This window comes from Roseivivax sediminis (genome assembly GCF_900112685.1).
Taxonomy (GTDB): Bacteria; Pseudomonadota; Alphaproteobacteria; order Rhodobacterales; family Rhodobacteraceae; genus Roseivivax; species Roseivivax sediminis.
This window is the reverse complement of record NZ_FOMS01000010.1, coordinates 56,031-165,343: the sequence shown is the minus strand read 5'-3', so window position 1 is coordinate 165,343 and position 109,313 is coordinate 56,031. Positions and strand designations below refer to the sequence as shown.

The following is a 109,313-nucleotide window of genomic DNA, read 5'->3' as shown; positions in this document are numbered from 1 at the left end:
GGCAGGGCATCGGTGTGCTCCTCGGGCTGGATCACCATGGTTCGGGCGTCGATCTGGCCGAGCAGGCTGGACGTGCGGTCGCGTGCCACCACCGCGCCGTCGTCGATGATGGCGATCTCGCCGCACATCTCCTCGGCTTCCTCGAGGTAGTGGGTGGTCAGGATCACGGTCATGCCGCGCTCCTCGTTCAGGCGCCGCACGTTCTCCCAGAGCATCTGGCGAAGTTCGATGTCGACGCCCGCCGTCGGCTCGTCGAGGACCAGGACGTGCGGCGCGTGCACCAGTGCCTTGGCCAGCAGCAGCCGCCGCCGCATGCCGCCCGAGAGCGTGCGGGCATAGGCGTCCGCCTTGTCCTCGAGGCCGACCATCCGGAGGATCTCGTCCGAACGGCGCCGCGCCTTCGGCACACCGTAGAGCCCGGCCTGCACCTCCAGCGCGCCGCGCGGGGTGAAGAACGGATCGAGATTGAGCTCCTGCGGCATCACCCCGATCGAGGCGCGCGACTGGCGCGGGTTCACGTCCTGGTCCCAGCCCCAGATCCGCACGCTGCCAGAGGACTTCACCACCAGCCCTGCGAGAATGTTGATGAGCGTCGACTTGCCCGCACCGTTGGGACCCAGAAGCCCGAAGACCGACCCGCGCGGCACCGTCAGATCGACGCCGCGCAGCGCCTCCTTCGCGGGCTGGCCGCCGCGTCCGGCATAGGTCTTGGTCAGTCCCTCGATGCGGATCGCGTCCCCGGCCGTGCCGTTGTCGACGCTGTCGCCGCCGCCGTTCCCGTGCATGTCTTGCCCCTTGTCTGCCCGTCGGTCATAAGCGCAGCTAGTGCCCGGGACGCCAAAGGGGAAGTGTGATGGCCCAAGACGCGCCAGAAACCAAGATCGTCGACACATACCGCGTGGCCTGCGACGGCGGCGAGGGGGCGCTGGGCCACCCGCGGGTCTGGTTGCAGATCGCGGAGGATGTCGGCTGGGTCGAATGCGGCTATTGCGACGCCAAGTTCATTCATCGCGACTTCGAGGGCAAAGTGTGATCCGCCATACTTTGTCGCCGCGCGCTTAGCGGTTATCTTCGACGTATGGACGACACTGCCCGAGCCGAGCTGACCCGACCGACCGAAACGCGTGCCTACTCCCCGGCGGAGGAGGCGAGCGACATGGTCGTGCACGTCGCCGCCCTCGTGCTCGCGCTGGCGGCGGTGCCGGTGCTGATCACGCTCACCGCGGTGTGGCGCGGGGATGCGGCCGGGATCGCCGGCGTGTCGGTCTACGGCGTGACGCTGATTCTCATGCTTCTCTGCTCGCTGCTCTACAACCATGTCGGCCGGCCGCGCTGGACCGGGCTGTTCCGCCGGCTCGACCATTCGGCGATCCATTTCAAGATCGCCGGCACGTACACGCCCTTCGCGCTTCTGTCGGGGGCGGGCGGCACGCTTCTGACGGTGATCTGGACGGCCGCGGCCGGCGCGACGGCCTTGTCCTTCGTGCTGCGTGAACGCTCGGCGCTTGTCGGGATCGGCATTTGCCTCGGCATGGGCTGGGCGGTGGTGATCGGCGGGCGCGACCTGCTGGCGGTGCTGCCCCTTTCGGTGATCGTGCTGATGCTGGTGGGCGGGGTGCTCTATTCGGCGGGCACGCTGTTCCTGATGGCCCCGCGCCTGCCCTATCACAACACGATCTGGCACGGCTTCGTGGTCGCCGCCTCCATCGTCTTCTATGTGGCGATCTTTCTGTGCGCGGCGCTCGCGCCCGATGGTGTGGCCGAAGCGGTGATCGGCTGATCCGCGGGAGCGCGCCGGCGCCAAACGTTGGCCCGTTGCGGTCGGTGCAGCGCTGGCGGCTTGCGATGGATCGTGTCAGAACCCGGCACAGCGGCAACCGGGCAGGAGACGAGGAATGCCAGAGAGTTTCGGCAAGGGCAGCCACCTGCACCTGATCGACGGGTCGGCCTTCATCTTCCGCGCCTTCCACGCGCTGCCGCCGCTGACGCGCAAGTCGGACGGGATGCCCGTCGGCGCGGTACAGGGATTCTGCGACATGCTGCGCCGCTATGTCGGCCGCGACCACGGGGAGCATGCGCCCACCCATATCGCGGTGATCTTCGACAAGGGCTCGCACACGTTCCGCAACGATCTTTACGATCTCTACAAGGCCAACCGCGAGGAAATGCCGGAGGACCTGCGCCCGCAGATCCCGTTGACCCGCCGCGCGACCGAGGCGTTCAACATCGCCTGTAAGGAGGTCGAAGGCTTCGAGGCCGACGACATCATCGCCACGCTGGCGCGGCAGGCGCGCGAGGCCGGCGGATCGGTGACCATCGTGTCCTCGGACAAGGACCTCATGCAGCTTGTCCGCGACGGGGTCGTGGTCGAGCGTCCCGGCATCCAGGGCAAGCCCGACGAGCGCGTCGATTCGGACGGCGTGCGCGCCCGCTTCGGCGTCGGGCCTGAGCTGATGATCGACCTTCAGGCCATCGCCGGGGACACCATCGACAACGTACCGGGCGTGCGCGGCGTGGGCGTGCCGACCGCGTCGATGCTCTTGCAGGCGGTCGGCCCGGTGGAGGGGCTTTTCGACGAGGCTGAGCGCGAGCGCATTCTCGGGGACCTCGCGGCAGAAATCGACGAGTGGACAGCCGAGGTCGAGGGCAGGCTGGAGCGCAAGGTCAAGCTCGGCTCCAAGGCCGATGCGGGCGAGATCGTGCGCGTCCTTTCGGGCGAGGAGGTGGGCGAGTTGTCGCCCAAGGAGCTGGAGGCGCTGGCCGATAAGGGCAACGACGCCGCGGCGCAGCTGATGCGGATGCGCAACCTGCAGAAGGTGATCCGCAATGTCGCGCCGAAGGTCGCGGCGGCGGCCGAGGATGTGCGTCTGTCCAAGAAGCTGGTGACGCTGGACGAGCGCACGCCGCTCGACTTCGCGCTGGAGGATCTGGAGGTGCGTGCGCCGGATCCCGATGCGCTGCTCGGCTTCCTGTCGGAGATGGAGTTCCGGTCGCTGTCGCGCCGTATCGCCGAGACGCTGGGCACCGAGGCCCCCACCATCGCGGAGAAGGCGGCGGAGACGGCGGACACCGCACCGGCTGAGCAGCCGCCCTTCGAGGTGGGCTCTTATATCTGCATCCGCGACATGGAGACGCTCGGCACCTGGATCGGCAAGGCGCGTGAACGCGGCTGGGTCGCCATCGACACCGAGACCACCGGCCTCAACGAGATGACGGCGGAGCTTGTGGGCGTCTCGCTCTGCATCGAGGCGGGGGAGGCGGCATACGTGCCGCTCGCCCACCGGGCCGAAGGGGACGGCGATCTTTTCGGGCCGGGGGACATTCTGCCCGACCAGGTCGAGAAGGGCGCGGCGCTCGCCGTGCTGAAGGACCTGCTGGAAGATCCGGCGGTCATGAAGATCGGCCAGAACATGAAGTACGACGCCAAGATCCTCGCCCGGTGCGGGATCGAGATCGCGCCGATCGACGACACGATGCTGATGTCCTACGCGATGAACGGCGGCGCGCACGGGCACGGCATGGACGTTCTGTCCGAACGCTACCTGTCGCACCAGCCGATCCCGATCAAGGAGGTGATCGGCACCGGCAAGGCGCAGAAGACCTTCGATCTCGTGCCCATCGAAGACGCCACCCGCTATGCCGCCGAAGATGCCGACATCACCCTGCGACTCTGGCAGCTCTTCAAGCCGCAGCTTCACCGTGCCCGCGTCACCCGCGTCTACGAGACGATGGAGCGGCCGCTCGTCCCCGTCCTCGCGACGATGGAGATGCACGGCATCAAGGTCGACCGCGACACGCTGTCCCGCATGTCCGCCGCGTTCAGCCAGAAGATGGCGGGACTCGAGGCCGAGATCCACGAGCTTGCGGGCGAGACCTTCAATGTCGGCAGCCCCAAGCAGCTTGGCGAGATCCTGTTCGACAAGATGGGCCTCGAGGGCGGCAAGAAGGGCAAGACCGGTGCCTACGCCACCGGCGCCGACATCCTGGAGGATCTAGCGACGGAGCACGAATTGCCGCGCCGCATCCTCGACTGGCGGCAGCTGTCCAAGCTGAAATCGACCTACACCGATGCGCTGCAGGAGCATATCAACCCGGTCACGGGGCGGGTGCATACGTCGTACTCCATCGCCGGGGCCAATACCGGCCGGCTCGCCTCGACCGAGCCGAACCTGCAGAATATCCCCGTGCGCTCCGAAGAGGGGCGGCGCATCCGGGAGGCGTTCGTGCCCGAGGACGGCCGCGTGCTGGTCAGCCTCGACTATTCGCAGATCGAGCTGCGCATCCTCGCCCATGTCGCAGGGATCGAGGCGCTGAAGCAGGCGTTCCAGGAGGGTCAGGACATCCACGCCATGACCGCGTCCGAGATGTTCAACGTGCCGATGGAGGACATGACGCCCGAGATCCGCCGCCAGGCCAAGGCGATCAATTTCGGGGTAATCTACGGCATTTCGGGCTTCGGCCTCGCGCGCAACCTGCGGATCCCGCGCGGCGACGCGCAGGGCTTCATCGACCGCTATTTCGAGCGCTTCCCCGGCATCAAGGCCTACATGGACGACACCGTGGCCTTCGCGAAGAAGGAAGGCCGGGTGGAGACGCTGTTCGGCCGGGTGATCCATACGCCCGAGATCAACGCCAAGGGGCCGCGTGCCGGGTTCGCCCGCCGCGCCGCGATCAACGCGCCGATCCAGGGCACCGCCGCCGACATCATCCGCCGCGCCATGGTGCGGATGCCGGACGCCATCGCGCCCCTCGGCACGAAGGCGAAGATGCTGCTGCAGGTCCACGACGAACTTCTGTTCGAGGTCGAGGCAGACGCCGCAGAGAACCTCATCGCCCGTGCCAAGGAGGTGATGGAGGGGGCCGCCGATCCGGTGGTGCATCTCGACGTGCCGCTGGTCGTGGAGGCGGGGCAGGGGGGAAGCTGGGCCGCGGCGCACTGAGGTCGGTGCCCGTTGCGCGATTCCCACGCAACAGTGACGGTGGCGCGCTTGCTCTGGTCGGGATCGCAGGTCAGACTACCTGCGATCCCGACCAGAGGGCACGAAGGACAAACCTACATGACGTTCCGCATCGCCGCCGCCGCCGCGTGTCTCGCGCTTGGCGCAACTTCCGTCGCCGCACAGTCCACGGACGGCTCGGCGCCCGTGATCTCCACCCAGTCGGCCGATCCGGGTCTGGTCTTCACCCTGCGCGGCGGGGTCGGCACGGCGCCGGAATATTTCGGCTCGGACGAATACACGGCGGTGCCGGATCTCGGCTTTGCGCTGAACCACCTCTCGCTCGGCGGACGCAGCTTCGGCAACCCCGATCCCTGGGCCGAGGCGCGGGGCTTCGGCGTCGGCGGGTCGTTCCGGTATATCGGGGAGCGTGACTCGGGCGACTTCGACGATCTCGACGATCTCGACGGGCTGGACGACATCGACGCGGCCGTCGAGCTGGGGGTGCGGCTGCGCTACACCGGGCAGAACTACATGGTCTTCGGGGACATCCGCCGCGGCTTCGGCGGGCACGAGGGCATCGTGGGCGAGCTGGGCGCCGATGCGATCCTGCGTCCGACCGACCGGCTGCGCGTGACCTTCGGCCCGCGCGCCTTGTATGGCTCGGACGAATACGCCTCCACCTATTTCGGCATCGACAACGACGAGGCTGCAGGCTCGCGCTATGCTGCCTACGACGCCGACGGCGGCCTTCTGTCCACCGGGCTGGAGTTTGGCATGCGCTACCAGCTTTCCGACAATTGGGGCATCGAAGGCGCGGTGACCTACGACGTCTTCCGCAACGACGCCGAGGACAGCCCGATCGTGCGCCGCGGCTCGGACGACCAGTGGGGCGCGCGCATCGGCATCACGCGCACCTTCTCCATCGGCGGTTGACCGGGCGGCGGCGTCTCGGCGCGGGCTTGCGCGCCGGGTTCGCGCCGCGCTAATCCGATCAGCATGGATGACGACAACCGGATATGTGTGGGGGCCATCGGCGGCGCCTTCGGCGTGCACGGAGAGGTGCGGTTGAAGAGCTTCACCGCCGACCCCGAGGCCATCGCCGATTACGCGCCGCTGGCGTCCGAGGACGGCGCGCGCAGCTTCGAGGTGCAGATCGTCCGGGCGATCAACCAGGGCTTCGCGGCGCGGCTCTCCGGCGTGCGCTCCAAGGAGGATGCCGACGCGCTGAAGGGCGAGCGGCTCTATGTCCCGCGCGAGAGGCTGCCGCAATTGCCGGATGACGAGTTCTACCATGCCGACCTGATCGGGCTCGAGGTGGTGGATACCGGCGGCGCGCGGCTGGGCCGGGTGCGGGCGGTGCAGAACCACGGCGCCTCCGACCTTCTGGAGGTGCAGGCGCCCGGCACGTCGTCCACGGTCCTGCTGCCCTTCACGCGCGAGGCTGTGCCGACCGTCGACCTCGCCTCCGGCCGTATCGTCGCCGATCCGCCGCACGGGCTCTTCGACGACTGAGTCGCCGCTGCCCGAGACGGGTCACAATTCGACGTGCATCCGCCGGCACATTGACGCCGGCCATTGCAACAATCCGGTCATGTCCGCTGAACCGTTCCCGAAAACGCCACGACCGTGACGGGTTTTGTTCAGGCCCGTCGATGTTCTGCCGCATTCTCTGACTAGTTTCGCAGCGGGCACCGATCCCGGGAGATAATGCCTTGCGACTGAAGCGAAAACGCGCGCTCGCCTATCTCATTGGCGCGACGCCTGTGGTCGCCGCCGGCGCAGTGTTCGATTCTGTGCAAGCGGCAAGCGGCGCGTTCGCGACCCATCCTGTGATTGCAGGGGGCGCGCTCCTCGGCATGGCCGTTGCCGCCGCGCAAGGACCGGGCGGCGAAGCGGTGGTGCCGACGCTGATGGCGGCCGGCCTGCTGCATCCGCGCGCCCGTCGCAGGCTGCCCGACGACTTGCCCGAACCGGCCCCGCGCCGGGCCCAGTTGGCGGCGCGACTTGCGGACGCGGCGTATGATGTCGGGACGGACGGACCCGGCCTGACCGGCTTTGCGGCGCCGCCGCATCCGGATGCGGCAATCGCCACGATCCTCGCGCGGATCATGGGCAATTGGGGCGCCGCGGAGCCCGAGGCGCTGAGCGATGCGCAGGTGCTCGACCTGGTGCTGCTCGACCGTTTGCTGTCGGCGTCGGCCACTCAGGCGGGCAGCCTTTCGACGCTCTTCGGCAATCCCGAGAAGGTGCTCGAGCTTCACGCGAGGGTGGAAGAGATTGCCCGCAAGCGCGATCTCTTCGATCGCCAGAGCGAGGCGCTCGGCGCCGCGCAGCGCGTGTGGGCGCGTCAGCAGGCGGGCGACCGACCGACCGATCCCGTCGCGGCACTGGCGCGGGTCGACCGGCCCGATGCCGATCTCTACCACCACGTTGTGGCCGGTCACGATCCGGATGATCCCGCGCAGGCGGAGGCGGCGCAATGGTGCGCGCTGCACCCCGCCGCCGATCGCGCGACCGTGGCGCTGTACCTGGCGCGGACCGCGGAGGCCGGTCTGCCCGCGCGCGCCGCGCGCAGCGACGATCGCGACTGGCTCGACGGGTTCTCGAAGATCCTCGCGCAGTGGCGGGACGGCATCTATACGCGGGGGGAACTGGCGCTCGATCCGCCGGATGCCGTGCTTGCGGCGGGTCCGTGCCTCGCCGCAGAGATCGAGGCGGTCGCACAGACCCTCGGCACGTCGCGCCTGCCGCAGCCTTGCGGTCTCTTCGTCGAGTATCGCGGCCGGGTTCCCCGACCGCGCGCGAACTGGGATCTCGCCTCGGGCGCCATGACGGCGGTACCGGATCCGATCGATTATTATGATCGAAGCGTGCTGAGCATCGCCTGAACCTTTGCACCCGACGCCGGAGCGGGCTAGAGCAACGCGGCCCAGCCAACGGGGAAGCCCCATGTCGGACACGCCGCGCTCGCACGGTCGAAAGAGTATCACGCCCTCCCTTCGCCCACGCGAGCTGTCCGCGCCGGGCGAATTGCGCGGCGTCTGGAAGGCGCAGGTGATCACGCTTTTCCCCGAGGCGTTTCCCGGCACGCTGGGCCTGTCGCTGACCGGGCGGGCGCTGCGCGAGGGCCTCTGGCAGCTAGAAACGGTCGTCCTGCGCGATTTCGGCGAGGGTCGGCACCGCAACGTCGACGACACGCCGGCCGGCGGCGGCGCGGGCATGGTTTTGCGCCCCGACGTGATGGGCCGCGCGCTCGACGACGCCCGCGCCCGCATCGCGCCCGAGGCGCCGATCCTATACCTGTCGCCGCGCGGCCGGCCCTTCGAGCAGGCGCGCGCGCGGGCGCTCGCGTCCGGCCCGGGCATGACGCTGATCTGCGGCCGGTTCGAGGGTCTCGACGAGCGCGTGCTGGAGCATTACGGTGTCGAAGAGGTCTCCTTGGGGGACTTCGTGCTCACCGGCGGAGAGATCGCGGCCCAGGCCTTGATCGATGCGACCGTCCGCCTTATACCGCGCGTGCTCGGGAATCAGGAATCCGTGGAGGACGAGTCCTTTTCGCACGGTCTCTTGGAGCACCCGCAGTATACCAAACCGGCTGTCTGGAACGGTCGCGCGATCCCCGAAGTGCTTCTCTCGGGCCATCATGCGAAGATTACCGACTGGCAGCGGGCCCAGGCCGAAAGGCTGACACAGATAAGACGACCTGACCTCTGGCGGGCTTGGCGTGCGGCGCATGGCAGGGACCCGGAAGAAGACCAAGAGCTCTGAGGATCGCGAGACACCTTTGCGGGACCACCGCAAGCACATTCAGGAGATGGTCAGATGGACCTGATCGCGACACTCGAGGCGGAGCAGATCGCCTCGCTAGGGAAGGATATTCCCGATTTCAAGGCCGGTGACACCGTGCGCGTCGGCTACAAGGTGACCGAAGGCACGCGCACCCGTGTGCAGAACTTCGAAGGCGTCTGCATCAGCCGCAAGAACGGCCAAGGGATCGCCGGCACTTTCACCGTCCGCAAGATTTCCTTCGGCGAAGGCGTGGAGCGCGTGTTCCCGCTCTACTCGACCAACATCGAGGCGATCACCGTGATCCGCCGCGGCAAGGTCCGCCGCGCGAAGCTCTATTACCTGCGTTCGCGTCGCGGCAAGGCGGCCCGTATCGCCGAAGACGTCAATTACAAGGTGCTCAAGGGCGACGGCAAGAAGCCGGTGCAAGGATCGTCGACATGAAAAAGAACATTCATCCCGAATACCACACCGTCACCGTGAAGATGACGGACGGCACCTCGTTCGAGACCCGCTCGGTCTACGGAGCGGAGGGTGACACGATCACGCTCGACATCGACCCGACGGTGCACCCGGCCTGGACCGGAGGGTCCTCGCGCTTGATGGACACCGGCGGCCGCGTGTCGCGGTTCAAGAAGAAATACGAGGGCCTGGGCTTCTGAACGCCTCTGCCACCCTGGCACGACGCGACGCCGGCCCTTCGGGTCGGCGTCTTGCGTTTCGGGGTATCTGTCAGTGGATGGTTGCCGTTTCCAGCGCGGCCTCGGGGTCGATGCGGGCGACTTCCTCGAGGTCGGAGCCCGGATCGTCGCTCGGTCGCTGGACGTAGTTCAGACCCGGCGCGCCGAGTCGCGGTGTCGCGTCGGGCCGGTCGTTGAGCACCGTCACATCGTAGTGGCGGCGATCCTCCAGCATCCGCTCCAGCGCGGCGCCGACCATGTCGGCCGGACCCTCCATGACCTGGAAGAACCGATCCCCACGTTTGATCAGCACCGACGCCACCCCGTCACGGCGATTGTTGCGATCGCCGTCACGCAGGATGTCGAGGTTCTCGATCGCGCTGTCCTTCAGGTAGGTGTGGCTGGTCATTACCAGTCGCCGGCACCGATCCGTCATGCGCAGGTCCTTTCGAAGGTCTGCCGCACCTGTCGCCGAAGGCAGGAATACGGACAGCGGAGAACGTGATGAGTAATCATTACTCCACTCCATGCCTTATCGCGCATGGAATACGTCTTGTCCAGCCGTAGCGCGCTCCGTGCAACGTGCGGCGGCCCGGCAACGATTGCCGCGAGCCGCCGCGATGCGCGCTTTTCCGCCACCGGCATACAAGATATGGAGGCCGGAGAGGCGCGCAAGCGACATATCCGGCGTCAATCACGGGAAATTAGCCTTGGCTCACATTATCGTCGTCGGCAACGAAAAGGGCGGCGCCGGCAAGTCCACCGTGTCCATGCACGTGGCCACCGCGCTGGCGCGCATGGGGCACGCGACCGGGGTGATCGACCTCGATCTGCGCCAACGTACCACCGGGCGCTACATCGACAACCGCCTTGCCTACCTCTCCGCCGAAGGGCTGGATCTCGCCAGCCCCCGTGTTCTCGATCTGCCGGAGGTAGACGCTGCGAAACTGGCCGAAGGCGAGAACGAGCTCGATCACCGGCTGTGGGCGGCGATGGCGACGCTGGAGCCCGAGTGCAGCTTCATCCTGATCGACTGCCCCGGCTCTCACACCCGTCTGAGCCAGGCGGCACATTCGGTGGCCGACACGCTGATCACGCCCCTCAACGACAGTTTCGTCGATTTCGACCTCTTGGCCCGGATCGCTTCGGACGGTGAGAAGATCCTCGGACCCTCGGTCTATTCGGAGATGGTCTGGAGCGCGCGCCAGCTGCGCGCCCAGGAAGGGCTGCGCCCGATCGACTGGATCGTGCTGCGCAACCGGCTGGGCACGCAGAACATGGTCAACAAGAAGAAGATGCAGCAGGCGCTGGACCGGCTGGCCAGGCGCATCGGCTTTCGCGTCGGTCCCGGCTTTTCCGAACGGGTGGTGTTCCGCGAGCTTTTCCCCCGCGGGCTGACCCTTCTGGACCTGCGCGACGTGGGGGTGCGCCAGCTCAACATCTCCAACGTCGCCGCCCGGCAGGAGCTGCGCGACCTCATCAAGTCGCTCAAGCTGCCGGGCGTCGAGGTGTCGTTCTGAAGGCCGCAGGGCCTGTCACTGCCGCTTGCGCACCGCGAGTGCCAGCGCCACGGCCCCCGCGCCGGAGGACAGTAGCTCCACCCCCAGGAAGATGCCCAGAAGCCCGACGGCGCCCGCCGGCACAGCGAAGAGAACCAGAAGGCCGAGCAGCGCGCTGACCGCGCCGGCGCCGGCCATCCAGCCCCAGCCGGTTTCGGGCCGGATGCGGGCGGCCATCCACATGCGCAGAAGGCCCACGGCCAGGAAAAACGCCCCGATCAGGACGGTGAGCGAGAAGATCCCCGCGATCGGGTTGATCCACAGCGTCAGGCCGAACAGGGCCAGCACCGCGCCGAAGACCACGGCCAGCACCTTGCTGCCGGTGCCGTCGAGGCCGCGCAGGCCCATCACGGATTGCACGATGCCGCCGACTATGAAGAACCCGCCTGCGATTGCGGTCGCGGTGAGCGAGGCGACGAAGGGATTGAGGAAGGCGCAGAAGCCCCCGACGATCAACAGGATGCCGAGGGCGAAGGTCCATTTCCAGTCGGGGCCCGCTGCCGCCCGATCCGCAAGATCGCGGCCGGCGGCGTGGGCGTCGATATGCGGTGTTTCTGTCATCTCCGTCTCTGCCTCAGGTCATGTGATATCTGTCGAGGAAACGGGCCGCGGGGCCAGCGTGTTCCGGTCGCGGCCGGTTACGGCGTTGTAACCCGGGGCCAGACCCGGCATAGACGGGCGCGATGGCCAGGCAGCTCGACTATCACACGATCCGCGCGATCTTCGACCGCTTCCACGCGGCCGAACCCGAACCGCGCGGCGAGCTCGAGCATGTAAACGCCTTCACCCTCGTCGTCGCGGTCGCGCTGTCGGCCCAGGCGACGGATGCGGGCGTCAACAAGGCGACACGCGGCCTTTTCGCAATCGCCGACACGCCCCGGAAGATGCTCGATCTGGGCGAAGAGGGCGTGATCGCGCATATCAAGACCATCGGGCTTTATCGCAACAAGGCCAGGAACGTCATCAAGCTCAGCCGGATCCTCGAAGAAGAGTACGGCGGCGAGGTGCCCAATTCCCGCGCGGCTCTGCAGTCGCTTCCCGGGGTGGGGCGCAAGACGGCGAACGTGGTCCTGAACATGTGGTGGCGCTATCCGGCGCAGGCGGTCGACACCCATATCTTCCGCGTCAGCAATCGCACCGGCATCGCCCCGGGGCGGGATGTCGTCGCCGTGGAGCGCGCGATCGAGGATCACGTGCCCACGGACTACCTGCAGCACGCGCATCACTGGATGATCCTGCACGGGCGCTACACCTGCGTTGCCCGAAAACCGAAATGTGCCGCCTGCGTCATCAACGATCTGTGTCAATTCGAGGACAAGACCATATGAAACGCTATCAGGTTGTCGGTATCGGCAATGCCGTCGTCGATGTGATCACCCGGTCCGAGGACAGCTTCCTCGACCAGATGGGAATCGAGAAAGGCATCATGCAGCTGGTGGAGCGCGACCGCGCCGAGTCGCTCTACGACGCGATGCAGGAGCGCCTCCAGGCGCCCGGCGGATCGGTCGCCAACACGCTCGCCGGGCTCGGCAATCTCGGGCTGAAGACCGCCTTCATCGGGCGCGTGAAGGACGACGAGCTCGGCCGGTTCTATTCCGGCGCGATGGAGGAGTTCGGCACCAAGTTCATCAATGATCCGGTGGCGGAAGGCGAGCTTCCGACCTCGCGCTGCATGATCTTCGTCTCGCCCGACGGCGAGCGGTCGATGAACACCTATCTCGGCATCTCCTCCGAGCTCGGCCCCGACGACGTCGACGAAAGCGTCGCAGCGGAGTCCGAGGTGGTGTTCCTCGAGGGGTACCTCTTCGACAAGGACAAGGGCAAGGACGCCTTCATCCGCACCGCGCGGGCCTGCCGCGGCGCCGGCGGCAAGGCCGGGATCGCGATCTCGGACCCGTTCTGCGTCGAACGGCACCGGGACGACTTCCTCAAGCTGATCGAGAACGACCTCGACTACGTCATCGGCAACGAGGCGGAGATCCGCGCGCTCTACCAGAACGACGATCTCGACGCCGACCTCAAGGCGGTCGCAGAGATCTGCCCGCTGGTCGTGTGCACCCGCTCGGGCGACGGCGTGTCGATCATCCGGGACGGCGTGCGCACCGATATCGCGGTCGAGAAGTCGGTCCCGGTGGACGCCACCGGCGCGGGCGACCAGTTCGCGGCCGGGTTCCTCTACGGCCTTGCCACCGGCGCGGACATGGAGACCTGCGGGCGCATGGGCCATGCCGCGGCGGGCGAGGTGATCTCGCATATGGGGCCGCGGCCCGAGACGTCGCTTCCCGACCTGTTCAAGCAGAAGGGCCTGATCTGATCCCGCGGCGCGCGCGGGGCGCGCTCACTATTCTTGGGGGCCGAGCCCCCAAACCCCGCGTCCGGGGGCGCTGCCCCCGGACCCCCGGGATATTTCGGGGCAGATGAAAGCCCGGCGCGACAACGGTCCGGGTGCGCAAAGGCGCCAGATGCCAGTCTGGAACGAAACCGCCCCGCAGCCGGGCTGCGGGGCGGTTCCTTTTTCGGCGTGCGGGTGCGGCGCGCACCGTCGCGCCACAGGCACTGTCACTCGGCCGAGGTTTCCTCGGCGGCGGCCTTTGCGGCCTCTGCCTTCTCGGCGCGGGCGGCGGCGCGTTCCTGCGCGGCCTTGCCCGGCGTGCCCTTCTTGGGGTTGGAACGCTCTTTCTTCTCGACGATGCCGGCGTTCTCGAGGAAGCGCTGGATGCGGTCGGTGGGCTGGGCGCCCTCGCTCAGCCAGTACTGCACGCGCTCGGTGTTCATGATCACGCGGCGCTCGTCGCCCTTGGGCAGGAGCGGGTTGTAGGTGCCGAGCTTCTCGATGAAGCGGCCGTCGCGCGCCATGCGGCTGTCGGCTGCGACGATGGAATAGTGGGGGCGCTTCTTGGAGCCGCCGCGGGCGAGCCGGATCTTCATGGCCATGGTACAAGGTCTCCTGTCTTTTCGATGATCGGGGTGGGCGAACGGCCCACCCTAGGATTGGTGTCTGCGATGGTGCTGGATGACTTCCTGAATGATGAAATTCAGGAACTTGGCGGCGAAGTCGGGATCGAGATCCGCGCGCTCCGCCAGGTCCTTGAGCCGCGCGATCTGGTCGTCCTCTCGCGCGGGGTCGGATGCGGGCAGGTCGTGCTGCGCCTTGAGGACGCCCACGGCCTGGGTGTGCTTGAAGCGTTCGGCCAGCGTGAAGACGAGGATCGCGTCGAGCCGGTCGATCGAGGCGCGGTGCTCCCTTAACAGGGCCGCGGCGCGGGTAGTGGCGTCTTCAGTCAAGGGCCCGGCCTTTCGGTGTGAAGGGGAGCGAGGCGGCTGCCGAGTCCTGGGGGCCGGCGCAAACGATACGGTTCATGCCGGCACCTCGGTTACGGCATCGAGGCGGAACGCGCGTTCGTCCGCGTAACGCACCGGCAGCGCCGGATCAGGAACGGCGCCGAGCGCCTCGGCGACGCGGGCGCTGGCCGTGTTCTGCTTGTGCAAGATGGCGGTGAGCAGCGGCAGGCCGAGCGCGCCGAAAGCGTGGTCGCGCACCGCCCGGGCGGCCTCGCTGGCATAGCCCCTTCCCTCGAAGGCGCCGTCCCAGAGGGTCCAGGTGATCTCCGGCGCGCGGGCTTCGTCGGTCTGCAGGAGGCCGGCATGGCCGAACGCCTCTTCCGATCCTTTCAGGCAGATCGCCAGCCGGCCGAAACCGCGCATCTGCCAGTGTCCGATCATCGCGCAGAACTTGTTGAACGCGTCCGGGCGGGCATACGGCCCGCCGACGAACTGCGCCCGTTCGCTGCCGCAATAGGCGGCATAGGCGTCGAAATCCGTCGCGCGGAGCGGGCGCAGTGTCAGCCGCGCGGTCTGCAGGATCACGCGTTCGCTCATGCCGCGGCGCCCTCGGCCTCTGGATGGCGATAGACGTGTACCGGCTGGCCGCGCAATTCCGTCTCGCGCTCGAACACCGCGCCGAGCCGCTCGGCGAGCCGCAGGGAGCGGGCGTTGTCCGGGCGGATGAAGCTGATCGGGGCGGTGATGCCGAAATGCTCCGCCGCCGCGTGCCGCGCCGCGAAGGCCGCCTCGTAGGCATAGCCGCGGCCTTCCCAGGCCTCGAAGATGCCGTAGCCGAGCTCGGGCTCCGGCCAGTCGACATGATGGACGATTCCGGCATAGCCTACCGGCTCCCCGGTCGTGGCGCGCGCCGCAACCCAGAGCCCGTAGCCCTGCAACTGCCAGTGTCCGGCCATCTGCAACATGCGCTGCCAGGTCTGCACGCGGTCGAGGGGCCCGCCGACGAACTGCGTGCGGGGGTCGGCGTAGAAGGCGACGAAATCGCCCAGGTCGGTGATCCGCAGCTCGCGCAGGACCAGGCGCTCGGTTTCGATCCTCGGGACGGTCATCGCGTCGCCTCCGCCGGGCCGGGATGTCGCCAGAGCTCGTCCTCGCCCATCATGGGGTTGTCGTAGGTGCGTTCGTAGACCGCGCCGAGCCGCGTCGCGAGCGCCTTGGAGCGGACGTTGTCCGGCTTGATGTTCGAGGTCAGCGCGGGCAGGCCGAGCGCGTCGTAGGCCCAGCCGCGCGCGGCCAGCGCGGCCTCGTAGGCGATGCCGCGGCCCTCGTAGCGGTCATAGACCACCCAGCCGACCTCGGGTTCGGGCCAGCCTTCGGGGTTCCAGATGCCGCAGATGCCGGCGGGGGCGCCGGTTTGCCGGTCCTCGACGGTGAAGTAGCCGTAACCGTGGATGTGCCAGTGTCCGATATTGCAGGCCCACCAGCGCCACGCCTCCGCCCGCGTCATCACCGGCCCGAAGCCGAGGCAGCGGGGATCGGCGTGGAAGGTCGCGAGCGCGTCGAAATCGCGCAGCTCGGGGGAGCGCAGGCGCAGCCGCTCGGTCTCCAGGACCGGCGCCGGGGTGAGCGGCGCCCGGGTTTCGGCGATGAGCGTCATGCGCGCACCGTGGCCGGTTGCCGGCGAACATGCGGGACGGCGGCGCAACCGACCCCCTCCGGCGCGGGGATGCCCACGCGAATAGCGATGGCAGGTACGGCCACGGCCCTTGCGGACCCGTCTGCGCAGCGCCGCATGGTCACTTCTTCTTCCCGAAGCCGGACATGCCGGGGGGCAGGCCCTGGCCGCCGCCCATGCCGCCGCCGGGGCCGCCCATGCCGCCGGGCATCTTGCCGCCCATGGCCTTGGCCGCGGCTTCCAGCTGCTTGGGATCCATCTGGCTGGGATCCATCCCGCCGGGCATGCCCCCCTTGCCGAACATCCCGGACATGGCCTGCTTGAGCGCGCCGCCCTTGCCCATCTTCTTCATCATGTCGCCCATCTGGCGCTGCATCTTCAGAAGCTTGTTGAGCTCGGACACTTCGAGGCCGGACCCCTTGGCGATCCGCTTCTTGCGGGACGCCTGAAGGAGCTGCGGATTGGCACGCTCCTTCTTTGTCATGGAGTTGATGAGCGCGATCTGGCGGCGCAGCATGGAATCGTCGATGCCCGCGCCGTCCATCTGCTTGGCCATCTTTCCCATGCCGGGCATCATCGACATCATGCCCTCCATGCCGCCCATCTTCTGCATCTGCTCGAGCTGCATCTTCAGGTCGTTCATGTTGAACTGACCCTTCTGGAAGCGCTTCATCATGCGCTCGGCCTGTTCGGCCTCGAGCGTCTGTTGCGCCTTTTCGACCAGCGCGACGATGTCGCCCATGCCGAGGATGCGGCCGGCGACGCGGTCGGGCTCGAAGGTTTCGAGCGCGTCCATCTTTTCGCCGAGGCCGACGAACTTGATCGGCTTGCCGGTGATCGCGCGCATCGACAGCGCCGCGCCGCCGCGGCCGTCGCCGTCCATCCGGGTCAGCACGACACCCGAGATGCCGATGCGTTCGTCGAAATTCTCGGCCGTGTGCACCGCGTCCTGACCGGTCAGGCCGTCGACCACCAGCAGCGTCTCGCGCGGGTTGGCGACGTCGCGCACGGCGGCGACCTGGGCCATCAGCTCTTCGTCGATCGACAGGCGCCCGGCAGTGTCGAGCATGTAGACGTCGTAGCCGCCAAGCGATGCCTGCGTCTTGGCGCGCTTGGCGATGGCGACCGGGTCCTCGCCCTTGACGATGGGCAGGGTGTCGACGCCGATCTGCTTGCCGAGGACCTCCAGCTGTTCCATCGCGGCGGGGCGCTGGACGTCGAGAGAGGCCATCAGGACCTTCTTCTTGTCGCGCTCCGTCAGGCGCTTGGCCAGCTTGGCGGTGGTCGTGGTCTTGCCGCCGCCCTGCAGGCCGACCATCAGGATCGGGGCCGGGGCCTGATCGATGCGCAGCTCGCCCGGCTCGCCTTCGCCGGACAGGACTTCGATGAGCTCGTCGTGGACGATCTTCACGACCTGCTGGCCGGGGGTCACGGACTTGGTCACCGCGGCGCCGGTCGCCTTCTTCTCCACCGCCTTGATGAAATTGCGCGCCACCGGCAGCGACACGTCGGCCTCTAGGAGCGCGACGCGCACCTCGCGCAGCGCCGTGCGCACGTCATCCTCGGACAGCGCGCCCTGCTTGGTCAGCCGGTCGAAGACGCCGCCTAGGCGGTCTGAGAGATTTTCGAACATGGGCCGTCTGGCCTCCTTCTCGGATCGTCTCGGGTGCCCCGAATTTAGGGGCGCGGGCGCGGTCTCACAAACGGTGTTCGGGCCGAACGACAAGTGCCCCCGTGGGCGCAACGCGCTGACGGAGGGCGATCCCGGGCACGGCCTACGGGACCGGAAGCAGATTCACTTCCGGAGGTCGAGGGGCGGATACGCCGGGCACGGCGCGGAGTCAAGTCTGCGGAGACGGTGGCGAGTGGCGGGCAGGCCCCCTATGTCGTGGACTCGCCGCGACGCACAGGATAGACCGCTCTGCCATGGCCAAGGACAAGGACAACCCGAACTACAAGGTGATCGCCGAGAACCGGCGGGCGCGCTTCGACTATGCCATCCAGGAGGATATCGAGTGCGGCATCGTGCTCTGGGGCTCCGAGGTGAAGTCGCTGCGGCTCAACACCGCGCAGATCGTGGAGAGCTATGCCGAGGTGAAGGACGGCGAGCTGTGGCTGATCAACAGCTACATCGCGCCCTACGAGCAGGCGATGTTCGGGCACGAGGACCGGCGGCCGCGGAAGCTTCTGGCGTCCAAACGCGAACTGGCGCGGATGTGGAATGAAACCAGCCGCAAGGGCATGACGCTGGTGCCGCTGGTGCTGTACTTCAATCATCGCGGCATCGCGAAGATCAAGATCGCCATCGCCAAGGGCAAGAAGACCGTCGACAAGCGCGAGACCGAGGCCAAGCGCGACTGGAACCGCCAGAAGCAGCGGCTTCTCAAGGAACACAACTAGGGCGGCCAGCGGCGCCCGCTCCGGTGCTTCCGTCGGAACGGCATTCGCGCTGGATAGGGGGCGAAGGCCGCCGGGCTCGACGAGCCGCGGCTCGAGGCTGTGCCGCTTGCGTTTTGGTCGGACGAGGTCCTGCGGGCTGCCTGTCGATTTCGAGCGCACCATGGCAGCCGTCCGGCCGGCGAGGGGCCAGCCCCTCGCGCTCCCCGGGATATTTGCGGGCAGATGAAACAGGGGCGCCGTGGAGGGCGCGTGCCCTTGCCTCGGGACGGCCCCCGTCCTAATCACGAAGGCAGGCGGAGGACGAAAGGCAAAGCTATGGCCGAAGACGATCCCAAGACGCTGGTGTCGACCGACTGGCTGGACCGGCACCTCAAGGATCCCGACCTGCGCGTGCTCGACGCCAGCTGGTACCTGCCGGATGCCGGCCGCGACCCAAAGGCCGAGTACGCCGAGGCGCACGTTCCGGGGGCGCGGTTCTTCGATATCGACGATCTCAGCGATCAGCGATCGTCCTTGCCGCACATGGCGCCGCCGCCCGAGAAATTCATGAGCCGGATGCGCGCCATGGGCGTGGGCGACGGCCATCAGGTCGTGGTCTACGACGGCGCGGGGCTGTTCTCGGCCGCGCGCGTGTGGTGGCTGTTCCGGCTGATGGGGCACGTCGATGTCGCCGTGCTCGACGGCGGTTTCCCGAAATGGCGCGCGGAAGGGCGCGCGACCGAGGATCTGCCGCCACTGGTGCGCGACCGGCACATGACCGTGCGGCGCCAGGCGCAGATGGTGCGCGATGTCACGCAGGTCTCGTCGGCCTCCAAGCTCGGCGATCACGAGATCGTCGATGCGCGCAGCCCCGGCCGCTGGCGCGGCGACGAGGCCGAGCCGCGCGCCGGCATCCGCGCCGGCCACATCCCCGGATCGCGCAACGTGCACTACGCGACGCTGCTGTCCGAGGACGGCACCATGAAGGCCCCCGAGGAGCTGCGCGCCGTGTTCGAGGCGGCAGGCCTCGACCTGTCGAAGCCCGCGATCACCACCTGCGGATCGGGCGTGACCGCGGCGATCCTCAGCCTGGCGCTGGAACGGATCGGCAAGACCGACCATTCGCTTTACGACGGGTCGTGGTCCGAATGGGGCGCCTCGCCCACCGTGCCCGTCGCGACCGGAGACGCCTGACCGCCCCCCCTTTTTCGCCGCCCAGACGGCCCAGCCGGAGACAGCCCGCATGTTCGAAGCGCTCAAGGAGCAGCCCGCCGACAAGATCCTCGCCCTCATGCAGTCCTTCAAGGAGGACCCGCGCGAGGACAAGCTCGACCTCGGGGTCGGAGTCTACAAGGACGCGCACGGCAACACGCCGATCATGCGCGCCGTGAAGACGGCCGAGAAGCGGCTGTGGGAAGAACAGGAGACCAAGGCGTATACCGGTCTCGCGGGTGATCCGCTTTTTGCCGAGCGCATGCGCGAGCTTGTGCTGGGCGATACGGTCGAGGCCGGCACGGTGTCCGCGGTGGCGACGCCGGGCGGCACCGGCGCGGTGCGGCAGGGGTTCGACATGGTGCGCATGGCCAACCCCGATGCGGTGATCCACGTGTCGGACCCGACCTGGCCGAACCACCTATCGATCCTCAAGCACATGGGGATGCCCGTCGCGCCCTACCGCTATTTCGACAGCGAAAGCGGCGGCATCGACTTCGCCGGCATGATCGCCGACATCGTCCAGGCCAAGCCGGGCGACGTGGTGCTGCTGCACGGCTGCTGCCACAACCCGACCGGTGCCAACCTGTCGCTGGTCGAATGGAAGCACGTCGTCGAGAAGATCAACGAGGTCGGCGCGATCCCGATGATCGACCTTGCGTACCAGGGCTTCGGCGACGGGCTGGAGGCGGATGCCGCGGCGACGCGGCTGGTGGCCGAATCCTGCCCCGAGACGATCATCGCGGCCTCCTGCTCCAAGAATTTCGGCATCTACCGCGAGCGTACCGGCATCCTGATGGCCGTGGCGCAGGATCCGGCGAAGAAGAAGGTCGTGCAGGGCACGCTGGCCTATCTCAACCGACAGAACTTTTCCTTCCCGCCGGATCACGGCGCGCGACTGGTGCTGACGGTGCTGGGGGATGCAGAGCTGCGCGCCGATTGGGAGGCAGAGCTCGAGGACATGCGCACCGGCATGCTGGAGCTGCGCCGCGTGCTCGCCGACGAGCTGCGCCAGCGCTCCAATTCCGACCGGTTCGAGTTCCTGGCCGAGCATCGCGGCATGTTCTCGCGCCTGGGCGTGTCGCCCGAGATGGTGGAGAAGCTGCGCGCCGATCACGGTGTCTACATGGTCGGCGACAGCCGCATAAACGTCGCCGGGCTCAACCGCGACACGGTGCCGAAACTGGCGCAGGCGATCGTCGACGCCGGCATCTGAGATGGGCGGCCTCACGCTCTGGGGACACCGCGATTCAGGGCACGCTGCCAAGGTGGCGCTTGCCCTGAAGCTCTGCGGGCTGGAGCATCGCTGCGAGGTCGTGGACATCTGGGCGCCGCGCGACAGCCGGCCGGCGGCGTTCCTGGCGAAAAGCCCGCCGGGGCAGGTGCCGCTTCTGGAAATGGACGGGCTGGCGCTCAGCCAGTCCGGGGCGATCCTGCTGGAGCTGGGCACGCGCTTCGGCTGCCTCGGCGGCGACAGCCCGGACGGGCTGCGCCGGGCCCGCGCGCTCCTGATGTGGGAGGCGAACCGGATCGGCATGTGCCTGCCGCAACTGATCGAGGCGCGCCGCCCCGGCGGCGATCCGTTCCCAGAGGGCGCGGTCGACTGGTTGCGCGGGCGCTACGCGGCCGATGCGGCGCAGTTCGACGTGCTGCTCGGGGAGGGGCCGTTCTTTCATGGCGCGGCGCCCGGCCTCGGCGATTGCGCGATCTGGGGTTACACACGCTGGGTCGCGAAGGCGGATATCGCCCCGACCGCGGCGATGGCCGACTGGCTCGCGCGCATGGATGCGCTGCCCGAAGCGGAGGACGCTGCCGTGGCCTTCGGCTGACGTGCCGGAGGAACCCGAGGGTGGCCGGCCTGCGTTGCCGCGGTTAGAGATGGTTGCGCTGCATCAAGGCGCAGCACGCCGCGATGTGCTGCACTGTCCACCGGCCGGACATGGCCAGAGGCGGCGATGACGCTGCCGGTCGCCGGCCCGAAGGTCCGACACCAACCGGAAGGAAGCACCCGATGTTCAATCATATCATGGCCCCCGTCGATCTGAACGCGGTCGACAAGCTGTCGCGCGCGCTCGATGCCACCGCCGATGCCGCCAAGCATTACGGTGCCAAGGTAACCTACGTGTCGGCGTCGAACACGGTGCCGACCGCGGTTGCGCATACGCCGGAGGAATTCAAAAAGAAACTTGCCGCGTTTGCCTCCGACCAGGCGGACAAGCACGGTATCGAGACGGACTCGCACCCGCTCATCATGCACGACCAGCGAGCGGATCTCGACCACGCGCTGGTCGAGGCGGCCAAGACGCTGGACGCAGATCTGATCGTCATGGCCTCGCACGACCCGAATTTCTTCGATCACTTCTGGGCCTCGAACGGCGGCGCGGTCGCGCGCGACAGCCACGCGTCGGTCATGCTGGTGCGCGGGAAATAGGGCGCCTGCCATCCGCAACCCTGCCGCTCAGGCGCGGTGGTAGGGGGTGCCGGCGAGGATGGAGGCGGCGCGGTAGAGCTGTTCGGCCAGCATCACCCGCGCCAGCGCGTGCGGCCAGACCATCGCGCCGAAGCTGAGCGACAGGTCGGCCTCGGCCAGAAGGGCGGGGGCGATGCCGTCCGCGCCGCCGATGACGAAGCTGAGATCGGGCGTGCCGGTGTCGCGCAGCTTTTCCAGGAGCGCCGCGAGATCGGGCGAGGACATCGCCCGCCCGCTTTCGTCGAGCGTGCAGAGCGTGCCGGTGGCCGCCTTGCGCAGGAGCGCGGCCTCGGCCGGCTGGCCGCCGCCCTTGCGATCCTCGACTTCGATCTCCCGGGCCGGGCCGAGCGCCATGCCGCGCCCGGTCTTGTCGAAACGGGCGAGGTAATCGTCCACAAGGTCGCGTTCGGGCCCCTTCCGCAGGCGCCCGACCGCGCAGAGATGGATACGCAAGGGTCTAGTGTCCGCTGCTCCGCGTCGGCGGGGCGGGCATCCACATCTTTTCGATCTGGTAGAACTCGCGCACCTCGGGGCGGAAGACGTGCACGATCACGTCGCCGGTATCGATGAGCACCCAGTCGCCACCGTCCTTGCCCTCGGTCTTGGACAGGATGCCGTGGCGCGCCTTCAGCTCTTCGGTCACCTTGTCGGCGATCGACACCACCTGGCGCGACGACCGGCCGGTGCAGACGAGCATGTAATCGCCGATCGCGGATTTGCCGCGCAGGTCGATTTCAACGACCTCGTCCGCCTTCATGTCGTCGAGGATGGCGAGAATGGATGCGAGCTGCGTCTCGCTCGTGGCATCCGCTTGGGCCAGTCCGTTCATCGGGTGGCCACCTTCGGCGGCAGGTGCCGCGTCAGAAGAGAGTGACAGGACATCGTCCTCCTTTTCCGATCACCAGCGGTTCGCCCGACACATTTCGGGTCTCCCGCAGGAACAACATAGCATCGCCTGCGTGACTTCTCAATGTCGGGGCGTTGCAGGGGCGCAACGTCCGGCCCAGACGTCAAGGTGTCCGAAGCGGTGCGCACGGAGCCTGGTCGCCCGCTACGTGTGGCGTGATCAGGCCCCGTAAGGGATCCAGACGGTCTTGACCTCCGTGGCGTGGCCTAGAAAGGCGCGATCCTCGCCCGCCGCGCCGCTCCAGTCGCGCGCGCGACCATCGTTCACCCAGGTTCGCTTGAGATTGCCTGCCGCGGCGGCCTCGATCCGCTCCGACAGCTCGGAAGAGGAGAAGGACCACACCGCCTCGACATCCATATGCGCGGCCAGGACCGGCGCCAGTTCCGCATGGGGTCCGGTCAGGATGTTCACCACGCCGCCCGGTACGTCCGACGTGTCGAGCACCTGGTAGAAATCCGTCGCGGCGAGCGGGTAGGGCTCCGACGCCACCAACACCACGCGGTTGCCCATGGCGATGGCCGGCGCCATCACCGAGACGAGCCCCAGAAGCGGCGCCTCGTCGGGACAGAGCGCGCCGATCACGCCCACCGGTTCCCGTATCGCCAGAGCGGTGCCGCGGATCGGCACCGGCGCCACCCGCCCGCCGAACTTGTCGGCCCAGGCCGCCCAGGTGAAGCAGCGATCCACCGCCGCCTCGACCTCCGCCTTGCCCGAGCGGCCGCCGGTCAGCCGGTCGATCCGCGCCGCGAACTCACCGGCCCGCGCCGCGAGGTTCTCGCCGATATAGTAGACAACCTGCGCGCGGTTGTGCGCCGCCCCCGCGGACCACGCCGCCGCGCCGCGCGCCGCCTCCACCGCGTTGCGCACGTCCTTGCGGTTGGCGATGGGCGCCTGGCCGATCAGCGTGCCGGACTTGTCATGGATGCCGCGTGCATAGCCGCCGTCGGGCCGCGCCTGCTTGCCCCCGACATAGAGTTTTGCGGTGCGGTCCACCGCCTGCGGCTCCGCATCCTTGCCGGGGAAGGGCGCGATGCGCTTCAGCGCCTTGCCCGCATGCTCGGGCCGCAGATAGGCGTCCAGCCCCTCCGGCCCGCCCTCGCGCCCGAAGCCGCTTTCGCGCACGCCGCCGAACGGCGCGGCCGCGTCGAACATGTTCGACCCGTTGATCCAGACCACGCCCGCGGCGAGCTTCGGCGCGATGTCGAGGCAGGTGTTCAGGTTCTCCGACCAGACGCTCGCGGCCAGCCCGTAGCGCGTGTCGTTGGCCAGCGCGACAGCCTCCGCCGGCGTGCGGAAGGTGGTGGAGACCAGCACCGGCCCGAAGATCTCCTCCTGCATCAGCGCGTCGGACGGCGTGAGGCCGGCCACCAGCGTCGGCGGGTAGAAACATCCCTTCGGTATCGTGCAGGCGGCGCGGTAGGTCTCTCCCGCCGCGTTCGAGTCCACCAGCGCGCGTATGCGCGAGAGCTGCTCGGGATCCACGATCGCGCCGACGTCGACCGACTTGTCGAGCGGATCGCCCACGCGCAGCTTGTCCATCCGCGCGCGCAGCTTGGCATGGAACGCCTCGGCCACGCCCTCCTGCACCAGAAGCCGCGATCCGGCGCAGCAGACCTGCCCGCCGTTGAACCAGATCGCGTCCACGAGCCCCTCGACCGCGCTGTCGAGATCGGCATCCTCGAACACCACGTAGGGCGACTTGCCCCCGAGCTCGAGCGTGAGGCCGAGCCCGCGCCCCGCCGTCGCCGCGCGGATCTTCCGCCCGACCTCGGTCGAGCCGGTGAAGGCCACCTTGTCGACCTCCGCCTCGACCAGCGCGGCCCCGGTGGCTCCATCCCCGGTGACGATGTTCACCACGCCCTTCGGCAGCCCGGCCTGCCGGCAGATGTCCGCGAACAGAAGCGCCGTCAGCGACGTCCATTCGGCGGGCTTCAGCACCACCGTGTTGCCGGCCGCGAGCGCCGGCGCCACCTTCCAGGCCAGCATCAGGAGCGGGAAGTTCCACGGCACGATCTGCCCGCAGACCCCCCAGGCGCGCCGGCCGGGATGCTCCGCCTCCAGCAGCTGCGCGAGCCCGGCATGGTGATAGAAATGCCGCGCCACCAGCGGCACGTCGATGTCGCGCGACTCGCGGATCGGCTTGCCGTTGTCGAGCGTCTCCAGCACCGCGAAGAGCCGCGCATGCTTCTGCACCAGCCGCGCCAGCGCATAAAGGTACCGCGCCCGCCCCTTGCCGCCGAGCCCTTCCCAGTCCGCCTGCGCCCTCCGCGCGGCCTTCACCGCTGCCGCGACGTCCTCCACGCTGCCTTGCGTGACCTCGGCCAGGACCTCGCCCGTCGCCGGATTGCGCGTCTCGAAGGTCTCGCCCGGCGCCTGATAGCTCCCGCCGACGAAATGCCCGAACCGCGAGCCCTGATCGACGATCCAGGCGAGCGCATCGCCCGCCGCTTCCGGTGCGTTTCCGTAATCCATGCTCTCGAAGATCTCGCGTACCGTCATCGTGCCATGCTCTCCGCCGCGCGCGCCCCTGGCTTCTTTGGGCTTCAAATACTCAAAATCCCGACGCCTCCACCGGCGCTCCGCCGCCCGCTCACGCCAGCGCGTGCCGCCAGGAGGCCGAATAGGCCCCGGTCACGTGATGTTCGATCTGCCGCTCGATATCGCCCAGAAGCGACGAAGCGCCGAAGCGGAAAAGATCGGGCCGCAGCCAGCGGTCGCCCAGCTCCTCCTTGACCAGCGCCAGATAGGTCAGCGCGTCCTTGGCCTTGGAAATCCCGCCCGCCGGCTTGTAGCCGACGCGGATGCCGGTCCAGTCGTGGTAGTCGCGGATCGCCCGCATCATCACCAGGCTCACCGGCAGCGTGGCGTTCACGCCCTCCTTGCCGGTGGAGGTCTTGATGAAGTCGGCGCCGGCCATCATGCACACGAGCGAGGCCCGCGCGACGTTGCGCAGCGTGCCAAGCTCGCCGGTCGCGAGGATCGCCTTCACATGCGCCTCGCCGCAGGCGGCGCGAAAGGCGCGCATCTCGTCGTAGAGCGCCTGCCAGTCGCCGGTCAGCACGTGCCGGCGCGAGATCACGATGTCGATCTCGGAGGCGCCGGCGGCGACGCTCTCGCCGATCTCCGCAACGCGCAGGTGGAAGGGCGAGAGCCCGGCCGGAAAGCCGGTGGAGACCGCCGCGACCGGGATCCCCGAACCCCTCAGCGCTGAGGCCGCGGGCGCCACCATGTCGTGATAGACGCAGACCGCGCCCACGGTCAGGTCCGGCAGCCCGATCGCCTCCAAGAGATCGGCGCGCACCGGCTGGCGCGCCTTGCCGCAAAGCCGCGCGACGCGGCCGGCCGTGTCGTCACCCGCAAGCGTGGTCAGGTCGATGCAGGAGACCGCGCGCGCCAGCCAGGCCGCCTGGTGCGCCTTCTTCACCGACCGCCGCCCCGGCAGGCTCGCCGCCCGCCGCTCGATCGCGGAGCGGTTGGCCGCGGCCCGCATCACCCGGTCGAGGTTGAGCGCGGTCCCCGGATTGCGCGTCTCGAGGGTCTGGGGGGCGGTGTGCTGCATCTCGGTCTCCGGCATCTCGGGCAAAGCGTCTCACGCTGGGCAGGGCGGGGCAAGCGGTGCCGCTGCGGCGCCGGGCCCGGCGGGCACGCGGGCGGCGGCGGCGGGACGCCTCCGGCGGGAGTATTTGGGGCCCAAAGAAGCCGGGGGCGCGGCGCGGGGCGAGGAGCGCCCGCAAGGGCGGGAGGAGCTGCTCTCAGCGCACGCGGTTCGACAGCCAGCGCATCACCGGGTTCTTCTGCGGCCGCAGGAGCTCCAGGTGCAGGATGCGCGCGCGCGGCTGGTCCGACCAGATCAGCTCGGACGCCTCGAAGACCCGCTTGTTGAATTGCGGCGGCAGCACGTAGAAGGCGATGTCGCTTTCCCACAGCACCTCGCGGAACGAGGGCTGGTCGATCCCGTACTTGCCTTCGGCAAAGCGCAGCGCCCAGGCGTCGAAGAGATCGAGCGCCGGCTGGCTGCGTCGGTAGAGCAAAACGCCCGTGTTGATCTCGGGAAAGGCGTCCGGCAGGTCGTGGCGGATCGGCTTCTTGTGGCGCCCGCGATGCCACAAAGCCACATGCGCGCCGGCCATGTCGTATTTCTGCAAAAGCTCGAACAGCGATCCAAGGTCGCCGCGCACCAGCGTGTCGTTGTCGAGAAAAAGCGTCTCCGTGAAGGGCGTCTGCCCCAGCAGGTTCACCTTGGGCCGCTTCAGCCCCTCGGGGATGGTGTAGCTGAGGTCGAAGCCCGTGGTGTCGTCGCCGGCATGGCACCAGAGCGCCGTGGCGAGCCCCGGGTTCCAGCGTTTCACGCTCGCTGCGGAGCGCCGCGCCGCCTCGACATGCTCACGCCCCCAGGCGACGTAGACCACCCCGCGGCGGACCGGCGGCTGTTCGTTATCCGTCATCGTGGCGTTCCGTTTTTGTCTGTTGCGCCGCGCCCGCCGGCCCGCGGCGCATTTGGAATGTGAATCGCCGCTGGCGCGTCCGGGGTCAAGACCCGCGCGGCCTGCGGCGCTGCGTCCCGGCGTCTGTACCGGATCGGGACTCAAAATGAGAACAAAAATGGAACATACTGCGATCCCAAGGCGACTCGGGGAGCGCATGACCGTCGAGCTTTCGATCACCTCGAACTTCACCTTCCTCACCGGCGCCTCGCATCCCGAGGACTACGCCGAGCGCGCCGCGTTCGAGGGGCTGGAGGCGATCGCCATTGCGGACGCGAACTCCGTCGCCGGCATCGTGCGCGCCCATCAGCGCCTGAAGGAGATCGCCCGCATCGTCGCGGCCCGTGCGGCGGCCGAGGCCGAGGATGGGCCAATCGGCCCGCCACGCCCCGCGCACATCCCGGCGCCGCCGTCCTTGTCGATCCGCACCGTGCCGCGGCTCGTCCCGGCCGCCCGGCTGGTCCTGACCGAGGGGCTGGAGATCACCGTTCTGGCCGCGACGCGCGCCGGCTGGGGGCGGCTCTGCCGGCTGCTGACGGTGGGGCGGCGGCGTGCGGCGAAGGGGGCGTGCGATCTGCGTCTCGAGGATCTTCTGGAGGGGATGGAGGGGATGGAGCTGATCCTGCACGCCCCGCCGGACCTGCCGGCGGGCGCCGGGCGCACCGCATCGGAGGATCGCGGTCCCGGCGATGCGCGGCAGGCCGGTGCGGCGCTGTCCGGCGGCCCGCCCGGACCGGGAGGGGCCGGGCCGCTTTCCGCCGGCGTATGGCGTCCCCTGGCGCGGCGGCTTGCGCAGCGCTTCGGCGGGCAGATGCATCTCGCGCTCGCGCCGGTCTATGACGGCGCCGATTCCGTCCGCTTCGACCGGCTCGCCCGGCTTGCGGCAGCGCTCGGCCTGCCCACGATCGCCACCGCCCGGCCGATCCTGCATCACGGCCGCCGGCGCAAGCTGGCCGACGTGCTGACCGCGATCCGGCTCGGCCTGCGTGTCGACGAGCTTGGCCGCGCGGCGCTGGCGAACGGCGAACAGCGTCTGCGCGGGCCGTCCGAGATGCGCCGCCTGCTCGGGCGGCACGAAGGTGCGCTGGACCGCGCCGCCGCGCTCGCCGCGCGCTGCAGCTTCGACATCGCCTCGCTGCGCTACGAATACCCCTCGGAGATCGCGGACGGCGAAAGCCCGCGCCAGCGCCTCGCGCGGCTCGCGCGCGAAGGCCTCGACTGGCGCTATCCGGGCGGCGCGCCTGCGAAGGTGCGCGCGATGCTCGAGCATGAATTGCAGCTCATCGCGAAACTGAACTACGAGCCCTATTTCCTGACCGTGCGCGACATCGTCGCCTTCGCGCGCGAGCGCGGCATCCTCTGCCAGGGGCGCGGGTCGGCGGCGAATTCGGTGGTCTGCTATTGCATGGGGGTCACCTCCGTCTCTCCCGAGATCGGCACCATGGTGTTCGAGCGCTTCGTGTCCGAGGCGCGCGACGAGCCCCCCGACATCGACGTCGATTTCGAGCACGAGCGCCGCGAGGAGGTGATCCAGCACATCTACGAACGCTACGGCCGCCACCGCGCGGGGCTCTGCGCCACCGTGATCCACTACCGCGGCAAGCGCGCGATCCGCGAGGTCGGCGCGGCGATGGGCCTGTCGAAGGACACGATCGGCGCACTTTCCTCGCAGCTCTGGGGCTTTTTCTCCACCAACGGGCTGGAGGATCAGCGGATGCGCGAGATCGGCCTCGACCCCGAGGATCGGCGGCTGAAGCTGACCATGGAGCTCATCCACGAGATCGTCGGCTTCCCGCGGCACCTGTCGCAGCATGTCGGCGGCTTCGTGGTGACCGAGGGGCGGCTCGACGAGCTGGTGCCGATCGAGAACGCGGCGATGGAGGACCGCACCGTCATCTGCTGGGACAAGGACGACATTGAGGCGCTGGGCATCCTCAAGGTCGACGTGCTGTCGCTCGGCATGCTGACCTGCATCCGCAAGGCCTTCGACCTTCTGAAGATGCATCACGGGCAGGACCACGACCTCGCCGCGCTGCCGCAGGAGGATCCGAAAGTCTACGACATGCTCTGTCGGGCCGACAGCGTCGGGGTGTTCCAGGTGGAGAGCCGGGCGCAGATGAACTTCCTGCCCAGGATGCGACCGCGCAACTTCTACGACCTCGTGATCGAGGTGGCGATCATCCGCCCCGGCCCGATCCAGGGCGACATGGTCCACCCCTATATCCGCCGCCGCAACGGCGAGGAGGAGGTGTCGTTTCCCTCCGACGAACTCGGCCAGGTGCTCGGCAAGACGCTGGGGGTGCCGCTGTTCCAGGAGCAGGCGATGCAGATCGCCATCATCGGCGCGGGCTTCACCCCCGACGAGGCCGACCGGCTGCGCCGGGCGCTGGCGACGTTCAAGAAGCGCGGCAACATCACCGATTTCCGGTCGCGCTTCCTGCGCGGCATGGCGCGCAACGGCTATGACGCGGAGTTCGCGGAGCGGTGTTTCAGCCAGATCGAGGGCTTCGGCTCCTACGGCTTTCCCGAAAGCCACGCGGCGAGCTTCGCGCTGCTGGTCTATGCGAGCGCCTGGATCAAGTGCCACCATCCGGCGGTCTTCGCCTGCGCGCTTCTCAATGCGCAGCCCATGGGGTTCTACGCGCCGGCGCAGATCGTCCGCGACGCGCGCGAGCACGGGGTGGAGGTGCGCCCCGTGTCGATCGAGGCGAGTTACTGGGACAACGTGCTGGAGCCGGACGGGCGCGGCGGGCTCGCGCTCCGGCTCGGGCTGCGGCAGATCAAGGGCGTGCGCGAGGAGGACGCCGCCTGGCTCGCCGCCGCGCGCGGCAACGGCTACCGCTCGGTCCGCGACGTCTGGCGGCGCGCGGGGCTCGGCCCGCACGTGCTGGCGCGGCTGGCCGAGGCGGACGTCTTCGCGCCCCTGGGCCTGACGCGCCGCGAGGCGCTGTGGGAGGCGCGGGCGCTGGCCGGTGACCGGCCGCTGCCGCTCTTTGCCGGCGACATGGAGGGCGAGGGCGTGCGCGAGCCGGCCGCGCATCTGCCGGAGATGACCGAGGGCGAGGAGATCGTGGAGGATTACGTCGCCATGCGCCTGACGCTGCGGCGCCATCCGGTGGCGCTTCTGCGGCATATCCTGACGCCGGGGTCGGCGTGAGGGCGCCGGGGCGCGCAGGGGTGCCGGCAGCGGCGGCGGAGGAGGCGGAGCGAGGGGCCAGCCCCTCGCGCTCCCCGGGATATTTGCGGGCAGATGAAGGGACGGCGAAGCTGGCGGCGTGGGACACACGGGCGGAGAAGAGGGGGGCGTGCCGGGCACGCTTTTCCGAAAGCGCGGCGCGTGCTAGCTGCATTGCTCGGAGCCGGAGCGTGGATGTGACACCTTTCCTGATCGACGATCGCAATCCGCCGCCCGAGGGCGCGCATCTTGACGGGTTCGCCTGGGACGGAACCGATTTCGTGATCGGCGATGCCGGGCTCGCGGCGTTCGAGGCCACCGGGCGGCAGCTTGCCTGGTGCGCCGACGGGCGCCACGTGCTGACGCGCCGAGAGGGCGCGCGGATCGGGATCGGCGCGGACGTGATCGGGTACCGCCACCTGTTCTATTGGGCCGAGGGCACGGCCTGGGCGGTGTCGGAGAGCTTCATCGACCTCGTCGCGCATCTGCGGGCCCGCGGTGTCGCGCTCACCGAGGACATCGCCCAGACCGGCGCCTTCCTGTCGCGCAAGCAGGTCTTCCAGCAGCTTACGACGGACCGGACGGCGGTGCGCGAGATCGCCTGCCTCGACGCCGGCGCGCGGATCGAGATCGACGCGGGCGGGCTGCGGGTGGTGCCTCCGGAGCTGCCGGGGGAGGGCGATTACGCCGAGGCGCTGCACGGTTTTCTTGAGCTCTGGCTCGGGCGGATCGCGACGTTGCAGGGCGATCCGCGCTTCACGCTTTACTTTCACCTGTCGGGCGGAATCGACAGCCGGGCCGTGACGGCCTTTCACGTCTGGCTGTTGCGACATGCCGGCCTGCCGGACCGCGCCGCGATCCGCTCGCTCACCGATGCGCGCCATGCCGGCGATCTGGAGATTGCCGAAGCGGTGGCGGCGCGGGCGGGACTGCCGCTCAACCACATTCCGCCGCGGCCGTCTCGGGCGCTTTCGCCCGAGGAGGCGCTTGCGTCCTGGCAAACCACGTCGGCGGGGGCCTATTCGCCGCTGCGCATACCCGGCGACGCGATGCACCCGTGCGATCTGCATTTCAGCGGGCATGCCAGCACCGGGTTCAAGCGCAGCTATTCGGCCGCGGCCGCGGCGCGGGCGCTGCGCGCCATGGGGCGGGCCTATGGCTATTTCGGGCGCGGTGACCGGGCGCGCTGGCGCGTGCAGATGGACGCGCATCTGGCGCGGCTCGGGGGCGGCGATCTCGGCCTGGCGTGGGAGCGCTGGCAGCGGGTGAACAGGGCGCGGTTCCATGGCGGGCAGGCGGCGAGCTACAAGACGCAGATCGCCATCTATCACAGCGCGGCGGCGGCCCGCGTCGTGGCGATGCGGCCGCGGGAGGCGCCCGCATACCAGTTCTACCACGACATCATCGCGGCTCTCGCCCCGGAGATCTTCGAGGCGGCCTTCGACGATCGCGACAAGGCGCCCGGGGCGGCGGTGCGCGACCGGCTGACGGCGGTGGCGCCGCTTTCGCCGGTACCGGGCGGGGTCTGGGGCGCGATAACGGACCCCGGGATCGGGGCGGAGCGGGCGCCGGCGGCGCGCGATCTGGTCGGCGCGGTGCTGGCGGAAGTGGAACGGGGCTGGCCGCATCTGCGGGGCCGGGTGACGCCGCTCTTTCGCTTTCATCTGTGGCGGCTGGCGCGCGATCTGCGGCGCGGCAAGGTGCGGGACGCGGTGCGGCTGCGGCATCTGCACGGGGCATGGCTGCCGATCCGGCTGGCGGAACTGGGTGTGACCATGGAGGAGCGGCGATGATTGCGGTCATTTTCGAAGTGAGTCCGGCCGAGGGCCGGCAGGACGAATATCTCGACATTGCGGCGCAGATGCGTCCGATGATCGAGGAGGTGGAGGGGTTCCTCTCCGTGGAGCGGTTCCGAAGCCTGAGCGATCCGGACAAGCTCCTGTCGATCAGTTTCTTCGAGGACGAGGAAGCGGTGGAGCGCTGGCGGCGGCTGGCAGCGCATCGCGGGGCGCAGGCGAAGGGCCGCGGCGGGGTGTTCGCGGATTACCGGCTGAAGGTGTGCCAAGTGCTGCGCGATTACGGCATGTTCGACCGGGACGAGGCGCCCGGGGACAGCCGCGCGGCGCATGACGGATGACGGGCGATCGGCAGATTGCCCGTCCTACCGGAGCCGGGCGCGGACGGCGCGGGGAATGTCCGCCTCGCGGGTCGGCGCGCAGGGTGGGCGATCTGCCCGCCCGGGGCGCTCAGGCATAGGCGTAGATCAGCAGCGCGATCCCCAGCACCACGCGGTAGATCACGTAGGGAGTGAAGCTGATCGAGCGTAGCAGCCGCATCATCAGCGCCAGCGCCCCGAGCGCCGCGACGAAGGACAGTGCTGCGGCGATCGCCCCGTCTCGCGCCGCCTGCGCATCGGCGCTGCCCGCGACCTCTGCCCCCAGCAGCACGCCCGAGGCGAGGATCGTCGGGATCGACATCAGCATCGCCAGCTTCGCCGCGCCGTGCCGGTCGTAGCCGAGCGCCCGCGCGCCGGTGATGGTGATGCCGGACCGCGACGTGCCGGGGATCAGCGCCACCGCTTGCCAGAGGCCCATGATCGCCGCGTGTTTCAGCGTCCAGCGCTCGGCCGGCCGGGTCTCGGGGCTGCGCGTGTCGTACCACCAGAGCGCCACGCCGAAGACCAGCATCGCCCAGCCGATCACCGCGACAGAGCGCAGCGCGTCGTCGAGTCCCGTCAGCTTCAGCGCCAGTCCGGCCAGCACAACCGGCACCGTGGCCACAGCAAGGCAAAGTGCGAGCATTGCGCCGGGCGTGTCGGCGCGTCCGCGCAGCAGCCGCAGGCAGCCCGCCGCCGCGCCCCGTACGTCGGACCAGAAGTAGAGAATCACCGCCAGGAGCGTGCCGACATGCACTGCGACGTCGATGACCTGGCCCTGGTCCTCGAGCCCGGTCAGCCCGGGAAGCAGGATCAGGTGCCCCGAGGACGAGATCGGCAGGAACTCGGTGATCCCCTGGATCAGCGCGAGCAGGACGAGCTGGAAGAGCGGCATTGAAAGGCTCCGGCTGGGCGTGACGCAACTTCGTATAGTTGCGGCCCGAGGAAGCGAAAGAGAGAATTTGGGTCCGGTATGATACCTAATTTTCGTGCTTGAGAACGGAAAATGTTCGGATCGACCGGCCAAATCCGCAAATAGGTCAGTACATTTTACTTTTCTTCGGGTCGTGACTCTATTATAGCGCTGGTGACCAACCCCCCGAATGGAGAAGCTCCATGGCGAAGCAGCCGATGCTGAAATTCGTGACCGTCGGACGCGACATGCCCGAAAAGCGGGCGGCGGACGCGCGCGCCCACGACTTTCAGGAGATCTATGCCGAGTTCGCCGAGCGCAAGGCGGAGGAGCAGGCGGGCCGCTGTTCGCAATGCGGCGTGCCCTACTGCCAGTCGCATTGCCCGCTGCACAACAACATTCCCGACTGGCTGAAACTGACCGCCGAGGGTCGGCTCGAAGAGGCCTACGAAGTCTCTCAGGCGACCAACACCTTCCCGGAGATCTGCGGTCGGATCTGCCCGCAGGACCGGCTCTGCGAAGGCAATTGCGTGATCGAGCAGTCGGGCCATGGCACCGTCACAATCGGTGCGGTCGAGAAATACATCACCGACACCGCGTGGGAGGAAGGCTGGGTCAAGCCTCTGACGCCGGCGCAGGAGCGCCCGGAGTCGGTGGGTATCATCGGTGCGGGCCCCGGCGGGCTTGCGGCCGCGGACGTGCTGCGGCGGGCCGGCGTGCAGGTCACGGTCTACGACCGCTATGACCGGGCGGGTGGGCTGATGACCTACGGCATTCCCGGCTTCAAACTGGAAAAACCCGTTGTCATGCGCCGCAACGAACAGCTCGAGGCCGGGGGCGTGACCTTCCGGCTGAACTGTGCCGTGGGCGAGGACATCTCGTTCGAGCAGATCCGCGAGGAGCATGACGCGGTCATCATCGCCACCGGTGTCTACAAGAGCCGCGAATTGCAGGGGCCCGGCGCTGGTGCGCAGGGCATCGTGCGGGCGATCGATTTCCTGACCGCGTCGAACCGTGCGGTGAATTTCGGCGACAGCGTGCCGGAATTCGAGAGCGGCGAGCTCAACGCCGAGGGCAAGCGCGTCGTGGTGATCGGCGGCGGCGACACCGCGATGGACTGCGTGCGCACGTCCATCCGGCAGGGCGCGACCAGCGTGAAGTGCCTCTATCGCCGCGACCGGCACAACATGCCCGGCTCCCAGCGCGAGGTCGCCAACGCGGAGGAAGAGGGCGTCGAGTTCGAGTGGCTGACCGCGCCCAAGGGCTTCAAGGGCGATCCGGTCAACGCCGTGGTGGTGCAGAAGATGCGCCTCGGCCAGCCCGACGCGACCGGCCGGCAGAGCCCGGAGGTCATCGAGGGGGCGGATTACGACGAGCCCGCGGACCTGGTGATCAAGGCGCTCGGCTTCGAACCTGAAGAGCTGCCGAAGCTCTGGGGCGCCGACGGGCTGGAAGTGACCCGCTGGGGCACCGTGAAGGCCGACTTCGGCAGCGGCGAGACCTCGATCCCCGGGGTCTACGCGGTCGGCGACATCGTTCGCGGTGCGAGCCTCGTGGTCTGGGCGATCCGCGACGGACGCGATTGCGCCTCGGCCGTGCTGGACCGGTTTGCCGCGACGGCGGTCGCGGCGGAGTGACGGCACCTTGATCGCGATGCGCTTAACCTTTCCTATCCAAAGCCGCGTTATGGCTGGCGCGGAATCCCGTGCGTTCGGCGCGCGGCGAATGTCCCGCCGCCCGATGCGGGCGGTCCAAGCGGAGGGTTATGCGATGACGGACAGAACCGGGCGCTGCCTGTGCGGCGCGGTCACGATCAAGGCCAAGGACATAAAGCGCGGATTCGGTGCCTGCCACTGCAAGATGTGCCAGCGCTGGTCCGGCGCGGCGCTGCTGGCGGTCACGGTGCCGAAGGACGCGTTCGAGGTGACGGGCCGGGAGCATGTGCGCACGGTCCAGAGCTCCGCCTGGGCGGAGCGGGCCTGGTGCAACGAATGCGGCTCCAGCCTGTGGTATCGTGAAACCGCCGAGGACGCGGAAGGCACGTTCGAGGTGCCGCTCGGCCTTTTCGACGACACGGAGGGCTTCGTGCTGGAGCACGAGCTTTTCGTCGACCAGAAATCGGACGCCTTCGCGCTCAAGGGCGACCACGAGCGGCTGACCGAGGCGGACGTGCTGCGCAAATACGGATTGCAGGCGGCTTCGACCGCCTGAGGCAGGCCGCCGCCCCGCGGCCCGGAATTACGAGATCCGCGTGCGAGGCTCTTCCCCGCGCGCGACGACTGACAGGACAGGCCGGACAACCGGCGCCCACGTCGGCCCGCGACCGCAGAGACATGCGGCCGGGCCCTGCAGGAGGATGTCTGCGATGACCAAGTACGACGACGCATGGATGCGCGCCGAAGAGGACAAGCGCGCCTGGCTCGCCGAGCACGGCATGTATTCGCACGAGGACGAACATTCGTCCTGCGGCGTGGGCCTCGTGGTCAGCCTCGACGGCACGCCGTCGCGCAAGGTGGTCAGCCACGGGATCTCCGCGCTCAAGGCGGTCTGGCACCGTGGCGCCGTCGACGCGGACGGCAAGACCGGCGACGGTGCCGGCATCCACGTGCAGATCCCCGTCGCCTTCTTCCACGACCAGATCGAGCGCACGGGCCACGCGCCGCGGGGCGAAGAGCTTCTGGCCGTCGGCCAGGTCTTCCTGCCGCGTACGAATTTCGGCGCGCAGGAGGCGTGCCGGACCATCGTGGAGACCGAGGTCCTGCGTATGGGTTACTACATCTACGGCTGGCGCCACGTGCCGGTGAACGTGGAGTGCCTGGGCGAGAAGGCCAACGCCACCCGCCCGGAGATCGAGCAGATCCTGATCTCCAATGCCAAGGGCGTGGACGAGGAGACGTTCGAGCGCGAGCTTTACGTCATCCGCCGCCGGATCGAGAAGGCCGCTGCCGCGGGCGGTGTCGGCCAGCTCTACATCGCGTCGCTGTCCTGCCGGTCGATCATCTACAAGGGCATGATGCTGGCCCAGGATGTGGCCGAGTTCTATCCCGACCTGCAGGACGACCGCTTCGAAAGCGCCTTCGCAATCTACCACCAGCGCTATTCCACCAACACCTTTCCGCAGTGGTGGCTGGCGCAGCCCTTCCGCATGCTCGCCCATAACGGCGAGATCAACACCCTGAAGGGCAACACCAACTGGATGAAGAGCCACGAGATCCGCATGGCCTCCGCCACGTTCGGGGACTGGGCGGCGGACATCAAGCCGATCATCGCGAGCGGAGCGTCCGACAGCGCCGCGCTCGACGCGGTGTTCGAGGCGCTGGTGCGCGCCGGCCGTAACGCCCCCATGGCGAAGACCATGCTGGTGCCGGAATCGTGGTCCAAGCAGGCCGAGGAGCTGCCGCAGGCCTGGCGCGACATGTATTCCTACTGCAACTCGGTGATGGAGCCGTGGGACGGCCCGGCCGCGCTGGCGATGACCGACGGGCGCTGGGTCTGCGGCGGGCTCGACCGCAACGGGCTGCGCCCGATGCGCTACGTCGTCACTGGCGACGGGCTGATGATCGCGGGGTCCGAGGCGGGCATGGTCCCGATCGACGAAGGCACCGTGCGCGAGAAGGGCGCCCTCGGCCCCGGCCAGATGATCGCCGTCGACATGAAGGAGGGCAAGCTCTTCCACGACGTGGAGATCAAGAACAAGCTGGCCGCCTCGCAGCCCTTCGGCGACTGGGTCGGCAAGATCGTGGAGCTTGACGAGGCGCTCGCCAAGGTGACCGAGGCGCCGATTTTCGAGGCCGGCGACCTGCGCCGCCGCCAGATCGCCGCCGGCTACTCGGTCGAGGAGATCGAGCAGATCCTCGCGCCCATGGCCGAGGACGGCAAGGAGCAGATCGCCTCCATGGGCGACGACACGCCGTCGGCGGTGCTGTCCAAGCGCTACCGGCCGCTGTCGCACTACTTCCGGCAGAACTTCAGCCAGGTGACCAACCCGCCGATCGACAGCCTGCGCGAATTCCGCGTCATGTCGCTCAAGACGCGGTTCGGCAACCTCAAGAACGTGCTCGACGAATCCTCGTCGCAGACGGAGATCCTGGTGCTCGACAGCCCGTTCGTCGGCAACCGGCAGTTCGATGAGCTGACGCGCCACTTCAACGCCGAGATGATGGAGATCGACTGCACCTTCACCCCCGGGCAGGGATCCAACGCGCTGCGCCGCGGGCTGGACCGGATCCGGTCGGAGGCGGAGGATGCCGTGCGCTCCGGCGCCGGGCACATCGTGCTGACCGACCACCACCAGGACGAGGGCAAGGTGGCGATGCCGATGATCCTGGCGACGTCGGCGGTGCATTCGCACCTGACGCGGCAGGGCCTGCGAACCTTCTGCTCGCTCAACGTCCGTTCGGCCGAATGCATCGATCCGCATTATTTCGCGGTGCTGATCGGCGCCGGCGCGACCGTGGTGAACCCCTACCTCGCCGAGGACACCATCGCCGACCGCATCCGCCGCGGCCTGATCGACGGCAGCCTCACCGATGCCATGGCGCGCTATCGCGAGGCGGTCGATTTCGGCCTACTGAAAATCATGTCGAAGATGGGCATCTCGGTCGTGTCGTCCTATCGCGGCGGCCTAAACTTCGAGGCTGTGGGCCTCAGCCGTGCCATGTGCGCGGAGTTCTTCCCCGGCATGCTCAGCCGCATCTCCGGCATCGGCGTGTCCGGCATCCAGAAGAAAGCGGAGGAGATCCACGCGCTCGGCTTCCGCGGCGGTCAGGACGTGCTGCCCATCGGCGGCTTCTACAAGGCGCGCAAGTCGGGCGAGAGTCACGCCTGGGGCGCGCAGACGATGCACCTGATGCAGATGGCCTGCAACAAGGCCTCTTTCGAGATGTGGAAGAACTACTCGAAGGCGATGCAGGCGAACCCGCCGATCCACCTGCGCGACCTTCTGGCGATCAAGCCGATGGGCGAGCCTGTGCCGCTCGAAGAGGTCGAATCGATCACCTCGATCCGCAAGCGGTTCGTGACGCCCGGCATGTCGCTCGGCGCGCTGTCGCCCGAGGCGCACAAGACGCTCAATGTCGCGATGAACCGCATCGGCGCGAAGTCGGATTCCGGTGAAGGCGGCGAGGATCCGGCGCATTTCGTGCCCGAGCCCAACGGCGACAACCCGTCGGCGAAGATCAAGCAGGTCGCGTCGGGCCGCTTCGGCGTGACCGCCGAATACCTCAACCAGTGCGAGGAACTCGAAATCAAGGTCGCGCAGGGCGCCAAGCCCGGCGAGGGCGGCCAGCTTCCGGGCATGAAGGTGACCAAGCTGATCGCGCGGTTGCGTCATTCGACGCCGGGCGTCACGCTGATCTCGCCGCCGCCGCACCACGATATCTACTCGATCGAGGACCTCGCGCAGCTGATCTACGATCTGAAACAGATCAACCCGCGCGCCAAGGTCACGGTGAAGCTGGTGTCCTCCTCGGGCGTCGGCACCATCGCGGCGGGCGTGGCCAAGGCCAAGGCCGACGTGATCCTGATCTCGGGCCACAATGGCGGCACCGGGGCATCGCCGGCGACGTCGATCAAGTACGCCGGCCTGCCGTGGGAGATGGGCCTCACCGAGGCGCACCAGGTCCTGTCGATGAACAACCTGCGCGAACGCATCACGCTGCGCACGGATGGCGGGCTGCGCACCGGCCGCGACATCGTCATGGCCGCGATGATGGGCGCCGAGGAATACGGCATCGGCACCGCCGCGCTGATCGCCATGGGCTGCATCATGGTGCGCCAGTGCCAGTCGAACACCTGCCCCGTCGGCGTCTGCACGCAGGACGACACGCTGCGTGCCAAGTTCACCGGCAATGCCGACAAGGTGGTGAACCTCATCACCTTCTACGCCCAGGAGGTGCGCGAAATTCTCGCCTCCATCGGTGCGCGCTCGCTCGACGAGGTGATCGGCCGGGCGGATCTGCTCAGCCAGGTGAGCCGCGGGTCGGACCATCTCGACGATCTCGACCTCAACCCGCTCTTGATCCGTGTCGACGGGTCGGATGACGTCACGCTCGACCGCACCGGCCCGCGCAACGAGGTGGACGATACGCTCGACGCGGAAATCGTGAAGGATGCGCAGCGCTTCCTCGAGGACGGCGAGAAGATGCAGCTGAGCTACGCGATCCAGAACACTCACCGTACGGTGGGCACCAGGACGTCGAGCCATATCGTCAAGAAGTTCGGCATGAACAACGCGCTCCAGCCGGATCACCTGACGGTGAAGCTGACCGGGTCGGCGGGCCAGTCGCTCGGCGCCTTCGCGGCGCCGGGGCTGAAGCTGGAAGTGTCGGGCGATGCCAACGACTACGTCGGCAAGGGGCTGTCGGGCGGCACGATCGTCGTGCGCCCACCGATGCTGTCGCCGCTCGTCGCCGCCGACAACACGATCATCGGCAACACCGTGCTCTACGGGGCCACCGGCGGATACCTCTTCGCCGCCGGCCGTGCCGGCGAACGCTTCGCGGTGCGCAATTCCGGCGCGCATGTCGTGGTGGAGGGCTGCGGCTCGAATGGCTGCGAATACATGACCGGCGGCATCGCGGTTATCCTCGGGTCCATCGGGCCGAACTTCGGCGCGGGGATGACCGGCGGCATGGCGTACCTCTACGATCCGGACGGGCTGACGCCGAAACTCATCAACACGACCTCTCTGGTCACCTGTCCGGTGACGACCCAGGAATGGCAGCGCGAACTCAAGGAGCTGGTGGAGCGGCACGTCGCGGAAACCGGAAGCCGCAAGGCGGATGAACTGCTCCGCCACTGGGACGAGGCGCTGCCGCATTTCGTCCAGGTCTGTCCGAAGGAGATGCTCGACAAGATCGCGTATCCCCTCGGGATCGAGAGCGAGGCGATGCCGGCGGAATGACACGGACTCCCGCCGGGTTGTCAGGTCCGGCGGGCGACTCTCTTCAGCGTCAGAAAATGACCGTATTGTGACCTTAAGCCCAACCGACTTGGGCGTGATACACACGGCAATCCGCGGCGTGTTGGTTTTGCGGCGGATCTGTTCCGTGACATCTGGTCTTGGTACCCTCCGGAAAGCGACAGCTTCCGGAGGGTTTTTTTGACCCGGGCGGCGCAAGCGGGCAGGGAACGGACATGGGCACGAGCAAGAAGACCGCTTCGGGCGGGCAGAAGCGTCGCGCGGGGACAGGGCCGCGCCTGGAGCCGAGGCGCTTCGTCCTGCGCTGGGTCTGGCGGCTGGTCCTCGTGGGTGCGGTGCTGGCTGCGCTGGCGGTCGGGCTCTACCGCGCGGTGAACCCGCCGACGACGATCTACATGATGCAGGAAAGCCGGCGGCTGGGCGGCATCGCGCACGAATGGGTGGCCGCCGATGCCATCGCGCCGGTGATGTACCGCGCCGCGGTGGCGGCGGAAGATGCCGATTTCTGCCGGCACTGGGGGTTCGACATGGACGCGATCCGGCAGGCGATCGAGGCCGGCGGGGACCGCGGCGCCTCCACGATCAGCCAGCAGGTCGTCAAGAACGTCTATCTCTGGCACGGGCGAAACTGGACAAGGAAGGCTCTGGAGGCGGCGCTTACCCCGGCAGTGGAAGCGGTCTGGCCCAAGCGCCGCATCCTCGAAGTCTACCTCAACGTGGCCGAGTTCGGAGAGGGCGTCTTCGGCATCGGCGCCGCGGCCGAACATCACTTCGGCGTCGCCGCCTCGGATCTGACGTCGCGGCAGGCCGCGCTTCTCGCTGCCGTGCTGCCCAACCCCAAGGAACGCATCGCCTCGCGCCCCTCGGGCTTCGTCGAGCGCCGGGCGGCGTCGATCCGCGACGGCGCGGCGACGATCGACCGTGACGGCCGCGCCGCCTGCTTCCAGGGGGGCTAGCGGGGCCTGTTGCTAACCCGACCCGAAGCCCTGTAGGAGAGGGGACATCCTTTCTGACAGCCCCGGTTCCCCTGCATGGCCAAGCTCTATCACGTGCCTCTCTCGCCGTTCTGCCGCAAGGTGCGCCTCGTCCTGGCGGAAAAGAAGATCGAGGTTGAGCTGATCGAGGAGCGCTACTGGGAGAAGGATCCCGACTTCCTGCGCCGCAACCCGGCCGCGAAAGTTCCGGTGCTGCGCATGGACAACCGGGTGATGCCGGAAAGCCAGGCGATCTGCGAATACATCGAGGAGACGGTGCCCGAGCCGCCGCTGATGCCGCGTGGACCCGAGGCCCGCTACGAGGTGCGCAGGCTGGTCGCATGGTTCGACGACAGCTTCCACCGCGACGTGACCTCCAAGCTGCTCTACGAGCGGGTGAACAAGAAGATCATGAAGACGGGCTTCCCGGATTCGGGTAACGTGAAGGCTGGCGCGAAGGCGATCAAGTATCACCTCGACTACATGGCCTGGCTTCTCGATCACCGCCGCTGGCTGGCCGGCGACGCGATGACGCTGGCCGATTTCGCCGCCGCCGCGCACCTGTCGTCGCTCGACTACATCTCGGATGTGGACTGGAACCGCCAGGAAGGGGTGAAGGACTGGTACGCCAAGATCAAGTCGCGCCCGGCCTTCCGCGCCATCCTCGCCGACCAGGTGCCGGGCTTCCCGCCGCCGGCGCATTACGCCGACCTCGATTTCTGATCCCGTGGCCGGACGGTCGCGGGGTGGTGGGTGCAGGGCGCGCGGTGCATCCCCATATCCGCACCAGATCGCCGGAACAGGAGGGGCAGATGAGCGAGATTTCCATGACCGCCGAAGGTTTCGTGGTCGATGCGGGCCTCGTGGGCGCGGCCTTCGACGTCCCGGCGGCCGAGGTGCCTGAAAAGTTGCGCACCGGCGCCATAACCAGCCGGTGCGAGACCGGCATGGACGAGGACGCCGGCCGCTGGCGGCTGACCTTCTATTCCGGCGGCAAGGCGCTCCGACTCGTTGTCGATGCCGAGGGCACGGTCCTGTCGCGTAGCACCTTCCCGGCACATGCGCCGCAGGCCGCGCCGGGTCATGGCGGATGACGTCGCGCGGTGCCCGGAGGCGCCGCACGACACGGGCGCAGGCGCTCGGCCGGTCGCTCGACGTCTACTACCGCGACATGGACCGGACCGCGCGGATGGACCGGCTGCACGCGCGGCTCGTCGCGCCCGGCGCGCTGGTCTTCGACATCGGCGCGCATGTGGGCGACCGCACGGGCAGCTTCCTGCGGCGCGGCGCCCGCGTCGTGGCGCTGGAACCGCAGCCGTCCATCTTCCGCGCCTTGCGCCTGATCCACGGGCGGCACGCACGGGCGGTGCTGCTGCCGCAGGCGGCCGGCGCCGCGGCTGGAGAGGTCGAGCTGCTCGTCAATTCGCGCAACCCGACAGTATCCACTGCCGCGCCGGACTTCGTGACCGCCGCCGCCGGCGCGACGGGCTGGGAGGGGCAGGACTGGGACGGGCGGGTGCGCGTCCCGGTGACCACGCTCGATGCGCTGATCGCGCGCCACGGCGAGCCCGATTTCGTCAAGATCGACGTGGAGGGGCACGAGGCGGCGGTGCTGCACGGTCTGAGCCGTCCGCTGCCCGCGCTGTCCTTCGAGGTCACCACGATCCAGCGCGACGTCGCCCATCGCTGCATAGACCGGCTGAGCGCGCTGGGACGCTACGAATACAACCTCAGCCTCGGCGAGGCGCACGAGCTGCGCCCCGCCTGGCTCGATGCGGAAGAGATGCGGGCGGCGCTCGATTCGCTGCCGAACGCGGCCAATTCGGGGGATGTCTACGCGCGGGCGCTGTGACGCAGGCGCCCGGCGGCGCCTTGCCTTTTGCGCCGCGTGTTGCGATGGAACCCGGGCCTCGCCCAGCAGAAAATCGACTGATCCCTTGCCGCACCCCGCCACATCCGGTCCGCTGACCTTCCGGCTTCTCGGCCGCGCCGTCGCGGCGCTGGTGCTGCTGCCGCTCGTCGCGGTTGCGGTGGCCGCGATGCTGGGCACGACCGAGACGCTGGTGCATCTGTGGCAGACCGTGTTGCCGCGTTACCTTGGCACGACGGCGGTGCTGGTGTCCTGCGTGTCCGTCGGCACCGCGATCATCGGCACCGGCACAGCGTGGCTGGTGACCTGCTGCGCCTTCCCCGGACGGCGAGTCCTGGAGGTGGCGCTGGTCCTGCCGATGGCCTTCCCGGCCTACGTGGTCGCCTATGCCTACACTAACCTTCTCGACCATCCGGGGCTGGTGCAGACGACGCTGCGGGCGGTGATGGGCTGGGGCCCGCGCGACTACTGGTTCCCCGAGATCCGGTCGACCGGCGGTGCAGCGGCGATGCTGATGCTGGTGCTCTACCCTTACGTCTACCTCTTGGCGCGGGCGGCGTTCCAGGGGCAGGGCGCCCGGCCGTTCAACATCGCCCGCACCCTCGGCGCGGGACCGTGGGGCGCCTTCCTGCGCGTGGCGCTGCCGATGGCACGCCCCTCCATCGCGGCCGGCGTGCTGCTCGCGGCGATGGAGACGATCGCGGATTACGGCACGGTGTCCTATTTCGGCGTGCAGAGCCTCGCCAACGGAATCTACCAGAGCTGGTTCAGCCTCGCCGACCGGGCGGCGGCGGCACAGCTCGCGCTCGGGCTTCTGGCGATCGCGCTGCTGCTGGCGTTTCTCGAACAGCGCTCGCGCGGGGCGGCGCGCTATCACGGCGGCGGGGCGCCGCTGCCACGGGTCGCGCTGCGCGGTCCGGCCGCCTGGGGGGCGAGTGCGGCCTGCGCGTTGCCGGCGCTTCTGGGCGCGGTGATCCCGGCGGTGACGCTCGCGTCGATGGCGAACGGGGCGAGCCAGTCGCTGCTGAGCGCACGCTACCTCGAATTCGCTCGCAATTCGTTGACACTCGCCAGCGTCGCGGCCCTGGCGACAGTCGGCGCGGCCATCGTCATCGGCTATCAGGAGCGTCTGAACCCCGGCCCGATCTCGCGGGCCACGGTACGGATCGGACGCATCGGCTACGCGGTGCCGGGCGGGGTGATCGCTGTGGGCCTGCTGGTGCCCTTCGCCGCCTTCGACAACGCGCTCGACTCGTTCATGGAGGCGCGGTTCGGCATCTCCACCGGGCTTCTCGTCACCGGGTCGATCTGGCTGATGATCGCGGCCTACATGATCCGCTTTCTCGCCGCGGCGATCGGTGCCTACGAGGGCGGGCAGGCGATGGTGAATCCCAATGTCGGGCCGGCGGCGCGGTCGCTGGGCAAGGGGCCCTACATGGTGCTGACGCGGGTGCACCTGCCGATCATGTCGCCGAGCCTGCTGACTGCGCTTCTGATCGTCTTCATCGACACGATGAAAGAGCTGCCGGCGACATTGATCCTGCGGCCGTTCAACTTCGACACGCTGGCGGTGCAGGCGCACCGCCTTGCGGCGGACGAACGGCTGGACGGGGCGGCGGTGCCGAGCCTTGCCATCGCCGCCGTCGGGCTTCTGCCGGTACTGGCACTGATCCGGCGGCTCGGTACAGGAGATGCCCGGGGCGGATGACCCGCGCCGGGCCGCGTTGGCCCGGGGCCCGGACGTCGCCGCCCGGACCCCGCGCGGGGATCACTCCCAGCCGACCTCGTTGAAGATCTGCTGCGCGGTCGGGATGTGCTTGGCGACCGCCGACAGGTCCACGTCGTCCGCGGTGAACTCGCCGAGCTCGTCCACGGCCTCGGTTGTCTCCACGCCCTCGACGACCGGATATTCGTTGTTGCCCGCGGCGAAGTATTGCTGCGCGCTGTCCGAGGCGAGATACTCGAGGAAGGCAATCGCGTTCTCGCGGTTCGGCGCGTTCGCGGCGATGCCGCCACCCGACAGGTTCACGTGCGCGCCGGTCGTCTCCTGGTTCGGGAAGACCCAACCGAACATGTCGAGGTTCTCGGTCACGCCGTCCACATCACTCGCCAGTGCGCGGGCGAAGTAGTAGGTATTGCCGACCGCGATGTCGCATTCGCCGGAGGCGACGGCGCGCAGCTGGTCGGTGTCACCGCCCTGCGGATCGCGCGCCATGTTGTCGACGACGCCCTGCGCCCATTCGCGCGCGGCTTCCTCGCCCTCGTTCTCGATGATCGAGGCGAGCAGCGTCTGGTTATAGGTGTTGGTCGAGGAGCGGATGCAGATCAGACCCTCGTAATCGTCGCTCGCCAGGTCCATGTAGGTCTGCGGCGGGTTATCCAGATCGTTCTTGTCGTAGAAGATGATCCGACCGCGCAGCGAGAAGCCGAACCACTGGTTGTCGCTGTCCTGGTACTGGCTCGGGATACGTTCTTCCAGAACGTCGCTGTCGACCGACTGCAGGATGCCGGCGTTCTTGGCGCGTTCGAGCCGCGAGGTGTCGACCGTCAGGAACACATCGGCCGGGGAGTTCTCGGCCTCGGCCTCCATGCGTGCGATCAGCTCGTCGGCATCGGCCTCGATGCGGTTGATGGTGATGCCGGTCTCGTCCTCGAAATCCGAATAGAGCCGCTCGTCGGTGTCGTAGTGGCGCGACGAGTAGAGGTTCAGCTCCCCGCCGTCCTGGGCAGTGGCCGGAAGCGCGGCGGCCAGCGCGAGCGCGGAGGCTGTGATCAGTCTGGTCGTCATGGTCCTCTCCCTTTGTTGAGATAAATAGTCAGTTAAAGGATCGTGCCGTGTGGTCAAACCGAAAAGTGGTCCTTGACGCGCGCCTGCGGCGCGGTGTCCCGGTGCCCTTGGCTTTGCGTGGGCGGCTGTGGTTTAAGTTCGGGCCGGGCATGTCGGCCTGATCGCCCGAGGTGCAGGCGGCATTCCCGAATCTTGTGGGTATTCGAGGTCCGGCGCAGTCATGGACGCGGTGAAGGCGGCACTGGTGCGCGAAGCGCAGGAGATCGGATTCGCCCAGGCGCGGATCTGCCGGCCCTGGGACGTGCCGCAGGTACCGGCGCGGCTGCGCGCGTTCCTCGCCCAAGGGCGCCACGGGCAGATGGGCTGGCTCGCCGAGCGCGCGCATTGGCGTGAAGCGCCGCAGGTCCTGTGGCCCGCGGCGCGCTCGGTCATCATGCTGGGGGAGAGCTACACCCCCGGTCACGATCCGCTGGCTGTGCTGGAGGAGCGAGAGGCCGGTGCGGTGTCGGTCTACGCGCAGAACCGCGACTACCACGACGTGCTGAAAAAGAAGCTCAAGCGGCTCGCGCGGTGGCTGATCGCCGAGGCGGGCGGCGAGGTGAAGGTCTTTGTCGACACCGCGCCGGTGCCGGAAAAGCCGCTGGGCGAGGCAGCGGGGATCGGCTGGCAGGGCAAGCACACCAACCTGGTCTCGCGCTCCATGGGATCGTGGTTCTTCATCGGGTCGATCTTCACCACGCTCGATCTGCCGGCGGACGCGGCCGAGGGCGATCATTGCGGATCGTGCCGGGCGTGCCTCGACATCTGCCCGACCGACGCGTTCCCGGCGCCCTACCAGCTCGATGCGCGGCGCTGCATCTCGTACCTGACGATCGAGCATCGCGGCCCGGTGGAGGAGGAGTTGCGCGGCAAGATGGGCAACCGGATCTACGGTTGCGACGACTGCCTCGCTGTCTGCCCCTGGAACAAGTTCGCCGCCGAGGCGCGCGAGGCGAAGTACCACGCGCGGGAGGATCTTGTGGCGCCGGACCTTGCGGGGCTTGCCGGTCTGGACGATGCGGGCTTTCGGGCGCGGTTCTCGGGCTCCCCAATCAAGCGTATCGGGCGGGATCGCTTCGTGCGCAACGTGCTCTACGCGATCGGCAATTCGGGGCTGGCGCGGCTGCGCCCCGTGGCACAGGCGCGGGCCGAGGACGCGGACGAGACCGTGCGCGACGCCGCGCGCTGGGCCGCGGCGCGGCTTCCCTCCGGCGGGCCGGCGGGCTAGGTCTCGGCCGCGAGCAGGCAGGGAAGGGAACGTCATGCGCCTCGTCTTCATGGGAACGCCGGATTTTTCCGTGCCGGTGCTCGATGCCTTGGTCGAGGCCGGGCACGAGATCGCCTGCGTCTACTGCCAGCCGCCGCGCCCGGCGGGCCGGGGCAAGAAGGACCGCCCTTCGCCGGTACAGGCGCGGGCGGAGTCGCTGGGCCTGAAGGTGCGCCACCCCGAGCGGCTGAAATGCGCGGAAGAGCAGGAGGCGTTTGCCGCGCTGGGGGCCGAGGCTGCGGTGGTCGTGGCCTATGGGCTGATTCTGCCGCAACCGGTGCTGGACGCGCCCGCGCGCGGGTGCCTGAACATTCACGCCTCCCTTCTGCCGCGCTGGCGGGGCGCGGCGCCGATTCAGCGGGCGGTGATGGAAGGCGACGACCGCACCGGCGTGTGCATCATGCAGATGGAGGCCGGGCTCGACACCGGGCCGGTGCTCTTGCGTCGTGAGACCCCGATCGGCGCGGAGGAGACGGCCGGTGAGTTGCACGACCGGCTGAGCGCGCTCGGCGCCGAGGCGGTGGTCGACGCGCTGTCGCGGTTGGACATGCTGGTGCCCGAGCCGCAGCCGGAGGCCGGCATCACCTATGCTGGGAAGATCGACAAGGCCGAGGCGCGCATCGACTGGGCGCGTCCGGCCGAGGATGTCGCCCGGCAGATTCGCGGCCTCAGCCCCTTTCCCGGCGCATGGACGGAGGCGGGCGGACAGCGCATCAAGCTTCTGGGTGCGCGGGCGGTTGATCGCTCGGGCGTGCCCGGAACGGTTCTGGAGGGCTTTACCGTGGCCTGCGGGAGCGGCGCGGTGGAGATCACCCGCGCGCAGCGTGCCGGTAAGGGCGCGCAGGATGCGGGGACGTTCCTGCTGGGGATGCGGCTGCCGGAGGTGCTCGGGGCGTAGCCGGGTTGCCCGCGCCGGTTTGCACTAGCGCGATCCCCGGGCCGGGGCGCGTCCGGCCACCGGCGGGAGCGAGGGCCGCCATTGTCCGTGCCATCGGGCCAAGCGACAACGGCAACGCCCTCGCGCTCCCCGGGCTTTATCCGGTCAGATGAATGGGCTCGCGCCGTTCGGGCGTTGGCCGCGGTGCTATCAGAGACGGTTCAGCAGGTCCCGTGTAGGCCAGGCGTCGGCTGGCAGGCCAAGCTCCTGCTGGACGTCGCGCACGGCGGCGCGGGTGCCGGCCCCGAGGATGCCGTCCGTCTCGCCCACGTCGTAGCCGCGCGCTTGCAGCTTTTCCTGGAGGGCGACCATGCCATCGGCGTCGAGGCCGGGGGCTGGATCTCCGGCATTGAAGATCGGCGCGCCTTCGAGCCGAGTGGCGAAATACGCCGCCGTCAGCACGTAGGTGAAGCTCTGGTTCCACTCGAAGAGAACGCGGAAATTCGGATAAGCGAGGAAGGCCGGCCCGCCGCGGCCCTGCGGCAGCAGGATCGAGGCGGGCAGATCCGGGGCGTCGAGGCGGCCGCTGCGTGCGGTGACGCCGGCCTCGGCCCACTCGGCGGCGGGGCGCGTGGTCTCCAGCCCGGTGGCGTACCAGTCGAACTCCGACGGCATGTCGATCTCCTGCAGCCACGGCTCGCCCGCGCGCCAGCCGAGTGCAGAGAGCATCTTGCCGCCCGACATCAGCGCGTCGGGGACGGACGTCTTGAGCGAGACATGCCCGTCGCCGTCGCCGTCGACGCCGTTCTCGATGATATCTTCGGGCAGCATCTGCACCATGCCGATCTCTCCGGCCCAGGCGCCGGTGGTGTCGAGCGGGAATTCACCCCGTTCGTGCAGGCGCGCGGCCGCGATGAGCTGGGGCTGGAACAGTTCCGGGCGGCGGCAATCGTGGCTGAGCGTCGCCAGCGCGTCGGCGGTGTTGTAGTCGCCCTGGATCGCGCCGTAATCGGTCTCGAACGCCCAGAAGGCGAGGAGGATGCCACGCGAGACGCCGTATTCGGCCTCCACGCGATCGAAGATCTCCGCGTGGCGCTCTTCCATCTGGCGGCCGCGGTCGAGGCGGCTCGCGCTGATCAGGCGGCGCGCGAATTCCGTGAACGGCATCTGGAAGACGCCCTGCCGCTGGTCGGCGCGGATCACCGAGGCGTCGCGCGAAAGCGCCCCGAAGAACCGGGCCGCGGCGTCCGGCGCGACGCCGGCGCGCTCCGCCTCCGCGCGCATCTCGGACAGGAAGGTGGCGAAGTCGCCGCCACAGGCAACCGGGGCGGCTTGCTCCTGCGCAGCGGCCGCGCGGGGCAGGAGCGCCGCGGCGAGCGCGGCGGCGAAGATCGGGGTTCGGGACATGGGGCCTCGTCTCTTCGGGGTGTCGCGGCACCCTAGCAGCGGGGGAGCGGGCCGCAAGCGGCGGGCGCGATCGTCGCTGGGGTCATCGCCCTGTCGCTTTTTCCGGTGGGTCATGGTATAAAACGCGCGCAATGCGGCCGCGCCTGGCGCGGAACCTGTGGCGGTGTCCGGGCGGCGGCCCGCGGCCGATTGCTCCCGAGAAGGTCCGTGCATGCGCGTGTTGATCGTCGAGAGTCGCAAGGAGCTTGGCACGCTCTGGCGAAATGCGCTCGCCCGGGGCGGTGCCGAGGTGTGGCTCGCCCATGGGCAGAACGATGCCGCCGGGCTGATCCACAGGACCGAGTTCGACGTGATCGTGCTCGATGTCGTGCTGGACGAGGGCAGCGCGCTGGCGGTCGCGGACCTTGCGAGCTATCGCCAGCCCATTTGCCGTGTCGTTTTCGTGACCGACACGACCTTCTTTTCCGACGGCACCATCTTCAACTACTGCGCCAACGCTGCCGCTTATGTGCCCGCCAGCACGGCCCCCGACGACCTGGCCGCGCTGGTGGAGCATCACGCCACCGTCAAGCGGCCCTGAGCGTCTCGCGTCCGTGCGGCGCCATGAGGTCGAGATCGGGTCCGATCGGGATGATGCGGTAGGGGTTCACGCTCTCGTGGCTGTAATGGTAATGGCGCACGATGTGGTCGAAGTTCACCGTGCCCGCGACGCCGGGCCACTGGTAAAGCTCGCGCGTGTAGGCCCACAGGTTCGGGAAATCGACGATCCGGTTACGGTTGCACTTGAAGTGGCCGTGATAGACCTTGTCGAACCGGATCAGCGTGGTGAAAAGCCGCCAGTCGGCTTCGGTGATGCGGTCGCCGGCAAGATAGCGGTTCTCCGACAGGATGCCCTCGATCCAGTCGAGGCTGTCGAACAGCGGATGCACCGCCTCTTCGTAGGCGTCCTGCGAGGTCGCGAAGCCGGACTTGTAGACGCCGTTGTTCACGGTGTCGTAGATGCGCGCGTTGATCGGCTCGATCGTCTCGTGCAACTCCTTGGGCCAGTAATCGTCGGTGTTGCCGGTCAGCCCGTCGAAGGCGGAGTTGAACATGCGGATGATCTCGGCCGATTCGTTCGACACGATGGTCTCGCGCTTCTTGTCCCAGAGCACAGGCACCGTCACGCGGCCCGAGATCTTCGGATCGGCCTTGAGGTAGACCTCGCGCAGGTAGTCGAAGCCGTAGATCCGGTCGCCCGTGGCGCCGGGGAAATCGTCGCGCAGCTCCCAGCCTTCGGACAGCATGTCAGGATGCACGACCGACACGTCGATGTGATCCTCGAGACCCTTGAGCGCCCGGAAGATCAGCGCGCGGTGCGCCCAGGGGCAGGCATAGCTGACATAGAGGTGATAGCGGCCGCTTTCGGCCGGAAAGCCCCCCTCGCCGCCGGGGCCCGCGCTGCCGTCGGGGGTGATCCAGTTGCGGAACTTGGTCTCGGACCGGACGAATTTCCCGCCATGAGATTCGGTGTCGTAGCCCTGATCGTGCCATTCGCCGTCGATGAGAAGTCCCATCCGCGCCTCCTTTTCGCATTACGTTGGATCAAAGGTAGCCGCGCGGCGCCGCCGCTCAATCGGGATCGCCGCAGGGGTGGCGTGCGGCGTCGCACAGGGGCGGGGACTAGGGGGCAGACACGACAAGGGCCGCACCGGCGGGATGCGGCCCTTGCGCTTCCGAGATGTGTCCGCTTCCGACCGCCAGTGGCCCCTCAGCCTTGCGGCCGGTCGCGAACGACCCTCGAAATGACGGGTCCGAGGCTTTGTGAGGTGAACGGCACCTGAACGCCAAGGACATGTGTTGCGGCGCCGATCGGCAGGGTCGGCGCGTCTTCGGCGATAACGACCAGCCAGGCGCCAAGTTGCGCGGCGGCGATCGTCAGCGGGTGATCGTCGAGCCCCAGCCGCGGCTCGATCATCAGGATCGCGGTCGGCGGCGCGGGCGTAGCCATGCGGGCTGTCGCATCGGGCAGCGACGTCACCAGCACGACCTCCGCGCCCGGCGCGTGGTCGCGCACGATGAACGCGACGTCCTCAGCAACGACGCGGTCCTCGCTCAGGACAATGAGCCGCGGTATCGTGCGATCCGGTGTGATGACGAAGCCCCCTAATGCGCGCCGCGTATGAGGCCGTCTAAGGAAGGTGTATCGGAGGCGCATTAAACTGTGACATACGATAATGCGAATTTTAGACGTTCGGGAACGAAACATGTCCATCAAGTGCCGATTCTGTCCGATCCGGAACCTGCCACTGTTCCAGCCGCTCACGGACGCCGAACTGGGCTTCATGGAAGACTTCAAGGTCGGCGAGATGACGGTGCAGCCGGACACGCCGATTCTGTCGAGTGGCGCGGCATCGCCGCAGCTCTTCACGGCGCTGAAGGGATTCGGTTTGCGCTACCGCCTGCTGAGCGACGGGCGCCGGCAGGTGTTGAGCTTCGTGTTTCCAGGCGACCTGATCGGCCTGCAGGCCGGCGTGATGAACCAGATGACGCACAATGTGGAGAGCACGACGGCGATGACGCTCTGCGTCTTCAATCGCAACGAGTTGTGGACGCTGTTTCGCAACCAGCCGCAGCGTGCCTACGATCTGACCTGGATCGCGGCCTCCGAAGAACGGTTCCTGGGCGAGGCGCTGACCGCGATCGGCCAGAAATCGGCGCTGGAGAGCGTGTGCTGGGCGCTCGCACGCATCTACCGGCGGCTGGAGGCACTGCACATGGACGAGCGCAAGTCCGTACCGCTGCCCTACCGCCAGCAGGACCTCGCGGATTCGCTCGGGCTGTCCCTGGTGCATACCAACAAGACGTTGGCGAAGCTGCGCAGTCGGCAGATCGCAAGCTGGTCGGACGGGCGGCTGCAGGTCAACGATATCCAGGCGCTCGAAGAGATGGGCCTGGTCGATGCCATCGAGCCGCACAACCGGCCGCTCATGTGAGGCCTGCGTGTGGTTGAACCCGGCGGGCGCAGCCGCGATGCTTCGGCCATCCGCCAACCGCCTGGGGCCCCGATGGCCGACCGTCATGCGCTGCCGCTCTACGTCCAACTGAGTGAATTGCTGATCCGGGAAATCCGTGCCGGACGCTACGCCGAAGGCGAGCGCCTGCCCCCGGAACGCGAGATGGCGGCCGCGCTCGGCACTTCGGTCGGCACGCTGCGCAAGGCACTCGCCGATTTGACCGACAAGGGCCTGCTCGAGCGGCGGCACGGTTCGGGCAACTACGTGCGCCGCGGGGCCGAGACGCCGTCGGTCTACGCCTTCTTCCGGGTGGAACTGCTCGAGGGCGGCGCGGGCCTGCCGCGGGCGGATCTCCTGGCGCTCGACCGGTGCCCGGCTGCAGAGGCGCCCACCGCTTTCGGCCCCGCGCCCCATGTCTTCCGGATCCGGCGCCTGCGCTCGCTCAACCGTGTGCCGGCGGTGTTGGAGGAGATCTGGCTCGACGGTGCGCACGCGGCCGATATCGGTGCCACCGAGCTGTCGGAGTCGCTCTACCTGTTCTACCGCGAACGGCTCGGGCTGTGGATCTCGCGGGTGGAGGACCGGCTGACCATGGGCGCCGTCCCCGAATGGGCGCCGCCGACATTCGGCTGCGCGGCGGGCGCTGCCACGCTGCTTGCGACTCGTCGCGGCTGGGCGAAGAGCGGGGCGCTGGCCGAGATATCCCGCAACTGGATCGACACCCGAGTCGCGGCCTACGTGTCCCGCCACGGCTGACCTACGCCACCGGCGAAGGCCTGTTGCGTTGGCGAAACGTCACACCGCGTGTGGCTGGCCGTTACCGGCGGCACGCTGAGCACCGGCCACGTGGTCAACGCTGAACTGGTGGCGGTTCAGTCGGGGGGCGTGCTCCGACACCGCTGCCAGCGCGCGCTACCGTGGTCTACTCCGCGGTATCCATCCAGATCGTCACCGGCCCGTCGTTCAAGAGCCGCACCTTCATGTCGGCGCCGAAGCGGCCCATGGCGACGGGCAGGCCCGCCTCTTGAAGGCGGCCGGCGACGTACTCGTAGAGCCGTTCGCCTTCGGCCGGCGGCGCTGCGCGGGAGAAGCCGGGGCGGTTGCCGCGCGCGGTGTCGGCGGCGAGCGTGAACTGGCTGACCACCAGTGCCGCGCCGCCCGCATCGCGGACCGAGAGGTTCATCTTGCCGGCCTCGTCGGGAAAGATCCGCAGCTTGGCGATCCGGGCGGCGAGGCGATCCGCCTCGGCCTCGGTGTCGCCCTGCATCGCGCAGACGAGCACCAGAAGACCTGGCCCGATCTCGCCGAGGACGGCGCCGTCGACGGTGACGGAGGCTTCGCTCACGCGTTGCAGCAGGGCCCTCACAGCTCGTTCTCCCACGGCGGATTGGCACCGGCGCGCGAGACGGTGACCGCCGCTGCGCGGGCGCCGAGGGCCACGGCTGGCCGTAGCTCCTCGAGGGGTGCGGCGCGCATCGCGGCGCGGTCGAGCAGCCCCGCGCGCCAGAGCCCGGCCAGCAGCCCCGCGTTGAACGTGTCGCCCGCGCCGACCGTGTCGACGACCTGCGCCGGTTCCGCCGGCACGCGCAGCGATCCGGCCGGGGCGAGGGCGTCCACGCCCTCCGCCCCGCGGGTCACGAGGACCAGCGCCGCACCGTCGGCGATCAGGCTCTCGGGGGTGACACCGAGCCAGGCCATGTCCTCGTCCGACACCTTGACGATGTCGGCATGCGCCAGGATCGCGCCCAGCCGCGCGCGGTAGCGCGCCTCGTCGCGGATGAAGCCCGCGCGCACGTTCGGGTCGATCATCACCAGCCGCCGCCCGGCTTCGCGCGCGGCGAGCGCGGCGTAGCTGTCCGCCGCGGGTTCGGAGACCAGCGAGATGCCCCCGAAGAACAGCGCCGCGACCTCGTCGCCAAGCTCGGGCAGGTCCGCCTCGGTCAGCATCCGGCCGGCGGTGGCCTCGTCATAGAAGGCGTATTGTGCCTGCCCGTCGGTCAGGGTGACGAAGGCGAGCGTCGTCGGCCGGTCGCTGCGCACCGCATAGCGGGACCCGACCCGGGACTTGCCCAGTTCGCGGTCGAGTATCTGTCCGAAGAGGTCCTGCGACAGCCCGCCGAAATAGCCGGCCGGCGCGCCGAGCCGGCCGAGTGCGATGGCGGTGTTGAACACCGCCCCGCCGGCATACGGGGCGAAGGCAGGTTCGCCGGCCGCGCTTTCGCGTGGCAGCATGTCGATCAGGCTTTCGCCGCAGCACAGGATCATCCCGGCCCTCCCAGTTCCGTTAGCGCCACCATGGCCGCGGCGCCGCCCGCGCGCAAGCCGCTCAGCCCTGCGCGGCGATGAAGCCGACCGCCGCCGCGACGATCAACCCGGCGATCACGGCCAGCGCGATCTTCCAGGCCGACCAGGGGCGCTCGCCCTGCACGCGCCCCGTCTGACCGTTGACGACGAAGCGGTAGCTGGTGCCGCGGTACTTGTAGGCGGCCAGCCAGATCGGCAGCAGGACGTGCTTGAATGTCACGTCCTTCACGTCGGTGTCGATATGGCCGATGCGCTGGCGATCGCCGCCGATATCGAAGCGGACGTCGCGGGCGATCTGGCGGTCCATCACCTGCCGCGCTTCCTCGAAGCCGGGCTGGAGGTCGACGGAGTACCCCTCCGCTCGGAAGCCGGCGAGGAATTCGGGCTTGTAGGGTTCGAGCTGCGACAGGTCCCAGGGCGGTAGCGCATCGGTGTATGTCTTGGGCAGAGAGGTGGAGGCGAGCACGAGGACGTCGTCGAACCAGCGGCGGACCCGCCCCCGCACCGGCGTCCAGCGGATCTTCTGGACGCGCCGGGTCTGCATCTTGCCGTCGCGCATCACCGTGCGGGTCTCGTAGTAGATCGTGCCGCGCTGGCCGGTATAGTCCGAGGTCGTGTCGGCATCGAAGGTCCAGTAGGGCACGTAGATGCCTTGCAGTTTCCGGCCGCTGCGCGCGTATTGCCTGAGACCGTTGGGCGCGAACCAAAGGCTGCCGAGCCATTCGGTCATCGCGTCGTGTGCCTGCCGTTCGGTCAGCGCGAAGGGCAGGACGCCGCGCGGCTTGATGTGGCGGTGCTCGCCGGTATCGGTGACGACGGGCGTGGCGCAGAAGGGGCATTCGCCGGCGTGGCTGTCGCCGTCGAGTTCCACCTGCGCGCCGCAGCTCGGGCAGGAGGAGACGCGGGTTGTCTCCATCTCCTGCAAGGGCAGAAGGTTGCGGACCGCCGCCTCGAAGTCGAGCTCCTTGAGGCCGCCGTCCCAGGGGCCGGCGCCGGCCATCGCCTCGGTCTCTCCGCAATGGTCGCAGTGGAGTTCCGAGCGTACGGGGTCGAAGCGCATGTCCGCGCCGCAGGCGGGGCAGGGGAAGCGATGCTCGGCAACGGGGGTCGGGGCGTCGGCGGGCGGTGGCGGAGGGGCGTCGATCATGGCGCGGAGAGTACCGGCGGTGTCGCGGTCATCAAGCGCGATCTTCACGGATTCTTGGCAGACCACGGGGCAGTGTGGCGGTCGGGATCACGCGAGGGCCGAGGGTCTGCGATGACGAAGATGCAGAGTGATTTCCGGACAGGCGCCGTCGACGCGCTTGCGGCGCGGTTGCGGGCGGCGGCGGTGAACGGGACCGGCCCGGTGCCGGACGGTGCGGTGCCGGAGGTCGAGGACTGGCTTGCCAGCGATCATGGGTCAGGCAAGGCGGCGCGCGCTGCCGGCGCAGAGGAAAGCTACGCGGCGCTGCTGCGGGCTGTCGCCTGCATCAACGGGCACCTGTCGCGCGGCAATGGGCGCGCGGCGCTCGAAGCGCTGGAGGCAGGGAGTTTCGCAGGAGCCTGCGAAACGCTGCGCCGTCTGATGGCCGGATTGCGCGCCGATGCCTGACCGTGCCGATCAGGCCGGGGGCGGCGGCGGTGGGGGCGGCGGCATCACCGTGAAGAGCTGCGCGAGTTCCGTCACCTCGCCGGCGGGCTTCCAGCCGTCCTGACCGGCGGTCCAGACCAGCGTGTCGCGGGTCAGCCCGCCCTCGGTCGCCATGCGCCCCAGGCGTGCCTTGGAGTAGGGGCCGTGGCTCTGCCCGTTCTCGGCGATGTGCCAGACATGCTCCACCGGCGGGGGCGGCGGCGTGGACTGGGCGGCGGCGGCCTGCGCCTGAGCGGGCGCGGCACCCCAGGGCCCCTGCGCGCCCATCGCGTGGCCCATCGCCATCCCGAGACCGGCGCCCATGCCGGCGCCCATCGCGTCGCCCGCAGTGCCGCCCTTTCCCATCGCCTCGGCGGCCTTCCACTTCATGTGATCGTCGAGATTGCCGGCGATCCCGCGCGATGTGCGCGCGTCCAGCGCCTTCTCCACCGCCGGCGGCAGGGAGATGTTCTCGATGTAGAGCTCGGGGATGGTCAGGCCGTATTCGGCGATCGTGGGCTGGATCGCCTCGGCCACCAGCCCGCCCAGCTCTCCGGTATTGGCCGCCATGTCGAGCGCGGGGATGCCCGAGGACGCCAGTGCGCGCGACGCCTCCTGCACGATGATGTTGCGGATCTGGAAGCTGACCTCGTCGCGGGTGAACTCGCCGTCGGTGCCGACGATCTCGGTCAGGAAAAGGCCGGGATCGGTCACCTTGATCGAGTAGGTGCCGAAGGCGCGCAGCCGCAGCGGCCCGAATTCCGGGTCGCGCAGCATGATCGGGTTCTTCGTGCCCCATTTGAGGTCGGTGAACCGCGCGGTGGAGACGAAGTAGACCTCGGACTTGAACGGAGAGCGGAAGCCGTGGTCCCAGTGCTGCAGCGAGGTCATGATCGGCATGTTGTTGGTCTCGAGCATGTAGAGACCGGGGGTGAAGACGTCGGCAAGCTGCCCCTCGTGCACGAAGACGGCCGCCTGCCCCTCGCGCACGGTCAGCTTGGCGCCGTACTTGATCTCGTGGCCCTCACGCTCGAAGCGCCAGACCAGCGTGTCGCGGGTGTCGGCCGTCCATTCGATGACATCGATGAACTGACCGGAGAGGAAATCGAAGATACCCATGACTGTCGCCTAATGTTGCCCAGGAATTCTCTTTGTCCGCGCGGCGGCACGTCCGCCGTCCGGCAGGGTGCCCCGGAACGCGTCGCATGTCTCGATCGTCACCCGTCGGCCCCCATTTTCATTCGGCGGTACATATAAGCTCTCGCGCCTCGCATCGCTACGGCCCGCGCCGCGATCAGTGGGGCGTCGCGACCGACGCCACCCGTTCGCCGACAAGCTCGGTCGCGATCTCCCGGACGATGGGGCGCGCCTCCTCGGCGGTCATTCCGGCCCGCAGGCGCGGGTCGTAGAGGATCTCGAGCAGCATCTCGTCATGCGTGGTGAGAAGTGCGAACTCGTCGTCGTCGTTGAAGATCGACGGGCGGGCCTGCGGGCTGTCATTGGCCAGGCCGAGGCCCTGCGCGACCTCTTCGTGAATGCAGGACTTCATCAGAAGGTTCGGATGCTCGGCCCGAACCAGCGCCACGGCCCGCCCGTAGGAATAGCCGCCCGGCTTGTCCGAGAAGGCGATCACCAGGCAGTGGATCTCCCGCGGGAGCGTTTGCAGAACCGCTAGCGATGCGCCGTCGATGTCGGGGACAAGTTCCTTCACGCGCGGCGCGACGTTGCTGCGGTCGTCCTCGCTCATGAACAGGACGTGGAAGTTTGGGTTTGTCGGCGACATAGTGATCGGATGGCCGGTCACGCGCGCCAGCCGGTCGACATAGCGTCGCAAGGTGCCGGTCTCGCGCCGCACCGCCTCGGCGTCGACGGAGGCGCCGAACTCGGCATCGACACGTACCGGAATCTGCCAGCGCTTGACCCGGCCGAGGGCGCCCGAGGACGGGCGCAGACCGGCCCCCCGCTCGTATTCCTCCGCAAGCGCGATCCGCTCGAAATCCCGGGCAAGCCGGGTGTCGGTCACCGGCGTGTCCGGACCGCCGCCATCGGTGCGCAGCAGCCCCTGGCCGACCAGATCCCGCTCCAGCCGGGCATAATAGCTGGCCAGTTCCGCGCTGCGCTGCGAGGGGGCCGGGGGCGTCTCGGGTTCGGCCGCGGGCGCGGGCCGGGCCGGGCGCGCCTCCGGCTTCACCGCCGGCGGGGCCGGTGCCACGGAGGCGTCGCATCCGGCCAGCGCAACCGCCAGAAGCGCCGCCGCCGCAATTTCAAGTGGGCGCCCGCGCCGTACCATGTCGTCAGCCCGATTTCGGGGCGTCGGCACCACCGCGCTGCGACCTGGCCGAGGCGAGCGTCTCGCGCAGCTCGCGCTCCATCTCTCCGAGGTCCTGTTCGGCCTGGGCGCGGCGGGCCTTGCCCTCGTCCGCGATCTTCAGGCTTTCCTCGATCGTGCCGATGAGGTCCGCGTTGGCCTGCTTGACCGCCTCGATGTCGAAGACGCCGCGCTCGATCTCCTGGCGCACCTCGCGATTGCTTTCGCGCAGGTTCTGGGCGTTCGCGGTCAGAAGCTCGTTGGTCAGGTCGTTCGCCTCGCGCACCGCGCCGGCCGCCTCGCGCGAGCGCTGGACGGTGACCGCCTGCGCCAGCTGCGTCTCCCATAGCGGGACGGTGTTGACGAGGGTGGAGTTGATCTTGGTGACTAGCGACTTGTCGTTTTCCTGCACCAGCCGGATCGAGGGCAGCGACTGCATCGTCACCTGCCGCGTGAGCTTCAGATCGTGGACCCGGCGTTCGAGATCGTCGCGTCCGGCGCGCAGGTCGCGCAGCTCCTGCGAGCGGATCATCTTGTCATCCTCGTCCGCCGCCTCGACCTCGGCCTCCTTCTCGGGGATCGCGGTCGCGTCGATCTCGGCCAGCTTGGCTTCGCCCGCCGCGATGTAGAGCGCCAGTTCGTCGTAGAACTGCAGCGTCTTCTCGTAGAGCATGTCGAGCGACTTGATGTCCTTCAGCAGCGTATGTTCGTGCTTGAGAAGCTCGTCTGTGATGCGGTCGATCTGCCCCTGGACTTCCTCGTAGCGGGCGGTGAACTTGGCCATCGGCGCGGCGCGCCCGATGAGCTTTTCCCACCATGACCGTTCGCGCCGCACGTCGAGCTCGCTGACCGAGAAGCCGCGGATCGTGGTGACGATGCCGCGCAGCGAATCGCCCGCCGGGCCGACATCCTTGTTCTTCACGCCCGCGAGCATCGACTGGCTGATCTGCTGCAACTCCGATTGAGCAGCCGCGCCGAAGGAGACGATGGAATTGGTGTCGTCGAGGTCGACCTCGTCCATGCGCGAGCGGATCTCGTCGTGCTCGGCCTGGTTGGCCGGGTCGAGATGCGGCAGCGCGTCGGCCGCGGACGGCTCCGGCAGCGCGGCGCGGTTCACGTCTTCGACCAGCGCTTCGGTTTCCTGGGCCTTGGCCCGGACGGCTTCGGACATCGGTCTTGATCCCTATACAGGTTACGGGCCGGTGGTGCGGTCGATCCGCACCCCCTCGCGCTGCAGGCGGTCGCGCAGCACGTCGATCTCTACCGCCAGATCGCTGTTGGTGTCGACCAGAAGCGCCTTCGTCTTCTGGCCGAAACTCTCCTCCAGATCGGTCAGCAAGGCCAGAAAGTCGCTCCTTGCGGCGCTGTCGCGCGACCTTGTGTAGATGTCGGCAAATTTCACCGCCGCGTCGCGAGCGCCCATGAGGTAGACGCCGAGGTACTTGCGCGCCGCGGTGAGGTCCCGCGGGTCGTCCTCTACCGTACGGATGAGCTCTCGGGCGGTGGTGCGGAAACGTTCGACGCGCGAGATCACCTGCCGATCGCCGGCGCGGGTTGCCGCTGAGTCCATGTCGCGCAGGTAGTCCTCCGCCTCGTCGACGACGCGGGCGACGCGGTCCTTCTGGAAGCTGTCGGCACCGGCCAGCCCCTTGCCGCGCAAGGGGTCGATGCCGAAGGAGAAGAGGTGCAGCGCCCCGGCAATGCCGCCGTAGACGATCGCGGCGGGCAGGCCGCTGTCGCCCGAAAGGGTGGCGAAGGCCATGCCGATCCCGGCGAGCCCGCCTGCGAGGATCTTGCGCGGCAGGGCGGGGCGATGGGCGACCTTGCGTTCGTTGTACTCGGCTTCCGCCTTGAGCCCCTCGCGCAGCAGCCACGCCCCGAGGATCCAGCTTGCCGCGCCGACAAGGCCGAAAGCGAGGCCGGCTGCCCCGGCACCGAGAGAGAAGAACCCCAGAAGCACTGACGGGACGAACATCATGTTCGCTCGGGCGCCGACCGGGTTCACGCGCGCACCGGCATAGGCCGGCGGAGGGCCGCCTTTGGTGTCGTCGCCACCGGGGCTGAACTTTCCGCCGAAGCGCTGCGCCATCGCTCAGAGCCCTCCGAGCCAGCCGAGAGCTGCCCCCACCTGCAACAGGAAGAGCAGCACAAACGCCAGCTTCTGCATGGCCGAGCCCGACATCGGCACCCCCGGTTATCCGTCGTTGACGGAAACTTAGGGGATGTGCCGCGGTGTTGCCAGTGCCGCGCCGCTCTGCGGCGTCAACAATCTCGACGCGTTCAGGCCGCGCGTTCGCGCTGCATCCGCTCCATCAGCAGGTCCGCGTCGAGGGCGTAGGCGTCCGGCGTCTCGCGCTGGCGGCGCTGGCGCGCGCCGGCCTCGAACGCCGTTGCCATCGCGTCGAGCCGCGTGGCATATATCCGCGCCGCGCGTTTGGGGGCCTCGTGCGATCCGGCTTCCAGCCGTGCGACCTCCACCTCGATCAGCGACAGGAGGCGCTCCAAAGGTTTCTCGAGTCCGAGCAAACGGTGCGGATCGGATGCAAAGGCGCGCAAGAGCCGCATGACCGCCCCGTGCATCGCCTCCGTTCGGATGCTGAGCGGAGTGCTGCCAAGGCGATGCACCCGATCGACGGCGTCGCGCAGTGCGGCGTCGGCGCGCACGATCAGCGCATCCGCGCGCAGGCGCGCAATGTGGTCGGGATCGTCGAGCCCCTTGTGCCGCAGCGGGTCGAGGCCGAAGGCGGCGATCGCGAAGCCGGCCGCGGCGAGTCCCATCATCACCGGCGGGGCCAGTTCGGAGAACCGGCTGCCCGCGAGCAGGAACACCATCAGCCCCAGCAGCACCGCGCCCAGGAGCTTCTTCGGCACCGCCGGGCGGCGGGCGACGGAGGCGGCATCATAGGCGACCTGCGCTTCGTGCCCCTGCGCGATCAGCACCGCAGCGCCGCCCAGCAACCCGAAGTGGACCAGCGCGCCCAGCAGCGCCGGCAGGGAGCCGTCGAAGAGCCACAGCAGAATCGGCAGGGCCGCCAGTATCAGCAGTGGCAGCGCATCGACGGCGGCGGAGGGCCGGTCCGGGCGCGGGTCTGTTACGGTCTTCATCGGCGGCCCTTTCCGGTCACCCGTAGCTGAGCACGAAGATCATCAGCCACAGCAGGCAGAAGGCGAGGTTGGAAGCGAGCCGGCCGGACCGCGACATTCGCCGCGCCCCGCTGCGAAGCGAGGCGGCGGTATCGGATGCCAGGCCGCGCAGGTTTACGGCGACGAGCGCGGCGGAGAGGCCCATGAGGCATATGGCGAGCACAGTGACGAGCATGTCCCCGTGATCGGCGCCAATCCGGGCGAAATCGCGGCGCGTCGCGGGTAAAAACCGGGAACCGTGTAGGTTTGGTTAACGCCTGCGCCTTATTTTGCGAGGCTTCTTGGGCGCGGGTTCGGTGGCGCCACCCTCGAGGCCAAGCTGGTCGCGAACCACGCGCGGGCGCACTTCCTCGACCGCGCCGCGCTTCAGCTGGCCAAGCTGGAACGGCCCATATGAGACGCGGATCAGCCGGTTCACTGAGAGGCCGAGGTCGTTCATGGCGCGGCGCACCTCGCGGTTCTTGCCCTCGCGCAGGCCGACCGTCACCCAGGCGTTGGAGCCCTGCTGGCGGTCGAGCGTGACCACCATCGGCTGGAAGCGCTGGCCGTCGACTTCGAGGCCGCGGCGCAGCGGCTCGAACGTGGCATCGTCGGGCTGGCCGTTGACGCGCACGCGGTACCGGCGCAGCCATCCGGTCGATGGCAGCTCCAGCCGCCGCTTGATGCCGCCGTCGTTGGTCAGCAGCAGCAGGCCCTCGGAATTGAGGTCGAGCCGCCCGACCGTCATCACCCGTGGAAGTTCCGCCGGCAATTCGTCGAAGATCGTCGGTCGGCCCTGTTCGTCCTTTGTCGTCGTCACGAGGCCGGATGGCTTGTGATAGAGCCAGAGTCGCGGCGCCTCGGCGGCGCCGAGGGGGCGACCGTCGACGACGATGCGATCGGCGTCGGTGACGTTGAGCGCGGGACTGTCGATCTTGCGGCCATTCACGGTGACGCGGCCGGCCTCGATCATCCGCTCGGCGTCGCGGCGCGAGGCGAGGCCGGCGCGGGCGATGACCTTGGCGATTCGGTCGCCGGGAATGGAAGAGGGCGGGCTCATGGTGCCCGCCCTTAGCTTGGATCGTGCTGCAGGGAAAGCCGCCTCAGCCCGGCGGACCCACCATGAAGCAGGTGACCTTGCGTGCCTGCAGGCGGCGGCAGGCGAGGTCTGCCATCTCGCGGGTCATGCCCATGAAGTTGGCGTCGTAGCCCGACGACCGCTCGACCACCTTGCGCAGCGACCCGTCGAGCGACGACATCTCCGACAGCGCGGTCTGCACCAGCATTTTCTGCGCGGCGTAGTGGCTCGGGTAGCGGCCGACATTGATGCCCCAGTGGCGTCCGCCCGAGGTCGACACACGGCTGACGACCTCGGTCGCGGCGTCGTCCGGGGTGTTGCGCGAGGCGACTGCAATTTCGGCCTCCGTGGTGCCGCCGGCGGAGGCGACGACCACGTCCTGCGGCCGGCCGCGGGGGCGCAGCGAGGCGCCCGGGGCGGTCACCGTGCCTGCGGCGGCCTGCGTGGCGGCACCGGCCGCATCGGCGGCGGCGACATCCACCGCGGCGGCGACGGCTTCGGCCACGAGGTCCGATTCGGCTTCCGCGGCGGCTTCGGCTTCCGCGACGCGGGTTTCGGCCAGCACGGTTTCTATGTCGGAGCCGACCGAAGCGACGAGCGGTGCCGGTTCGGGCTCCGATCCCGGGCGCGGTATCGGGCGCAGGCTGCGCGTCACCGCGGCCGACACCGTGCGCACCGACTTGCCGTGCCGCCCGGCGACCGGATCGGCATCGCGCGCGACCTCCATGTCGATGCCGGAATTGCCCTGGTAGGGCGGGCGGCGCGGCGCCGAGAAGGCGACGCGCGACGGTGCCTTGGAGAACCCGAGGTCGAGCAGCTTGGCCACCTGCGCGTTGCGCGAGGCGGTGGAATTGCCGCCGAAGACGGTGGCGATCACACGCTCGCCGCCGCGCTCGGCCGAGGCGACAAGGTTGAATCCCGCGGCTCGGGTGTAGCCGGTCTTGATTCCGTCGGCGCCCGAATAGCTCTGCAGCATGCGGCGATTTGTGTGCGACACCTGCCGCATACCCGCATCGGCGGTGATCCGGCTGAAGAGGTTGTAGTACTCGGGGTAATCATAGAGCACGTGGCGCCCGAGGATGGTCATGTCGCGCGCCGTCGACAGGTGTCCCGATTCGGTCAGCCCGTGCGCGTTCTTGAAGGTGGTCCGGGTCATCCCCAGCGCCTTCGCGGTGCGGTTCATGCGCCGGGCGAACGCGGCCTCGGAACCCGAGATCGCCTCTCCGATGGCCGTCGCGGCATCGTTGGCGGATTTCACCGCCGCAGCCCGTACCAGATAGCGCAGCTTGATTTTCTGGCCCGAGCGCAGGCCGAGCTTCGACGGCGGCTCCGACGCGGCGTTGCGCGTGATGGTCACTTCGGTGTCCATCGACAATTCGCCGTTCTCCACCGCCTCGAAGGCGATGTAGAGGGTCATCATCTTGGTGAGCGAGGCGGGGTGCAATCGCGTGTCCGCGTTCTCGCTGTAGTATACGTCGCCCGACCGCGCATCCATCACCATGCCCGCATACGGCGCCGCCAGGGCGCTGAGCGGAATCACGATGAAGAACCAGAATGCGGTGAGAATGAATAGCCCGGTATGGCCCGGCCGCCTGCGCCGTCCCGTCACTGTTGCCCGCCTTTGTCTGCCTCGGGGTTCCCGATGTTTCGGTGAACCGGTCTTGTTGTTGCGCCTCGCCTGCGGCCTCGCGCGATTAGAGTAAAGGTACCACGAGAACTCTGCCGCGCAAAGCGCTCATTTCCCTACGTATTTCGGCTTTTGAGGCTGTGGGTGCACCACATCTAGGTGAGGTGCCGCAAAGTTAATACAAACTGGGCGATTGTGGTGAGAATGTGGTCGCGCCCCTGCCGGCATCCGTGTCGGCGTCGGGGCCCTGCGGCGCGGCGGATTCGATTGCCCCGCGAAATGAATTCGACAATGGCTCCACCCTTTTCTACACCGGCCGTGCGATTATATACTGAGCCCAAACCGGCCAGCCAGCAGGGATGCTTTCCGAGCATATGACCTATCTTTGCCACAGAGCGTCCGAGACGTTCGGCCCCGCCTTGCCCCTGGGCATGAGCGGTTCCGATACGGGTCCGGGTGGCGGCGACGACAGCGATGCCGGCGTCGTCGTCGATACCAAGCCCAAGACGAAGCGGCCGCCGCTTTACAAGGTGCTGCTGCTGAACGACGACTATACGCCGATGGAATTCGTGGTGCACGTGCTGGAACGTTTCTTCGGCATGAACCACGCGCAGGCCTTCGAAATCATGCTGACAGTGCACAAGAAGGGGGTCGCCGTCGTCGGGGTCTTCAGCCACGAGATTGCGGAAACCAAGGTCGGGCAGGTGATGGACTTCGCCCGCCGTCACCAGCATCCGCTGCAATGCACGATGGAAAAGGAGTGACCGCGGCGTCCCCAACCGCGTCTCGCCGGGCGGCGTGTCCGGAATGACGGTGTCCCGACTGACCTTCGCGGTCGAGAGCGGCGCGCTGGCGCTTCCGAGTTCCGGCCGCGTTGCGGTGTTCGGACCGTCGGGCGACACGGATCTGTCGGCCCTGCCGACCGAACGCTGGCATGTCATTCAGCCTTTCGCACCGGATCATGACGCGCTCGCCGCGCGCGGTTTCGATTGTGCCGCCTCGCCGACCTCCGGCTATGCCGCTTCGCTGGTGGTGTTGCCGCGAGCGCGCGACCGGGGCGAGGCGTGGATCGCCGCCGCCGAAGCGGCGACCGACGGCCCGGTGATCGTCGAGGGCGCGAAGACCGACGGGATCGACGCGCTTCTGAAAGCGTCGCGCAAGCGGGCCGAGATAAAAGGGCAGGTCGCCAAGGCGCATGGCAAGCTCTTCTGGTTCGATGCCGGCAACGCTTTCGCCGGATGGCGCCGCACACCCGCTGCGAACAAGGACGGTTACCTTACGTCGCCGGGCGCGTTCTCGGCCGATGGCATCGACCCCGCGTCGAAGGCGCTGGCCGAGGTGCTGCCCGGCCGGCTCGGCCCCGCGGTCGCCGATCTCGGCGCCGGCTGGGGGTACCTCTCGACCGCGATCCTGTCGCGCGGCGGCGTCGAGACGCTGCACGTGGTGGAGGCCGATCGCGACGCGCTCGATTGCGCGGAGGCCAACGTCGCCGATTCGCGCGCGGTGTTCCACTGGGCGGACGCCCGGCGCTGGCGGCCCGAGTCGCCGCTCGACGCGGTGGTGACGAATCCGCCCTTCCATGTCGGCCGGGCCCCCGATCCGGCCATCGGCCGCGCTTTCCTGGTGTCGGCGGCCGGGATGCTGGCCGCGCATGGCAGCCTGTGGCTCGTGGCCAATCGGCACCTGCCCTACGAGACCGTGCTTGAAGAGGCCTTCCGCGATGTGGCAGAGGCCGGCGGCGACCGCCGCTTCAAGATTCTCCATGCCGCGCGGCCGCGTCATGCCGCGCCACAACGTGCCCGCGCCTGACCCGGCCCCGGTTCCCTTACAGGACATCGCCATGACCTTCTCCATCGACGGCAAGACGGCCATCGTGACCGGCGCCGCGAACGGTGTCGGCCTCGCCATCGGCCGGCATTTCGCCTCCAAGGGCGCCAACGTGATGTTCGCCGACATGGACGAGGGGCGGCTGGCCAAGGAGGTCGGCCGCGTCGACGACGACGCCAATATCCGCTATTTCGCCGGCGACCTGCGCGAACGGCTGACCCTGGCGAACTTGCTTTCCGCAACTCTCGACGCCTTCGACCGGGTCGACATCCTCGTGAACGCCAGCCGGCAGATGATGCCGTCCGATCCGCTCGACATCGACGACGTGTCGGTGAACGAGCTTCTGGACCAGAACCTGGTGACCGCCCTGCGGCTGACGCAGGTGGTGGCCAAACGCATGATCAAGCAGAGCGAGGATAGCGACGTCGTCCAGGCCGGTGCCATCGTCAACCTGTCGTCGATCGCGGCACGGCGCACGCATCCGTCGCTTCTTGGTTACTCTGTGTCCTGCGCGGCGCTCGACCAGATGACGCGATCGATGGCGGTGGCACTGGCCTCGCACCGCATCCGGGTCAACGCGCTGGCCTTCGGGTCGGTGATGTCGTCGAGCCTGAAGGACACGTTGAAGGAGCACAGCGAATATCGCGGCGACATCGAAGAGCACACGCCGCTCGGCCGCATCGCCTCCCCGGACGAGCTGGTGGAGGCGGCGCAATTCCTGTGCTCGGATTCGGCGCGGTTCCTGACCGGGCAGATCATGACCGTCGATGGCGGGCGGACGCTTCTCGATCCGGTTGCGGCGCCGGCGCACTAGGTCGAGCTCCTCGAGCCCTTGCGGGCTCTCCTCGCCTCTGGCTAGGACGGGTGGCACAGGAGGGACGCGGATGAGCGACGAGATGCAGGCCGAGAAGGCGCGCGCGAGCGCCTGGTTCCACGAATTGCGCGACCGGATCGTCGCCGCCTTCGAGGTGATCGAGGACGCGCATTCCGAGGGGTCGGGCGCGGCGGCGGCGCCCGGGCGTTTCGAGGTGACGAAGACGCAGCGGCGATCGGATGACGGCTCCGACGCGGGCGGCGGGCTGATGAGCGTGATGCGCGACGGCCGGGTGTTCGAGAAGGTCGGGGTGAACGTCTCCGAGGTCTACGGCACGCTTGGGGAGCGGGCGCAGACGGCGATGGCGGCGCGCAAGGGGATTCCCGGCATGTCGGAGGATCCGCGCTTCTGGGCCTCGGGGATCTCCCTGGTCGCGCACATGCAGAACCCGCACGTGCCGGCCGTCCACATGAACACCCGGATGTTCTGGACGCCGCATGCCTGGTGGTTCGGCGGCGGGTCTGACCTCAATCCCTGCCTGGAATATCCGGCGGATACCGAGCATTTCCACGCCACGCAGAAAGCGCATCTGGACCCGCACGGGACGGAGCATTACCCGCGCCTCAAGGCCTGGGCGGACGAGTACTTCTATATCCCGCACCGGAACCGAGCGCGCGGGGTGGGCGGCATCTTCATGGACGATCTGTGCAGCGGCGACTGGGATGCCGACTTCGCGCTCACGCGCGACATCGGTGAGGCTTTCCTTCCGGCCTACCTGCCGCTGGTCGAGGCGCGGCGTTTGCAGGACTGGACCATTGCTGACCGCGACGTGCAACTCGTGCATCGCGGGCTCTATGCCGAGTACAACCTCGTCTACGACCGCGGCACCAAGTTCGGTCTGGAGACCGGGCACGACGCGAACGCGGTGCTGATGTCGCTGCCGCCGCTCGCGAAGTGGATCTGAAGCGGGAGGGGCGCTGCCCCTCTTGGCCTTCGGCCAATTCACCCCGGGATATTTTTTGGACAGATGAAACCCATTATTAAGGTTAATTGGCCACGCTGACAGCGCGGTACAGGCGGGGACGCCGATGACCGCGGCAGGTGAAGCCCGCTCGGGTTCATCCTACGGCCCGTGGCATGTGCTGCGGGCCGTGTCCTCCCCGGGCTTTCATCTGCCCATAAATATCCTCGGGGGTGAATTGGCCGAAGGCCAAGAGGGGGCGGACAGCCCCCTTTTCGGGTCATCACAGCTTGCGCCAGGCGCCGGGGGCAAGGCCGTCCAGTGTCCAGTCGGCCACGGACCAGCGCACGAGCCGCAGACAGGGCAGGCCGACATGCGCGCACATGCGGCGGACCTGGCGGTTGCGCCCCTCGGTCAGTTCGATTTCGATCCATGCATCCGGCACCGTCTTGCGGTAGCGCACGGGCGGGTTGCGGTCCCAAATCCCGGGCGGGTCGATGCGGCGCGCGCGGGCGGGCCGGGTGGGACCGTCCTTCAGAGTCACGCCGGCGCGGAGCGCCGCGAGCTGGGCCTCCTCGGGCGTGCCCTCGACCTGGGCGAGGTAGCGCTTGGCGCGCTTGAATTTCGGGCTGGCAATCCGGGCCTGCAGCTTGCCGTCGTCGGTGAGGATCAACAGACCCTCGCTGTCGCGGTCGAGCCGGCCCGCGGGATAGACGCCGGGGATATCGACGAAGGCCGAGAGCGTCGGGCGCGGCGATCCTTCGTTGCCACGGTCGGTGAATTGCGAGAGCACCCCGTAGGGCTTGTTGAACAGCAGAACAGTCACGGGCGGCGCTTCGCGAAGAAGGCGCGCAGCAGCGCTTCGGCCGGGGCGGCGGAGAGGCCGTCGTAGATGTCGGGCACGTGGTGGCATTGCGGGTGCGAGAAGATCCGTGGGCCCTGCGCCACACCGCCGGATTTCGGGTCCGCCGCACCGTAGTAGAGCCGCGCGATGCGCGCGAAAGAGATCGCCGCCGCGCACATCGGGCATGGCTCCAGCGTGACATAGAGCGAATGGCCCGGCAGCCGTTCCGAGCCCGCGGCGATGCAGGCCGCGCGCAGGGCGAGGATCTCGGCATGGGCGGTGGGGTCGGCCATCTCGCGCGTTCGGTTGCCGGCGGCGGCGACCACGCGCCCGTCCGGCGCGACGACGACGGCGCCGACCGGCACTTCGCCACGCGAAGCGGACGCGCGGGCTTCGCTCAGCGCGGTGTCCATATGGCTGCGGAACTCCATCGCGGGTCCTTCTAGCCGGCCGGGGCGCGGAGGAACAGGCCCGGCAGGCCGGCCTCAGCGCCGGTCGCGGGCCGCTTCGCGCCGGAGCCAGGTGACGAAGGCGCGCAGTTGCGGGCGCACCGCGCCCGGCGCCGTGACGATGTGGTAGCCCCCTCCGGCGCGTTCCTCGAAAAGCAGCCGGAGGCGACCGGCGTCCACGTCGCGTTCGACCGCGACCTGCGATGTCACCACGATGCCTTGCCCGTTGCGCGCGCCGTCGAGCATGAGGTTGCCGGGCACGTGGATGATCCCCTTCGCGAGGCGCTTGGTGATGCCGTGCTGGGCGAACCAGTTCGATGCCTCTGTGGTGCCGAGCTCCTGCAGCCAGGGAAAGCCGAGGAGGTCCTCGGGGCGCTCGGGTTTCAGGTCGCCTATCAGTTCCGGCGCCGCGACGATCCAGATCGGGGAGGACATCAGCGGCTCGGACTCGAGCCCCGGCCAGCCGGCTTCCCCGTACCGGATCGCCACGTCGATGCCGCCCGGTTCGGGATCGTTCAGGCGGGGCGTGGGGTCGATCATGATGTCGATCTCGGGGTGTGCGGTGCGAAAGCCCGCAAGCCGCGGCATCAGCCAGTTCGACGCGAAGGAGGGCGAGGTCGACACGTGCAGCGGCCGGTCGGCATCCGCCCCGGTCAGCGCGTCCACCGTCTGCGCGATGCGGCCGAAGGCGGCGATCAGCGTGTCGGCAAGCTGGCTGCCCTCGGGCGTCAGCGCCAGTCGATTGCCGCTACGGTCAAGCAGTTTGACCCCGAGATGGGTCTCCAGGTTGCGCAATTGCTGCGACACAGCCGCGTGGCTGACGTTGAGGATCGCGCCGGCGCGCGTGACCGACCCGGTTTCCGCAAAGGCCGAAAAGGCGCGCAGCGCCGAGAGCGGGGGCAGGCGGGAGAACGGCATCGGTAAGCTTGCCTTACATCCTTCTAGAATTCCTGATTCGCATTCCGCCTCCATGTAAACAACATTGAGGTCATCAGCGCAGCCCGAAAGGAACCCACAATGTTACAGATTCTTGCAAACAGCTTCCTGACCGCCACCGGAAGCCAGTCCGAGGTGAAGACGTGGGAACGCCGCCTCGGGACCGCCAAACCGCGCGCGGCGCGCCGCGCAGGAGGTGAAAAATGACACGCCATCGTCTGACTGCCACGTGGCTGGGCCTCGGTCGCAGGCTCGGCGCTCTCGAGGAAGCGCGCCGGGAGCGACTGCGCCGGCCGGTCACGCTGGAAGACAAGATTCCCTTCGCACGCAGAAAGGAGAGACGGCTATGATCGACCCGATCCTGAAACAGACCGAAGCGATGCTGCGCGCGGCGGAGCGGATGCGCTGGCTTTTCCGGCTGTCGCCGTGGGATGCGGGCCGCACGCCGACCGCGCCGCGCTACCGCGCCGCCCGCTGAGTTTCGAACGCGCCGGCGCCCGATCCCTGACGGTCCGCCGGCCGACACTGCGGCCCCCTTCGCGGGGGCCGTTTTTTCGTTTGGGCGGTGTCAGCCCACCGGGTCGAAGGCGGCCGCGATCAGGGTGCGGGTGTATTCGGTCTGCGGGCGGTCGAAGATGTCCTCGGTCGCGCCGGCTTCCACCACGTCGCCGTTCTGCATGACGATGACCTTGTGGCTCATCGCGCGCACCACCTTCAGGTCGTGGCTGATGAAGAGATAGGCGAGGTCGTGGCGCCGCTGAAGCTCGCGCAGAAGGTTCACGATCTGCACCTGCACCGTCATGTCGAGTGCCGAGGTCGGCTCGTCGAGGACGACGAGCCGCGGGCGCAGGACCATGGCGCGGGCGATGGCGATGCGCTGGCGCTGGCCGCCGGAAAACTCGTGCGGGTAGCGGTACATGGTGGCGGGGTCGAGCCCGACCTCGCGCATCACCTCGGTCACCAGCTCGCGATGTGGGCGCCCGTCCGGGGAGCCATGGACGCCCAGTCCCTCGGCAATGATCTGCTCACAGGTCATGCGCGGGCTGAGCGAGCCGTAGGGGTCCTGGAAGACGATCTGCATCTCGGAGCGCAGGCGGCGCAGACGCTTGGTGTTCCAGCCCTTCACGTCCTCGCCCCGATAGGTGATGCCGCCCTCTGACTGAATCAGCCGCATGATGGCGAGCGCCAGCGTGGTCTTGCCGGAGCCCGATTCGCCGACGATGCCCACGGTCTCTCCGGCGCGCACGGACATGGTCGCGTCGTTGACGGCCTTCACGTAGCCGACGGTGCGGCGCAGGAGGCCCTGCGTGATCGGGAACCAGATCTTGAGGTTGTCGGTGCGCGCGATTTCTTCCGCGCCGGTCTTCACCGGCTCGGGCGTGCCGGTGGATTCGGCCGACAGAAGCATCTGTGTGTAGGGATGCTGCGGGTTGGCGAAGATCTCCTTCGTCACGCCGGCCTCGACGATCTCGCCGTCCTTCATCACGCAGACGCGGTCGGCGATGCGGCGCACGATACCGAGGTCGTGGGTGATGAACAGAAGGCTCATCCCCTCGTCGCGCTGGATACGGCCGAGAAGGTCGAGGATCTGCGCCTGGATCGTGACGTCGAGCGCGGTTGTCGGCTCGTCCGCGATCAGCAGGTCGGGCCCGTTGGCGAGCGCCATGGCGATCATCACGCGCTGCCGCTGTCCGCCCGAAAGCTGGTGGGGATAGGCGTTGAGGCGCGATTCGGGTTCCCGGATGCCGACGCGGGTCATCAGATCGAGGATGCGCGCGCGGGCCGCCTCGCCCTGCAGGCCCTGGTGCAGCGCAAGGCTTTCGGAGAGCTGCTTTTCCAGCGTGTGCAGGGGGTTGAGCGACGTCATCGGCTCCTGGAAGATGAACGAGATGTCGTTGCCGCGGACCTTCCGGAGGAGCCTGTCCGAGGCGCCCACCATTTCTTGCCCGTCATAGGTGACAGAGCCCGCGACGCGGGCCGCAGGGCCAAGGAGCTGCACCGTCGAAAGCGCGGTGACGGACTTGCCGGAGCCGGATTCGCCCACGAGCGCGACGGTTTCGCCGCGTTCGATGTGGAACGACACGCCGCGCACCGCCTGCGTCTCCATCCCGTCCTGGGTGAAGGTGACGGAGAGGTCCTTGACGTCGAGGATGCGGGTCATGCGCGGGCCTTGATCTGTGCGGGTCGTGCGTCGGAGGGGTAGGGGCGTGAGGTTGATGCAAGGCGCGAAATCCGAAGCCGTCCCGCCCGGCGCCTGCGCCGGGCAGCGCCTGCCTGCGCCCCGGCAGGCGCTTTCAAACGTTCAATAAGTGGTACCGTCAGGCCGCAGGCGACCGGATCGAAATCTTCCCGGCCACGTCTGAGCGCCCGCCCAGGCAGGCGCTGCCCGGCGCAGGCGGCCCAGTGGAAGCGCAGGAGACCGCCCGTCATGTGAACGTCTTCCGCGGATCGAACGCGTCGCGGATGCCTTCGAAGATGAAGACCAGGAGCGACAGCATCAGCGCGAAGACCGCGAAGGCGGTGAAGGCGAGCCAGGGCGCCTGCAGGTTCTGCTTGGCCTGGCGCGTCAACTCGCCCAGCGACGGCGCCGAGGAGGGCAGTCCGAAGCCGAGGAAGTCGAGCCCCGCCAGCGTCGCGATCGTGCCGGTGACGATGAACGGCAGCATGGTCAGCGTTGCCACCATCGCGTTCGGCAGCATGTGCCGGAACATGATCTTCCAGTTCGACACGCCGAGCGCCCGCGCCGCCCGCACGTATTCGAGGTTGCGCGCGCGCAGGAATTCCGCCCGCACCACGCCGACGAGCGTGATCCATCCGAACAGCACCATGAGGAACACCAGAAGCCAGAATCCCCGCCCGAGGATCGCGAAGAGGATGATGATGATGTAGATCTGCGGCGTCGCCGCCCAGATCTCTATGATGCGCTGGAAGATGAGATCGGTGAGGCCCCCGAAGAAGCCCTGCACCGCCCCGGCGATGATGCCGATAAACGACGACAGGCCCGTCACCAGCAGCGTGAACAGGATCGACAGGCGGAAGCCGTAGATCACCCGCGCCAGCACGTCGCGCTTGGTGCCGTCGGTGCCCAGCCAGTTCTGCTCGTTCGGCGGCAGCGGCGCGGCTCCGGGCCGGTCGACGGGGGTGTCGTAGCTGTAGGGGATCGGCGGCCAGAGGGTCCATCCCTTCTCGAAGTCGGGATCGTCGATGCTGCCCTCCCGCGCGGCCTCGATCATCTCGGATGGCGCGTCGAAGCAGTCGACCAGCCCGCCGGTCTCGATCAGGCACTGCACCTCGGGGTCGCGGTAGGCGGCCTCGGTGCGGAAGTCGCCGCCGAAATCGGTCTCCGCGTAGAAGCTGAAGATCGGCATGCGGTATTCGCCGCGGTAGTTCACCAGGATCGGCCGGTCGTTGGCCAGAAACTCCGCGAAGAGCGACAGCACGAACAGCACCAGGAAGATCCACAGCGACCAGTAGGCGCGCTTGTTGCGCTTGAAGTTGCGCCAGCGCCGCTTGTTGAGCGGCGAGAGGGCGCAGCGGCCCGTCTTCTGCGGTGGCGGTGCCCCGAGAACGGAGGCCGGCGCGGCGGTTTCGGTGGGGCGGGGATCGGCGGACATCGGCTCAGCCCTCCCGCTTCTCGAAGTCGATGCGCGGATCGACGAGGACGTAACAGAGGTCGGACAGGATGTTCACCAGCAGGCCGATCAGTCCGAAGAGGAAGAGCGTGCCGAAAATCACCGGGTAGTCGCGCTGCAAGGTCGCCTCGAAGCCGAGCCGGCCGAGACCGTCGAGCGAGAAGATCGTCTCGATGATGATGGAGCCGGTGAAGAACACGCCGATGAAGACGCCGGGGAAGCCGGCGATGATGATCAGCATCGCGTTGCGGAAGACATGACCGTAAAGCACTTGCCGCTCGCCCAGACCCTTCGCGCGGGCGGTGATGACGTACTGCTTCTTGATCTCGTCGAGGAACGAGTTCTTGGTCAGCAGAGTCAGCGTCGCGAAGGCCGAGATCGTCATCGCCGCCACCGGCAGGGTGATGTGCCAAGCGTAGTCGAGGATCTTGGCGCCAAAGGACAGGGATTCGAAATTGTCCGAGGTCAGCCCCCTGAGCGGGAAGATCTGGAAGTAGGACCCGCCGGCGAAGACCACCAGCAGCACGATCGCGAAGAGGAAGCTGGGGATCGCGTAGGCGACGATGATGAGTGCCGATGTGTACGTGTCGAAGCTCGACCCGTCGCGCACCGCCTTGGTAATTCCGAGAGGTACGGACACCAGGTAGGCAATGAGCGTCGTCCACAGGCCGAGAGAGATGGACACCGGCATCTTTTCCAGCACCAGGTCGGTGACGGAGATCGAGCGGAAATAGCTCTCTCCGAAATCGAAACGGGCATAGTCCCAAACCATGTTCAGGAAGCGTTCGAGCGGAGGCTTGTCGAAGCCGAACTCGCGCTCGAGCTGTTCGATGAATTCGGGCGGCAAGCCCTGCGCGCCGGGATACTGGCTGTCGCCGGAGCCGAGCAACTCCTGGCTTGCGACGTCGGCGCCCTGGCCGCCGGAGAAGCCGCCGAAGACGTCGCCGCGGCCCTGGATGTTGGCGAGGGTCTGTTCGATCGGGCCGCCGGGCACGAACTGGGTCAGCACGAAGTTGACCACGAGAATGCCCAGCAGCGTCGGGATGATCAGCAGCAGACGCCGCAGGATATAGGAAGCCATGTGGGGCGGTTACCTCAGCACGCCGTTTTCGCGCATCGCTTGGGCCTCGTCCTGGTCGATCCACCAGAAGTCGCTGACGCCGATGGCGTAGGGCGGCATGTCGTCGGGATGCTTCATGTGCCGGTAGTAGGCGACGCGGTGGACGGCGGAATAATGCATCGGGATCTGGAAGAACTCGAAGCGCAGGGCGCGGTCGAGCGCGGTCATCGCGGCATCTTCCTCTTCCTGGCTTTCACTGTCGAGCGCGACGTCGATGAGCGCGTCGATCAGCGGACTGGCCAGCCCGGCGGGATTGAAGAGCGAATACTCCGCTGCCTCGGAGCCGTACATCTGGTTGAGCCCCGTGCCCGCGCCGGTGAGCGCGCGGTAGCTGTCATAGACCATGTCGTAATCTCGCTCGCGCGTGCGCAGCGAGTATTGCGAGGGATCCATCTTCTCCACCCTCGGCCTGATGCCCATGGCCGACAGGTTTTCCGCGAAGGTTTCGTGCATCGCCTCCACGGTGGGGTCGGCGTTGCCGGGCAGCGGGATAGCGAGGGTGAGCGGTTCGCCTGCCTCGTTGCGGCGGACGCCGTCGTCGCCCACGGTCCAGCCGGCCTCTTCCAGGAGCCGCGCGGCCTGGCGCAGGTTGCGGCGGTCGGTGAGGCGGGAGCCGTCGGATTCGTGTGGCATCACGGCGGGTTCGGTGAGCATCTCCTCGGGCACCAGATCGCCGAGCGATTGCAGGATCTCCAGCTCTCTGCCCTCGGGCACGCCGGTGGCCATGATGTCGGTGTCCTGCGCGAAAGAGGCGCGCTGGTCGTAGAGACCGTATTGCAGCGACTCGTTGGTCCATTCGAAGTTGTAGGCCAACGCGATGGCCTGGCGCACGCGCTTGTCCTGCAGTTTCTCCACGCCGAGGTTGAAGACGAAGCCGATAGGCGTAGGGGGCGTGCCGTCGGGGATCTCTTCACGGATCACGTCGCCGCGGTCGACGGCCGGGAAGTCGTAGCCGGTGGCCCAGAGGCGTGAGCTTGCCTCGTCGCGATAATGGACCTCGCCGGCCTTGAACGCCTCGAAGGCGGCGGTGGTGTCGGCGAAGAACTCGATACGGATGGTGTCGTAATTGTGCCGGCCGCGATTGATCGGCAGGTCGGCGCCCCAGTAATCCGGGTTGCGCTTGAGAACGATGCGGCGGTTGGCGACGACCTCGTCGATCATGTAGGGGCCCGAGCCCGGCGGCGTCTCCATGCGGCTTTCGTCGAGCCGGGCTCCGGTTTCCTCGAACCACGCCTTCTGGAACACCGGCCCGCCGCCGACCTGGTCGATGAGCGAGCGGCGCGAGATGCCCTCGACGAAGTCGAAGCGCACGGTGTGCTCGTCGATGACCTCGGCGCTTTCGATGCGCTGCTTCACGGCGGAGGAGAACGACGGCAGGCCCTGTTCGAGAAAGAGGTTGTGGGTGAACACCACGTCCTCGGCCGTCACCGGCGTGCCGTCGGAGAACCGCGCCTCGGGGCGCATGTGGAAGATCGCGTAGGTCTTGCCTTCATCGTATTCCACCCGCTCGGCGAGAAGGCCGTAGAGCGCCTCGTTGTCGTCGGCGGGCACGGATTCGCCGCCGCCATAGGCCGTCGCGAAGAGGCTTTCGTAGGGGTAGATCGAATAGATGTAGGCGCGGCCCTGGCGGGCATAGGGGTTCATCGAATCGAAAGTGCCGGTGGTGGCGATCACCAGCTCGCCGCCCTTGGGGGCGTCGGGGTTGACGTAGCTCAGCACGTCGAAATCGGCGGGATACTTGAGGTTGCCGAAATAGGAATAGCCGTGGGCTTCGATGACCTCGGTGGCGGCCGCTTCGCCGGAGGCGGGGGCGGCGGCGCGGGCAGGCGAGGTGTCGTCGGCGGGGGCGGCCTCCTCGGAGGCCCCGTTCGCGGTGGCGCCCGTTCCGTCCGCCTCCTGGGCGGGCAATTGCGTGGCGGCAAGCGCGAAGATCAGGGCCAGCGCGGTGAGCCCGGCGCGCGCGATCCGGAGGCTCGAGCCGCCCGATGCCTCGGCGCGAGCGGCGGTCCGGCGGCGGGGGGCATCCCTGCGGGGCGATAGCCGGGTGTCAGTCCTGTCGATGCTGCGGCCTCGCGTCACGTTCATCCGATCCCCTCCGGCTTCGATGTGCCCTGGTGCACTGTAGTCCGCGTAAAGCTAAAGGCCCGGCACGGCCACGATCAAGTTGCGTCTGTGTTATCTGGCGTGGGGGCGCCGACCCGGCCCCCGGATACAGCAAGGCCGCCGCCCGGACGGGCAGCGGCCCCGATCTTTTCAGCCGCGTGCGGCGTTATTCGACGCTGTTGAGGTACGCGATCACGTTTGCGCGTTCCTCTTCGGAGCGCAGGCCGGCAAAGCTCATCTTCGTGCCCGAAGCGAAGCCGCGCGGGTTCTCGAGGAAGGCGTCGAGGTTTTCGGGCGTCCAGACATCGGCGGCTTCCTTCAGAGCGCCGGAGTAGTTGAAGCCCTCTGCCGCGCCCACGTCGCGACCGACAACGCCGTTGAGGTGCGGGCCGACGCCGTCGCTGCCGTCGAGCTTGTGGCAGGCGCGGCACTTGTTGAACACGCGCTCGCCTGCTTCGGCATCGGCGTTGGCAAGGATCGCCGAGCCTTCGCCGCCCTCGGAGCCCGCGGCCTGTTCGGTCTCGCCGCCCTCGGAGCCCGCGGCCTGCTCGGCTTCGCCACCCTCGGCGTTGCCCTCGGAGTCCGCGGCTTGCTCTGCTTCGCCCCCCTCGGCGCCGCCTTCGGATTCTGCGGACTGTTCGGTGTCGCCGCCCTCGGCGTTGCCTTCAGAGGCTGCGGCCTCTTCGGTGTCGCCGCCCTCTTCGGAGGCGGCTGCCTCGTCGGAGCCGCCTTCGGTCACGCCGACCTCGGCATTGCCGCCGTGTTCGTTGAGATAGGCGATCAGGTTCACGCGGTCCTCGCCATCCGACAAGCCGGAATAGCTCATCGATGTGCCCGGCGCCCAGCCCGACGGGTTCTCGAGGAAGGCAAAGAGCGTCTCGGGGTTCCAGACGTCGGCGTCCTGCTCGGAGAGCGCGCCGGAATAGCTGAAGCCCTCGGCGGCACCGATGTCACGGCCGACGACGCCGTAAAGGTAGGGGCCGACCGCGTTGGCGCCCTCTTCGAGCTGGTGGCAGGCGCGGCACTGGTTGAACACGCGCTCACCCGCGCCGGCGTCGGCCTCGGCCCAGAGGCTGGCGAAGTCGACCGTCTGCTCTTCCTCGCCGCCGCCCTCTTCGGAGCCGGTGTCGATCACGTAGGCGGCATGCACCTCTTCGTCCCCATGCGCCTCGATGCCCACGTGGTAGATGCCTTCGGCCGCCCATTTGCCCAGCAGGAAGACGAGGAAGGTGCCGCAAAAGCCGCCTACCACCTTGGTGAACGTCATCGTGTCAAACATGGGTTGCGTATCCGTCTCGAGGTCCCGTTCGCGCCGTGTAGTATTGGTTCCCTTCGGTTGTGGCAAGGTGTAGTAGCCGCGACCAAACGCCCGGACGGGTGGCATTTTCGCGCACGCGGCCCGAGCGCGCGCCAAGACACGGACGATCCTGCCATGACAGACCGACCCCGCATCGCCTTTCAGGGAGAACCCGGCGCCTATTCCGATGAGGCCTGCCGCGCCGCACGGCCGGACCACGAACCGATGGCCTGCCGCACCTTCGAGGACGCAATCGCCGCGGTGCGCGAGGGCGAGGCGGCGCTGGCGATGCTGCCGGTGGAGAATTCGACCTACGGCCGGGTGGCGGACATCCACCGCCTGCTGCCGCATTCGGGGCTGCACATCGTCGGTGAGGCCTTCGTGCGGGTGCACATCAACCTTCTGGGAGTGAAGGGCGCGACAGTGGCGGACGTACGCGAGGCGCATTCGCATCTGGTGCTGCTGCCGCAATGCGGCGCCTACCTGCGCCGGCACGGCATCACCGGGCGGGTCAGCCCCGACAACGCGCGCGCCGCCCGCGAGGTGGCCGAGAGGGGCGATCCCGCGCACGCCGCGCTGGCGTCGGAGCTGGCGGCCGACATCTACGGGCTGGACGTGCTCGCCCGGCACATCGAGGATCACGAGAGCAACACCACGCGCTTCCTGGTGATGGCGCCGGCGCCCGACATGACGCGGCGCGGCGACCACGGGATGCTCACCAGCTTCGTCTTCCGGGTGCGCAGCATCCCCGCGGCGCTCTACAAGGCGCTCGGCGGCTTCGCGACCAACGGCGTGAACATGACCAAGCTGGAAAGCTACATCGTCGACGGCACCTTCGAGGCGGCGCAGTTCTATGCCGACATCGACGGGCACCCGGACGATCCGGCGGTGCAGCGCGCGCTGGAGGAGCTGGACTACTTCACCCACATGCTGGAGATCCTCGGCACCTATCCGCGCGATCCGCGCCGCCCCTGAGGGGCGAGCGACAGGCGGATAGGTCCGTGCGCCGTGTCCGGGTCGATCTGGGCGCCACGCCGCGTTGCGATCAGCGGCAGGTCCTTCGCGACGCGGCGGATGTGAGGCAGCAACGGGCGCCACTCGTCCGAGAGCCGGCGCGCGGCCTCGGAGGGGCAGAAGCTCTTGCCCGGGCCGCGCGCCTTGGCGAGCGTCATGAGCGCGGCGGCGATATCGTTATCGCTGGCGGACATCCGCCGCATCTAGGCCGTCGCTGGGCGGCGGCGAGGCTGCTTCCATATTCCATTTTACGAAGGCCGGTCACGGGCGCTAGCATACGGCCCTGACGTCCTTTGGGGGAAGGATCGACGCAGGATGTTCTGGATGGGGACCGCGGGGCATCGCCCCGACCGTAACGACACGAGGCTGCCATGAGCGTGATCTACGCGCTGCCGGTGGGCGGCGGCATTCTGGCGCTGGCCCCGCTGCCGGGCAGCGAGGATGGCTACGCCAAGGATTTCGAACACATACTGAACTGGACGCCGGCCCTGGTGGTGTCGGTCGCCACCGATGAGGAGCTGGCCTCGACCGGCGCCAAGGGGATCGGCGCAAGGTTGCAGGAACGCGCGACGCGTTGGGCGCACATGCCGGTGGCGGAGGGCGAGGTTCCGCACGGCGTCGCGGCGCAGGCCTGGCCGGACATATCCACCTGCGCGCGGCGCGCGCTCTGGGGCGGCGGCCGGGTGCTCATGCACGGACGGGTCGGAATCGGGCGGCCTGGCATGGTGGCGCTGCGGTTGATGATCGAAGCGGGCGAGGCGCCTGACGAGGCGCAGGACCGTCTGCGCGCGTTGCGGCCGGCAGCGCTTGCCGATGCGGCGCAGATGCGCTGGGCTCTGTCGGCAGAGCGCGAGGCCGCGGTCTTCAAGTCCCGGAGGGACCGCGGCCGCCCAATGGCGCCGCGGCAGGTGAGAGGCTGGAAAACGACCCAAGCGGGTCTCGTTACGGCTGCTTCCTTCCGGACCTGACCGGGTTGGCGAGGCGCTTGCCCGCACCAACCTCTCAAGGCCGTAATTAGGGGGCGCAACGCGGATTCGCAACCCGGCCCAAGTGGATTCGCTGCGGATTCAGAGATCGCGGCGAAAGAGCGTGAAGCCACGCATTGTCTCGGTCGCTGTCGGGGAGAGACCGAGTTCTTCCATCCGGCAGGTGTGGCGCAGCGCGCCTGGTCCCGAAGGATAGAGGACGCTCGCACCCTCTATCGGAGAGAAATGCCATGGCGCGCGGCGCTCCACTCTAAGCGCGCCGACCTCGGCGATCGAGGCGGCCAGGATCTGCGGCACCGTGGCTTCGGGCGCGAGGACAGGTGCCCTTCCCCAGCCGGAGGGAAAGCCGCCGCTGCCGGCGGCGCGGAAGGAGCCCACCGCGAAGTGGAACTCCGCGTCCGGATCGAGCGGGCCGCCGCGATGGGACAGCCCTCGCACGCGCCCGCCGCCGCCCGGTACCGGCCGTCCGAGGGTATCGAAAGCGGCCGGGCGCGACAGGTCGATCTGCCACTCGAGCCCGTCGATCATGTCGAAATCGTAGGACGGCACGTCGTGCGTCAGGAGCGCCGCCCCGCGCCTGTCCGGTTCCACCTGCCGGAACACCGAGGCCGCGCGCTCCAGCCACGCGCGCAGAAGCGGCGTGCGCACCCGGTAGACGAGCACCCGGTTCGGGAACGGGTAGATCTCGTTCACGTGGCGCATCAGCAGATCGCCGGGCGGGATGTCGACATAGCCGTCGGGTCCGGCGCGCCCGCCCGCGGCATAGGCGGCGGTCGAAACCAGCAGGGGCGCCGCGGCCAGCGCTCCGGGGTCCAGCGCGGTTTCGAGGTGTCGGCGCAGCCCCCAGGCGATGACGCCCGGCGCGCTGTAATCGCCGGCCAGCGCGAAATGACTGGTTACCGGGGCACTGATGCGGCCGATCGGCCGGCGCACCTGCGCCAGCGTGTCCTGGTGGTCGCCGAAGATGGAGTTCAGCACCCGCGCGTATTCCGCCTGGCCGGGCGTGCCGCGGCCGACCGGCGGCGGTCCGGCGGGGCGGCGCGTGCTGGCGCCCCGCGCGGGACGCCAGCCTGCATCCGGGGCGGGGCGTGCCAGCACCAGATCGACCTGGCCGAGATCTCTGCCGTGGCTGCCGGGGGCGACGACGACGGTGTCGCCGATGCGCCCTTCGTCGCTGTCCTCCTGCGGGAACGGGCGGTGCGTGTGGCCGGCAACGACGACGTCGAAGCCGCCGGCGGCTGCCAGGCTGCGCGCCGCCCCGTGACTCTCTTTCGCAAGCTCCGCCGCTTCGAGACCGGCATGGCAGAGCGCCACGGTCAGGTCGCAGCCCTCGCGGTGCATGGCCGTCAGGACCCGCGCGGCGCTCTGCGGGATGCTCTCGGCCGTGACCCGGTCCCGCAGCCGCTCGCGGTCCCAGACCGTCGTTTCGGTGGGGGCGAAGCCGGTGATCCCGATGCGCAGCGTCACCTCGTCGCCGTGGCTGTCCGTGGCCGTGCGCTCGATCACCGCGAATGGCGGAAAGATGGTGTCGCCGCCCTGCGAGGGCGCATGATACAGATTGGCCAAGACCACCGGAAACTCCGCCTGGGCGTAGGTGCGCGCCAGAAAGCCGAGTCCGTAGTTGAATTCGTGGTTGCCCACGGTGGCGGCATCGTAGCCCAAGACGTTCATCGCAGCGATTGCCGGATGTCTGCGCCGCGGCTGCACCGCCGCGGCCATTGCCGCGTGGTCCCCCATCGGGTTGCCCTGGATCAGATCGCCGTTGTCGAGAAGCAGGCAGTTCGGCGCTTCGTCCCGTGCCGCGGCGATGGCCGGGGCGAGCGCGGCGAGGCCGCGCGCGTCATCCGGGCGATCGGTGAAGTAATCGTGCGGATAGAGCTGCATGTGCAGATCGGATGTCGCCAGGATCCGCAGGTGCAGGTGCGCCGCTTTCGCCGTGCCGCCCTCGTCCAAGTGACTGCGCTTCATCCTTTTGACGATGGTCCGGGGATCGGTCTGCAAAATACTCTCGCGCCACGTTCGAGAAGGTCCTGGCCCCCAAAGCTAGTTTAGCGCTCGCCGGCCCGGCTTCAATCAAAAGCTGTGGGGGCTTCGAGGTCATTCGTCTCTGCGTCGCGGCGAATTGCCTCTGCCCGCGGGGCGTGAGAAAGCTTGCCCGGCACGGACGCGGGAGGGACAGGGATGCGACATGCGGAGGACGTCACCTTCGGCGGATCCGGATTTGACCGGGGGGCGGAGATTCGCCCGGATGCGCAGGCCGTCGCGGCGGCCGAGGCCGATCCGGCGGCCAGCGCTGTCCTGATCTGGCGCGGCAAGCCGCTTGTCACCGGGGCGGCGCGCGACCGGCTTGCCCGGCTTCGGCTGAGCCATCCGGTCGTGGCCGGTGCCGCGCCGCCGCGGATTCTGCTGGGGCGCGAGGACGGCGCGCCGCTTTTCGCCGTCGACATCTCGAACTGGGCGCCCGAGGGCGTGGACCCCGCCGCGATCGGCGGGTTCGTGGACCTGAGCGAACAGGTGCATCCCGATATTCCGGAGGCGTGTTTCGCCGAATTGCGCCAGGTGATGACGCGGCTGACCCCGCACGACGCGGAACTGGCCGCGACGGCGCGGGCGCTGATGGGCTGGCACGCGAGCCACCGGTTCTGCGCCTGCTGCGGAGCCGAGAGCGTACCGGCGCAGGCCGGCTGGCAGCGGCTCTGCCCCTCCTGCGGCGCGCGCCACTTCCCGCGCACCGACCCGGTGGTCATCATGCTGGTCACGCGCGGCAACCGCGCGCTGCTGGGCCGCGCGCCGGTCTGGCCCGAGGGCATGTATTCCTGCCTTGCCGGTTTCGTGGAGCCGGGCGAGACGCTGGAGGCGGCGGTGCGCCGCGAGGTCTTCGAGGAGGTCGGGGTGCGTGTCGGCGCGGTGCGCTACCTCGCCTCGCAGCCCTGGCCGTTCCCGGCCTCCCTCATGATCGGGATGCACGGCGTCGCCGAGAGCGAGGACATCATTCGCGACCCGGTTGAGATCGAGGACGCGATGTGGGTGACGCGCGAGGACCTGAGCGCCGCCTTCGCCGGCCGCCACCCGCTGATCGCGCCGGCCCGCGAGGGCGCGATCGCGCGGTTCCTGCTGCGCAACTGGCTTGCGGACCGACTGGATTGACGACAGGCTTGCCGCCGCGACAACAGGCGGCCCGGAGCGGCCGCGACACCGGGACAGGGGCAGCACCGACCATGCAGTTTTCGGTCAGGGAAGACATCGAAGGTCCGCTCGACCGCGTCTTCGCGGAGATGAGCGACATCGAGGCAATCGAGCGGGCGGCGATGCGCCGCGGCGTGGAGGTGTCGCGCATCGATACGGGTGAGACGACCGGGCCGGGCATGACCTGGCAGATCGCGTTCCGCTATCGCGGCCGGCAGCGCGAGGCGCGGATCGAGATGACCGAATATGCGCCGCCGCACCGGATGGCATGCCACAGCGTGTCGGGCGGGCTGGAGATCGACACCGCGGTCGATTTCGTGGCCTTGTCGCGGACCCGCACGCGGATCGCCATGGACGTGGATCTGAAGCCCCGGACGCTGTCGGCGCGGCTCCTGGTGCAGTCGCTCAAGCTGGCGCGCGGAAGCATCGAGAAGCGTCTCAAGGCACGGTCGGCGGACTTCGCGCGCGACCTCGAGGCGCGGGTGAAGCGGGCCGGCTAGGCCGGCGCTCCGACCTCCGGCCCCTCGCCCCGCCCGCCGTCCCTTTTTTGGGCGGTGCGTGTGGAGAGGTCGAGGGGGCGCTGCCCCCGTCGCCTGCGGCGACTCCCCCGGGATATTTCCGGGCAGATGAAAGCCCGGAAGACGCGCTGAAGGTCAGGGACGGCTCTAGAGGCCGCCGCCGCGGACCTTTTCCGGCGCGATCCAGTCGAAGAAGTCGGGGCCGGCGCGGCCGAGCAGGTCGCGGGCGAGGTCGCGGCCCATGGCGGGGCCGTCCTCTACCGGGCCGCTTCGCTCGCCGGAATGGGCCTCGGACCCGTCGGGGCGCAGGACTTCGCCGCGCAGCCAAAGAGTGCTGCCGTCGAGGAGCGCGAGGCCCGCGATCGGGGTTTCGCAGGAGCCGTCGAGCGCGGCGAGGAAGGCGCGTTCGGCGGCGAGGCGCTGCGCGGTTTTCGCATCGTGGATCGCCGCGAGCAGGTTGGCGGCCCGGCTGTCGTCCTCGCGCCGCTCGATGCCGATGGCGCCCTGCGCGATGGCGGGCAGCATGTCCTCGGGCGCGACAGGGGTCTGCGGCAGGTCCGACATCGCGAGCCGGTTGAGGCCGGCGCAGGCGAGGAAGGTGCAGCGGGCGACGCCGTCCTCGAGCTTCTTCAGCCGGGTCTGGACGTTGCCGCGGAACTCCACCACCTCGAGGTCGGGGCGGCGGTGCTGCACCTGCGCGCGGCGACGCAGCGACGAGGTGCCGACGACCGCGCCCTCGGGCAGGTCGGAGACGGCGGAAAATTCAGGAGAGATGAACGCATCGCGCGGATCTTCGCGCGGAAGGTAGGTGTCGAGCACCAGCCCCTCGGGCTGCAGCGTCGGCATGTCCTTCATCGAGTGCACGGCGAGGTCGATCTCGCCCGAGACCATGGCCGCCTCGATCTCGCGGGTGAAGAGGCCCTTGCCGCCGATCTCTTTCAGCGGGCGGTCGATGACGCGGTCGCCTGTGGTCTTGATGACCACGATCTCGAACGCCTCGTGCGGCAGGTCGAAGGCGTCCGCCAGCCGGTCGCGCGTCTCGTTCGCCTGAGCGAGGGCGAGCGGCGAGCCGCGGGTGCCGAGTTTCAGCGGGGCGTCGGGGGAGGGCATCTGGATCGTCATGCCCCGAGGCTTAGGCGCCGCACGCGGAACTGGCAAGCATGCTTGACACCGCTCCCCGCGCGTCGGACCCATGGCGGGTTCACGGACGAGGAGGCGACATGACCAAGACCATCCTGCGCGCACTGGCCGGAGAGGCGCAATCGGTGCCCCCGGTCTGGATGATGCGCCAGGCCGGGCGCTACCTGCCGGAATACCGCGCCACGCGCGAGAAAGCGGGCGATTTTCTGTCGCTGTGCTACAACCCCGAGCTTGCCGCCGAGGTGACGCTGCAGCCGCTCCGGCGCTATGATTTCGACGCCGCGATCCTCTTTGCCGACATCCTGCTGCTGCCGCAGGCGCTGGGCGCGGATCTGTGGTTCGTGAAGGGCGAGGGGCCGCGGCTGTCGACAATCACGACCGAGGACGATTTCGCCGCGCTGAAGCCGGTGCACGCGATCGACGAGACGCTGTCTCCGATCTACGAGACGGTGAAGATCCTGTCGCGGGAACTGCCCGCCGAGACCACGCTGATCGGGTTCGCCGGGGCGCCGTGGACCGTGGCGACCTATATGATCGCCGGGCAGGGCACGCCCGACCAGGGGCCGGCGCATGCGCTCAAGGCGGAGAACCGGGCGCTGTTCGAGCAGCTTCTGGGCAAGATCACCGAGGGGACGATCGAGTACCTGTCGAAGCAGATCGAGGCCGGCGCCGAGGTGGTGAAGGTCTTCGACAGCTGGGCCGGATCGCTTACGGGCGAGGAGTTCGACCGCTACGCGACGGAGCCCGCGCGGATCATCACCGAGACGCTGAAGCGGCGCCATCCGGGCGTGCCGGTCATCGCCTTCCCGCGGCAGGCGGGGGAGAAATACATCGGCTTTCACGCCGCGACGGGGGCCGATTGCGTGGCGCTCGACAATTCCGTGGATCCCGCGTGGGCGGCGGAGCATGTGCAGATGTCAGGCTGCGTGCAGGGCAACCTCGCGCCGCACCACATGGTCGAGGGCGGCGAGGCGCTGGTGCGCGAGACCAAGCGCATCGTGGAGGCCTTCCGAGGGGGGCCGCACATCTTCAACCTCGGCCACGGGATCACGCCGGACGCGGATCCGGACAATGTCAGCCGGATGATCGAGGCGATCCGGGGGTAGGGGCTGCGGATTGCGTCCGGAGCGGTGCCCCGGCGCGGAATCAAGGCCGGAGGCCGCCGCGCCAGCGCCGACCCGCCCCCCGGGGCGGCGCTTTGGTTGGGCCTGGTGGAGCCTCGGAGGTCTTTCGGATGTGGCCGGGATAAAGCGCACCCGCTCGGAGGGTCGGAGCGCCACCCCGCGGGTCGGCGCTGGCGCGGCTTGGGTCTTGCGAGCCCCATAGACCACGAACGACTCGCTCACAGTCCAAATTTTTACAGGAACTCCAGAATGTACTCGCGAAGCTTAGAGTGATATGAAGTAGAATTAATTCAGAAGTTTTGGGTGATCGGGTGCAAGAGCTTCTATCTCTTTCTTGGCAGACACAAGCGGTCCTGATCGGAGGATATTTAGCTTACGTTATAGCTTACTCTGGTCGCCGCATGAACCATCGGGCTTTTGATGCATTCGCAATTGTTTTGGTTTTCGGCGGATTTTCATTAATTTCTTTATCAATTCTTGATAGTGCTCTTGGTGATAATCACTGGAAGCACCAAATCTCCGGCGTTGTATCCGTTGTTTTCCCATGTCTCATAGCCATTGCATGGAGGCGATTCTTAAAAGACTGGGTGTCAGACAAAATCAACTTATTGGCCGGGGCGCAAGAAGACGGTTTGCCAACTGCTTGGGACACGGTAATCCAAACTCAAGATGTTGCATATTGCCAGTTGATCGTCAGTCTTAAAGATGGGCGTTCGCTAGAAAGCTTCCCTCTTGGGGATTACAATGATCTACCCAACGGACCCTGTGTTCTTGGGTCTGACGGCTCCGTCGCTATGTATGTTACTCATATTTTTGAGAAGAATGAAAGTCGTCCTGCGACCGAAATAACGAACGACCTAGGAAGCCGCCTAACTTACATACCTGCCGATCAGATCGCAGAGGTTGATTTTAGAAGAGAGGCTCGACGAAAGTGATTATTTTCTGCCGCCAGTACTACCTCCGCCGCTGGTCGTACCGGTGCCTCCGGAACCAGTCGGTTGCACCGAGCCTTGTGTGGAACCTCGTCCGCTTGACGTGGATCCAGAGCCGGTTGGCGTTACGGACCTTCCGGAAGGAGTCGATGAACTGCCTGATCCTGTGGGACGGACTGAGTCCCCGATGAATACGCGTTTGCCCGACATGTCTTTCACCATTTCTAGTGGTTACAGCCCATTACATATCATAGTGTTGTGGTCTAGACAAGTCTCGACACATCCTTCGCCGCCCGAACAAAGTCCCTAAAAAGAGGATGCGGGTCAAAGGGTTTCGACTTCAGCTCGGGGTGGAACTGGACGCCGATGAACCACGGGTGATCGGTCCATTCGACGATCTCGGGCAGCTTGCCGTCCGGGGACATGCCCGAGAAGGTCAGGCCGCTCTCCTCCAGCGCCGTCTTGTACTGGATGTCGACCTCGTAGCGGTGGCGGTGGCGTTCGTCGATGGCCGTCGCGCCGTAGACGCCGGCGACGCGCGAGCCCTCGGTCAGGACCGCGTCGTAGGCGCCGAGGCGCATGGTGCCGCCCTTGTCGTCGTCGGGGCGGCGGTTGACCTTGGCGTTGCCCTGCACCCATTCCTTGAGGTGGTAGACCACCGGCTCGAACCGCTTGCGGCCGGCCTCGTGGTCGAATTCTTCGGATCCGGCGCGCGACACGCCGGCGACGTTGCGGGCGGCCTCGATCACCGCCATCTGCATGCCGAGGCAGATCCCCAGGTAAGGCACCTTGTGTTCGCGCGCGAACTGCGCCGCCTTGATCTTGCCCTCGGTGCCGCGCTCTCCGAAGCCGCCGGGCACGAGGATGGCATGGTAGCCCTGAAGGTGCGGGGCGGGATCCTCGCTGTCGAAGACCTCCGCGTCGACCCATTCGATGTTCACCTTCACGCGGTTGGCGAGCCCGCCATGGGTCAGCGCCTCCGCGATACTCTTGTAGGCGTCCTCAAGCTGCGTGTACTTGCCGACGATGGCGACGTTCACGTCGCCCTCGGGGTTGTGGATGCGGTCCGACACGTCCTCCCACCGGCGCAGGTCCGGACGCGGCGCGGGGCTGATCTGGAAGGCGTCGAGCACGGCCTGGTCGAGCCCCTCGCGGTGATAGGCCAGCGGCGCGTCGTAGATCGACGGCAGGTCCTGCGCGGCGATGACGCTTTCGGGACGGACGTTGCAGAAGAGCGCGAGCTTCTCGCGCTCCTTCACCGGGATCGGCCCTTCGGAGCGGCAGACGAGGATGTCGGGCGCGATGCCAATGGAGCGCAGCTCCTTCACCGAGTGCTGCGTCGGCTTGGTCTTGAGCTCGCCCGACGCCTTGATGAAGGGCAGGAGCGTCAGGTGCATGAAGATGCACTGCCCGCGCGGCTTGTCCTGGGAAAACTGGCGGATCGCCTCGAAGAAGGGCAGGCCCTCGATGTCGCCGACGGTGCCGCCGATCTCGCACAGCATGAAATCGACCTCGTCCTCGCCGATGGAGATGAAGTCCTTGATCTCGTTCGTGACGTGCGGAATGACCTGGATCGTCTTGCCGAGGTAGTCGCCGCGGCGCTCCTTCTCGAGCACGTTCATGTAGATCCGGCCTGAGGAGATGGAATCGGTCTTGCGGGCGGGCACGCCCGTGAATCGTTCGTAATGGCCGAGGTCGAGGTCGGTCTCCGCCCCGTCGTCGGTCACGAAGACCTCGCCGTGTTCGAAGGGCGACATCGTGCCGGGATCGACGTTGAGATAGGGGTCGAGTTTCCTCAGCCGGACGGAAAAGCCGCGCGCCTGCAGAAGCGCGCCGAGCGCCGCCGAGGCCAGCCCCTTGCCGAGCGAAGAGACCACACCGCCGGTGATGAAGATGAAGCGTGCCATGTGCCCGAGGCCCCCGTGATCGTGCGTTCAGGGACCCGGCGTGGCAGCGCGGGGCCCATGTGCCTGTCTTGGTCCCACGGCCCCGAAGGACCGCAGCATCACGGGATTTAACAAATAGCGGATTCGCACGCGAAAGGCAAGCCGACCGCAAGATGCTGTTGTGTCAGCGCGTCAAATCCGCAACGTGTGGTGGAAGCTCGCGCGCCGTCAGTCGGCGCGCGGAACCAGCGGTGCGCCGTCCTCGTCTTCGCTGCCGGCCGAGGGCGGCGGCAGCAGCGCATCGGTATCGAGGCCGTCGCCGGCGGTGCCGCCGCTCTCTTCGGCCGCGCCGCCGTCGCCGGTGAAGCGATCCATGATCGAGGTGCCAGAGCCGTCCGCCGCGGCAAGGATCGTCAGCGTCAGCGAGGTGCAGATGAAGGCCGCCGCCAGGATCCAGGTCAGCTTGCCGAGCGCCGTCGCGGCGCCGCGCGCGCTCATCGCGCCGCCGCCGCCGCCGCCGCCCATGCCGAGCCCGCCGCCTTCGGAGCGCTGCATCAGCACGACGCCGATCAGCGACAGCGCGAGCAGCAGGTGGACGATCAGGATGACGTTTTGCATGTCGGGCGGCCTCTCGGAATGCTGCGCGCTACTTAGGGAAGTTGCGGCGCAAGGGCAAGCGGGCCGGCGCCGCGTCAGGCGGTGCGATCGTGCGGCAGCCGGCCCCAGCGGATGCCCGCCCAGACCCGTTCGTAGACGACATAGGTGACGAGCCCGACGAGCGTGGAGGCGAGCGCGAGCGAGCCGCCGGTGCCCGCCGATCCGGTCAGCAGCCAGCCGAGCGCGGTCATCACCACGAGGCCGAGGGCCTGCCAGAGAATGGCCTTGGTCAGGGTGCGGGCGCGCGTTTCCATGTGTCTTCTCCGCGTATTTGTGAGGGGTGGAGCCGGGGTATCCCAGGCGGGCGCTGTCGTGTATTCCGTCTCTTGTCGACAGAACATGGCGATTGTTAATAAAAGTGCTTACCTGATGGCCATAATGGACAAGCGGCAGCGCGCCGCGCTTTTTCGTGAACGGCTGACCGAGGCGCTGGAGGTCGCCGGCAGCAACCGCAGTGCCCTCGCGCGGGCCGCCGGGGTCAACCGCTCTACGGTGTCGCAGCTTCTGGACGAGGGCGCGGCGCGGATGCCGAACGCGCATCTGGCGGCGGAATGTGCGCGGGCGCTCGGCGTGTCGACCGATTGGCTGCTCGGTCTGACGGAGCGGCCCGAGCGGCCGGGCGACGTGATCGATGCGGCGGTGCAGATGACGACGGCGGCGCGGACGGCCTCGGACGACCAGCTTCTCGGCTGGCACCGCGAGGCGGCGGGCTACAAGATACGGCACGTGCCGGCGACGCTGCCCGACATCTTCAAGACCGAGAACGTGATGCGCTGGGAATACGCTGCCTTCCTCGGCAAGACCCCGGATCAGGCGATCCGCGCGATGCGCGACCGGATCGACCTGCTGTACGCGGGCCTGTCGGATTACGAGATTGCGATGCCGCTGCACGAACTCGACGCCTTTGCCGCCGGGGTGGGGTATTACCGCGGCCTGCCGGCGGCGGCGCGGCGCGAGCAACTGGCGCGGCTCGCGGCCACGGCAGAGGAGTTCTACCCGGCGCTGCGGCTTTACCTTTTCGACGCGCGGCGGGTGTTCAGCGCGCCGATCTCGCTCTTCGGGCCGCGGATCGGGGTGATCTATGTCGGGCATTTCTACCTGGCGTTCCGGGAAAGCGCGCGAATCCGGCTGCTGACCCAGCATTTCGACGGGCTGGTGCGGGAAGCGGCAGTGGAGGCGCGCGACACCGCGGCGCACCTGCGTCGGCTGGAGTCGGAGGTGCGGTAGGCCGGCGTGTGCGCACGAGACACTCGATCAAGGCGCTGACCGGCCCGGCCCCACCGCCCTTGCGCCTTTCCCGCCGAAAACGGTTTCACCACCCTGCGCACCCCGATAAGAGGGGCGCGTTTGGAAGCCGCAGGCGAAAGAGGTCAGGCAGATGGCGAACGTTGTGGTCGTGGGCGCGCAGTGGGGCGACGAGGGCAAGGGCAAGATCGTCGACTGGCTGTCGGAACGGGCCGACGTCATCGCCCGCTTCCAGGGCGGGCATAATGCGGGTCACACGCTCGTCGTGGGCGGGGAGGTCTACAAGCTGCACGCGCTGCCCTCGGGCGTGGTGCGCCGCGGCAAGCTGTCGGTGATCGGCAACGGCGTGGTGCTCGATCCATGGCACCTCGCGCGCGAGATCGCCTCGATCCGCGAGCAAGGGGTGGAGATCACGCCCGAGACGCTGATGATCGCGGAGAACACGCCGCTGATCCTGCCGTTCCACGGGGAGCTCGACCGCGCACGCGAAGAGCAGAACTCCGTCGCCAAGATCGGCACCACGGGCCGCGGCATCGGCCCGGCCTACGAGGACAAGGTCGGCCGCCGGGTGATCCGGGTGTCCGATTTGTCGGACGACCGCACGCTCGAGGTGCGGGTGGATCGGGCTCTGGTGCATCACAACGCGCTGCGCGCGGGCCTCGGGCTCGAGCCGGTGGACCGCGACGCGCTGATCGCCGATCTGCGCGCCATCGCGCCGGAGATCCTGCAATACGCCGCACCGGTCTGGAAGGTGCTGAACGAAAAGCGCCGCGCCGGGCGGCGGATCCTGTTCGAAGGGGCGCAGGGTGCGCTCCTCGACATCGATTTCGGCACTTACCCTTATGTGACCTCGTCGAACGTGATCGCCGGGCAGGCGGCGACGGGGACCGGGATCGGCCCGTCCGCGATCGATTTCGTGCTGGGAATCGTGAAGGCCTACACCACCCGGGTGGGCGAGGGCCCGTTCCCGACCGAGCTCGACGATGCGGACGGCCAGCGCCTGGGCGAGCGCGGCCACGAGTTCGGCACCACGACCGGGCGCAAGCGCCGCTGCGGCTGGTTCGATGCCTGCCTCGTGCGGCAGAGCTGCGCGATCTCCGGCGTGACCGGCATCGCACTGACCAAGCTCGATGTGCTCGACGGGTTCGAGACGCTGAAGATCTGCACCGGCTACGAACTCGACGGGGAGCGCATGGACCATCTGCCCACCGCCGCCGACAGCCAGGCCCGTTGCACGCCGATCTACGAGGAGATGCCCGGCTGGTCGCAATCGACCGAGGGGGCCCGCTCCTGGGCGGATCTGCCGGCCGAGGCGATCAAGTATGTCCGGCGAGTGGAAGAGCTGATCGAATGTCCGGTGGCGCTGCTGTCGACCTCACCGGAACGTGACGACACGATCCTGGTGACGGATCCATTTGCGGATTGATGGCCAAGCTCGGATATCGCACCCGCCGCCGCCTCGCGCTTCTCATCCTGATCGTGGGGATCCCGGTCTACATTGTTGTCGCGACGACGATCGTGACCCTGTTCGACCGCCCGCCGATCCTGCTGGAGCTGCTGATCTACGTGGTCCTCGGGATCGTCTGGGCCCTGCCGCTCAGGGCGGTGTTCAAGGGCGTGGGCCGCGAGGCGCCCCCGGACGATCACTGAGCGGCCGCCGCTCCATATCTCCGCCAGCCCTGCTTCTTTGGGCCTCCAATACTCCGGGGAGCGCGAGGGGCTGGCCCCTCGCAGGCGCGCTGGTGCGAAAAGGCGCGCCCTGGCCGGGACGCGCCTTCGGTCCTCGGTCGCAGCGGCGGCGTCAGCCGGCCGCGCGCTCGGGCTTGAAGCCGATGCGGTCCGAGGCGGTGAAGCGGCCGCCCTCGAGCTTGGCGATCTTGCCCTCGCGCAAGAGCTGGCCGAAGCTGCGCAGTCGGTCCTCTCGGCTCGATTCGGCCGGTTCGACCTCGCGCAGCTTGGTCATCAGCTGCGGGCGCGAGAATTGGGGACGCTCCTCCACGTAGGACATGTAGGCGGCGGCAGCCTCCAGCAGGTCGGGCAGGGCGCGGGCGCCGACGCTGTCGGCATAATCGGCGAAGCTCTGGCCCGGGGCGGCCGGGGCAGGCGCCGCCTCCTCGATCGCGCTGCGGCGGATGCGGCGCGGGCGGACCGCCCCGGCGGGCCGCTCTTCGGAGGCGCCGGCCGGGGCGCTCTCGGTATCGACCCGCTGCTCGGCGACGAGTTTGAGTGGCGCCGGCCGCGTCGCCGCGGGCCGCGCGGGACGCGGCGACGCGGCGGCGCCGTCCTCGGCCGGCTGGGGGCGGCGCGGCCGCACCACCGAGGCCAGGTCCTCGCGGTAGGGTTCGGCGGCCTCGGCATCGTCGCGGCGGCGGCCGAGCAGGCGGTCGGCGCGGGTGGCGGCGACCGCCGCGCGCAGATGCGCGATGGCCGAGCGGCGGCGGTTGCCCTCCGGTTCCTCGAACTCACGGTCGGCGTCCGACATCAGGCGAGACACCGCGCCCTCGTCTTCCTCGACGGGGGTCTCGGTGAGCATCGCGCGCCCGGGATTGGCCAGCTTGACGGCGCGGCGGGCGTGGCCGAGTTCCGCGTCGTCGGCCTCCGGACCCTCGTCGGGTTCCGGTGCCGGAGTGGATGCCTGGTCGGCCCCGGCGGGGGTGTCGGCCTCGGCCTCCTCGTCGGTGTCGAAGCCGAGGTCGGAGAAGGCTGCGTCGAGCTCGCGCTCGAAGGCGTCGGCGGTCCCGTCGTCCTCGTCTATTTCGGCGGCGCGATCGTCCGTGTCAGCGAGGGCGTCAGCGGGGTCTTCTTCCGCCTCTGGCGAGGCGTCCTCGGCCGGTCCGGCGTCGGCCACCACGTCGTCGATGCCATCCGACTCGTCGTCGAGTGCGTGCGTGTCATCGGCTTCGGGCGCCTCGTCACCGGCGAGTTCGGCCTCGAGCGCGGCGAGTTCGCGGGCCAGGTCTTTCTCGTCCTCGTCCGAAAGCGAGGAGCCCGCCGGGTCCGGCCCTTCGGCGCGGGTGTCGTCCTCCACGGCTTCGAGCGTGCCGGCGGCGACGGCGGCGTCGAATTCCGCCTGCTTGACCTTCAAAACGCGCGCGCGGGCCGTCTCGGGCCTCTCCTTGTCCGCGGTCTGGTCCTCTTCGCTCACGGAATCGGCCATGATCGCCGCGATCGAGTCGGAGAAGATGGTGTCGGGTTGCGCGTCCGCTTCCTCTTCCGCGATGTCGTCGCCGAGGGTGATGTGGGCCCGGGGCCCCTCGTCCTCCTCCGTGTCGGCGGAGGCGACGAGCGCGCCAACGGCGGAGGTGCCGACGACGGCGCGGATGCGGCGGAGTTTTTCGGAGATGCTGTCATCGGGGTTGGTCGCAGGCGTGACCGGTTCCGGCCCGTGGAGGTCGGTCCCGGCGAACGCCTTGGGATCGGCGGGCGCGGCGTCGGGCGCCCCGATCTCGTCCGCGTCCGGCGTTGCACCGGCTGCGCCAACGGCTTCTTCGACGGCGAGCGCGGCGGCCGGATCTTCGGCGACCGTGTCCCATTCTGGCGAGGCGCTGGCTTCGTCCGCTTCGGGCGGGAAGGCGCCGGAGGCGGCGGCGAGGGTGGCAAGCCCGCCCGGATTGGCTGCGTCTGCCCCGGTCTCGGGGCCGGCGATCTTTGCTTCCGCGGGGAAGGAGCTTGAGGTTTCGGCCGCCCTGGCGAGCGTGCGCTGCTCCGGGGGGGGGGCTTCAGGAGCCGGTTCCGCGGCTGCCGGGGCCGGGGCGGTGACAGCCTCGGGTGCGGCGGCGGCCGCGGTTTCGGTTTGGGCGGTCGTCGCGACGCCTGCGCCCTCTGCGCCTTGGCCGAGGGACGGACGCAGCACCACGCTGCCGTCCTGCACGCGCGCCTCGACCCGGCGGGCGATCTCGCGTTCGGCGATTCGCGCCAGCATCTCGGCGTCCGGGGTCGGCGGCTCGGCGCCGAAATAACGGTCGTCCTGCGCCAGATCCCGGAAATACTCCGCGATCGCCTTCATGGTGTCGAACGAATCGTCGAACCCCTCGAGGGTGCACGAAAACGTGCCGTAGGACACCGTCAGGATCTTGCTCGTACTCACCATGGTCGGCTCACTTTTCAGTCACATCGCAACAGAGTGTTTACCATCGTGACCGGGACCAAACCGGCGCGACTCTGTGCCCCTGACCGTATCATTTCGTGACTTCATTGTGTTCAGGTTGATGGCGGGAGAAAAGTTCGGGATGAGCAAGACCATCCTGTCGCGCGACGGCGCGGTCCTTCTGGTGGGCGGCGCGGAGACCTCCGGGCCGGCGCTGCGTGCCGCCGCGGCACGGGCCGCCGGCGTGGTCGCGGCCGACAGTGGCGCCGACCGGCTGCTGGCCGAGGGCATCGTGCCGGACGCGGTGATCGGTGACATGGATTCGATCTCGTCCGCCGGGCTGGCGGCGATACCACCGAACAGTGTGCATCGGATCGCAGAGCAGGACTCCACCGATTTCGACAAGTGCCTGCGTCATGTCCGGGCGCCGCTGGTGGTGGCGCACGGGTTTCTTGGCGCGCGGCTCGACCATGGGCTGGCGGTGCTGTCGGTGCTGGCGCGCTATCCCGACCGGCCGTGCCTGCTGGTCGGCGCGGACGACGCGGTGGCGCTCCTGCCGCCCGAGATCGCCTTCGATCCAGGGGAAGGGACGCGGGTCTCGCTCTGGCCGCTGGGGCCGGTGACGGGGCGGTCGGAGGGCCTGCGCTGGCCGATCGAAGGGCTGCACTTCGCGCCGGACGGCGTGGTGGGCACGTCGAACGCGGCGACGGGGCCGGTGCGGCTGTGGACAGCGGTGCCGCGCCTGTTGCTCATTCTGCCGGCGGCGGCGGCGGGGTCGCTGGAAGCGGCGCTGCTTTCGACGCCCGCATCGTGGCCCGCTCGCGCATGACGATGTAGAGGCCGGCGGCCACCGTCACGGCGATGCCGGCGGCGGCGATGCCGTTCGGCAGATCGCCGAAGATCGCCCAGCCGTAGAACGTGGCGACTGGAATCTCGAAATATTGCATCGGCGCGAGCGTGGCGCCCGGCGCGTAGCGCAGCGACCAGGTCATCAGAAGGTGACTGACCGTGCCGAGGAGCCCCATGGCCAGCACGATGGACCAGATCGGCTGCGGCCCCGTCCATGCCAGTTCCGGGTGCGGCACGAAGATCAGCAGCGGCGCCAGGAAGGCGAGCGCCATGGTGCCCGACACCGCCTGCATCGACACGGGATCGACCTCGCGCGCGATGGTGCGAGTCGTCAGCATGAAGAGCGCGAAGGTCAACGCCACCCCCAGCGGCAGGAGCGCCGGGGCGCCGACCTCCTCGAACGCGGGTTGCACGACCATGAGCGTGCCGGCGAAGCCCACGGCGCAGGCGATGAGTCGGCGCGGCCCCACCTCCTCCTCCAACACCAGCCAGCCGAGCAGCAAGAGGACGAAGGGCATCACGAAGGCTATGGCGATCGCGTCGGCCAGCGGGAGGTAACGCAGGCTGAGAAACATGAAGCCGATGCCGGCGATGTGCAGCACCGTGCGCAGGGCGATCCGCCAGGTGACGCGCGGCCCGTGGCGCAGGGTGCGCCCGGTTGCCACGACCAGCGGCAGGAGCACCGCGACCTGTACGGCGAATCGCAGGAAGACGAGTTGGCCCAGCGGCACGGCATCGCCGACGATCTTCGCCAACGCGTCCCCGAACGGGGCGAGCAGGCAGAAAGCCATCATCAGGGCGATTCCGAGTGGCGGATTGTCCTTCATCCGGCGAGTGGTACGGCGCGGGCTGCGCGGCGTCCATGGGCAAGGGCTGGCCGGGGACGGGATCGGTGGGAACCCGGCGGGGCGGGATCGGCGTTCCCCTCACAGATGGCGACGGTCTCGCCGAGCTGGAGAGGAGTTGAAACCATGTCGATCAAGGGTCTGGTGAAGAAGGCGGTGTCCACCTACGCGCGCAGCAGCCGGTCGAGCGGCGCCCATGCGGGTCCCGCCGCCAACCGTCCGGTGAAGAAACGCAGCCCAGAGGCGCGTATCGTGAACGGTGTGATGAAATACGCCAAGAAGAAGAAATTCTGAGGTCGCACGAACGACCGGCGCAGTCGTAACGCAAAAGGCCGCCCGTGGGGCGGCCTTCAATCTGTCTGCCTGTGGCGTGGGCCGGATCAGGCCAGCTGCAGGTTCGTCGCGCTCTGGCGCCCGTCGCGGCCGTTCTCGAGGTCGAAGGTGACCTTCTGATCGTCTGCGAGGCCGGTGAGGCCCGAGCGTTCCACGGCGGAGATGTGCACGAACACGTCCTTGCCGCCGCCGTCGGGTGCGATGAAGCCGAAGCCTTTGGTGGCGTTGAACCACTTCACGGTACCATTGGCCATTTTTTTCGTCCTTGTCTTGATATCCACTGCCCGCGAAAGTGCGGCAGCCCGGCAAAGTCAAATCCGTATCGATGGACCTGAGTGCCGGTGTGAGCGGATAACAGCAGGGTCGAAAGAGAAGATCGTCAGCCCGCCGCGTATGACAGAGGCGGGCGACCTTGTCCAGAGAAATCGCCGTCAGTCGGTCTTTCCCTCGCGGGCAAGCCGCTGTGCCCGGAGGCGGGCCGTGGTCTCGGCACGCTTGGAGGTTTCCGCTTCGATGATCTCGCGCGCCGCGCGATCGGTGATCTCTGCCCGGCTCGTGGGCGTTTCTTTCTGGGGTTTGAACGCGCGCTCTGCGGCGCGTGCGCTGTGCGTCTTCATCCGTGTCTCGAGCGCGGCGAAGGACTCTTCCATGGAGTTCATTGGGGTCCGATCCGAATTGGGAATGACGGGGGCCGTCTATCATAAATGGCGCGCGCCCGCGCCGAGACAAGGCCGCTCGCCCGCCTCCGGATCTTGCGGTCGGCAGCCGGTGGCCGGGCGGCGGCACGTCGCGCCGCGAAGACGGCGACGAGCCGGAGTGCCAGTCCTCGGCCAAGAGCTGTGCCGGCCGGCAGCTCTGCCTAGCGCGCGAACTTCTTGAACTTCACCCGCTTCGGCTCGACCGCGTCGGGGCCGAGGCGGCGCTTCTTGTCCTCCTCGTAATCCTCGAAGTTGCCCTCGAACCATTCCACATGCGCGTCCCCCTCGAAGGCGAGGATGTGCGTGCAGATCCGGTCGAGGAAGAAGCGGTCGTGGCTGATCACCACCGCGCAGCCGGCGAAATCCTCCAGCGCGTCCTCGAGCGCGCGCAGCGTCTCCACGTCCAGATCGTTGGTCGGCTCGTCGAGCAGCAGCACGTTGCCGCCCGACTTCAGAAGCCGCGCCATGTGCACGCGGTTGCGCTCCCCGCCCGAAAGCTGGCCGACGACCTTCTGCTGGTCCCCGCCCTTGAAGTTGAAGGCACCGCAATACTTGCGCGAATTGACCTCGGCGTCGCCGAGCTGGATCAGCTCCGCCCCGCCCGAGATCGCCTCCCACACCGTGTCGGTGGGGTTCAGATCGTCGCGCGTCTGGTCGACATAGGACAGCTCGACCGTGTCGCCATATTCGAGCGTGCCGGCGTCGGGTTCTTCCTGCCCGGTCAGCATCTTGAACAGGGTCGACTTGCCGGCGCCGTTGGGGCCGATTACCCCGACGATGCCGCCCGGCGGCAGCGAGAACGACAGATCCTCGATCAAAAGCTTGTCGCCCATGGCCTTCTTGAGGTTCTCGACCTCGATCACCTTGGACCCCAGGCGCGGGCCGTTGGGGATGATGATCTGCGCCTTGCCGACACGCTCCTTCTCGGACTGGCCGGCCATCTTCTCGTAGGCCGAGATCCGCGCCTTGGACTTGGCCTGCCGCGCCTTCTGACCCTGCCGCATCCATTCCAGCTCGCGCTGGAGCGTGCGCTGCTTGGCCTTGTCCTCGCGCGCCTCCTGCTCCAGCCGCTTCTGCTTCTGCTCCAGCCAGGACGAGTAGTTGCCCTCGTAGGGAATGCCGCGGCCGCGGTCGAGCTCGAGAATCCAGCCGGTGATCGAATCGAGGAAGTAGCGGTCGTGGGTGACGATCAGGATCGTGCCCTTGTACTCGATCAGGTGGTTCTGCAGCCAGGCGATCGTCTCGGCGTCGAGGTGGTTGGTCGGCTCGTCGAGCAGCAGCATGTCCGGCGCTTCCAGCAGCAGCCGGCAGAGCGCGACGCGCCGCACCTCGCCGCCCGACAGGGAGGTGACGTCGGCATCGTCCGGCGGGCAGCGCAGCGCCTCCATCGCCACGTCGACCTTCGAATCGAGATCCCACAGGTTCTCGCCGTCGATCTCGTCCTGCAGCGCGGCCATCTCGTCGGCGGTCTCGTCGGAGTAGTTCATCGCCAGCTCGTTGAACCGGTCGAGCTTGGCCTGCTTCTCGGCGACGCCCAGCATGACGTTGCCGCGCACGTCGAGCGCGGGGTCGAGCTGCGGCTCCTGCGGCAGGTAGCCCACGCGCGCGCCGGTCGCCGCCCAGGCCTCGCCGGAGAAGTCCTTGTCGATCCCCGCCATGATCTTCAGCAGCGTCGACTTGCCCGCGCCGTTGACGCCGACGACGCCGATCTTCACGCCCGGCAGGAAGGACAGGCGGACGTTCTCGAAGCACTTCTTGCCGCCGGGATAGGTCTTCGAGACCCCGTCCATGTGGTAGACGTACTGGTAGGACGCCATTGTGCGCGCTCCTCAAGCTCGGGTGTTCAGGTTGCCGGCGTGTTTAGGCCATTGCAGCGGGGGCGGAAAGGGGGCGCGGTGCCCGGCAATGAAAGGGCGAGGGGCCAGCCCCTCGCGCTCCCCGGAGTATTTTCGACGAGAAGAAGAGGGGGCGCGCGCTGTTGCCCTTCTTCTCGTTCCAAATACTCCCGCCGGAGGCGTCCTGCGGCGGGGCCGGGTGCGGCGGCCGGGTCAGGCCGCGACGGAGGTAGCGGCTTTGCGGATCGCGCGGATGTTCTGGCCGTAGGGCGCGGGATCGGCGACCGAGCCGCCCTTGAAGACCGAAGAGCCCGCGACCAGCACGTCGGCGCCGGCCTCGACGAGGCGGCGGGCGTTGCCCGGGCCGACGCCGCCGTCGATCTCGATGTGCAGGTGCGGCGCCCAGGCGCGCAGCTGGGCGACCTTGGGCAGGCAGGTGTCAATGAAACTCTGGCCGCCGAAACCGGGGTTCACGGTCATCACGCAGACGAGATCGACAAGGTCGAGGACCGGGCGCACGGCCTCGACCGGGGTGCCGGGGTTGAGCGCGACGCCCGGGCGGCAGCCGGCGGCGCGGATCGCCTGCAGCGTGCGGTGGATGTGCGGGCCGGCCTCCACATGCGCCGTCAGGATGTCGGCGCCGGCCGCGGCGAAGGCGTCGATGAAGGGATCGACCGGGGCGATCATCAGGTGCACGTCCATGAGCGTGCGGATATGGGGGCGGATCGCGGCGCAGGTCTGGGGGCCGAAGGTGATGTTGGGCACGAAATGGCCGTCCATCACGTCGACATGGATCCAGTCCGCGCCTTCGGCTTCGACGGCCGCGATCTCGGCCCCGAAGGCGGCGAAGTCGGCGGCGAGGATGGAGGGGGCGATGGTGACCATGGGCGTTCCTGTCAGTAGCCGGCGGCGCGGTCGACGCGGCCCTTGAGGGGCTGGCCGGCCTCGGCGCGGGCGATGTTGTCGGCGATGGCACGCGCGGCGGAGCTCACGCGCGTCTCGGAGGCGATATGGGGCGTGACGGTGACGCGCGGATGTGCCCAGAACGGGTGATCCGCGGGCAGGGGCTCGGTCCTGAAGACGTCGAGCGTGGCGTGCGAGAGCCGACCGTCGTCCAGCGCCGCAAGAAGCGCATCGTCGTCGATGAGCGGCCCGCGGCCGGGATTGATGACCACCGCGCCGGGGGCGAGGCGCGAGAGCGTGGTCTCGTTGATGACCTCGCGCGTCTGCGACGTGTCGGGCAGGAGCAGCACGACGATCTCTGCCCCGTCGAGCGCGGCGCCGAGGCCCTCGTCTCCGGCGCGGCAGGAGACGCGGGGCAGGCCCTTCTGCGAGCGCGACCAGCCGCGCACGTGGAAACCGAGGTCGGCCAGAGACGTGGCGCACGCGGCGCCAAGCGCGCCGAGGCCCAGCACCGCCACGATACGGTCGGAGGCGAGCGGGGGCGCGCGATTGTCCCAGACGTGATCGGGGTTCACGATATGCGCGTCCATGCCGAGATGATGGCGCAGGACGTGGCCGGTGACCCATTCGACCATGCCCTGGGTCAGCCCCTCTTCGTCGACCATGCGCACCAGCGGCGCGGTCAGGGTGGGGTTGCCGACGATGCCTTCGACGCCCGCCCAGAGGTTCAGCACCGCCTTGAGGTTCGTGTAGGGGCTGAAGTCCTGAAGATGGCTCTTCGGCGCGTAGACGATGTAGTCGACATCCTCGGGTGCGGCCTCGGTGGTCAGGCGCACGTCCTGGCCGTCGAGCGCGGTGCGCAGCGGGGTCTCGTACTCGGCCCAGAGGCCGGGGCCGGCGGCGAAGAGAATTGTTCGGGTCATCGGGGCCTGTGGATATGGGCGCTTTGAACGAGGCCGAAGGCGACCATGAGCACGAGCATCGCCGAGCCGCCGTAGCTCACCAGCGGCAGCGGCACGCCGACGACGGGAGCGAGGCCCATGACCATGGACATGTTCACCGCGAAGAACAGGAAGAAGGTCAGGCCGATCCCCAGCGTCAGCAGCGAGGAGAAACGATCGCGGTTCTGCAGCGCCGAAAAAATGCAGAACAAGAGGATCAACACGTAGAGGATCAGCAGTGACAGCCCGCCGACGAAGCCGAACTCCTCGGCCAGGGTGTTGAAGATGAAGTCGGTATGTTTTTCCGGCAGGAAGTTCAGCCGCGACTGCGTCCCCTGCATGAAGCCCCGCCCGGTCCAGCCGCCCGAGCCCATGGCGATCTTGGCCTGGGTGATGTGGTAGCCCGCGCCGAGCGGGTCGGTGGAGGGATCGAGGAAGGTGTCGATGCGGCGGAACTGGTAGTCCTTCAGGAGCTGCCAGTCGGTGCCCCGCGACTTGAAGATGGTCGTGACGAAGCCGACGCCGGCGGCGATCACCGCGCCGAAATAGGCCCAGTGAACGCCGGCGAGGAACATCATCAGCCCGCCGCCCGCCACGAGCAGGATCGCGGTGCCGAGGTCGGGCTGGGTCAGCACCAGCCCGGTCGGTGCGAGGATGATGAGGATCGGCACGATCACCCAGAGCGGGCGCGACGTCTTCTTCATCGGCAGCCAGTCGTAATAGGCCGCAAGCACCATCACGAGCGCGACCTTCATCAGCTCGGACGGCTGCAGGCGCATGAAGCCGAGGTCGATCCAGCGCTGCGCGCCCATGCCGACGGAGCCGAAGAATTCGACCATGACCAGAAGGCCGAGCGAGATCAGGTAAGCCAACACCGACATGTTGCGCCAGAACCAGATCGGCACCATGGCGACGGCGAACATCAGCGCGAGGCCGAGAACGTAGCGCTTCATCTGCGGTTCGGCCCAGCGGTCCAGCGTGCCGCCGGCCACCGAATAGAGCATCAGGAAGCCGATCCCCGCCACTGCAGAGAGCAGCACTATCAGAGGCCAGTTGAGGTACAGCACCTTGCGCCAGCCGCCGGGGACGGACTTGACCGTGTATTCGAGGTAACTCATCGGCGGGAGCTCCTCGAGCCCTGGCGGACTCTCCTCGCAGGGGCGGCGGCGGGCGTCATGCGCGGCTCGTGCGGGTGTCGGGCGACATGCGGCGGCGCTCTCGCAGGCGCTCCTGCAGCTCCTCTATCTCGCCGCGGTCGGCGGTCGGGTAGGCGTCGAGCGGCGGGTCGCCGTCGTAGAGCGCTTGCAGCGTCACGTCGCGCGCGATGGGCGCCGCCGCGGAGGAGCCGCCGCCGCCATGTTCGACGATGGTCGCCACGGCGATGCGCGGATTGTCGTAGGGCGCGAAGTTGACGAACAGGCCGTGGTCGCGGCGGTTCCACGGCAGGTCCTCGTTGCGGGTGACGCCCCGGGCGCGTTCGGCCGCGGTGATGTTGCGCACCTGGGAGGTGCCGGTCTTGCCGGCCATGCGCATCTCCTCGGCGATGATGCGGCTGCGATAGGCGGTGCCGCGGCGGCTGTTGGAGACGTTGAACATCGCGGTGCGGATCCAGCGCAGATGGTTCTCGTTCAGCCCGAGGGGCTCGCCGCCGCGCGAGGGTTCCTCCACCCCGTCGATGGACTTCACCAGCCGCGGCGAGATCGACCGCCCGGTGGCAATACGTGCGGACATCACCGCCAGCTGCAGGGGCGAGGTCAGCACGTCGCCCTGGCCGATGGAGCAGTTCACGGTGTCGCCGATGCGCCATTCCTGGTTCCAGCGCTCGCGCTTCCAGGCCTTGTCGGGCATGATTCCGGAGCCGACCGCGGACATCGGCACGTCGTGCACCTCGCCGAGGCCGAGGCGGCGGCCCATCTCGGCGATCCGGTCGATACCGACGCGCAGCGCCATCTCGTAGTAGTAGACGTCGCAGGACTGCATCAGCGAGTTCTCGAGGTCCATGTGGCCGTGGCCGGCGCGTTTCCAGCAATGGAAGCGGCGCGAGCCGACGCGCAGGTGCCCGGGGCACCAGACGGTGTTGTTGGGCCCGATGATCCCGGCTTCGAGCGCGGCGAGCGCGGTGACCATCTTGAAGCACGAGCCCGGCGGGTAGAAGCCCTGCACCGTCTTCGAGACCAGCGGCGCGCGTTCGTCGGCCTGCAGCGCGCCGTAATCGTCGTAGGAAATGCCGCGCACGAACTTGTTGGGATCGAAGCCGGGCGCCGAGGCAATCGCCAGTAGATCGCCGTGTTCGAGATCCATCACCACGACCGAGGCGCTCTCGTCGCCGAGCCGGGCGTGGATGTAATCCTGCAGGCGCGTGTCGACGGTGAGCTGCAGATCGGCGCCGGCCACGCCCTCGCGGCGGTCGAGCTCTCGCATGACGCGGCCGGCGGCGTTGACCTCCACCCGCTTGGAGCCTGCGCGGCCGCGCAGCATGTCCTCGTATTTTGTCTCAACCCCGATCTTGCCGAACTGGAAGCGCGGGATCCGCAGCACCGGGTCGGGATCCTCGTAGCGGGCGAGATCGCGTTCCGACACCGGCTGCACGTAGCCGACGACATGGGCAAAGATCTCGTCGTGCGGGTAGTGGCGCGAGAGCCCGACCTCGGGGTTCACGCCCGGCAGGGCGGGCGCGTTGGCGGCGACGCGGCTGACCGAATCCCAGCTCACGCGGTCGGCCACGGTGACCGGCAGGAACGGGGCGGAGCGGTTCATCTCCGCGATCGCGCGCTCGATCTCGCCGGGGTCGAGCTCCACCAGCGTGGCGAGGCGGGCGATGGTGTCCTGCAGATCGCCCGCGTCCTCCTTGACCACGGTGATGCGGTAGGCCGGCTCGTTCGCGGCGATGACGACGCCGTTGCGGTCGAAGATCTGCCCGCGCGCCGGCGGGATCAGGCGCAGGTTGATCCGGTTCTCCTCGGCCAGGAGGCGGAATTCCTCGCCCTGGTCGACCTGCATGTAGCGCATCCGCATCGCCAGCACGGTGGCGAAGCCGAGCTGCACGCCGCCGAGGATCATGCCCCGGCGGGTGATGCGGCGGGCGCTGTCGGCGCTGTCCTTGGGTGTGCGTCTCATGAGCCCAGTCCTATCCGGTCGCCCTCTCCGGGGCGGGCGCGCCTGAGGCCGAAGACGACGTGCGTGACCGCCACCACGACCGGGTAGCACAGGATCGTCAGGATCGTCTGCGACAGCATCAGCGCGCCGTTCGCGGTGGGAATTATAAGCAGCAGGAGCACGATTTGATAGATCAGCGCCATCACGATCAGGCCGACGGACACCGACACCCATTCCAGCGCGAAAGCGGTTTCGGAGGCGTGCCGGTCGCGGGCCTTGAGGCTCTCGGTCATCGTCACCGTGAGCGCGGCCCAGAGCCCGGGCGGGCGCTGGAAGATCAGGTCGGCGAGCAGCGCCATCAGCGCGACGAGAAGCGTCGGCACGATGTCCGGCCGCCTGAGGGCCCAGGCGAAGGTGAGCGCGACGATGAGGTCGGGCCCGGCGATCCGGGCCGGGCTCATGTCGAGCGGCAGCAGGCTGAAGAACATCACGATCAGGCAAAGCGCGACGTAGAGCGCGCGCATCGCCCAGAGGCGCAGGAGGGCGGCGTCGATCATCGGGCCGGACGCCGTGCCGGTGTGGAAAGGGGGGACGCCTCCGGCGGGAGTATTTGGGACGAGAAGAAGACGCGGCGGGGAGCCCGGCATGGCCGGTTGGGACGCCCGGCGTGGAAGGACGCTGCGCGGGGGCGAGTGTCAGCCATCGACGGCCTCGGGTACGGGCTCGGGCGAGGGGGCGTCCTCGGATGTTTCCGGCTCGGGGGCGGCGGGTGGCTCGTCCGGCAGGATCAGGCCCGAGGGGGTGGAGACGCGGCGCGCGCCGTGATCGCGCAGCACGCGCAGGAATTCCAGCCGCTCGTAATCGGCGGCGAGGCGCACGCGCAGCCGCCCGCCGGCGTCCTGCGCCACCTGGCCGATCAGCAGGCCCGGCGGAAAGACGTCGCCGTCCCCGGAGGTGACGATGCGGTCGCCCGGGCGCACGAGGTCGGAATTCTCGAGAAAGTCGATGGGCGGCGCGGAGGAATTGTCGCCGGTGATCAGCGCGCGCTGGCCCGAGGGCTGAATCAGCGCCGGGATGCGGCTGGTCGCGTCGGTCAGCAGGATCACGCGGGAGGTGTTGGCGCCGACGCCGGAGATCCGTCCGACGAGGCCGATCCCGTCCATCGTCGCCCAGCCGTCGACGATGCCGTCGCGGCTCCCGACGTTGATCAGCACCGACTGGCGGAAGGGCGAGCCGGAATCGGCCAGCACGACCCCGGTGATGTAGGTCAGCTGGGGGTCGAGCCGCACGTTGTTGAGATCGCGCAGGCGGGCGTTTTCCTGTTCGAGCTGCAGCGCCGCCTCTTTCCAGGCGGTCATCTGGCGCAGCTCGCGCCGCAATTCGCGGTTCTGGTCGTAGATGTTGCGGTAGCTTTCGAAGTCGCGGAAAAGCTGCACCGTCGCGGTGACCGGCGCCATCGCCCAGTCCATCCGCGGCACCACCGCGTCGACGACCTGTGCGCGGAAGCGTTCGACGCGCGGCGAATCGATGCGCCAGACGAGGAACAGGGCGATCAGGCAGAACACGACGACCGCCAGAAGCAGACGCTTCAGCGGGCCGGTGAAATGGTCACTGGAGCGGTCCCGTGCCAATCCGTGTCCTCTGCGGCAGGGTCACGATGTCAGCTGTCGTAGTCAATCGCGTGGCGCAGCTGCTTTTCGTATTCGAGCGCCTTGCCGGTGCCGAGCGCGACGCAGTTGAGCGACTCGTCTGCGATGGACACGGCGAGGCCGGTCTGCTCGCGCAGCGCCAGATCGAGATCTCCGAGAAGCGCGCCGCCGCCGGTCAGCATCACGCCGCGATCCACGATGTCGGCGGCGAGGTCGGGCGGGGTGGCTTCGAGTGCGGTCATCACCGCCTCGCAGATGGTCTGCACCGGTTCGGCGAGCGCCTCGGCGACCTGCGCCTGGCTGATCTCGGTCTCCTTGGGCACGCCGTTCAGCAGGTCGCGGCCGCGGATCTGCATGGACGAACCGCGCCCGTCGTCGGGCATCCGGGCGGTGCCGATGGAGGTCTTGATCCGCTCGGCGGTCGATTCGCCGATCAGCAGGTTCTGCTGGCGACGCAGGTAGTTGATGATCGCCTCGTCCATGCGGTCGCCGCCGACCCGCACCGAGCGCGCGTAGACGATGTCGCCGAGCGACAGGACCGCGACCTCGGTGGTCCCGCCGCCGATGTCGACCACCATGGAGCCGGTGGGGTCGGTGATCGGCATGCCGGCGCCGATGGCCGCGGCGATGGGCTCGGCGATGAGGCCGGCCTTGCGGGCGCCGGCGGACAGGACCGACTGGCGGATCGCGCGTTTCTCGACCGGCGTCGCGCCGTGCGGCACGCAGACGATGATCTTCGGCTTCGAGAAGGTCGAGCGCTTGTGCACCTTGCGGATGAAGTGCTTGATCATCTCCTCGGCCACGTCGAAGTCGGCGATGACGCCCTCGCGCATGGGACGGATCGCCTCGATCGAGCCGGGCGTGCGGCCGAGCATCAGCTTGGCGTCCTCGCCCACGGCCAGCACCTTCTTCACGCCGTCCTTGACGTGATAGGCGACAACGGATGGTTCGGACAGGATAACGCCGCGCCCCTTGACGTAGACCAGCGTGTTGGCCGTGCCGAGGTCGATGGCCATATCCGCCGAAAAGGCGCCCATGAGTCTGTCCAAGCCGAACATCGCGTGCCGTACCCCCGAATGGAATTGGGCCCGCGACTCTCATGAGAGGTGCGGGCCGGCGCCCTTATAGGCTTCGGGTGGCAGCGGCGAAAGGCCCCCGGGGGCGCAAATCAGCGTGTTCTTGCCAGAGAGCCGGAGGCCACTGGGGTCAGCGCGGCCGGTGCGGCGGTCCACGCCCGGTAGGTCGGGGCAGGCGCGCTGCCCCTTCGTAACTCTTCAAGACGCTCCGGGGTGTAGGCGGCTGCAATCGCCTTTCGCGCGATATGACGGTCGAGTCGCGCACCGACCGGCCCGGATACAAGCCGAAGACGCCGGGCCTGCGCCGGCCCGTCCCGGGGGGCGGCGCTCATTTCACCGTTGCGCGACGATCGGATCGAGGAGGGGCTCGGCGTGGATAAAGCGCGGATCTCTCAGGTCTCGAAGCGCCAACCCACGCGCCGGAGCCGGCCCGGCACCGTCTCGCCCGGCGGAAGGCGCTGCGGGCCATGCAGGCGGCACGCGGTCCAGGCAAGCGCGGCTCAGGGCTTCTCTCGGCCTCCCGCCGGGTCCGAATGTCGGATTTCGACGCTGCTGCGTCGCGCGTTCGCGGCTTCGCAACCAAGGCTGCGATATCGACGGGGGAAACCTCGGCCCACGGAGTCGCGCGCCATGAAGACACACGTCAAAGCTCTCGTCGTCGGCGGTGGCGCCGTCGGCACCTCCATCGCCTACCACCTCGCCCGGCACGGCTGGGACGACGTCATGCTGCTCGAACGGGACGAACTGACAAGCGGCTCGACCTGGCACGCCGCGGGCCTTCTGCCCTACTTCAACATGTCCTACGCGACGACGCATATCCACGACTACTCCATCAGGTTCTACAAGACGCTGGAGGAGGAGACCGGGCTCGACGCCGGGTTCTTCGTCGTCGGCAACCTGCGCATGGCCCAGACCGAGGCGCGGATGGACGAGTATCGCCTCTACGCCTCCACCGCGGAGACCTGCGGCGTGCCGTTCGACTGGATGACGCCGGACCAGATCAAGGAGCGCTGGCCGCTTCTCAACACGGACGGCCTAAAGGGCGCGATCTACCACCCGACGGACGGCTACATTAACCCCGCCGACGTCACCATGGCGATGGCCAAGGGCGCGCGCCAGCGCGGCGTGACGATCGAGCGCAAGTGGCAGGTCGACGGCTACGCGTGGAAAGGCGACCATTGGGACGTGAGCGTCACCAAGATGGTCGAGAAGGGCGGCAACCTCGTGCCCTCCGACGAGACAGCCGTGATTTCGGCCGAGCATGTCGTGACCGCCACCGGTAACCACGCGCAGCGCACCGCGAAGATGCTGGGGATCAAGATCCCCGCGATCCCGGTCGAACACCAGTTCATCGTGACCGAGCCCGACCCCGCGCTGGTCGAGTGGCGCAAGACCAACGAGCAGCACCCGGTGATCCGCGACGCCGACGCCAAGTGGTACGTCCGCGAGGAGCGTGGCGGCTGGATCCTCGGCCCCTACGAGAAGGGCGCGCCGGCGCGGTTCGAATACGCGGTGCCCGAC

107 protein-coding genes and 1 other RNA gene (2 of these 108 cut by a window edge) are annotated in these 109,313 nt (G+C 68.5%); 51 read left to right on the top strand and 57 right to left on the bottom strand.

Annotated features, from left to right (window positions below; translation table 11 throughout):
- A protein-coding gene (locus tag F3H57_RS16070) for an ABC transporter ATP-binding protein (RefSeq protein ID WP_149756944.1) crosses the window boundary here: on the bottom strand, positions 1-785 show its 5' portion. 205 nt of this gene lie to the left of the window's left edge; the window shows 785 of its 990 coding nt (coding positions 1-785); its start codon is at positions 783-785; its stop codon lies off the left edge, out of view.
- 68 nt (positions 786-853) lie between these two features.
- On the opposite strand from F3H57_RS16070, the gene F3H57_RS16065 reads away from it, so the two are divergent.
- The 9 genes from F3H57_RS16065 (at position 854) to rpmE (ending at position 9,388) form a co-directional block, all read left to right on the top strand.
- On the top strand, positions 854-1,033 hold the full coding sequence (locus F3H57_RS16065) for a zinc-finger domain-containing protein (protein ID WP_149756943.1): 180 nt from the start codon (positions 854-856) through the stop codon (positions 1,031-1,033).
- Between the two features lie 45 nt (positions 1,034-1,078).
- Complete coding sequence (gene trhA, locus F3H57_RS16060) at positions 1,079-1,780, top strand: PAQR family membrane homeostasis protein TrhA (protein WP_149756942.1); 702 nt, start codon at positions 1,079-1,081, stop codon at positions 1,778-1,780.
- 115 nt (positions 1,781-1,895) lie between these two features.
- A complete protein-coding gene (gene polA / locus F3H57_RS16055; protein WP_149756941.1) occupies positions 1,896-4,940 on the top strand; it encodes a DNA polymerase I in 3,045 nt (1,014 codons plus the stop codon).
- Between the two features lie 117 nt (positions 4,941-5,057).
- Positions 5,058-5,873, top strand: a complete 816-nt coding sequence (locus F3H57_RS16050) for a MipA/OmpV family protein (protein WP_149756940.1) — start codon at positions 5,058-5,060, stop codon at positions 5,871-5,873.
- Positions 5,874-5,936: 63 nt separating this feature from the next.
- Positions 5,937-6,452, top strand: a complete 516-nt coding sequence (gene rimM, locus F3H57_RS16045; protein ID WP_149756939.1) for a ribosome maturation factor RimM — start codon at positions 5,937-5,939, stop codon at positions 6,450-6,452.
- A 251-nt stretch (positions 6,453-6,703) separates the two neighbouring features.
- Positions 6,704-7,828 carry a hypothetical protein gene (locus F3H57_RS16040; RefSeq protein WP_149756938.1) on the top strand — a complete coding sequence of 375 codons (1,125 nt, stop codon included), beginning with the start codon at positions 6,704-6,706 and terminating at the stop codon, positions 7,826-7,828.
- A gap of 61 nt (positions 7,829-7,889) precedes the next feature.
- Positions 7,890-8,708 (top strand): tRNA (guanosine(37)-N1)-methyltransferase TrmD, encoded by an 819-nt coding sequence (trmD, locus tag F3H57_RS16035; protein WP_149756937.1) that lies wholly within the window; start codon positions 7,890-7,892, stop codon positions 8,706-8,708.
- A gap of 54 nt (positions 8,709-8,762) precedes the next feature.
- A complete protein-coding gene (gene rplS, locus F3H57_RS16030; protein WP_149756936.1) occupies positions 8,763-9,170 on the top strand; it encodes a 50S ribosomal protein L19 in 408 nt (135 codons plus the stop codon).
- Positions 9,167-9,388, top strand: coding sequence for a 50S ribosomal protein L31 (rpmE, locus tag F3H57_RS16025; protein ID WP_149756935.1), 222 nt, complete (start codon positions 9,167-9,169; stop codon positions 9,386-9,388). The genes rplS and rpmE overlap by 4 nt, the downstream gene beginning before the upstream one ends.
- A gap of 70 nt (positions 9,389-9,458) precedes the next feature.
- Here the strand turns inward: rpmE and F3H57_RS16020 are convergent, their stop codons facing one another.
- Positions 9,459-9,842, bottom strand: a complete 384-nt coding sequence (locus F3H57_RS16020) for a BLUF domain-containing protein (RefSeq protein ID WP_188129712.1) — start codon at positions 9,840-9,842, stop codon at positions 9,459-9,461.
- A gap of 274 nt (positions 9,843-10,116) precedes the next feature.
- Here F3H57_RS16020 and F3H57_RS16015 point away from each other — a divergent pair, with 274 nt between their 5' ends.
- The gene (locus tag F3H57_RS16015; RefSeq protein WP_149756933.1) at positions 10,117-10,926 is read left to right on the top strand and encodes a division plane positioning ATPase MipZ; all 810 of its coding nucleotides are present in this window, start codon (positions 10,117-10,119) and stop codon (positions 10,924-10,926) included.
- A 15-nt stretch (positions 10,927-10,941) separates the two neighbouring features.
- On the opposite strand, the gene F3H57_RS16010 is transcribed toward F3H57_RS16015, so the two are convergent.
- Positions 10,942-11,526, bottom strand: coding sequence for an HdeD family acid-resistance protein (locus tag F3H57_RS16010; RefSeq protein WP_149756932.1), 585 nt, complete (start codon positions 11,524-11,526; stop codon positions 10,942-10,944).
- A gap of 122 nt (positions 11,527-11,648) precedes the next feature.
- On the opposite strand from F3H57_RS16010, the gene nth reads away from it, so the two are divergent.
- A complete protein-coding gene (gene nth / locus F3H57_RS16005; protein WP_149756931.1) occupies positions 11,649-12,293 on the top strand; it encodes an endonuclease III in 645 nt (214 codons plus the stop codon).
- Positions 12,290-13,279 (top strand): adenosine kinase, encoded by a 990-nt coding sequence (locus F3H57_RS16000; RefSeq protein WP_149756930.1) that lies wholly within the window; start codon positions 12,290-12,292, stop codon positions 13,277-13,279. Before nth ends, F3H57_RS16000 begins: the two co-directional genes overlap by 4 nt.
- Before the next feature lie 245 nt (positions 13,280-13,524).
- On the opposite strand, the gene rpsP is transcribed toward F3H57_RS16000, so the two are convergent.
- From rpsP to ffh, 6 genes are all read right to left on the bottom strand, one after another.
- Complete coding sequence (gene rpsP, locus F3H57_RS15995) at positions 13,525-13,899, bottom strand: 30S ribosomal protein S16 (protein ID WP_149756929.1); 375 nt, start codon at positions 13,897-13,899, stop codon at positions 13,525-13,527.
- A 51-nt stretch (positions 13,900-13,950) separates the two neighbouring features.
- Positions 13,951-14,250: a chorismate mutase gene (locus F3H57_RS15990; protein ID WP_149756928.1), complete on the bottom strand. Its 300-nt coding sequence runs from the start codon at positions 14,248-14,250 to the stop codon at positions 13,951-13,953.
- Positions 14,251-14,322: 72 nt separating this feature from the next.
- On the bottom strand, positions 14,323-14,844 hold the full coding sequence (locus F3H57_RS15985; RefSeq protein WP_149756927.1) for a GNAT family N-acetyltransferase: 522 nt from the start codon (positions 14,842-14,844) through the stop codon (positions 14,323-14,325).
- Positions 14,841-15,356, bottom strand: a complete 516-nt coding sequence (locus F3H57_RS15980) for a GNAT family N-acetyltransferase (protein WP_149756926.1) — start codon at positions 15,354-15,356, stop codon at positions 14,841-14,843. The genes F3H57_RS15985 and F3H57_RS15980 overlap by 4 nt, the downstream gene beginning before the upstream one ends.
- Positions 15,353-15,904: a GNAT family N-acetyltransferase gene (locus F3H57_RS15975; protein ID WP_149756925.1), complete on the bottom strand. Its 552-nt coding sequence runs from the start codon at positions 15,902-15,904 to the stop codon at positions 15,353-15,355. The genes F3H57_RS15980 and F3H57_RS15975 overlap by 4 nt, the downstream gene beginning before the upstream one ends.
- 139 nt (positions 15,905-16,043) lie before the next feature.
- On the bottom strand, positions 16,044-17,555 hold the full coding sequence (gene ffh, locus F3H57_RS15970; RefSeq protein ID WP_149756924.1) for a signal recognition particle protein: 1,512 nt from the start codon (positions 17,553-17,555) through the stop codon (positions 16,044-16,046).
- 293 nt (positions 17,556-17,848) lie between these two features.
- Here ffh and smpB point away from each other — a divergent pair, with 293 nt between their 5' ends.
- From smpB to F3H57_RS15945, 5 genes are all read left to right on the top strand, one after another.
- Positions 17,849-18,322 (top strand): SsrA-binding protein SmpB, encoded by a 474-nt coding sequence (smpB, locus tag F3H57_RS15965; protein ID WP_149756923.1) that lies wholly within the window; start codon positions 17,849-17,851, stop codon positions 18,320-18,322.
- Between the two features lie 315 nt (positions 18,323-18,637).
- Entirely contained in the window at positions 18,638-19,495 is an 858-nt protein-coding gene (gene sseA, locus F3H57_RS15960; protein WP_149756922.1) for a 3-mercaptopyruvate sulfurtransferase, read from the top strand.
- Between the two features lie 49 nt (positions 19,496-19,544).
- Positions 19,545-20,729, top strand: a complete 1,185-nt coding sequence (locus F3H57_RS15955) for an amino acid aminotransferase (protein ID WP_149756921.1) — start codon at positions 19,545-19,547, stop codon at positions 20,727-20,729.
- 1 nt (position 20,730) lies between these two features.
- Positions 20,731-21,342: a glutathione S-transferase family protein gene (locus F3H57_RS15950; protein WP_149756920.1), complete on the top strand. Its 612-nt coding sequence runs from the start codon at positions 20,731-20,733 to the stop codon at positions 21,340-21,342.
- Between the two features lie 182 nt (positions 21,343-21,524).
- On the top strand, positions 21,525-21,944 hold the full coding sequence (locus tag F3H57_RS15945; protein WP_149756919.1) for a universal stress protein: 420 nt from the start codon (positions 21,525-21,527) through the stop codon (positions 21,942-21,944).
- A gap of 27 nt (positions 21,945-21,971) precedes the next feature.
- Here F3H57_RS15945 and rlmH read toward each other — a convergent pair whose 3' ends face one another.
- From rlmH to F3H57_RS15920, 5 genes are all read right to left on the bottom strand, one after another.
- Positions 21,972-22,436: a 23S rRNA (pseudouridine(1915)-N(3))-methyltransferase RlmH gene (rlmH, locus tag F3H57_RS15940; RefSeq protein WP_149756918.1), complete on the bottom strand. Its 465-nt coding sequence runs from the start codon at positions 22,434-22,436 to the stop codon at positions 21,972-21,974.
- Between the two features lie 4 nt (positions 22,437-22,440).
- Positions 22,441-22,812, bottom strand: coding sequence for a ribosome silencing factor (rsfS, locus tag F3H57_RS15935; RefSeq protein ID WP_149756917.1), 372 nt, complete (start codon positions 22,810-22,812; stop codon positions 22,441-22,443).
- Positions 22,813-23,049: 237 nt separating this feature from the next.
- On the bottom strand, positions 23,050-25,389 hold the full coding sequence (locus F3H57_RS15930) for an aldehyde dehydrogenase family protein (protein ID WP_149756916.1): 2,340 nt from the start codon (positions 25,387-25,389) through the stop codon (positions 23,050-23,052).
- A 91-nt stretch (positions 25,390-25,480) separates the two neighbouring features.
- Positions 25,481-26,449, bottom strand: coding sequence for a deoxyribose-phosphate aldolase (gene deoC, locus F3H57_RS15925; protein WP_223163105.1), 969 nt, complete (start codon positions 26,447-26,449; stop codon positions 25,481-25,483).
- A 193-nt stretch (positions 26,450-26,642) separates the two neighbouring features.
- Complete coding sequence (locus F3H57_RS15920; protein WP_149756915.1) at positions 26,643-27,335, bottom strand: glycosyltransferase family protein; 693 nt, start codon at positions 27,333-27,335, stop codon at positions 26,643-26,645.
- Positions 27,336-27,531: 196 nt separating this feature from the next.
- Here F3H57_RS15920 and F3H57_RS15915 point away from each other — a divergent pair, with 196 nt between their 5' ends.
- The 3 genes from F3H57_RS15915 to F3H57_RS15905 all read left to right on the top strand — a co-directional run bounded on the left by F3H57_RS15915 (position 27,532) and on the right by F3H57_RS15905 (position 32,686).
- The gene (locus F3H57_RS15915; protein WP_149757012.1) at positions 27,532-30,531 is read left to right on the top strand and encodes an error-prone DNA polymerase; all 3,000 of its coding nucleotides are present in this window, start codon (positions 27,532-27,534) and stop codon (positions 30,529-30,531) included.
- 209 nt (positions 30,532-30,740) lie between these two features.
- Positions 30,741-32,342: a hypothetical protein gene (locus F3H57_RS15910; RefSeq protein WP_149756914.1), complete on the top strand. Its 1,602-nt coding sequence runs from the start codon at positions 30,741-30,743 to the stop codon at positions 32,340-32,342.
- A complete protein-coding gene (locus F3H57_RS15905; RefSeq protein WP_149756913.1) occupies positions 32,339-32,686 on the top strand; it encodes an antibiotic biosynthesis monooxygenase family protein in 348 nt (115 codons plus the stop codon). The genes F3H57_RS15910 and F3H57_RS15905 overlap by 4 nt, the downstream gene beginning before the upstream one ends.
- A gap of 109 nt (positions 32,687-32,795) precedes the next feature.
- Here F3H57_RS15905 and F3H57_RS15900 read toward each other — a convergent pair whose 3' ends face one another.
- Positions 32,796-33,599: an undecaprenyl-diphosphate phosphatase gene (locus F3H57_RS15900; RefSeq protein WP_149756912.1), complete on the bottom strand. Its 804-nt coding sequence runs from the start codon at positions 33,597-33,599 to the stop codon at positions 32,796-32,798.
- Positions 33,600-33,820: 221 nt separating this feature from the next.
- Here F3H57_RS15900 and F3H57_RS15895 point away from each other — a divergent pair, with 221 nt between their 5' ends.
- From F3H57_RS15895 to F3H57_RS15860, 8 genes are all read left to right on the top strand, one after another.
- Entirely contained in the window at positions 33,821-35,254 is a 1,434-nt protein-coding gene (locus tag F3H57_RS15895) for an NAD(P)-dependent oxidoreductase (RefSeq protein WP_149756911.1), read from the top strand.
- A gap of 133 nt (positions 35,255-35,387) precedes the next feature.
- Complete coding sequence (locus F3H57_RS15890) at positions 35,388-35,828, top strand: GFA family protein (RefSeq protein ID WP_149756910.1); 441 nt, start codon at positions 35,388-35,390, stop codon at positions 35,826-35,828.
- Between the two features lie 154 nt (positions 35,829-35,982).
- A complete protein-coding gene (gene gltB / locus F3H57_RS15885) occupies positions 35,983-40,521 on the top strand; it encodes a glutamate synthase large subunit (RefSeq protein WP_149756909.1) in 4,539 nt (1,512 codons plus the stop codon).
- A 233-nt stretch (positions 40,522-40,754) separates the two neighbouring features.
- The gene (mtgA, locus tag F3H57_RS15880) at positions 40,755-41,495 is read left to right on the top strand and encodes a monofunctional biosynthetic peptidoglycan transglycosylase (protein ID WP_149756908.1); all 741 of its coding nucleotides are present in this window, start codon (positions 40,755-40,757) and stop codon (positions 41,493-41,495) included.
- 75 nt (positions 41,496-41,570) lie between these two features.
- The gene (gene fzlA / locus F3H57_RS15875; protein ID WP_149756907.1) at positions 41,571-42,236 is read left to right on the top strand and encodes an FtsZ-binding protein FzlA; all 666 of its coding nucleotides are present in this window, start codon (positions 41,571-41,573) and stop codon (positions 42,234-42,236) included.
- A gap of 89 nt (positions 42,237-42,325) precedes the next feature.
- On the top strand, positions 42,326-42,607 hold the full coding sequence (locus F3H57_RS15870) for a DUF6522 family protein (RefSeq protein WP_149756906.1): 282 nt from the start codon (positions 42,326-42,328) through the stop codon (positions 42,605-42,607).
- A complete protein-coding gene (locus F3H57_RS15865) occupies positions 42,604-43,365 on the top strand; it encodes an FkbM family methyltransferase (RefSeq protein ID WP_149756905.1) in 762 nt (253 codons plus the stop codon). Before F3H57_RS15870 ends, F3H57_RS15865 begins: the two co-directional genes overlap by 4 nt.
- Positions 43,343-45,091, top strand: coding sequence for an ABC transporter permease (locus tag F3H57_RS15860; protein ID WP_149756904.1), 1,749 nt, complete (start codon positions 43,343-43,345; stop codon positions 45,089-45,091). Before F3H57_RS15865 ends, F3H57_RS15860 begins: the two co-directional genes overlap by 23 nt.
- Positions 45,092-45,151: 60 nt before the next feature.
- Here F3H57_RS15860 and F3H57_RS15855 read toward each other — a convergent pair whose 3' ends face one another.
- Positions 45,152-46,171, bottom strand: a complete 1,020-nt coding sequence (locus tag F3H57_RS15855) for an extracellular solute-binding protein (RefSeq protein ID WP_149756903.1) — start codon at positions 46,169-46,171, stop codon at positions 45,152-45,154.
- Positions 46,172-46,391: 220 nt separating this feature from the next.
- Between F3H57_RS15855 and queG the strand changes: the two genes are divergently transcribed.
- Together queG and fmt are read left to right on the top strand one after the other, a co-directional pair.
- Positions 46,392-47,438 (top strand): tRNA epoxyqueuosine(34) reductase QueG, encoded by a 1,047-nt coding sequence (queG, locus tag F3H57_RS15850; RefSeq protein WP_149756902.1) that lies wholly within the window; start codon positions 46,392-46,394, stop codon positions 47,436-47,438.
- Between the two features lie 34 nt (positions 47,439-47,472).
- Positions 47,473-48,375 carry a methionyl-tRNA formyltransferase gene (gene fmt, locus F3H57_RS15845; RefSeq protein WP_149756901.1) on the top strand — a complete coding sequence of 301 codons (903 nt, stop codon included), beginning with the start codon at positions 47,473-47,475 and terminating at the stop codon, positions 48,373-48,375.
- Between the two features lie 189 nt (positions 48,376-48,564).
- On the opposite strand, the gene F3H57_RS15840 is transcribed toward fmt, so the two are convergent.
- Positions 48,565-49,761 carry a lytic murein transglycosylase gene (locus F3H57_RS15840; RefSeq protein ID WP_149756900.1) on the bottom strand — a complete coding sequence of 399 codons (1,197 nt, stop codon included), beginning with the start codon at positions 49,759-49,761 and terminating at the stop codon, positions 48,565-48,567.
- Positions 49,762-49,972: 211 nt separating this feature from the next.
- Between F3H57_RS15840 and F3H57_RS15835 the strand changes: the two genes are divergently transcribed.
- On the top strand, positions 49,973-50,341 hold the full coding sequence (locus tag F3H57_RS15835; RefSeq protein WP_149756899.1) for a DNA-binding transcriptional response regulator: 369 nt from the start codon (positions 49,973-49,975) through the stop codon (positions 50,339-50,341).
- On the opposite strand, the gene F3H57_RS15830 is transcribed toward F3H57_RS15835, so the two are convergent.
- Together F3H57_RS15830 and F3H57_RS15825 are read right to left on the bottom strand one after the other, a co-directional pair.
- Complete coding sequence (locus F3H57_RS15830) at positions 50,328-51,317, bottom strand: glutathione S-transferase family protein (protein ID WP_149756898.1); 990 nt, start codon at positions 51,315-51,317, stop codon at positions 50,328-50,330. The two genes, F3H57_RS15835 and F3H57_RS15830, sit on opposite strands and share 14 nt — an antisense overlap.
- A 194-nt stretch (positions 51,318-51,511) precedes the next feature.
- The gene (locus tag F3H57_RS15825) at positions 51,512-52,015 is read right to left on the bottom strand and encodes a hypothetical protein (RefSeq protein WP_149756897.1); all 504 of its coding nucleotides are present in this window, start codon (positions 52,013-52,015) and stop codon (positions 51,512-51,514) included.
- Here F3H57_RS15825 and F3H57_RS15820 point away from each other — a divergent pair.
- Together F3H57_RS15820 and F3H57_RS15815 are read left to right on the top strand one after the other, a co-directional pair.
- On the top strand, positions 52,008-52,736 hold the full coding sequence (locus F3H57_RS15820; protein ID WP_149756896.1) for a Crp/Fnr family transcriptional regulator: 729 nt from the start codon (positions 52,008-52,010) through the stop codon (positions 52,734-52,736). The two genes, F3H57_RS15825 and F3H57_RS15820, sit on opposite strands and share 8 nt — an antisense overlap.
- A gap of 72 nt (positions 52,737-52,808) precedes the next feature.
- Complete coding sequence (locus tag F3H57_RS15815) at positions 52,809-53,513, top strand: GntR family transcriptional regulator (protein ID WP_149756895.1); 705 nt, start codon at positions 52,809-52,811, stop codon at positions 53,511-53,513.
- Positions 53,514-53,679: 166 nt separating this feature from the next.
- Here the strand turns inward: F3H57_RS15815 and dtd are convergent, their stop codons facing one another.
- The 3 genes from dtd to F3H57_RS15800 form a co-directional block, all read right to left on the bottom strand.
- Entirely contained in the window at positions 53,680-54,123 is a 444-nt protein-coding gene (dtd, locus tag F3H57_RS15810; protein ID WP_149756894.1) for a D-aminoacyl-tRNA deacylase, read from the bottom strand.
- A complete protein-coding gene (locus F3H57_RS15805; RefSeq protein ID WP_149756893.1) occupies positions 54,120-55,022 on the bottom strand; it encodes a carbohydrate kinase family protein in 903 nt (300 codons plus the stop codon). The genes dtd and F3H57_RS15805 overlap by 4 nt, the downstream gene beginning before the upstream one ends.
- Before the next feature lie 61 nt (positions 55,023-55,083).
- Positions 55,084-56,208 carry a primosomal protein N' (replication factor Y) - superfamily II helicase gene (locus tag F3H57_RS15800; protein ID WP_149757011.1) on the bottom strand — a complete coding sequence of 375 codons (1,125 nt, stop codon included), beginning with the start codon at positions 56,206-56,208 and terminating at the stop codon, positions 55,084-55,086.
- 111 nt (positions 56,209-56,319) lie between these two features.
- Here F3H57_RS15800 and F3H57_RS15795 point away from each other — a divergent pair, with 111 nt between their 5' ends.
- On the top strand, positions 56,320-56,655 hold the full coding sequence (locus tag F3H57_RS15795) for a hypothetical protein (protein ID WP_149756892.1): 336 nt from the start codon (positions 56,320-56,322) through the stop codon (positions 56,653-56,655).
- 9 nt (positions 56,656-56,664) lie between these two features.
- Here the strand turns inward: F3H57_RS15795 and F3H57_RS15790 are convergent, their stop codons facing one another.
- From F3H57_RS15790 to F3H57_RS15755, 8 genes are all read right to left on the bottom strand, one after another.
- A complete protein-coding gene (locus tag F3H57_RS15790) occupies positions 56,665-57,792 on the bottom strand; it encodes an SPFH domain-containing protein (protein ID WP_149756891.1) in 1,128 nt (375 codons plus the stop codon).
- Positions 57,793-57,967: 175 nt separating this feature from the next.
- On the bottom strand, positions 57,968-58,963 hold the full coding sequence (locus tag F3H57_RS15785) for a DUF2927 domain-containing protein (protein WP_149756890.1): 996 nt from the start codon (positions 58,961-58,963) through the stop codon (positions 57,968-57,970).
- 4 nt (positions 58,964-58,967) lie between these two features.
- Positions 58,968-60,152, bottom strand: a complete 1,185-nt coding sequence (locus tag F3H57_RS15780) for a toxic anion resistance protein (RefSeq protein ID WP_149756889.1) — start codon at positions 60,150-60,152, stop codon at positions 58,968-58,970.
- A gap of 21 nt (positions 60,153-60,173) precedes the next feature.
- On the bottom strand, positions 60,174-61,070 hold the full coding sequence (locus tag F3H57_RS15775; RefSeq protein WP_149756888.1) for a 5-bromo-4-chloroindolyl phosphate hydrolysis family protein: 897 nt from the start codon (positions 61,068-61,070) through the stop codon (positions 60,174-60,176).
- Between the two features lie 191 nt (positions 61,071-61,261).
- Positions 61,262-62,086 carry a hypothetical protein gene (locus tag F3H57_RS15770; RefSeq protein WP_149756887.1) on the bottom strand — a complete coding sequence of 275 codons (825 nt, stop codon included), beginning with the start codon at positions 62,084-62,086 and terminating at the stop codon, positions 61,262-61,264.
- A gap of 16 nt (positions 62,087-62,102) precedes the next feature.
- Positions 62,103-62,300, bottom strand: a complete 198-nt coding sequence (locus F3H57_RS15765; RefSeq protein ID WP_149756886.1) for a hypothetical protein — start codon at positions 62,298-62,300, stop codon at positions 62,103-62,105.
- A gap of 75 nt (positions 62,301-62,375) precedes the next feature.
- Entirely contained in the window at positions 62,376-63,164 is a 789-nt protein-coding gene (locus F3H57_RS15760; protein WP_149756885.1) for a pseudouridine synthase, read from the bottom strand.
- A gap of 43 nt (positions 63,165-63,207) precedes the next feature.
- Complete coding sequence (locus tag F3H57_RS15755) at positions 63,208-64,791, bottom strand: D-alanyl-D-alanine carboxypeptidase family protein (RefSeq protein ID WP_223163104.1); 1,584 nt, start codon at positions 64,789-64,791, stop codon at positions 63,208-63,210.
- A 449-nt stretch (positions 64,792-65,240) separates the two neighbouring features.
- Here F3H57_RS15755 and clpS point away from each other — a divergent pair, with 449 nt between their 5' ends.
- The 4 genes from clpS to hemF all read left to right on the top strand — a co-directional run bounded on the left by clpS (position 65,241) and on the right by hemF (position 68,414).
- Positions 65,241-65,573, top strand: a complete 333-nt coding sequence (gene clpS / locus F3H57_RS15750) for an ATP-dependent Clp protease adapter ClpS (RefSeq protein ID WP_149756884.1) — start codon at positions 65,241-65,243, stop codon at positions 65,571-65,573.
- Between the two features lie 43 nt (positions 65,574-65,616).
- The gene (locus tag F3H57_RS15745) at positions 65,617-66,618 is read left to right on the top strand and encodes a class I SAM-dependent methyltransferase (RefSeq protein ID WP_149756883.1); all 1,002 of its coding nucleotides are present in this window, start codon (positions 65,617-65,619) and stop codon (positions 66,616-66,618) included.
- Positions 66,619-66,649: 31 nt separating this feature from the next.
- Entirely contained in the window at positions 66,650-67,450 is an 801-nt protein-coding gene (locus F3H57_RS15740) for an SDR family NAD(P)-dependent oxidoreductase (RefSeq protein WP_149756882.1), read from the top strand.
- A gap of 70 nt (positions 67,451-67,520) precedes the next feature.
- Positions 67,521-68,414, top strand: a complete 894-nt coding sequence (hemF, locus tag F3H57_RS15735) for an oxygen-dependent coproporphyrinogen oxidase (RefSeq protein ID WP_149756881.1) — start codon at positions 67,521-67,523, stop codon at positions 68,412-68,414.
- A gap of 280 nt (positions 68,415-68,694) precedes the next feature.
- On the opposite strand, the gene F3H57_RS15730 is transcribed toward hemF, so the two are convergent.
- The 3 genes from F3H57_RS15730 to F3H57_RS15720 are packed head-to-tail and all read right to left on the bottom strand — an operon-like array spanning position 68,695 to position 70,622.
- Positions 68,695-69,237: a pseudouridine synthase gene (locus F3H57_RS15730; RefSeq protein ID WP_223163103.1), complete on the bottom strand. Its 543-nt coding sequence runs from the start codon at positions 69,235-69,237 to the stop codon at positions 68,695-68,697.
- Positions 69,234-69,686 (bottom strand): nucleoside deaminase, encoded by a 453-nt coding sequence (locus tag F3H57_RS15725; protein ID WP_149756879.1) that lies wholly within the window; start codon positions 69,684-69,686, stop codon positions 69,234-69,236. The genes F3H57_RS15730 and F3H57_RS15725 overlap by 4 nt, the downstream gene beginning before the upstream one ends.
- 54 nt (positions 69,687-69,740) lie before the next feature.
- Positions 69,741-70,622 (bottom strand): LysR family transcriptional regulator, encoded by an 882-nt coding sequence (locus F3H57_RS15720; protein ID WP_149756878.1) that lies wholly within the window; start codon positions 70,620-70,622, stop codon positions 69,741-69,743.
- Between the two features lie 99 nt (positions 70,623-70,721).
- Here F3H57_RS15720 and F3H57_RS22825 point away from each other — a divergent pair, with 99 nt between their 5' ends.
- Both F3H57_RS22825 and F3H57_RS22820 read left to right on the top strand, forming a co-directional pair.
- Positions 70,722-70,847 carry a hypothetical protein gene (locus F3H57_RS22825; RefSeq protein ID WP_262504521.1) on the top strand — a complete coding sequence of 42 codons (126 nt, stop codon included), beginning with the start codon at positions 70,722-70,724 and terminating at the stop codon, positions 70,845-70,847.
- A 139-nt stretch (positions 70,848-70,986) separates the two neighbouring features.
- Positions 70,987-71,118: a hypothetical protein gene (locus F3H57_RS22820; protein WP_262504520.1), complete on the top strand. Its 132-nt coding sequence runs from the start codon at positions 70,987-70,989 to the stop codon at positions 71,116-71,118.
- Between the two features lie 90 nt (positions 71,119-71,208).
- Here F3H57_RS22820 and F3H57_RS15715 read toward each other — a convergent pair whose 3' ends face one another.
- The 5 genes from F3H57_RS15715 to F3H57_RS22890 form a co-directional block, all read right to left on the bottom strand.
- Positions 71,209-72,801, bottom strand: coding sequence for an ABC transporter ATP-binding protein (locus F3H57_RS15715; protein WP_149756877.1), 1,593 nt, complete (start codon positions 72,799-72,801; stop codon positions 71,209-71,211).
- A gap of 265 nt (positions 72,802-73,066) precedes the next feature.
- The gene (locus F3H57_RS15710) at positions 73,067-74,254 is read right to left on the bottom strand and encodes an ABC transporter permease (protein WP_149756876.1); all 1,188 of its coding nucleotides are present in this window, start codon (positions 74,252-74,254) and stop codon (positions 73,067-73,069) included.
- A 4-nt stretch (positions 74,255-74,258) separates the two neighbouring features.
- Entirely contained in the window at positions 74,259-75,353 is a 1,095-nt protein-coding gene (locus tag F3H57_RS15705) for a microcin C ABC transporter permease YejB (protein WP_149756875.1), read from the bottom strand.
- A 9-nt stretch (positions 75,354-75,362) separates the two neighbouring features.
- Positions 75,363-77,477, bottom strand: a complete 2,115-nt coding sequence (locus F3H57_RS15700; RefSeq protein WP_149756874.1) for an extracellular solute-binding protein — start codon at positions 77,475-77,477, stop codon at positions 75,363-75,365.
- Between the two features lie 184 nt (positions 77,478-77,661).
- Entirely contained in the window at positions 77,662-78,774 is a 1,113-nt protein-coding gene (locus F3H57_RS22890) for a c-type cytochrome (protein WP_149756873.1), read from the bottom strand.
- 153 nt (positions 78,775-78,927) lie between these two features.
- On the opposite strand from F3H57_RS22890, the gene F3H57_RS15690 reads away from it, so the two are divergent.
- Complete coding sequence (locus F3H57_RS15690; protein ID WP_149756872.1) at positions 78,928-79,767, top strand: prephenate dehydratase; 840 nt, start codon at positions 78,928-78,930, stop codon at positions 79,765-79,767.
- Here F3H57_RS15690 and F3H57_RS15685 read toward each other — a convergent pair.
- The 3 genes from F3H57_RS15685 to F3H57_RS15670 all read right to left on the bottom strand — a co-directional run bounded on the left by F3H57_RS15685 (position 79,740) and on the right by F3H57_RS15670 (position 82,793).
- A complete protein-coding gene (locus tag F3H57_RS15685) occupies positions 79,740-80,000 on the bottom strand; it encodes a DUF3253 domain-containing protein (RefSeq protein ID WP_149756871.1) in 261 nt (86 codons plus the stop codon). The genes F3H57_RS15690 and F3H57_RS15685 overlap by 28 nt on opposite strands.
- A gap of 713 nt (positions 80,001-80,713) precedes the next feature.
- Positions 80,714-80,810, bottom strand: an RNA gene (gene ffs / locus F3H57_RS15675) — signal recognition particle sRNA small type.
- A gap of 63 nt (positions 80,811-80,873) precedes the next feature.
- Positions 80,874-82,793 carry a metallophosphoesterase gene (locus F3H57_RS15670; protein ID WP_188129711.1) on the bottom strand — a complete coding sequence of 640 codons (1,920 nt, stop codon included), beginning with the start codon at positions 82,791-82,793 and terminating at the stop codon, positions 80,874-80,876.
- A 180-nt stretch (positions 82,794-82,973) separates the two neighbouring features.
- Here F3H57_RS15670 and nudC point away from each other — a divergent pair, with 180 nt between their 5' ends.
- Positions 82,974-83,939 (top strand): NAD(+) diphosphatase, encoded by a 966-nt coding sequence (gene nudC, locus F3H57_RS15665; protein ID WP_149756869.1) that lies wholly within the window; start codon positions 82,974-82,976, stop codon positions 83,937-83,939.
- Positions 83,940-84,010: 71 nt separating this feature from the next.
- On the top strand, positions 84,011-84,478 hold the full coding sequence (locus F3H57_RS15660) for an SRPBCC family protein (protein WP_149756868.1): 468 nt from the start codon (positions 84,011-84,013) through the stop codon (positions 84,476-84,478).
- A gap of 165 nt (positions 84,479-84,643) precedes the next feature.
- Here F3H57_RS15660 and hemC read toward each other — a convergent pair whose 3' ends face one another.
- A complete protein-coding gene (hemC, locus tag F3H57_RS15655; RefSeq protein WP_149756867.1) occupies positions 84,644-85,618 on the bottom strand; it encodes a hydroxymethylbilane synthase in 975 nt (324 codons plus the stop codon).
- Between the two features lie 98 nt (positions 85,619-85,716).
- Here hemC and hemE point away from each other — a divergent pair, with 98 nt between their 5' ends.
- Positions 85,717-86,742: a uroporphyrinogen decarboxylase gene (gene hemE / locus F3H57_RS15650; RefSeq protein WP_149756866.1), complete on the top strand. Its 1,026-nt coding sequence runs from the start codon at positions 85,717-85,719 to the stop codon at positions 86,740-86,742.
- Between the two features lie 329 nt (positions 86,743-87,071).
- A complete protein-coding gene (locus F3H57_RS15645; RefSeq protein WP_149756865.1) occupies positions 87,072-87,695 on the top strand; it encodes a DUF6338 family protein in 624 nt (207 codons plus the stop codon).
- A 260-nt stretch (positions 87,696-87,955) separates the two neighbouring features.
- Here the strand turns inward: F3H57_RS15645 and F3H57_RS15640 are convergent, their stop codons facing one another.
- The 3 genes from F3H57_RS15640 to F3H57_RS15630 form a co-directional block, all read right to left on the bottom strand.
- Positions 87,956-89,599 carry a CTP synthase gene (locus F3H57_RS15640; RefSeq protein ID WP_149756864.1) on the bottom strand — a complete coding sequence of 548 codons (1,644 nt, stop codon included), beginning with the start codon at positions 89,597-89,599 and terminating at the stop codon, positions 87,956-87,958.
- A gap of 207 nt (positions 89,600-89,806) precedes the next feature.
- Positions 89,807-90,196 (bottom strand): preprotein translocase subunit SecG, encoded by a 390-nt coding sequence (secG, locus tag F3H57_RS15635; protein ID WP_149756863.1) that lies wholly within the window; start codon positions 90,194-90,196, stop codon positions 89,807-89,809.
- 74 nt (positions 90,197-90,270) lie between these two features.
- On the bottom strand, positions 90,271-90,489 hold the full coding sequence (locus F3H57_RS15630) for a DUF2061 domain-containing protein (protein ID WP_149756862.1): 219 nt from the start codon (positions 90,487-90,489) through the stop codon (positions 90,271-90,273).
- A 115-nt stretch (positions 90,490-90,604) separates the two neighbouring features.
- Between F3H57_RS15630 and F3H57_RS15625 the strand changes: the two genes are divergently transcribed.
- The 3 genes from F3H57_RS15625 (at position 90,605) to F3H57_RS15615 (ending at position 93,130) form a co-directional block, all read left to right on the top strand.
- Positions 90,605-91,462, top strand: a complete 858-nt coding sequence (locus F3H57_RS15625; protein ID WP_316633477.1) for a helix-turn-helix domain-containing protein — start codon at positions 90,605-90,607, stop codon at positions 91,460-91,462.
- 151 nt (positions 91,463-91,613) lie between these two features.
- On the top strand, positions 91,614-92,906 hold the full coding sequence (locus F3H57_RS15620) for an adenylosuccinate synthase (RefSeq protein ID WP_149756861.1): 1,293 nt from the start codon (positions 91,614-91,616) through the stop codon (positions 92,904-92,906).
- Positions 92,906-93,130 (top strand): DUF2842 domain-containing protein, encoded by a 225-nt coding sequence (locus tag F3H57_RS15615; RefSeq protein WP_149756860.1) that lies wholly within the window; start codon positions 92,906-92,908, stop codon positions 93,128-93,130. Before F3H57_RS15620 ends, F3H57_RS15615 begins: the two co-directional genes overlap by 1 nt.
- 151 nt (positions 93,131-93,281) lie before the next feature.
- Here F3H57_RS15615 and F3H57_RS15610 read toward each other — a convergent pair whose 3' ends face one another.
- Positions 93,282-95,570 (bottom strand): midas domain-containing protein, encoded by a 2,289-nt coding sequence (locus tag F3H57_RS15610; protein ID WP_149756859.1) that lies wholly within the window; start codon positions 95,568-95,570, stop codon positions 93,282-93,284.
- A gap of 139 nt (positions 95,571-95,709) precedes the next feature.
- Between F3H57_RS15610 and F3H57_RS15605 the strand changes: the two genes are divergently transcribed.
- Entirely contained in the window at positions 95,710-96,396 is a 687-nt protein-coding gene (locus tag F3H57_RS15605; RefSeq protein WP_149756858.1) for a thiamine diphosphokinase, read from the top strand.
- Here F3H57_RS15605 and F3H57_RS15600 read toward each other — a convergent pair.
- Positions 96,317-97,243 carry a DMT family transporter gene (locus F3H57_RS15600; protein WP_223163102.1) on the bottom strand — a complete coding sequence of 309 codons (927 nt, stop codon included), beginning with the start codon at positions 97,241-97,243 and terminating at the stop codon, positions 96,317-96,319. The genes F3H57_RS15605 and F3H57_RS15600 overlap by 80 nt on opposite strands.
- A gap of 144 nt (positions 97,244-97,387) precedes the next feature.
- Here F3H57_RS15600 and F3H57_RS22290 point away from each other — a divergent pair, with 144 nt between their 5' ends.
- A complete protein-coding gene (locus F3H57_RS22290; RefSeq protein WP_188129710.1) occupies positions 97,388-97,555 on the top strand; it encodes a hypothetical protein in 168 nt (55 codons plus the stop codon).
- 86 nt (positions 97,556-97,641) lie between these two features.
- Here the strand turns inward: F3H57_RS22290 and F3H57_RS15595 are convergent, their stop codons facing one another.
- The 10 genes from F3H57_RS15595 to F3H57_RS15550 form a co-directional block, all read right to left on the bottom strand.
- Entirely contained in the window at positions 97,642-97,848 is a 207-nt protein-coding gene (locus F3H57_RS15595) for a cold-shock protein (protein WP_149756856.1), read from the bottom strand.
- A 177-nt stretch (positions 97,849-98,025) separates the two neighbouring features.
- The gene (locus F3H57_RS15590; RefSeq protein ID WP_223163101.1) at positions 98,026-98,253 is read right to left on the bottom strand and encodes a hypothetical protein; all 228 of its coding nucleotides are present in this window, start codon (positions 98,251-98,253) and stop codon (positions 98,026-98,028) included.
- Between the two features lie 200 nt (positions 98,254-98,453).
- Positions 98,454-100,109 (bottom strand): energy-dependent translational throttle protein EttA, encoded by a 1,656-nt coding sequence (ettA, locus tag F3H57_RS15585; protein ID WP_149756855.1) that lies wholly within the window; start codon positions 100,107-100,109, stop codon positions 98,454-98,456.
- Positions 100,110-100,340: 231 nt separating this feature from the next.
- Entirely contained in the window at positions 100,341-101,012 is a 672-nt protein-coding gene (gene rpe / locus F3H57_RS15580; RefSeq protein WP_149756854.1) for a ribulose-phosphate 3-epimerase, read from the bottom strand.
- 11 nt (positions 101,013-101,023) lie between these two features.
- Positions 101,024-101,953 carry a 2-hydroxyacid dehydrogenase gene (locus F3H57_RS15575; protein WP_149756853.1) on the bottom strand — a complete coding sequence of 310 codons (930 nt, stop codon included), beginning with the start codon at positions 101,951-101,953 and terminating at the stop codon, positions 101,024-101,026.
- On the bottom strand, positions 101,950-103,089 hold the full coding sequence (gene rodA, locus F3H57_RS15570; protein WP_149756852.1) for a rod shape-determining protein RodA: 1,140 nt from the start codon (positions 103,087-103,089) through the stop codon (positions 101,950-101,952). The genes F3H57_RS15575 and rodA overlap by 4 nt, the downstream gene beginning before the upstream one ends.
- 55 nt (positions 103,090-103,144) lie before the next feature.
- Positions 103,145-105,088 carry a penicillin-binding protein 2 gene (gene mrdA / locus F3H57_RS15565; RefSeq protein ID WP_149756851.1) on the bottom strand — a complete coding sequence of 648 codons (1,944 nt, stop codon included), beginning with the start codon at positions 105,086-105,088 and terminating at the stop codon, positions 103,145-103,147.
- Positions 105,085-105,624 carry a rod shape-determining protein MreD gene (locus F3H57_RS15560; protein WP_149756850.1) on the bottom strand — a complete coding sequence of 180 codons (540 nt, stop codon included), beginning with the start codon at positions 105,622-105,624 and terminating at the stop codon, positions 105,085-105,087. Before F3H57_RS15560 ends, mrdA begins: the two co-directional genes overlap by 4 nt.
- 138 nt (positions 105,625-105,762) lie before the next feature.
- Positions 105,763-106,698: a rod shape-determining protein MreC gene (gene mreC / locus F3H57_RS15555; RefSeq protein ID WP_149756849.1), complete on the bottom strand. Its 936-nt coding sequence runs from the start codon at positions 106,696-106,698 to the stop codon at positions 105,763-105,765.
- A gap of 29 nt (positions 106,699-106,727) precedes the next feature.
- Complete coding sequence (locus F3H57_RS15550; protein WP_149756848.1) at positions 106,728-107,774, bottom strand: rod shape-determining protein; 1,047 nt, start codon at positions 107,772-107,774, stop codon at positions 106,728-106,730.
- 648 nt (positions 107,775-108,422) lie between these two features.
- Here F3H57_RS15550 and F3H57_RS15545 point away from each other — a divergent pair.
- Positions 108,423-109,313: the start of a GcvT family protein gene (locus F3H57_RS15545; protein WP_149756847.1), read on the top strand. It continues 1,617 nt past the right edge of the window; only the first 891 of its 2,508 coding nucleotides appear in the window; the start codon lies at positions 108,423-108,425; its stop codon lies off the right edge, out of view.

Excerpts from the sequence above, each read along its gene's own strand:
- F3H57_RS16065 (WP_149756943.1), top strand. The coding sequence starts at position 854 with ATGGCCCAAGACGCGCCAGAAACCAAGATCGTCGACACATACCGCGTG.
- trhA (WP_149756942.1), top strand. The coding sequence starts at position 1,079 with ATGGACGACACTGCCCGAGCCGAGCTGACCCGACCGACCGAAACGCGT.
- polA (WP_149756941.1), top strand. The coding sequence starts at position 1,896 with ATGCCAGAGAGTTTCGGCAAGGGCAGCCACCTGCACCTGATCGACGGG.
- F3H57_RS16050 (WP_149756940.1), top strand. The coding sequence starts at position 5,058 with ATGACGTTCCGCATCGCCGCCGCCGCCGCGTGTCTCGCGCTTGGCGCA.
- rimM (WP_149756939.1), top strand. The coding sequence starts at position 5,937 with ATGGATGACGACAACCGGATATGTGTGGGGGCCATCGGCGGCGCCTTC.
- trmD (WP_149756937.1), top strand. The coding sequence starts at position 7,890 with ATGTCGGACACGCCGCGCTCGCACGGTCGAAAGAGTATCACGCCCTCC.
- rplS (WP_149756936.1), top strand. The coding sequence starts at position 8,763 with ATGGACCTGATCGCGACACTCGAGGCGGAGCAGATCGCCTCGCTAGGG.
- rpmE (WP_149756935.1), top strand. The coding sequence starts at position 9,167 with ATGAAAAAGAACATTCATCCCGAATACCACACCGTCACCGTGAAGATG.
- F3H57_RS16020 (WP_188129712.1), bottom strand. The coding sequence starts at position 9,842 with ATGACGGATCGGTGCCGGCGACTGGTAATGACCAGCCACACCTACCTG.
- F3H57_RS16010 (WP_149756932.1), bottom strand. The coding sequence starts at position 11,526 with ATGACAGAAACACCGCATATCGACGCCCACGCCGCCGGCCGCGATCTT.
- nth (WP_149756931.1), top strand. The coding sequence starts at position 11,649 with ATGGCCAGGCAGCTCGACTATCACACGATCCGCGCGATCTTCGACCGC.
- F3H57_RS16000 (WP_149756930.1), top strand. The coding sequence starts at position 12,290 with ATGAAACGCTATCAGGTTGTCGGTATCGGCAATGCCGTCGTCGATGTG.
- rpsP (WP_149756929.1), bottom strand. The coding sequence starts at position 13,899 with ATGGCCATGAAGATCCGGCTCGCCCGCGGCGGCTCCAAGAAGCGCCCC.
- F3H57_RS15985 (WP_149756927.1), bottom strand. The coding sequence starts at position 14,844 with ATGAGCGAACGCGTGATCCTGCAGACCGCGCGGCTGACACTGCGCCCG.
- F3H57_RS15980 (WP_149756926.1), bottom strand. The coding sequence starts at position 15,356 with ATGACCGTCCCGAGGATCGAAACCGAGCGCCTGGTCCTGCGCGAGCTG.
- F3H57_RS15975 (WP_149756925.1), bottom strand. The coding sequence starts at position 15,904 with ATGACGCTCATCGCCGAAACCCGGGCGCCGCTCACCCCGGCGCCGGTC.
- ffh (WP_149756924.1), bottom strand. The coding sequence starts at position 17,555 with ATGTTCGAAAATCTCTCAGACCGCCTAGGCGGCGTCTTCGACCGGCTG.
- smpB (WP_149756923.1), top strand. The coding sequence starts at position 17,849 with ATGGCCAAGGACAAGGACAACCCGAACTACAAGGTGATCGCCGAGAAC.
- sseA (WP_149756922.1), top strand. The coding sequence starts at position 18,638 with ATGGCCGAAGACGATCCCAAGACGCTGGTGTCGACCGACTGGCTGGAC.
- F3H57_RS15955 (WP_149756921.1), top strand. The coding sequence starts at position 19,545 with ATGTTCGAAGCGCTCAAGGAGCAGCCCGCCGACAAGATCCTCGCCCTC.
- F3H57_RS15950 (WP_149756920.1), top strand. The coding sequence starts at position 20,731 with ATGGGCGGCCTCACGCTCTGGGGACACCGCGATTCAGGGCACGCTGCC.
- F3H57_RS15945 (WP_149756919.1), top strand. The coding sequence starts at position 21,525 with ATGTTCAATCATATCATGGCCCCCGTCGATCTGAACGCGGTCGACAAG.
- rsfS (WP_149756917.1), bottom strand. The coding sequence starts at position 22,812 with ATGAACGGACTGGCCCAAGCGGATGCCACGAGCGAGACGCAGCTCGCA.
- F3H57_RS15930 (WP_149756916.1), bottom strand. The coding sequence starts at position 25,389 with ATGACGGTACGCGAGATCTTCGAGAGCATGGATTACGGAAACGCACCG.
- deoC (WP_223163105.1), bottom strand. The coding sequence starts at position 26,449 with ATGCAGCACACCGCCCCCCAGACCCTCGAGACGCGCAATCCGGGGACC.
- F3H57_RS15920 (WP_149756915.1), bottom strand. The coding sequence starts at position 27,335 with ATGACGGATAACGAACAGCCGCCGGTCCGCCGCGGGGTGGTCTACGTC.
- F3H57_RS15915 (WP_149757012.1), top strand. The coding sequence starts at position 27,532 with ATGACCGTCGAGCTTTCGATCACCTCGAACTTCACCTTCCTCACCGGC.
- F3H57_RS15905 (WP_149756913.1), top strand. The coding sequence starts at position 32,339 with ATGATTGCGGTCATTTTCGAAGTGAGTCCGGCCGAGGGCCGGCAGGAC.
- F3H57_RS15900 (WP_149756912.1), bottom strand. The coding sequence starts at position 33,599 with ATGCCGCTCTTCCAGCTCGTCCTGCTCGCGCTGATCCAGGGGATCACC.
- F3H57_RS15895 (WP_149756911.1), top strand. The coding sequence starts at position 33,821 with ATGGCGAAGCAGCCGATGCTGAAATTCGTGACCGTCGGACGCGACATG.
- F3H57_RS15890 (WP_149756910.1), top strand. The coding sequence starts at position 35,388 with ATGACGGACAGAACCGGGCGCTGCCTGTGCGGCGCGGTCACGATCAAG.
- gltB (WP_149756909.1), top strand. The coding sequence starts at position 35,983 with ATGACCAAGTACGACGACGCATGGATGCGCGCCGAAGAGGACAAGCGC.
- mtgA (WP_149756908.1), top strand. The coding sequence starts at position 40,755 with ATGGGCACGAGCAAGAAGACCGCTTCGGGCGGGCAGAAGCGTCGCGCG.
- fzlA (WP_149756907.1), top strand. The coding sequence starts at position 41,571 with ATGGCCAAGCTCTATCACGTGCCTCTCTCGCCGTTCTGCCGCAAGGTG.
- F3H57_RS15870 (WP_149756906.1), top strand. The coding sequence starts at position 42,326 with ATGAGCGAGATTTCCATGACCGCCGAAGGTTTCGTGGTCGATGCGGGC.
- F3H57_RS15865 (WP_149756905.1), top strand. The coding sequence starts at position 42,604 with ATGACGTCGCGCGGTGCCCGGAGGCGCCGCACGACACGGGCGCAGGCG.
- F3H57_RS15860 (WP_149756904.1), top strand. The coding sequence starts at position 43,343 with ATGTCTACGCGCGGGCGCTGTGACGCAGGCGCCCGGCGGCGCCTTGCC.
- F3H57_RS15855 (WP_149756903.1), bottom strand. The coding sequence starts at position 46,171 with ATGACGACCAGACTGATCACAGCCTCCGCGCTCGCGCTGGCCGCCGCG.
- queG (WP_149756902.1), top strand. The coding sequence starts at position 46,392 with ATGGACGCGGTGAAGGCGGCACTGGTGCGCGAAGCGCAGGAGATCGGA.
- fmt (WP_149756901.1), top strand. The coding sequence starts at position 47,473 with ATGCGCCTCGTCTTCATGGGAACGCCGGATTTTTCCGTGCCGGTGCTC.
- F3H57_RS15840 (WP_149756900.1), bottom strand. The coding sequence starts at position 49,761 with ATGTCCCGAACCCCGATCTTCGCCGCCGCGCTCGCCGCGGCGCTCCTG.
- F3H57_RS15835 (WP_149756899.1), top strand. The coding sequence starts at position 49,973 with ATGCGCGTGTTGATCGTCGAGAGTCGCAAGGAGCTTGGCACGCTCTGG.
- F3H57_RS15830 (WP_149756898.1), bottom strand. The coding sequence starts at position 51,317 with ATGGGACTTCTCATCGACGGCGAATGGCACGATCAGGGCTACGACACC.
- F3H57_RS15820 (WP_149756896.1), top strand. The coding sequence starts at position 52,008 with ATGTCCATCAAGTGCCGATTCTGTCCGATCCGGAACCTGCCACTGTTC.
- F3H57_RS15825 (WP_149756897.1), bottom strand. The coding sequence starts at position 52,015 with ATGGACATGTTTCGTTCCCGAACGTCTAAAATTCGCATTATCGTATGT.
- F3H57_RS15815 (WP_149756895.1), top strand. The coding sequence starts at position 52,809 with ATGGCCGACCGTCATGCGCTGCCGCTCTACGTCCAACTGAGTGAATTG.
- F3H57_RS15805 (WP_149756893.1), bottom strand. The coding sequence starts at position 55,022 with ATGATCCTGTGCTGCGGCGAAAGCCTGATCGACATGCTGCCACGCGAA.
- F3H57_RS15800 (WP_149757011.1), bottom strand. The coding sequence starts at position 56,208 with ATGATCGACGCCCCTCCGCCACCGCCCGCCGACGCCCCGACCCCCGTT.
- F3H57_RS15795 (WP_149756892.1), top strand. The coding sequence starts at position 56,320 with ATGACGAAGATGCAGAGTGATTTCCGGACAGGCGCCGTCGACGCGCTT.
- F3H57_RS15790 (WP_149756891.1), bottom strand. The coding sequence starts at position 57,792 with ATGGGTATCTTCGATTTCCTCTCCGGTCAGTTCATCGATGTCATCGAA.
- F3H57_RS15785 (WP_149756890.1), bottom strand. The coding sequence starts at position 58,963 with ATGGTACGGCGCGGGCGCCCACTTGAAATTGCGGCGGCGGCGCTTCTG.
- F3H57_RS15780 (WP_149756889.1), bottom strand. The coding sequence starts at position 60,152 with ATGTCCGAAGCCGTCCGGGCCAAGGCCCAGGAAACCGAAGCGCTGGTC.
- F3H57_RS15775 (WP_149756888.1), bottom strand. The coding sequence starts at position 61,070 with ATGGCGCAGCGCTTCGGCGGAAAGTTCAGCCCCGGTGGCGACGACACC.
- F3H57_RS15770 (WP_149756887.1), bottom strand. The coding sequence starts at position 62,086 with ATGAAGACCGTAACAGACCCGCGCCCGGACCGGCCCTCCGCCGCCGTC.
- F3H57_RS15765 (WP_149756886.1), bottom strand. The coding sequence starts at position 62,300 with ATGCTCGTCACTGTGCTCGCCATATGCCTCATGGGCCTCTCCGCCGCG.
- F3H57_RS15760 (WP_149756885.1), bottom strand. The coding sequence starts at position 63,164 with ATGAGCCCGCCCTCTTCCATTCCCGGCGACCGAATCGCCAAGGTCATC.
- clpS (WP_149756884.1), top strand. The coding sequence starts at position 65,241 with ATGAGCGGTTCCGATACGGGTCCGGGTGGCGGCGACGACAGCGATGCC.
- F3H57_RS15745 (WP_149756883.1), top strand. The coding sequence starts at position 65,617 with ATGACGGTGTCCCGACTGACCTTCGCGGTCGAGAGCGGCGCGCTGGCG.
- F3H57_RS15740 (WP_149756882.1), top strand. The coding sequence starts at position 66,650 with ATGACCTTCTCCATCGACGGCAAGACGGCCATCGTGACCGGCGCCGCG.
- hemF (WP_149756881.1), top strand. The coding sequence starts at position 67,521 with ATGAGCGACGAGATGCAGGCCGAGAAGGCGCGCGCGAGCGCCTGGTTC.
- F3H57_RS15725 (WP_149756879.1), bottom strand. The coding sequence starts at position 69,686 with ATGGAGTTCCGCAGCCATATGGACACCGCGCTGAGCGAAGCCCGCGCG.
- F3H57_RS15720 (WP_149756878.1), bottom strand. The coding sequence starts at position 70,622 with ATGCCGTTCTCCCGCCTGCCCCCGCTCTCGGCGCTGCGCGCCTTTTCG.
- F3H57_RS22825 (WP_262504521.1), top strand. The coding sequence starts at position 70,722 with ATGTTACAGATTCTTGCAAACAGCTTCCTGACCGCCACCGGAAGCCAG.
- F3H57_RS22820 (WP_262504520.1), top strand. The coding sequence starts at position 70,987 with ATGATCGACCCGATCCTGAAACAGACCGAAGCGATGCTGCGCGCGGCG.
- F3H57_RS15715 (WP_149756877.1), bottom strand. The coding sequence starts at position 72,801 with ATGACCCGCATCCTCGACGTCAAGGACCTCTCCGTCACCTTCACCCAG.
- F3H57_RS15710 (WP_149756876.1), bottom strand. The coding sequence starts at position 74,254 with ATGTCCGCCGATCCCCGCCCCACCGAAACCGCCGCGCCGGCCTCCGTT.
- F3H57_RS15705 (WP_149756875.1), bottom strand. The coding sequence starts at position 75,353 with ATGGCTTCCTATATCCTGCGGCGTCTGCTGCTGATCATCCCGACGCTG.
- F3H57_RS15700 (WP_149756874.1), bottom strand. The coding sequence starts at position 77,477 with ATGAACGTGACGCGAGGCCGCAGCATCGACAGGACTGACACCCGGCTA.
- F3H57_RS22890 (WP_149756873.1), bottom strand. The coding sequence starts at position 78,774 with ATGTTTGACACGATGACGTTCACCAAGGTGGTAGGCGGCTTTTGCGGC.
- F3H57_RS15690 (WP_149756872.1), top strand. The coding sequence starts at position 78,928 with ATGACAGACCGACCCCGCATCGCCTTTCAGGGAGAACCCGGCGCCTAT.
- F3H57_RS15685 (WP_149756871.1), bottom strand. The coding sequence starts at position 80,000 with ATGTCCGCCAGCGATAACGATATCGCCGCCGCGCTCATGACGCTCGCC.
- nudC (WP_149756869.1), top strand. The coding sequence starts at position 82,974 with ATGCGACATGCGGAGGACGTCACCTTCGGCGGATCCGGATTTGACCGG.
- F3H57_RS15660 (WP_149756868.1), top strand. The coding sequence starts at position 84,011 with ATGCAGTTTTCGGTCAGGGAAGACATCGAAGGTCCGCTCGACCGCGTC.
- hemC (WP_149756867.1), bottom strand. The coding sequence starts at position 85,618 with ATGACGATCCAGATGCCCTCCCCCGACGCCCCGCTGAAACTCGGCACC.
- hemE (WP_149756866.1), top strand. The coding sequence starts at position 85,717 with ATGACCAAGACCATCCTGCGCGCACTGGCCGGAGAGGCGCAATCGGTG.
- F3H57_RS15640 (WP_149756864.1), bottom strand. The coding sequence starts at position 89,599 with ATGGCACGCTTCATCTTCATCACCGGCGGTGTGGTCTCTTCGCTCGGC.
- secG (WP_149756863.1), bottom strand. The coding sequence starts at position 90,196 with ATGCAAAACGTCATCCTGATCGTCCACCTGCTGCTCGCGCTGTCGCTG.
- F3H57_RS15630 (WP_149756862.1), bottom strand. The coding sequence starts at position 90,489 with ATGGAAACGCGCGCCCGCACCCTGACCAAGGCCATTCTCTGGCAGGCC.
- F3H57_RS15625 (WP_316633477.1), top strand. The coding sequence starts at position 90,605 with ATGGCCATAATGGACAAGCGGCAGCGCGCCGCGCTTTTTCGTGAACGG.
- F3H57_RS15620 (WP_149756861.1), top strand. The coding sequence starts at position 91,614 with ATGGCGAACGTTGTGGTCGTGGGCGCGCAGTGGGGCGACGAGGGCAAG.
- F3H57_RS15615 (WP_149756860.1), top strand. The coding sequence starts at position 92,906 with ATGGCCAAGCTCGGATATCGCACCCGCCGCCGCCTCGCGCTTCTCATC.
- F3H57_RS15610 (WP_149756859.1), bottom strand. The coding sequence starts at position 95,570 with ATGGTGAGTACGAGCAAGATCCTGACGGTGTCCTACGGCACGTTTTCG.
- F3H57_RS15605 (WP_149756858.1), top strand. The coding sequence starts at position 95,710 with ATGAGCAAGACCATCCTGTCGCGCGACGGCGCGGTCCTTCTGGTGGGC.
- F3H57_RS15600 (WP_223163102.1), bottom strand. The coding sequence starts at position 97,243 with ATGAAGGACAATCCGCCACTCGGAATCGCCCTGATGATGGCTTTCTGC.
- F3H57_RS22290 (WP_188129710.1), top strand. The coding sequence starts at position 97,388 with ATGTCGATCAAGGGTCTGGTGAAGAAGGCGGTGTCCACCTACGCGCGC.
- F3H57_RS15595 (WP_149756856.1), bottom strand. The coding sequence starts at position 97,848 with ATGGCCAATGGTACCGTGAAGTGGTTCAACGCCACCAAAGGCTTCGGC.
- F3H57_RS15590 (WP_223163101.1), bottom strand. The coding sequence starts at position 98,253 with ATGAACTCCATGGAAGAGTCCTTCGCCGCGCTCGAGACACGGATGAAG.
- ettA (WP_149756855.1), bottom strand. The coding sequence starts at position 100,109 with ATGGCGTCCTACCAGTACGTCTACCACATGGACGGGGTCTCGAAGACC.
- rpe (WP_149756854.1), bottom strand. The coding sequence starts at position 101,012 with ATGGTCACCATCGCCCCCTCCATCCTCGCCGCCGACTTCGCCGCCTTC.
- F3H57_RS15575 (WP_149756853.1), bottom strand. The coding sequence starts at position 101,953 with ATGACCCGAACAATTCTCTTCGCCGCCGGCCCCGGCCTCTGGGCCGAG.
- rodA (WP_149756852.1), bottom strand. The coding sequence starts at position 103,089 with ATGAGTTACCTCGAATACACGGTCAAGTCCGTCCCCGGCGGCTGGCGC.
- mrdA (WP_149756851.1), bottom strand. The coding sequence starts at position 105,088 with ATGAGACGCACACCCAAGGACAGCGCCGACAGCGCCCGCCGCATCACC.
- F3H57_RS15560 (WP_149756850.1), bottom strand. The coding sequence starts at position 105,624 with ATGATCGACGCCGCCCTCCTGCGCCTCTGGGCGATGCGCGCGCTCTAC.
- F3H57_RS15550 (WP_149756848.1), bottom strand. The coding sequence starts at position 107,774 with ATGTTCGGCTTGGACAGACTCATGGGCGCCTTTTCGGCGGATATGGCC.